Origin of the sequence: Gimesia algae (assembly GCF_007746795.1) — a bacterium.
Classification (GTDB): Bacteria; Planctomycetota; Planctomycetia; order Planctomycetales; family Planctomycetaceae; genus Gimesia; species Gimesia algae.
Genome location: NZ_CP036343.1, coordinates 5,513,472 through 5,628,814 on the forward strand (window position 1 = coordinate 5,513,472; position 115,343 = coordinate 5,628,814).

Below are 115,343 nucleotides of genomic sequence, written 5' to 3' on the forward strand. Positions count from 1 at the left end.
TGCGAAAGCAGTGGCTACTGCCGCTTTCAATGTCCGATGCGGTCGACGTGTTTTATGATCCGAAACAAAAAGAATACGCCGTCTATGGGAAATGCTGGCTGAATGGGCCTGATGGAGGACTGGCCTGGAAACACGCGATGGCCCGTTCCAGCAGCAAGGATTTTCTCTCCTGGTCGGCTCCCGAAATTGTCTGTTCTCCCGATGATCAGGACGCGACCAACACGGAATTTCATAACTCGCCCGTCTTCTTTTACAATGATTGCTACTTCTGCCTGAACCAGATTTTGCGGGCACGTGGCGAAGCAGTCGGTGCGAAAGCAGATCTGATGCATATCGAGCTGATGATCAGCCGCGACGGCATACACTGGGAACGCCCCTGTCGCGATCTCTCATTTATTCCGCAACAGCCCTTTTCCAGTGGCGGCATCTTTACAAACGCGACGCCCGTGTTTCTGCAGGATTCGATTCGCTTCTATTATGGAGGCTACACCAGCGGTGCGATTGGGGGAGGCTCTAAACTGACTGACGCCAGCCAGCAGAGTGGCGTCGGGCTGGCGACATTACCCCTGGATCGATTTGCGGGAATTCGTCCTGTGGAATTGAGTGCCCAGTCGACGTTAAAAAAGCCTCTTAAGAATATCGGTCAGGTCACACTCAAGCCACTGGAGCTGAAAGACATTCGGGAGATCACCGTAAATGCAGACGCGACGAAGGGCAAAATCCAGGTGGAACTGTTGACAGCCGCCGGTTTCCGGGTTCCCGGCTTTACGAAAACAGACGCAAAGCCTTTAACCGGTGATTCCCTGACACATCCGGTCGTTTGGAAAAAGCAGACCTTGAAGGATCTGCCTGCAGGCAAATATATGCTGCGACTGCATCTGGATCACGCCGAGGTGTTTGCAGTGACATTAAAGAATTAAACAGTTACTGTTGTTTTATTTTCCTGTTTCCGAAGTCGATTCGGGTAGACTGTCGATTTCCTGCAGAATGCCTTCCGCATCCGACATCAGTTGCGCATAGCCCTGGATATTCCCATTTCGCTGGGCATCACGTGCCTGTTCCAGTTTGTGCGCATATTGAGTTTCCAGTTTTTTCCGCGGATCACGACGCAACCAACCAAACATAATCAAGCTTTCGAACGAAATAGAAGTAAAGAAAACTGAGCTATTGTCCTTTTTTATAGATGAAACAGCGACTTTGACAACCGCAGTATTTCTCGACTCGTTATTTAATCGTTCAATGTTACTTGATCAAGAGTTGCCATTTCGTGAGAAGGAGTTGGCTTGTTCCCGGATGCCCCAGGCTTTGAGCTTTCTCTGCAATGTTCTGACAGACATACCCAGTGATTTCGCGGAATGAGTACGGTTACCATGATTGTAACTGAGTGTCTGCTGAATCGCTCTGCGTTCCAGTTCTTCCAGTCGGATGCCTTCGGGAATCATAATGCCATCATAGACGGCATCTCCATTCCGCAACATGTCAGGCAAATCGTCCAGCGTCAACAACCCGGATTCTGAGAGGACTATCATACTTTCCAGACAGTTACGTAACTGTCTCACATTTCCCGGCCAGGTATGCTTCACAAGATACTGCTGCAGTTCAGGAGACAATTCCGGTCTCTCTCGATGAACCTGTTTACAGATCTGATTCAAAAAGCTGTCTATCAGCAGCGCAATGTCCTCATTCCGCTCCCGCAGTGGCGGTAGTTTCAGATTGATTACATTCAAACGGTAATACAGGTCTTCTCGAAAACGACCTTCCTCAACCAGTTTCTCAAGATGGTGGCTGGTCGCGGCAACGACTCGCACGTCAACTTCTCGATCCTCATTACTGCCGATCGGCGTGATCGTGTGATTTTCCAGAACCCGCAGCAGTTTGGCCTGCGACTCCAGTTTAAAATCGCCGATCTCATCAATGAACAGTGTGCCATGATGGGCCGCTTCAAAACGTCCTCGGCGGGATTCTGTCGCACCGGTAAACGAACCTTTGGTGTGACCAAACAGTTCGCTCTCCACCAGGTGTTCCGGAACGGCAGCCATATTAACGGTCACAAACTGTTCTGCTGCCCGCGGGCTGTTGCGATGCAGGGCCTCGGCAATCAGTTCTTTCCCTGTGCCTGATTCCCCAGTGATCAACACGGTACTGTCCGTCTGCGCCACACGCCGGGCATCCTCAAATATTTCCTGCATCGCCCTGGACTGCCCCACAATATTTTCAAAACCATATTGGGAAGTCCGCAGACGGGAGGGGTTTGTATGGGGAGCGATATTCCTGACAGATTGCAGGCAGGTAATAACGGAATTGATCAGTTTCTCGGAATTCACTGGCTTCTGAAGATAGTCAGCGGCACCGTGTTTCATCGCTGCGACCGCTGCATCGATATTGTCCGAACTCGACACCACAATACAGGGTGTTTTCGGATTGTGACTTTTCCAGTACTGTAACTGCTGCAGACTATCCTGATCATTTTGATCGAGATCAAGCAAGATCAGATCCACACTCTGTTCAATCTGGCGATTCTCCCGTTGTGCATGACTGACCGTGACAGAATGAAAATTATGCTGGCTTAAAAAATCAGACAGAGCGACCTCGCCTGCTTTTTTATCCTCAATGATCAAGATTGTCTGTTGTTTCAACATGTTCCGCTCCCTGCTGTAAGTTTGAAAACATTGGGTTGTATGTTTTGCAAAGCTTGTGCCATTACGGAAAGCTAATGATTTTAGCACTTTCGACCAATTCACCGCGGTAGTTTTTCGATCAGAGTGACCGCTCATCGATCAGACAACCGGGCAATCTGACGCCTTGCCTGTCGTAGCGTTTCCCAGGCGAACAAAAAACCCGAACTGTATCAGAGGAACCCTGGTTCCCCTGATCAACATGGAATATTTTTCTGTCACCGCAGCAAGATAATTCCAGATCTGTTCCAGGCGGTGACATTACGTCATTCAACACTACCAACACTACTAATTCAGTCGGATATCTACTCAAAAATGCATTGTTGGCATTCCAGTTGCGGAACTTGCCAATGATCTTGCTTTATTCACCTCAACTGAAAGAGAGTAGAACATGAATCAACCAATGAACAAAAAGCCCGTACTATTAATCACAGGGGCCGAAGGACTGATCGGTTCTCGGCTGGTTAATGCGTTTTCAGAAGATTATGAAGTTGTCGCCTTCGATCTGGAACCGCTTCCGGCTGAACAGGATCAGCATCAGGCAGACTGGATTCCCTGTGACCTGACAGATGATGCTCAAGTCGCCCGCGCACTGCTCACTCTCAAGCAAAGACACGGCGATCGCATTGCCAGTGTCATTCACCTGGCAGCCTACTATGATTTTTCTGGTGAACCGAGCCCCCTGTATCAGGACCTGACCGTAGAAGGAACCAGACGATTACTACGCGGACTTCAGGAGTTTAAGGTGGAGCAGTTCGTATTTTCCAGTTCTCTGCTCGTTCAGGCTTCTTCTGAAGATGGTCAGCCAATCCGGGAAACGTCTCCTGTCAATGCAGAATGGGATTATCCAAAGTCCAAACTGGCGGCGGAAGAAGTCATCCGGAAAGAAGCCCGTGACATCCCGGCAGTGATCCTGCGTCTGGCGGGCGTCTATGATGAGGACTGCCACTCGATTCCCATCGCTCAGCAGATTGCCCGTTTATATGAAAAACAACTGGAAAGCTACTTTTTCCCCGGTGATATCACCTGTGGACAGTCATTTCTGCATCTGGATGACCTGGTGGCCTGTTTTCAGACAACAGTTGAACGGAGAATCAATCTGCCTCTGCACAGCCTGTTCATCATCGGCGAAGAAGATCTGATGAGTTACGAAGAACTACAGGATAAGCTGGGGCTGTATCTGCATGGTGATCAGTGGCCCGCCATTCGGATTCCGAAGGTGGCCGCCAAAGCCGGAGCCTGGATCAAAGATCAGATGTCCGACGCAGAAGATGCGCCTTTCATCAAACCCTGGATGATCGATCTGGCAGATCAGAACTATCCGGTCAGCGTGCAACGCGCACGCGAGGTATTGGAATGGGAGCCTCGACATCAGCTCCGCAATACCCTTCCGGAAATGACCGAACGCCTGAAATCTGATCCGGAACGCTGGTATCAAATCAACGGTTTACCTGTTCCTCAAGAACTCGAACAACAGGACTCAACGGGAGTCCGAAAATGAGTCAGGCCACGCTCAAAGGCTACCCGGCGGAACAAGCGGATCTGAACGTCACTGTTTCGCCGTTTCGATATAATCCCTCAGCGTGGTCTCAAAGGCTGCCGATTTGCATTCTGGCGCTCGTCGCATTTGTGCTGGCGACGCACATGGCTTTATTTCAATGGCATCTGATAGAGTCACCCTGGGATCCGGTCTTTGGCGATCAGACGCGTCGCGTGCTGGAATCAGATGTGGCCCTGATGATGCATCGCTGGTTCGGCATTCCCGATGCCGCGCTGGGCGCATTAGCCTATCTGGGTGATGCGATCTTTGGTCTGGCTGGCTCGACCCGTCGCTGGCAGTATCGCCCCTGGCTGGTCATCCTGTTTGGAATCGACGTGATTCCGCTCGGGCTGGTCAGCGTGATACTGGTTATCTGCCAGGGGACCATCGTGGGACAGTGGTGCTTTCTCTGTCTGATGACAGCGTTGATTTCGCTGATTCTGGTGGTGATGGCCTACGACGAAGTTTATGCTTCTGTCAAACTGCTGTATCTGGTCTGGAAACGAACGCATGACAAGCAATTACTCTGGTCGGTTCTGTGGGGACAGCCTTCAGAAATCGCAGACGAAATCGCCAGTGAAATGGTGGGTGCTGCCTCAACGCCTGAGAAAGGAAACATCTAATGTGGTCGCGCGTCGTGGAATTCATGCTGGGATGCTGGCTGGCAATCAGCCCGTTTGTTTTCGGTCATGCTGAGTCACAAAGCATGCTCTGGTTTATGGACTGGCTTTGTGCGCTATTGATCATTTCCTTTGCGCTGCTCTCGTACTGGCAGCCCTTGCGTCACATCCATCTGGCAACCGCGTTCCTGGCGGTGCTGATGATCGGTTATGGCCGATTTGCCCAACCAGCGCAATTAATACCGGCAGAACATGTAATACCAGCTTTGCAGAATCATATTCTGACCGGACTGTTACTGCTGATGTTCGCGCTGGTCCCCAACCATGCCAGTCAACCGCCACAAGGATGGTATCGCGAGTCGCACAACTGAGTTCATTCGATTCGAGGGAAAAGAAGGACTAAACTAAAATGGAATCAGCTATCAGCCCGTTTCTACACCCGGCCCTGGATCGCCTGGGAGTCAGTGATGAAATGCGGCACCTGATGATCACCCCTTATCGCGAGGTCAAATTTGGACTGCCCCTGGTCTGTCATGAAGGAGGCTTGAAACTCTACACCGGTTTTCGCGTGCAGCATAATCACAGTCGCGGTCCTTTTAAGGGGGGACTGCGATTTCACCCGGATGTCGACCTGGCTCACTTTCGAGATCTGGCTTCTGTGATGACCTGGAAGTGTGCGCTGGTTGATATTCCCTTCGGCGGTGCCAAAGGAGGAATCAATTGCAACCCTCATGAGTTGAACAGTTCTGAGTTGGAAGTTCTTACCAAACGGTTTGTGGATCGATTAGATGAAATGCTGGGGCCAGATCGGGATATCCCTGCCCCTGATATGGGAACCAGTCCCCGGGAAATGGCCTGGATCATGGAAGCACATTCTAAGGATCATGGTTACGAGCCAGGAATTGTCACCGGAAAACCAATACAGTTGGGAGGCTCCCCCGGTCGACTGGCAGCAACGGGACGGGGAGTCGCGTTGGTGACATGCTGGGCCTGTGAAAATCTGGGGATCGAAGTGCAGGGCGCACGTATCGCCATTCAGGGTTTTGGCAATGTAGGCAGTCATGCTGCGAATTTTCTACATGACTTCGGTGCAAAAGTGGTCGCCATCAGTAATCGACATAGTGGCTTCTACCAGGGTGACGGCCTGGATATTCCCGGTATCATCAAATCAAGAAATGAATCTGACGACGATCTTACACTACAGCAGATCGACTTCGCTGCCGGAGAAATTTCTAACGAAGAACTCCTCGCTTTGGATGTTGATATTCTGATTCCCGCTGCTGTCGAAGCAACCATCCATCAGAACAATGTCGACCAGCTTCGCGCTCGATTGATAGTAGAAGCAGCCAATCTCCCCGTCACGGCTGAAGCCGACGCCACCCTGCAGGAACGAGGCATTCCTGTCATTCCGGATCTGCTGGCGAATGCGGGAGGAGTGACCGTCTCTTATCTGGAGTGGGTTCAGAATCGACAGCGCTACAGTTGGACAGAAAGCGAAGTGAATAACAAACTGGAATCAACGTTGCACAATGCCTGGAAACAGTTGACTGAATCAGCGAAGTCAACGGGCAGCAGCAGACGGGAAGCGGCCTACACTATCGGGACGCAACGCGTCAAAGAAGCGATTGAACTGCGCGGATTTTGATGACACGGCTCAAACGGACATGGAGTCGCTGCAATATAGCCAGATAGAGTCTCAACGAATCGTGAATCGCTCAGAGTGATAACGAGTAATACAAACCCATTCCCCCAAAGTAAAACAACAGCACCAGGGCTGAATCATATCCCATACCCAGAATCGTGCGATCGCGGCGTTCCAGAATCCCCCAGAGATAAATACTGGTAAGTACGATCCCGAGCGCAGCCAGAAAACTGGCAGAGGGATCCATGGCTTCGATAATAGAACCATCACGATAGGCAATATCCGCCGGCAGGAAGAGTACCACTTCCAGCACATTCGTTCCCAGAATATTTGCAACTGCCATACTGTAAGCACCAAAGCGAATCGCAGACCAGGTCGTACTCACTTCAGGCAGACTCGTCGCTAATGCCACCAGTGTGGCTCCAATCAGGCTCTGTCCCAGACCCGTCTGCTCTGACAGCACTTCTCCGGTTCGAGCCACCAGATAGCCTGAAAACAGAACTCCACAAGCTGCCAGAGAAAACCAGAGAACCAGGGTACCCGTCGATACCGACTGGTATTCTGCCTGATGCGCGTCTTTGAGATCCCGATTGGACTCGGGGGGTTCTTCCAGTTCCCCCGCTGGTTTCCAGCGGGGATCCCCTTCATACCGATGAAACGACCAGAGCCCGAAGCCATAGATCACAACCAGCATCATAGACCACATCCCGACCCCTGCCAGTGTGATTAATTCGCCGGTCATCAGAATCATGATGACCAGGCTTAGCATCAGGATCAGAAAAACTCCCTGCAGCAACAACGCTGCTTTGGGTGAAAAAAAAGTCAACGGTCGGTTTCGCAGACAGACGATATCCATACCGGCGAGCACAGCGATCTGCAAAGCGACTCCCCCCAGCAGGTTGTTGCCAGCCAACTCAGCGGCGCCGGATGCACTGGCGGAAATGGTCGTTGCCAGTTCCGGCAGACTGGTCGCTCCCCCCAGCAGCAGTGCGCCTGCAAACGCTTGACCAATTCCAGTTCGATCGGCAATCAGATCCACGTAAAGACTTAATTTTGACCCCGCGTACCAGACACCCGCCGCAAACAGGGTAAAGAGTACCAGATTCAGCCAGATCGAATTTTGTGAGAGATCAAGTAATGACATGATGTGGACAGCAATCATTTTATAATATGGTGAGAGAACCTCGATTCAGTTTAAATGAGAACAACAGCATACTGCTCTGCTTTATATATATACTTTAGGCGAGAAGCAGCCCGCCTTGAAGTCAGTCAGAATGTCCTGCCTCAGCGTCAAACTGTCATGCTCTGCGTGAGAATATCTATCGCATTTCCGTTCAACATCTCAGATTCCAATTGCCCTTCGAAACATACCCCAACCCAGACCAGAGTCCGTGGGGTGCATAGATCAGGTTCAGAATTGCATAGCACGACACAAACTTTTTTCTCATGCCCTGAATCTCATTGGAATTCCCTCTATTGGAATGCCTTTTGCATTCTTTGATTCATGTACCCGATTTGTAATGGAATTATTTCAAGAAGGAGATGAATCATGCATCAAATAACAACCACAGAGTTACGTGGAAAAATGCAACGAAACGAAAAAGGCATTCTGGTAAATACACTGCCTCAGGAATCTTTTGAGAAGCAACATATTCCTAATTCCATTAATATCCCTCAGGATCAGGATCATTTTGTTTCTCAAGTAGAACAGGCGGCGGGCAGTAAAGATCAGGCTGTCGTAGTTTATTGCGCGAATGAGCACTGCAATTCATCAACACAGGCTGCTCAAAAGTTGGAAGCAGCCGGCTTCACCAACGTCTTTGACTATGAAGGGGGAGCAGAGTCTTGGCGAGAAGCCGGTGAGCAGCTTGTCGCAGGTGCGTAGCTTAAATCGTGCTCTTTCGTCGATTTAGTCGGAGTAAATGACTGGGTTCAACCTGGTTTAATTTGAGTGTTAGAGCTGACCTTAGCAGGAACAACAGGGAACCGTTCCTGCCTGAGGTCAGCCTCTCGCTTGCAGAAAGGTACAACAATAATGGATCAGAATGTTAGTGATTCAGGCGAACGACAGAAATCGATCGAGACCCTGCGTGAGATGATTCGCGATATTCATATCGCAATGCTGACGACTCGATCGGAGGACGGTGGCTTAAGGAGCCGCCCTATGATTACAGCAAAACATGAATTTGAAGGACAGCTCTGGTTTTTTACTCACGCGGACGATCCCAAAGTCGGCGAGATTATAAAACAGAACGCGGTCAACCTGGCTTATGCAGACCCGGAGCGAGATTGCTATATCTCCATTACGGGACAGGCGGAGCTGGTGCGCGATCAACAAAAAATTGAGTTACTCTGGACAGATGAGTTGGAGCAGTGGTTTCCCCAGGGCTTCGCAGATCCGAAGCTGGCATTGATCTGTGTGAATGTCTCGGAAGCCGAGTACTGGGATGCGAACCAAAATCAACTCAGGGGCATCTTACAGGAACTCTTTTTTGAAACGGAGCAGGAAGTCAAACATGATCGACTGAAGTGGAGCGATGCCACATCGTAATGGTCTCGATCCTGCTTCAAGGAAAACTGTAGTCACGCCGTTTTCCTGAATCAAAAGCAAAACCCCACTGGATTTAATTTCTATAAAATCCGGTGGGGTTTTGTGATTATTGATGGTACCCGTTGATCAGGCCCTTTTATGTGTCCTGCTTTCCACAAGTTCTGAATCCTGCTGTTTCTGGCTCTGTTGCGCCACCACAGCCTGTTCATATTCCTGCAGTTGTTGAAACAACTCGTGAACTCGAGGTGCCGACGATGCCTGAGACAAAGTCTCATACAGATCGATCAAGGCCTGTCGAAAACGAATATTCAAATCGGTCAGATCATCGAGTGTCATTTCACGCTTGATCACGATCGAATCAATCTGGCGGCGGACTTCTTCGTCAGGGAAATATTGCAACCAGGTATCCAGCACACCTTCCGCAACACGCTTCTCGTACCCTGAAAGTGCGGCCTGCCAGTGTAACTCATGCTGTCGCAACTGTTGTGATAACCATTCTACTGAATCGGAATCTGCTTCCTGCGAAACACGATCTAAAGCCTGGCGCATCTGCTTATGGAATGATTCCACAAGTTCCAGAATGTCTTGTACTTTATGATATGCCATCGTTATTCCTCCTTTATATATAGAGATACTAACTGTATGAGCAACTTATGTACCGGAACGACAAGAGAAATAACCGCCTGTTCTGATCCAAAACAGTGTCATTTCTGCTGAAAACTGATGGCACAACGCTCGTACTGCGCGCTGACCACTCACCAGGATTGAAATTGCTGGTGTGCACAGGTCCAACGGGAAATCGGCTTTTTGTAGACGCCTTCCCGGGATCAGGGTAAACTGGAAGTATCAGACGTCGTTTCCTTATTGTTACTTAAACATTCCTGCAGGAGTCCTGATGTCGCATTTACCATGGAAGCCGATTCGCCTGCGAAATCTTGAACAGGAGATCGATCAGGCATTTGATCAACTGATTTATGGACAGTGGGGGTTATGCCCCCCCAGCGGAAACTGGCAACCAGAAATTGATATTTTTGAGACACTCGACTTTTATCTGGTGGAAGCCGATGTTCCCGGCGTCGATCCGGACGAAATTCATGTGACGGTGGATCAGCATTCCCTGACCATTTCCGGCTGGAGGCGATCCGGCTGCGTGGAGCATTCTGCCCAGGGAGTCTGCATCGAGCGTCGACAGGGGAGTTTTGTCCGTCACATCCCCCTCGACCAGGCTGTCGACCCTTATCACGTCAAACGGGAGAATCAGGCCGGCATTCTGCGTCTGCAAATCCCCAAACAGAAACACAGACCCCCTGCTTAACTGATGAACTGACTGGTGAGAATTAAATGACCGAACAGACGGAATTCCGTGAACTGACCTCTGATGAAGTAACATTAAAACTGGATCCGAAATCGTTCGGTTTTAAATCGACACAGGAACTGGAGCCACTGACAGAAATTGTCGGACAGCCACGCGTCTTGAGGGCTCTGGAACTGGGAACAGGCATCAGGCATCCTAATTATCACATCTATCTTGCCGGACTCGTAGGCACAGGTCGAAACGAACTCATCACCCACGCCCTCCGCGAACGGATTCTGGATGATTCCATTCCGGATGACTGGATCTATGTGAATAACTTCGAAGAACCCGACTGCCCATTGGCCATCAGTCTGCCCACTGGTCAGGGGATACTGTTCCGCTCAGAAATGGAAGCGTTGATTGAACGACTTCAGGAATCCCTACCGAAAGCGTTCAAGGAAGAAGATTTCAGTAATGAAAAAGAAAAACTGCGGCAGATCTACCGCAAACGCGGGGAGGAGGTATTCGACAAACTTCAGAATCTGGCCAGCCAGCATGAATTGACCGTGCAGCAAATGCCCAATGGCGAGATCCTGTTTATTCCTCTTAAAGATAATCGCCCGATGACCCAAAAGGAAATTGAGCAGCTCACACCGGAAGAAATGCAGGAACTGGAAAGCCACCAGGACGAACTGGTGGGCATGGCGGGACGCGTCCTGCAGGAACAGCGGGAAATTCAGCGTCAACTCTCTGTCGATGTCAGGGAAGTGGCACGCCGTTTCGCGATCCAGATTGTCGACCCGCTGGTCAATGAACTCCAGCAGAAGTTCAAGATCCCCAAGCTCAAAGACTGGCTGGCGCGTTTCAAAACTCATGTAATCAGTCATTTGAATCTCTTCCGTGATCTCGCGGATATGCCTCCTCAGGCCGCAGCGATGCTCACGGGTGAAGGTGGACTGGATCCCGAACAGCGTTTCCTTGACTATCGTGTCAATGTGGTGGTCGATAACAGCCACTTAAAAGAACCCCCCATCATTGTGGAAGATGCGCCCAATTATCGTAATCTGTTTGGGACAATAGAACGCGTTGTCGATCGTGCCGGTCGCGTCATTACCAATTTCACACGGATTAAATCGGGCAGCCTGTTGAAAGCCAACGGGGGATATCTGATTGTCAATCTGATGGATGCTTTGGTGGAACCCTTCGTCTGGAAAGAACTGAAGCGGACTCTCAAAAATCAGTCACTGGAAATTCAGGCCCAGGACCAGTTTTCCATGTTTACCGTATCGGCACTGCAACCAGAGTCGATTCCCCTCAAAGTCCGCCTGGTCGCGTTTGGAGAACCGCTGATCTACCATCTGCTGTATCTGCATGATGAAGATTTTCGTGAAATATTCCGTGTGAAAGCAGACTTCAATGACGAACAGGACCGGGATCAGGAGACCGCACTGATTTATGGACGCCTGGTACGCCAGCTCTCGGAGAAAGAAGGACTGCTCCCCTTCAAGGCCTCCGCGGTAGCAGAACTGATTCGTGTCGGATCGAGGCTGGCCAGTCATCAGAAAAAAGTCACTTCCATCTTCAGTCATGTCGGGGACGTCGCCCGCGAAGCCAGCTTCTGGGCCAGCAAAGACAAGAAGAAAGTGGTGCAGCCGGAATACGTACGTCAGGCCATGCAGGAACGCATTTTTCGGTCTGATATGGTTGCTGAGAAAATACGGGACCTGATCGCAGACGGCACACTGCTGATACAGCTGGAAGGAACCCGGATCAGTCAGATCAACGGTCTGGCAGTGGCTGATCTGGGTGATTATGCATTCGGACGCCCTTCCCGACTCACAGCCAGTGTGGGGGTTGGCGCGGCGGGGATCATCAACATCGAACGCGAAAGCCGCATGAGTGGTAACACCTACGATAAAGCCATGCTGATTCTGGAAGGACTCTTACGCAACTTATACGCCAGCGAACAACCTTTGACACTCACAGCCAGCATCGCCATGGAACAAAGTTATGGCGGCATTGACGGTGACAGCGCGTCTGTCGCAGAACTACTCTGCCTGCTCAGTGCCATTGCCGAAGTGCCGCTGCGACAGGATATCGCTGTCACAGGCTCCATCAATCAATGGGGAGAAGTTCAAGCCATCGGTGGTGTGAATGAAAAAATTGAAGGCTTCTTCGATGTCTGTCATGCCTATGGTTTGACGGGCACACAAGGAGTTTGTATCCCCGCGTCCAATGTACAGAACCTGGTACTGCGTGATGATGTCGTGCAGGCAATCCAACAGGGTCAGTTTCATGTCTGGGCCGTTTCCAATCTCAACCAGGCAATCGAACTGTTTACCGGAATTCCCGCGGGAGACGCTTCTGAGAAAAACAGTTTTCACGGCCTGGTCCTGAATCGACTCACCGAAATCGCACAACTCCTGCTGGAACAGAAAATGACCGATACAGGTCGCCTGCTCTGGATCCCGGGCACTCCCCTCGACCTCCCCTCTGATCCACGGCCCCCCTTGCCAGGACAATAAATTCTGCTGGGTCGATGCCGCTTTCAACCCTTAAGCAGATTTACCTTTTCCGCTGCGCCCATTCCACTTAATCATGCAAGTACTGTTTATTTCCTGAGCAGATCCTCTCGCAAAGTCACGCAGACGCCTGTCACGGTTCTTTTGCATCGTCTCTTGAAACCAGCAGCAGTTAATTCAACGTAAAGCTGTTTTCTAAAGTACCTTACAATGATTCGTATCGCGATCTGCTTCAGGACGCCGGTATCAGTTCAACCAGTAATTCAGCCTGAACCAGAGGCAGAAACATTATTTTAACTTTATTTCCTAATAATCATTAACAATGGCATCCGAATTGCATAAACTATCTCTCATGTCTGTAAATCCTTCCTTCATTATCCTCACAGGACTCCTACCATGCTGCATCCAAAACCTCGAAAACGTGGCTTCACATTGATTGAATTGCTGGTGGTGATCGCCATCATCGCCATTCTGATCGCGCTGTTACTGCCTGCAGTGCAACAGGCGCGCGAAGCAGCCAGACGCTCCACCTGCAAAAACAATATGAAGCAGCTGGGACTGGCCATGCACAACTACAATGAAATCTACACTTCATTGCCAATTGGCACACAGACGGGGTCCTATCCCAACTGGCGTGTCGCTATCCTGCCTTACATTGACCAGGCCAATGTGTATGCTCAATTAACGAGAGCCAATGGCTACTGGGCGCACTCTGGTTTTCCCGGCAATACGGTTCTGTATTCCGTGAGGTTACCCGTTTATAAATGCCCTTCGAATCCAGGCGGAATGACCAATATTACGGACTTCAGTCTGTCAAAGAGCAATTCCGATTCCAGCCTGCAGAGTATGATCATTGACTACGTCGGCATCTCGGGCGCCACTCCCGATCCGGCTGGCCGTACAAATGTCTGTACGGGTGACGTACTGGCCAGCAGTTCCAGCAACTGCAACTCCGGCATGTTGATCCCTTATGTCAGCAGACGTTTTCGTGACTGTACCGACGGAACCTCCAACACGATACTTGTTGCTGAACAGTCCGGTCTGGTGAATGGAGTTCAGAAAAGTGCGAATGCACTGGGTGCCTGGCATGGCTGGGCCAATGCCACTCTGTCAACCTGGAACGCAGGCACCACTTTGCCAATGGCTTCAGGTGGGTACTACTATGCAGCCGGCAGTACAACAGTCCGCTACCCTCCCAACTCGTACTGGAAATCGGGTGCCCCGACTCAGGGTGCCAGTGCCTACTCGGCAAATACCATACTCAATTCGCATCATACTGGAGGAGTCCATGGGGTTCTGACTGACGGATCTGTTCGATTTATTTCCGAGAATGTCGATATGGATACTCTCAGACAACTCTGCGTCCGTGACGACGGAAAAGTGATTGGCGAGTATTAAACCATCGTTCCCGTATTCCCTGACAGATTTTGCCTGTGTGCCCTCTGTCAGGGAAATCATTCACAGTACACTTTATCAAATATTCAGCTCGAAAAATGAAAAATACGATCCCCAAAGCTGCCTGCAGCAACCTCAAATTCACACTGGTCATCAGCGGCTGTGCCCTGCTCTGCGTCCTGGAACTTTCCGGCTGCAGCCGCACGCCCGGTGCGGAAAAACCCCGCGGTGCTGTGACCATCCAGATTACAAATGGAACCGATCCCGTTACGGAAGGTCAGGTCGATCTGGTCAATGAACAAACCGGAGAAGGTGGAGGCGGCACCTTGAACAGCGATGGAACAGCCAGCCTGGAGATGGTCGCACTCGGGACTTATACAGTCACCGTAAATCCCCCCCCACAGGAACCGGTCGTACCAGGGCAGGCTCCCCCTGCAGTTAAAAATTATGAAAACATCCCGACGCAGGTACGTAAAATCAATACCAGCCCTTTGAAGCTGAAAGTCAAATCGGGATCCAATGAGTTCGCCTTTGATCTCAAGCAGACGGACTAATCTGTTCGACCCCTCAATTCGGAGAACGCCTATATCTTTGCCAGACATGAGCCTGATTCCTGAGACTTGATCTATACGAATTGCGCGCCGCTATGTTATGCTGAAGCAAAGCAATATTCACTCGATCTCAAACATGGTTGCTGCACAGATCCAGAGAATCCTGAACGTAATTAAGCTTTCCGTCTTAATTTAAGACCATGCTTAATTATCAGGCAAAGACCTGAGACATCTGCTGTGTTTGTGCGCGGACCTTTCGCTTGCGAATTGAGAAGTAGAGTAATTTCATCATAGATTCAAGTTATCAACGATTACTTGCTTAATACGGCACGCAATCTGCTTAATTTGTATTTCATATATCAGATTTACAGCAATTCCGTCTTAAAAGGCTCGTTGAGGAATCGTCTAGATGAGGTTAGCTCCCTACCAGTACAGTGAAATTTTTGATGAGATGTTTGCCCCCGATGGATCTCCCCGCGCCAGTGGCAAACTGTTTGTAGAACGCCTGCAAACCCTCACAGAAGGTAGCCTGCAGCAACGCCAGAAAGCGGCAGACATATCACTTCAGAACATGGGGATCACTTTTAATGTCTACGGCCATGAAGCGGGTACCGAAAAAGTCTGGCCTTTTGATCTGCTTCCCCGGATTATCGATGCCGATGAATGGAAAACGATTGAAAGCGGTTTGAAGCAGCGAATCCATGCCTTAAATCTGTTTATCGATGATATCTATAACGAATGCAAAATCATCAAGGATGGAGCCGTTCCCGAAGAACTGGTCCAGACCTCTAAGACACTCCGTTCACAATGCAAAGGCTTTCATCCCCCCCAGGGAGTCTGGTGCCACATCACAGGCGTCGACCTGATTCGCGATCAGGATGGACAGATCTATGTTCTCGAAGACAATCTGAGATGCCCCTCTGGCGTTTCCTATGTCCTGGAAAACCGGGAACTGATGAAACGAACTTTTGCTCCGGTCTTCCAGGGGATGTCAGTCGCTCCCATTGAAGACTATAACGAACAGTTACTCAAAACGCTGCTGGACTGTGCGCCGGAAGGTGTGAACGATCCGACCGCGGTCGTGCTCACACCGGGCATCTACAACTCAGCCTATTTTGAACATACCTTTCTCGCCCAGCAGATGGGCGTCGAACTCGTACAGGGTCCCGACCTGGTTGTGGAAAACGGTTACGTTTTCATGAAAACCACCAAGGGACTGCGTCGAGTTGATGTGATCTATCGTCGCATTGACGATGACTTCCTGGATCCTAAAAATTTCCGACCTGATTCCGCATTAGGCGTCGATCACCTCATGGATGTCTGCCGGGCCGGGCGAGTCACACTGGCCAATGCCCCTGGTACCGGAGTGGCAGACGACAAAGCCGTCTATGCTTATGTGCCCGATATCATCAAATACTACCTGGGAGAAGAGGCGATTCTTCCCAACGTGCCGACCTTTCTATGTTCCGATGCCAAACAGCGTGAGCATGTGCTGGCCAATCTTGACAAACTTGTGGTGAAACCAACCAATGAATCCGGGGGTTACGGAATTCTGATGGGGCCGCATTCGTCTCAGGAAGAACGAGACAAAACCGCCGCCGCCATTCGTTCCAATCCGCGCGAGTGGATTGCGCAGCCAATGCTGAAACTGTCGACGGTCCCCACGCTGGTGGGTGATGAACTTCAACCACGGCACGTTGACCTGCGGCCATTTGTCCTCTGTGGTAAAGAAATTTATGTGATGCCGGGCGGATTAACACGTGTTGCCCTGCGGGAAGGATCGATGGTTGTCAATTCGTCACAAGGGGGTGGCAGTAAAGACACCTGGATCCTGCGTAATGGTCACTCTCAGACTGAGATAAACCATGCGGCAACTGCTCTGGAGAAATTTTGATGCTCAGTCGCGTTGCGAGTTCTGTTTACTGGTTAAGTCGTTATGTTGAGCGTGCTGAGAATGTGGCGCGGTTTATTGACGTGAATTATAATCTGACTCTCGGAGAATCCGATACCCTTGGCGACCAGTGGGCGCCCCTGGTTTATACCACCGGCGATCAGATCCCCTATGAGAAACGCTATGGCGCGCCGAACCGGGATCATGTTCTGAAGTTTCTGCTGTTCGATGAAAAAAATTCCAATTCCATTATCTCCTGTGTCTCCTACGCACGGGAGAATGCCAGAACGATTCGCGAAATCATTCCTGCTGTTATGTGGGAACAGCTCAATCAGTTTTATTTTATGGTACGTTCAGCAGCGACGAATCCTGCGACTCTGGATCAGCCTCAGGAATTCTGCGAACGTGTCAGACTGGCCAGTCACATGCTGGTAGGGGCCACAGAAGCAACCATGTCGCGCGGTGAAGCCTGGCATTTTTCACGCGTGGGACGGCTGATTGAACGAGCCGATAAAACATCGCGGATTGTCGATGTTCAATACTATATTTTACTGCCAGACGCCCGGGATGTCGGAAGTGCTCTGGACGTGGTTCGCTGGTCTGCCCTGTTACGGTCAGCCAGCGCTTTGGCCATGTATCGACGGCAATACGGGAAAATCACTCCCAACAGTGTTGCCAACTTTTTAATTCTGGATACCCAGTTCCCCCGGGCCATGCACTTCTGCGTGAGAAAAGCTCAGGAGTCGTTGCGTTGTATCACGGGGAGTCAAACCGGAACCTTTATCAATCTGGCAGAGCAGCGTATGGGCCTGTTGTGCTCCAATATGGATTACACCAGCGTCGAGGATATTATTCAGCAGGGATTGCACCAGTATATTGATGGCTTTCAAAAACAGTTGAACTCTGTCGGCAAAGCGATTCAGGAAGATTTCTTCACATCGCAGCAGAGTCAATCTCAGTCACAGAGCCAGACTGTCAATGAAAACAGCCAGTCTCAAACCAGTTGAGTACTCAGCTTTTATTTTCCTGCGTTTTTTATCCTTCTTCTATGATTGCCTGAACATCATGATCCGTGTCGCATTGAACCATAAGTCGATCTATCACTATGATCGTTACGTCGAGCTGGCTCCCCAACTGGTTCGCCTCCGTCCTGCTCCCCACTGCCGTACCCCCATTCGCAGTTACTCACTGCGAGTTACTCCCGTTCAGCATTTTGTCAACTGGCTGCAGGACCCGCATAGTAACCATCTGGCGCGACTCGTGTTCCCGGAAAAGACCAATATGCTGCAGGTCGAAATTGATCTGGTTGCCGAAATGACCGTGATCAACCCCTTCGACTTCTTCCTGGAACCCGAGGCAAGCGAATACCCGTTTGCATACGATCCCACCCTCAAAAAAGATCTCCTGCCATTTCTGGATACCATAGAACCAGGACCGGAATTCTCTGCTCTGCTGGACTCGATCGACCGTTCTAAAATCAAGACAATTGATTTTCTGGTCGGCATGAACCAACGCCTGCAGAACATGATCCGCTACGTCATCCGTATGGAACATGGCGTACAATCACCTGAAGCAACTCTGAAACTGGGCAGTGGCTCATGCCGAGACAGCGCCTGGCTGCTCGTGCAGGTGTTCCGACATCTGGGACTGGCAGCACGTTTTGTCTCCGGATACCTGATTCAATTGAAACCTGATATTGAATCGCTGGATGGCCCTTCCGGTGCTGCCGAAGATTTTACGGACCTGCATGCCTGGACCGAAGTCTTTCTGCCCGGCGCCGGCTGGATTGGCCTCGATCCGACTTCCGGATTATTTGCGGGTGAAGGACATATTCCTCTGGCGTGTACTCCGGAACCGCTCAACGCAGCACCGATCTCGGGAACTGTTGAAAAATGTGAAGTCACTTTCCATCACGAAATGTCGGTTTCACGCGTGCATGAAGACCCCCGGATCACCAAACCTTATACAGAAGAGGTCTGGAAACGGATTGACAGCATTGGACACCAGGTCGATGAAGCACTCCAAAAAGGAGACGTCCGCTTAACCATGGGGGGCGAACCGACGTTTGTTTCCATTGATGATATGGATGGGGACGAATGGAAAACAGCGGCTGTCGGCCCCACAAAAAGAGGACTCGCTGGAAATTTGATTGAACTGCTGCGGCAGCGTTTTGCCCCTCAAGGCATGATTCATTACGGTCAGGGCAAATGGTATCCCGGGGAATCATTGCCACGCTGGGCATTAACCTGTATGTGGCGAACCGACGGACAGCCGATCTGGAACGACCCCATGCTGCTGGCAGCGCCGGAAGAAAATTACGACCACGATATCGAACACGCGCAGCAGTTTGCGGCAACGCTGGCAAAACGTCTGGGACTCAAGCCTGAATACGTCGCCACCGCTTACGAAGATGCGATGTACTACATGTGGAAGGAACGCCGCCTGGCAGTAAATGCCGATGTGATGAATTCCGATCTGGTCGATGAAGAAGAACGTATTCGACTCGCCCGCGTCTTCGAACGCGGTCTGGGAGCCCCTGTCGGCTGTATGCTCCCCCTGATGCATCAATGGTGGCATGATAAACCCCGCTGGAAAAGTGGTGCCTGGCCCGTACGTTCAGAACAGCTGTTTTTAATTCCCGGCGATTCCCCCATGGGACTGCGTCTGCCTCTGGATTCGCTGCCGGCCGCCAAACCGGGTGAATATACTCCCTCACCGGTCGTCCCCTTCGAAGCCACCACTGATCTCCCCGAATATGATCAACTGCGACAGCAGTCTGCACAGCATCAAACCGCGCAGCATGTCACAGGTAACGTACAGCATCAGGTGCTGCAGCGGGTCGGCGCAGGGGGTGGATTTGATTCCCTTGATCAGGAACAGGAACCCGAAGCGGAAAATACACCCGTTGAACCGGATGTAATTCGCACGGCGATGTGCTTCGAAACGCGTGAAGGTGTCCTGCATATCTTTATGCCGCCTGTGGATCATCTGGAGAGCTACCTGGAACTGCTGGCGGAAATTGAACAGACGGCCGCCGAACTGGAAATCCCCGTCATTGTAGAAGGTTATCTGCCTCCGAATGACTACCGGCTCCAGCATATCAAAGCCACTCCTGATCCAGGTGTGATCGAAGTCAACGTGCATCCTGCCAAAAGCTGGCGGGAACTGGTGGATATCACATCCGGAGTCTATGAGGACGCACGTCAGTCTCGACTCGGCACAGAGCAGTTTGATCTGGATGGTACGCACAACGGAACCGGGGGAGGCAATCACTTTGTGATGGGCTCCTATACGCCGCATGACAGTCCATTTTTACGACGTCCGGATCTCTTAAAAAGCCTGCTCGCTTACTGGCATAACCATCCCTCATTGTCCTACTTCTTCTCAGGCCGCTTCATTGGTCCCACCAGTCAGGCGCCGCGTGTTGATGAGGGCCGCTGCGATGCGGTCTACGAACTTCAGATTGCTTTCGAACAGATTCCGGAAAAAGGTGAATGTCCACCATGGTTGGTCGACCGGGTGTTTCGACACCTGCTGGTTGACCTGACAGGTAATACACACCGGGCAGAATTCTGTATCGATAAGCTCTATTCACCCGATAGTGCTACCGGTCGGCTGGGTCTGGTGGAATTTCGCGGGTTTGAAATGCCGCCGCACTGGCAGATGAGTCTGACGCAACAACTTCTGTTGCGGGCACTGGTCGCCCGCTTCTGGAATGCACCCTATAAAATCGACCTGGTGGATTGGAACACCTCCATTCATGATCGCTGGCTGCTGCCCCATTTTATCCAGCAGGATTTCGAAGATATTATTTCAGAACTGAATGAGGAAGGTTTTGATCTGGACGCCAGCTGGTTCGGGCCACACTACGAATTTCGTTTTCCCCATATTGGAGAAATGCAATACCGGGGGATTCATGTAGAACTGAGAACGGCCATTGAGCCATGGTACGTTCTGGGTGAAGAACCCGCCGGCGGTGCGACCGCCCGTTACGTGGATTCTTCCGTGCAGCGTCTGCAGGTGAAGGCCCAGGGAATGTCCAACGGGCGTCACATTCTGCTGTGCAATGGACGTAAGATTCCCCTCCATGCTACCGGGACGGAAGGCGAATTTGTCGCCGGCGTCAGATACCGGGCCTGGCAGCCACCCAACTGCCTGCATCCGACAATTCCGGTCGATGAGCCTCTGGTTTTCGATCTGGTGGATACCTGGGTAAATCGTTCCATAGGGGGCTGTACGTACCATGTTGGACATCCTGGTGGACTCAATCCGGGAACTTTTCCGGTCAACGGTTACGAAGCAGAAAGCCGCCGCGCGGGTCGATTTTTCAAGATGGGACACACAGGAGGAACCAGTTCCATACCTGAAGATGAAAAAAATGCCATGTTTCCGCTGACACTTGATCTTCGCCGAAACCGAGGCATTGTGTAAGATTACTCCAACCGAGTATTGGGTTTAGAGAGGAACCGGTTCCTGCACTGTTGAAGATTTTTCACTCGCCTGACGACTGCATCCTGTCCGGATGCAGTCACGCCCACAATTGATCCATCGCATCACCTTTAGGAATACTGCAAATCGTGCCCACATCGCCGCTCTCTGTGAACAACATTTTCCAGGGCTATACTCCTCCCGGCGGAGCATACGATGAGTTCCTGCTGGACACAGGAGAACCACGCCTGCATGCGAAAAATTTTCTTGATACCGTTGTAAAAATAGGTCGCGAGGAATTCGAACATCGCTGGCAACAGGCACAACGAACCGTGCAGGCCAATGACTTCGCCTACAGCGGTGTGGTCACACCCAAAGACCAGCCCCGTCCCTGGGAACTGGACGCGATTCCCTTTCTGATTTCATCTGCCGAATGGAAGACGATCTCCACGGCCTTGAGACAACGGGCGCAACTGTTAAATCTCATATTGAAAGACCTGTTTGGAAAACAGACGCTGTTAAAAAATGGGGTACTGCCTGCAGAACTTGTGTATTCTCACCCCGGTTTTCTGCGTGCCTATCATCGGGAACAGCTGCGTAACGACTGTTTTCTGCACTTTTATGCCGCTGATCTGGCGCGCTCTCCTAATGGGGAATGGTGGGTGCTCGCCGACCGGACGGAAGCGGCTTCCGGGATTGGCTTCGCGCTGGAAAACCGGATTCTGACCTCGCGTATGTTTCCTGAACTCTTTCAACAATGTAATGTCGAACGGCTGGCGCCGTTTTTTATTGCTGCACAGGAAACACTCCGCAAGCTGACTCCCCAGAGTCTGGAGAATCCGCGTGTCGTGCTGCTCAGCCATGGTCCGACCAGCCCCAACTATTTTGAAGACGCGTACCTGGCGCGTTACCTGGGTTACACCCTCGTCGAAGGCGGGGATCTTGCCGTCCGAAAAAATCAGGTAATGTTGAAAACACTGGGTGGCCTGATTCCCGTTGATGTCATTTTCCGGCGTCAGAACAGTCGTGATTGTGACCCGCTGGAAATGAAATACTCAAACTCCCGGCTCGGCGTCTCCGGACTCAGCCAGTCGGCCCGCTCCGGCCAGGTTGGTATTGCCAATGCACTGGGCAGTGGTCTGATTGAATCCGTCGCCTTCATGGCGTTCATGCCTCGCCTGAGTAAAGCGCTATTGGGTACAGAATTACTCATGCCCGGCGTCGCTTCCTGGTGGTGTGGTGACCCGGAACAGTTGAGCTACGTCCTGAAGAATCTGGAGAAACTCACCATTTATCCCGCGTTTCGAATCCGCGGGAAAGACAATCCTTCGGTCGAATCTCTCAATCAGATGTCACCGAAGAAGTTGACGGAACTGATCAAGTCTCATCCTTCCGGATTTGCTGCTCAGGAGAAAGTCATCCGTTCCAGTGTTCCCGTCTGGCGGGGACAGATCCAGCCCGCGCACCTGTCGCTGCGTGCGTATGCTGTTTCCAGCGGTGACTCCTATACGGTGATGCAAGGCGCACTGGGGCGCACTTCAACCAGCCTCGATCCTCTGGAAGTCTCCATTCGCAAAGGGGAAGGCAGTAAAGATGTCTGGATTCTCTCAGATGAGCCTGTTGAACATATCACACTGTTGAATGAACAAGGCCGAACGATCTCACTTAAGCGGAGTGGTTCAGAATTACCCAGTCGCGCCGCAGATAATATTTTCTGGCTGGGGAGACAACTGGAACGGGCAGAAGCGCTGGCACGATTATTACGCAGCGCAGTCAATCGACTCAGTGGGGAAACGCGATCTACCAGTGACCTGGAAGTCCCGGTGCTCCTGCGCTGCCTCGCTGATCAGGGACAGATTGAACCGGGCTACGCCATTGATAAAATGCGAAACCAGTTGCCACCCATCGAGCATGTCCTGCCGACCGCAGTCTTCGATAAATCACAGTCCAGTTCACTGCGTTCGATCGTGGATGAACTGTTCCGACTGGGCTCGATTGTACGCGACCGGATTTCACTCGATACCTGGCGCATCATCCGCCGTATTGATAAAGGTTTCCAGCCCCCCGGTTACGGAACAACAAACCTGTCTGACGTGCTGACGATCACCGACGACCTTATTACCGAACTGGCTGCCTTCAGCGGGATCGTCATGGAAAGCATGACACGTACGCAGGCGTTTCGTTTCCTCGAACTGGGACGGCGTGTGGAGCGTTCACTGCAGATTATCAGCCTGGTCAAAAATTCGTTTGTGCCGATGCCTGAAGTCCAGAGCCCGATCTTCGAAACCGTTCTGGAAGTCGCCGACAGCCTGATGACTTACCGCTCCCGTTACCTGTCAAACCTGCAACTGGCGGCGGTACTCGATTTATTACTGACTGACGAATCGAATCCGCGATCACTGGTATTCCAGTTCATGCAACTGGCCAAACATGTGGAACGACTGCCGCGTAATCGTGAGTTACCCGGATACACTTCCGAGCAGAGACTCGTCATGACCCTGCTACATTCCGTGCGCATGCTGGATATTCAGGAAATAGCTGATACACACTGTCTGGGAGACTATGAACCCCTGGAAAAACTGTTTGAAACCTGGGACTATCAACTGCCGAAACTGTCGGAAGCGATTTCACATCGGTACCTTGTACACGCTGTTTCCTCTCATCAACTCTCAGACATCAGCCCGCAATGAAATACAAAATCACTCACACCACGAAGTATGCTTATTCCCAGGCGGTTCCGGTCTGCCACAATCTGGTGCATCTTGCGCCGCGGGCGTTACCCAGTCAGGTGTGCAACGAATTTCAATTGTTAATCCACCCGGAACCCTTCAATATCACGCACCGCAAGGACTATTTTGGAAACGACGTTTCGTATTTCTCGATCGATCAGGCTCACATGGGACTGAGCGTCACTGCAACAAGCGAGGTTTCTGTAATGGACGTTCCGCTGGTCACTGCTGCGGATACCCCACCCTGGGAAATCGTTGCTCAGCAACTCAAAGAGGAGCATACGGCAGGCGTACTCGACGCGTATCAGTTTATCTTCGATTCTCCAGGGGTGAAACTGTTTCCCGAGTTAACAGAATACGCGAAGATTTCCTTTCAGGAAAACCGCCCGATCCTGGAAGCAGTCCTGGAACTGACCGCCCGCATCAATAAAGAATTTAAATACGATCCCCGGGCCACGAATGTGAATACGGAGATCAGTGAAGTGTTTGAGAAACAGCATGGCGTCTGCCAGGACTTCGCGCATTTTCAGATCGGTTGTCTGCGTGCCCTGGGACTGGCAGCCCGCTATGTCAGCGGATATCTGAGAACCAATCCTCCACCCGGCAAACCGCGACTGGTCGGCGCTGATGCTTCCCATGCCTGGCTCTCTGTGTATTGCGGAGAGAAAGCAGGCTGGATTGACGTAGACCCCACGAATAACGTACAGACTTCAGCCGATCATATTACGGTTGCCTGGGGAAGAGACTATTACGATGTCTGTCCGATCCAGGGAACAATTGTCGGGGGAGGTGAACATCGCATGACGGTCTCTGTGGATGTTGCACCGGAAGAGCCTCAACCAGTCCCACCGGATACCAATGGCACTTAACATGAAATTCTCATGCCTTCATGATTTAAGCCCGGCCAAAGTCCCGCTGCTGGAACCAAACTGGTCCGACTCGACTCCCAGCCGCTGCAACATACTCACATAAAGATTGCATAACGGGGAATTCTGCTCACGATTGAACACCAGATGCTGACCATGCCGAAACCCACCTCCCGCCAGCAGGACAGGCAGATTAGTATTATCGTGTGTATTGGCGTCCCCCATATTACTGCCGTACAGAACCATCGTACTGTCCAGCAGCCCCCCCACTTCGCCTTGCACATCAGTCAGTCTCCCCAATAACTGTCGCAGGAGATTCATCTGTCGCCGGTCTGCTTTTTCCAGCTGGGCCAGATGATCGGGACGCATGCCATGATGACTGAGGGAATGATAACCCGTGCTGCTTTTTTCATCATTCTTTAATTGAAAGACAGGGGTCGCGAAGGCATCCACCATTAATGTGACGATCCGTGTTGAATCAGACTGCAGGGCAAGCGCTGCCATCAACAACATCTGCTCGAATTTATCAAACAGTAAGGCCCGATCGACAATATCCTGTGGAAGCTCCTGCTCGATCTTTGGTTTCGGGTTCTGTTCCCATTCGCCCGCCGTTACCAGTCTCTGTTCCAGTTCCCGGATCGAAGTAAAGTATTGATCGAGTCGCCTGCGATCATTCTGCCCCAGTGATTTACTGTAATTCTGGGTCGAATCTCTGACCGCATCGAGAATACTCTCCCGCCGTTTCAGTGCCTGCAGCCTCTGCTTCACTTTGGCATCGCTGCCTTGAATAAACATCTTGCGAAACAGGCGGGCGGGACTGTCTTCTGCAGGCAGCAATACGCCATCCCGGGTCCACGACAGACTCCGGTTCGCTTTGTCGATATTCACTCCCAGGTTCAACGTGGCAAACCGCGTCTGACGTCCGAGGTGTTCCGCCGCATATTGATCAAGTGAGATGCTATTACGAAACCCGCTACTCGTGGGATGTCGGGCGCCGGTCAGGAAACAGTTTTCGGTCGAATGCCCGCCTTCACACGCCGGATGCGACAGACCGCTGAAAACAGTGAAGTCCTTCGCATGCGTTTTCAGTTCATTCAGATAGGGAGACAGCTGATAATCCGTGCCCGACGTCTTCGGAAAGAACGGTCCAGGAAGTACACCCAGATTATTGGAGATCAACAGCATCCGCTGGGGCGTTGCATCGTTCTTTGAGGAAACGGACTTTGTTTGAGCCCCGCATTCCAGTAATGGTAACGCCAGCGTAACCCCTGCACCGCGTAGAAAATGGCGGCGGGTCAATGATGTTGTCGAACAGGTGAATTGATGATTTATCGTCATGGAATTCTCGTGAGTCAGGATATTGGCTTCTTCTAGAGCGCATCACATTTAACCATAGCGTCTCACAATCTATTCTACTCGGTCCAAATGGCCCTGGAGACGCTACAGTAAAACTGGACACAGTCTAATTCAATCAGTCTGCACACTCGCTTGCTGAGGAAGTGAACTCCCCAGAAATATCGGGCTGTGCACAACCGCTTCCAGCAGGTCGCGTGTGCGATAGTCCTGCGGCTGGCATTCGTTCAGAATCGCATCCACCACAGGTCGATCAGAGAACCGGACCGGAGTCCCCGTCGCATAAACGATCAATTGCTGCACCAGATTCCGTGCCAGCTGCCGCGGTTCTGCGACAAGCAGTTGTTTCAGTTCCTGAATATCTTGAAATGACCTCCCGTCAAGCAGCTGACCACGGGAATCGGTCGGACCAGCTACATAATAAGTGTAATCATGTCCGGCGCGATCAATGCCCGTCACTTTTTCGCCTTTTGCCAGACTGCGATAGCGGGTTCGAAACGCTCCCATGATATCAAAAGCTTCCAATGCAAAACCGACCGGGTCAAAACGGGCATGACAGGCGGCGCAAGCTGGATCCTTTGTATGCAGCGCCAGTTGCTGGCGGATCGTTGTAGCACCGCGGATGTCTGGTTCGACAGCAGGTACAGCTGGCGGCGGGGGCGGGGGAGGATCCCCCATAATCCGATCCATTATCCAGGCACCACGAATCACGGGAGAAGTCGAGGTCCCATTCGCGGTCACTTTTAAAATCGCAGCCTGCGTCAGTAATCCGCCATATAAACTTTCGTCAGGAAGAGAAACTTTTCGTATCTGTGAACCACTGACTGGCGGCAAACCGTAATGGCGAGCCAGCCGATCATTCACAAACACAAAGTCGGCATCAACCAGGGCAGTAACTGGGAGATTCTCCTCAAACATGGCTGTTACAAACGCACGCGTTTCCGCCGCCATCGATTCAATCAGATAATCATCAAACCGATATTCCGGATACAGTCGGCTGTCCGGTTCATCGCGGCGAATGTCTTTCAGTGAAAGCCAGTGATCAGTCAGATTGCTCACAAAGTTCTCTGCGGATTCAGAAACCAGTAATCGACGCGTCTGCTGTGTCAGAATCTTCTTATCTAACAGTTGCCCCTGCTCTGCAAGCTGAATTAACTCGGTATCGGGTCGCGTGTTCCCCAGGAAATGCGACAGACGTGAAGCGACAGCATACTGTCGCTGGGAAGAATCAGCCCGCGGTTCCGGTAGAAACAGAAACTGTCCCGAACACAGAAACGCGGTGTAACCGGTAAGTAATGCTTCTGCCAGCGGAGTACCTGACTGGATTTCGTCTGACACCATCTGTTCGTAGATTTTGATTACATCTTCAGGCGTCGGCTCACGCTCTGCCAGCTGAATAAAGCGTCGTAGCAGACGTTTCGCATCCTGCTCCGGTTGTGTTGAAATCAGTTCAACCGGTAACGTGCCTTTCTCTGCAACTCGAATCGGCAACGTTCCAAATAGCCGTTGATGCGAAGAGGGAGGCCATGTTTCAGAATCCAGAGGACCTGTAATTTCCAGCCATTGAAAGGCGACCCCTGGATGACCGCCGTCCGGCATCGGAGGAAAATCATAGTACAACGGCGCATTTGGAGGATTGATGGCGCGAGGAACCGGCAGTCCCAACAGACTGTACTCGAACGTTTCATTCTGTTTGAGACGGATCGTCGTTTCATAGAGATCGGCCTCTGGCTGTATATCAAAGGTATCTCCCGTTGCACGGACATCCCCTGAGACATCTGCACCAGAACGTTTTCGCGCACGAAAATTCATCGCAATCGAATGACTGGCCGGTCTGAGACTGAAATCCCTCAACTGCCTGACTGCGCGGGCAGAAAAGCGAATACGATAAGCCCCGGCTTCCCTGGCTCTGAAGACATCCGGATAACCGTAATACGGCCAGGAAGCAGAACGAAAAATTGCCAGCTCCATCTCGGGATCGTGTTGGTTCTCTTTACGCATCCGGGCCAGATCACCGCCCGACAGCGGAACCATCTGGGAATCCTTCGCATAGAACATCGCTTCGCGGCCACCATATGTCTGAGCGGTCAGAAACATCCGCGTCGCAGGCAGACGATGATGCGCCTGTTGCCGTGGTTCCATTCCTGAGGCGACCGACTGACGCAACGCCTGATCGGCGGCATCCAGATACGCGTCGAGCTGAATCCGGGACATGTCCAGCACTTCTGAGACTTTATTGCAATGGTCCTGCTCTCGATCCTGAGGCAGCAGATCGCGAATATCCAGATGCGGCAGCGACAGCACATCGCGTAGATTCTGTTCATACTCGTCACGCGTCAGTCGACGTAACGGCCCCCGCCCCAGGAGCGCCACCTCAGCGGCATCCGCAGTCTGCAGTGAATGAGACAACGCTTTCAGCAGGATCTCACGATCCGCTTGAGCCAGATCATTCTGATCGGGCGGCATCTCTCCCGCAGCAATCCGGTCGTTTACTTGAATCCAGCGCTGGCGCAGTCGTTGATCATCCAGTTTCCAACTGAGTTGCTGCAGATTCAACCGCCCTTCTGCAAGATCGTCATTATGACAGTCGAAGCAGGTTTTCTGCAGTAACTGTCGGATAGTAGCTTCCGCGTCTGAAACAGACTTTTCTGCAGACTGCGCAGCACCTCCAGATAAAATCGGAAGTAACAGGCACAGAAGCGGTAAATAGACTACGAACTTCCCTTGCCTGCAATCAGGACGATCCTTCGCTGGAATATGACACAATGAAGGTGAGATCGATTTCTCCTCGTGTTGGCTCCTGTTTAGAATGACTCGTAAACCCATCTATCACTTCCCCGACTTTTGAGCGTTTGAGTCCAATTCGAAGTCTAACTTTACATTCTCAGCAGGTTTGACATTGGCCTTCAACTGACTGTTTTCATTATAGATCGCAGGGAGATACTGTTCGGTCTCCATGATATCGTACTTCTGGTATGGTTTTCCTGTCCAGCGGGAAGCATGAATTTCAACACGTTTCTCCCCTACTGGTACAGTGACAACATACTCGCCGTCTTGAATTTTTCCTTGTGCAGAGTGTGTCGTATTATCTGCAGAAATAAAGGTGATCGTCCCCTCGGGAAGTGGTTCTCCATCTAATTTAATGAAACCACTGACTTCCGACTCATGGGAACTGGTTCCCTGAAAACATCCCGGTAGTAACAAAATTATCAAAAATATAAAAAAGACATATCTCATTGTTTGCCCCTGTCACATATACCGTACTTCGCATCCCCCCTGGTTGAAATCACTTTCATTGACAGCGCCAAAATGAATTTTGCTCATACCAATCGGCTTGAAAGAAAGATCAATCAGAGATGCTCCCGAGCTTCCTGCGACACATATCGCAGTGAAACGGTGACATCAGTCGGTTAAAATTCTCCGATCACTTCCTGACCGGCACGGGTCCCCAATGACTGAAAGGTAGCACGATCAATATTTTCAGAGATAAAACGGACTGCACCATCTGCCAGTAAACCATGCACACCACCTACATGATAGCTGCGTGCAAAAGTGCGACTGTTTGCTGTACTGTCAGCGCCACATGGGGCATGGGGGATATCCGAGCAGGCAATTAATACATCGCCGACATTCGGATTGGGTGTTTCCAATGTCGTGAAAAAAGTTCCCATACAGCGCGGGTTCATTAGTCGGCCGCGCACATCGTGCTTGGATTGATCTGCAGACAAAATCAGCTCACTGGCCATGAGTGTCATCGACGCACCATCTGTGATATCGCGGAGCTTAGTGCGTGAACGTGAATAAAACAGACCGTTCAGTGGAGTATAACTTCCAGCAGCCCCAAAATGAGTTGATCCAGCGCAGACCGCATAATTTCCATGAAAACCCTGTGATCCACTACTGGAAGGATTGGTCTGGCCATAAGTAATATTCTTGGGGCCGGCGGGATCACTGGGACACATCATCATGGCAACCACCGAATCTTTTTTACTCCAGTAAATGGCGCCCGTTCGTGCTGGATTTTTCTGCTCTTCCATAAAAACGTTGTACAGAGAACCTTGTTCGATGTACGGCAGAATCATGGGATACCAGCCTGTATTATCTGTCGCAGGACGAGGCGAGCCCGGTAAATCACCATTGGTGGGATTAATCATCCCGAAAGGAAACACTTGAAATGTTTCGTGATAATTATGCATCGCCAGCCCCAGTTGCTTGAGATTGTTTTTGCACTGGCTGCGTCGGGCCGCCTCTCTTGCCTGCTGAACCGCAGGGAGTAACAGGGCTATCAGGATGGCGATAATCGCGATCACCACCAGCAATTCAATGAGCGTAAAACCTCGAGTGCGGCGAAACATGAGCGACTCCTATTTTAAAAAAAGAATTTGAACTCCAGCAGTCCCTACTAAGAACAGAATAAAAAGGATAGGAGCTGCCTGTAGTGAAGTGAATTGATCTATCTGAAATGAAAATAAAATTCAGGTTGCTCAAGTATTAAGAATGAATGTTTTCCGACTCAGAAATACCATGGATAAAGATGCCTTCGACGGCGCGTTCACAGGTCGCCTGCAGATGCCGGGCCATGGCCGCGGCAGCCACATCCTGCTCACGGCGGAGCAAGGCTTCCAGAACCTGCAGGTGTTCTTCCAGAATCTGATCCAGATATAATTCGGAATCTTTCAGCAACACGCGCACCATATGCATCAGGCGATCATAACGGTTCAGTTCCGCCTTCAAACGTTTGATGCCAGCTGCATTCACAATGGCGGTGTGCGTTCTTTTATCAATGTCGGAACAGAGCACTGTCCACTGATCATTGCGCGTGGCCTGCTGCAAGGTCCGTGTCTCTGCTAGTAGTTGTTCGATTTCTTTCAGGTCACTGCACTCACAGGCACAGCGGGCTGACTCGACTTCCAGGATTCGGCGGACATGATACATCTCACGTATTTCCGGTATACCAAACGGAGCGACCACCGCCCCCCGGTTAGGAAACAGTTCTACAACGCCAATCCCGGTCAGCTCAACAATGGCCTCACGAACCGGCGTACTGCTCACGCCATACTGCTTCGCCAGATGCTGTACCTTCAGTCGGGTTCCCGCTGGGTACTTACCCGTAAAGATCGACAGCAGAATCTGGCTGAAAATGTCCAGCCTGAGTGAGCTGACCGGCAAAGGATGGCTCGAGAGAGATGTTGTCACATTCATAGACAGTCTCCTGAATATTTCCGATGTGAGAAACCTGATCAGCAATTCAAATGCGAATCGGACCACAAACTCTCACCAACTAGACATAATGCATTATGCATAATATATAATATCTAAAACTGAGATGTCAATGTTGAAATAGAATTTGAGGGGTTTAATCAGCTGTGCGAGGACCAGTAATCCTCGTTTTCAGGCTTGATTCAGCGGGAAATACCATCCCTGGCGGGCTCAGAAGCAATGATCCCCCAGCGTAGAACCTGATTTTACAAGGAAGAGAGCTTGAGTTCGACCAGGCAAAACGGGGGGAGTCAGTCAGACAAGCTCAGGCAGCTTTGGAACGGGTAGTCTGTACCTGGGTTTTGGCGGGCTGAGCTTCAGCATGCAAAGCCAGTTGAACTGCTTTCTTCTTCATCCGTTTGCGACGGCCAAAGCGATGTGCCAGATCCAGCGACCAGGGAGCGATTCGATTCAGGTAATACAGGACATAGGACACCCAGCCGACCAGACATAATCCCTGATCAGCATAGATGGCTTTAATGGTTCGCTGCGCGACCTGTTGGGGAGTCGTACAAACCCAGCGTGGAGGAATCGGTGTTTTTTTCCCTTCACGACCACAGGGAGCAGACTCGAATAACCGTGTGGTCACGGGGCCAGGGCAGATAGATGAAACGCCTAACCCCTGGCGACTGTATTCTGCCCGCAAGGCTTCGCTGAAGCCCTGCAGGGCAAACTTACTGACCTGATAGGCGCTGAAGCGTGCACCGGCAACCAGACCACAAATACTGGAAACATTCACAATATGTGCTTCCGGGCGATTCAACAACAGCGGTAGAAATTCGCGCGTAATCTGAATGGGTGCGTGTAAATTAATCGCCAGCAACCAGTCCCACTGCTCTGCTGACATCGTATGTGTCGGCCCATAAAAGGCCACGCCTGCGTTATTGACCAGCAGATCGAGTTCTCCCCAGGTATCAATCAGATACTGAACCTCAGCAGAAATCTGTTGGGAATCTGTCAGATCGCAGATGCGGCTGTTGACTTCCACTCCGACCAGAGAAGCCGTTTCCGCTGTATCCTTTAGACCAGCTTCATCAATATCCCAGAGAAAGAGATTAACACCTTCCGCAGCCAGTTGCAGCGCGATTTCACGACCGATTCCCGATGCAGCTCCGGTGACTAAACCCTTTTTACCAAATAAATTCTGCATCTTGTCTCACTCCTCTGACTGGTCTGAAAGCTACCCGCGCTGGGAGTGTATGACATACTGTAAAATGGGTAAAGGCGGTTCCCGTCGATTGCAATAGAAGAAGGGTAAGTCTCATGCTCGCAGGTACATTGATCGATTTTGCTGCAAAAGAACTCTCAGAAAACCCCAGATCAGCTACTCGTTGATTGCCGAATCGTCTTCAATCACTTCGTGCAGTTGTTTGAGCACAAAATGAGGCTCCAGATCCATCTGGCGACAGACATATTCGAGCGATTTACCCTGACAGGACTGGTCAATTCCCAGAGAATCAAGCACGCATTGCACTTCCGGGTATTCGATCACCCACTCAGTCACACTGGATTCCAGTCCCAGATTTGTCATATCGTGCCATCCATTGAAATACAGTTCCGAAAAGTCACATCCGAAATCATAACTGAACCGGATCAAAATCAAACAGGAGCATTGTCAGACCTGCAGTGCATCACGTTTTTCCTGGATCATCTTAATATGATGGGGGATATGATGAGTAATTCGCTCCAGTAAACTGGCAACACTCACTTCGCCATCATGCGAATGCAGGCCCGTTCGCTGGAGCTGTTCTTCGCTGAGAGTTTTCAGAATGCGGGCCATATTCTGACGCACGACTGCAATTAGCTGCAACTCCTCATCCATATCCCGTTGGTCATATGCCAGACGTTTTGCAAACAGATTGTGATCGGCGCCTGGCAGCGGCGGATGATCTTCCGCGATAATCCATTTCATCCGATCAGCATACACTGGTTGAAAATCAGCAATATGACAGACCACCTGTCGCGTGGACCATTTTCCGGGAATCGGGGCCGCGTCCAGATCTGCAGCAGACATGCCTTCAATGGCACAACGCAGCGCTTCCGGTCCCGCCAGGTATTCTTCAATGCGCGTGGAGATTTTCATGCTTGACCCGAGCCAGGAAAAATGAAAGTGAAACTCTGTCTGACATTCTTAAAGTCAGACAGAACTGATGTCTTCATTATCCTGTATCAGCACCGGAACTTCAAGCGGTTACCGATCTCAATGGAGTAGGAACAATAGAAAGTCGCTTACTGCTTTCGAGACGGACGTGGTCCACGTCCGCCGCCCGTCAGTTCCGATTTGCCGATCCCCCCTTTGATCGTCCCGTCAGGATTCTCTTCAGCGGTTTTCCCCAGAACAATATCGAAGTTGGCAGCCAGTTCACCCAGTTTTGAATCCGGCAGTGGTTTGAAATCAACCAGAATCGATTTGCGCTGCTCCGGATTTCTGATCTGCCGATAGACGCCATCTTCTGCGTTGAGTTCATGGCCGTTGATCAACAACTGGGTGGTTAAAATCCGCTGCCCGTTCTTACTGACGGCAACATGGATATGCGGCGTGCGAAATCCACGCCCGGCCCGATAGGGAACCGGCTTGATCGTCCGGAAGAAATACTGCCCTTTGGAGTCGGTCATAAAACGACCATACCCCTGAAAGTTGCCATCGCGGCCCTCTTTGTTTTCGCCACGCGTGTGGAGATAAGAGGCTTTACTGTCCACCTGCCAGATTTCCACGAATGCATTCCGCAGCGGCTGCCCTTTCGCATCCAGAACCTTGCCCCCCAGGTACGTAATTTCACCCACGGCTGGCGTAAGTGAATCATTGATAATCAGCAAATCATTATCGGTATCGAGTGGCATTTTATCCGGGTAAAATGGGCCTTCCGTCATCGCGGGTGTGCGGATCAATTCTTCCGCCATCAACCCCGGAGTCGTCAACGCCGCCACACTGAAGGCAGACCATTTTAAAAAGTTCCGTCGCTTTAAATCCGATAGAGAGCTGCTCATCACATCATTCCTGTCTGCTGCGAGTGAAATAAGTTTACCCATAAACCATCTTACCATTTAACCACGACCTGAGAAGATGGTTTCGCAGAAAACAGTTTATTAAAGCATCATTCGGCAGAATCAAAATGGTGTAGTCATGGCGTCCATGAGGTCAATATCGAAGGTATTGGGAATTGTCACCAGCAGGGTATTGTGGCCATCATCATCGAATTTGATGGAATTTCCCGGCATATCACCGGCATTCTTTTTAATCAACACCACGTTCTTATCCCGAATCAGGAAAAAATGTTCCTTAAGACCGTCTTCGCAGATGGTCACAAACATCAGCACCCCTTTTTTCAGTTTGACAGACTGTACCCGGGAAAAGAGTGTCGTCTTGGCGCGAGGATGTTTCGCCGACTGAAATTCAGCATGATCATTGGTCAGCAGCTCCCTATCCCCAGCTTGATTTCCCTCACTCAAAAAAAACAGTGAAATACAAAACAGAATGATAATGATCGATGATGCGGTCGTGAGTAGATCTTTCACTTGAGCCAACTCCCGCTTTCGGTGCCCGCGAAAGCTCATGCATGAAATTCTATTGTTACTTCTCAGAAAGAGATGACAAATCACTTTCTCTGAACTTATCTGTTAGACAGCTATATGATGTCAGCAGGTGCAGTTTTTGTTCCTCGATTTTTACTTTTTTTAACAATCTGCAGTAAGTCGCTGCACTCGCTTGGATTGGCTTCTGCAGCGTACATTCAGTCCTTCGTCGGTTTGCAATCATTATTGTCCGAAAATTGAAGATTTGACCAAATCGCCGCCCGAAATCTGCCAGACCTACTCAGTACCTCGTGTGAAACTGGTAGAAACCACTAGTGGAGTGTCATTTTTATAATTTGGGTTGATAGATATCACGAGAGTGCGACAACGGAGCCCGTAAACAACACCCCCAGCCCTCAATTTGTAGCTTGATAGAGCACTGGGACGATTCGCAAATTCATTTGAAAATCTCCTGCCCTTCGGATTCCCCGTAAACTACTCTCGCTTCCCGCTCTCTGTTAAGATAAACCGACAAAACCTTGATTAAGGAATTTCGTTTCGAACAGAAACGTGATTCACATACCCCAAAGTTGATCTTCTGATAAGGAACTGCACCTTGAAAACCTACCACCCCTATTCAAGCCTAGCGCTGCTGACCTGCCTTTGCGTCACACTTGGCAGCAGCACTCTGACGTTCGCTGAACCCACAAAAGCACAACAGGCCTCGATCAGCCGGGCCAGCAGAGAAATGGCGGCGGCCGCCAAACGCTTTCTGGCATCCCTTCCCGAGGAACAACGTAAAGCAGCCACCTTCAAACTGGACAGCAAAGAACGTGACAGCTGGTACTTCATTCCCGACTTCGCCATCAAGGAAGATAAACGCACCGGTCTGCCCATGACTAAGATGACACCTCAGCAACAGATTTTCGCAGTCACACTGCCTGCCACCGCGCTCTCCCATCGGGGCTTTTTGGAAATGAACTCCATCCGCGCGCTGGAGCATGTCCTCTTCGAACTGGAAGGCAAAGACTACCGGAACCCCGAACTCTACTACGTCTCGATCTTCGGCAAACCCGATTCCAAAGGGACCTGGGGCTGGCGGTTTGAAGGGCATCACCTGTCTGTGAATGTCACCATTGTCGATGGCAAAAAATTCTCAGTCACTCCTTCCTTCTTCGGCTCCAACCCCGCAACCGTCAAGCAGGGGCCGCTGAAAGGTGTCGAAGTCCTCAAGGAAGAACAGCAACTGGCGTTGAACCTCGTCAAATCGTTCAATCCCGATCAGTTGGCCATCGCCACCATCGACACAGCCGCCGTCGATAAAAAACTGCTGGCAAAAAGTGTGATCAAAGAAGTCCTGACCACCGATGATCCAGTCGTCGACAAAGGTCTGATTCAGCATAAAGGCATTCAGTACGCCGACCTCGACCCCAAACAGCAGAAAATGCTTCTGCGTCTGGTCAACGCCTACCTGGGTCGTTTCCGCCCCGAACTGCTCAAGGGAACCCGCTACCTGGGCAACCTCCGCGATGGCGACCACCTTTACTTCGCCTGGAGTGGCGGCCAGAAGCGGGGTGAATTCCATTACTACCGCATTCAGTCTAAGGTTTTCCTGATTGAATTCGCCAACACCCAGAACGACGCCAATCACGTCCACGCGGTCTTCCGCGAATTCGACGGCGATTTCGGTCGCGACCTGCTCAAAGAGCATTTTAAGCAGCATCAGAAATAATTCTGAAAGCAAGATGACCAGCAACAGGCCCGATGAGCAACCTTCATCGGGCCTGTTTTCTTTTCAGAGGGAAAACCGGCTTCTGCAAATATTTTGTAGACTGGTTCCGCTCCAACAGTTACTTTACAGGGATGGACAATATCTCCCGAGATCCCGGTCAGCTACAGAACTCCAGGGAAAACATCCCTGGAGCGACCGCTGACACTTCAGCCCCCCAACCCCGGCAGTTCGGCCGCTGGATTCGTAACATCATTCTGATCACACTGGGTCTCCTGTTCCTGTTCTACTTTCCGGTGATCAGTGAAACCTATTTTCGTTGCGCGATCTGTGGCATGAACCATACCGAAAAACGGGTTACCGCTTTCGGCTGGCTCATTTCAGCATGGGAGCGACCGAATGAATCCAGTGACTGGTATCAGGCGAATGTAGAACCAGTTCATCAGCATGTCTGGGTCCGTGGTACTTGTGCTGAAGGCAAAAGCGTTTTCGGCCAGACAGTATTAATGCAGCAAGTCTCCTCTCTTGCCTCGGGACCGTTCAGCTGGCTGTATCTGGGTAATTTCAAACTTATAGAATTCTATAAAGAAAGTCCGGACCCGGCTCGAGCCCGTGCTCTACTGCTGAAGCTGGCGTACTTTGAACCTGAAGGCTCCTCTGAAAGGAAAGTACAAGATGAAATCTTTTCACGATTGTGGGAATGGAGAAGCAATGGAATGCAAGCCCCTTGGCCGTTCGATGAGGGGGAGTTCCTGAGCCTAGATCAACCGACCAATCCAGATAATCCTCCATCCACGCCAGATTGAACAGACTTAATTTGTCTGTCAAACAGATCGGCCGAGACATGATATTTTACTGAGAAATTTCCAGAATTTTCATTTCCCAAACGAACCTGTTCAACCTTCTAAAGCTCATCACATTTAACCATAGCGTCTGTCGATCTAGTATACTCGGTTCAAATAGTCTTGGAGACGCTACAGTAAAACTGGACACAGTCTGACCGTCCGCATACACACATCAACCTCAATCCACGGAAATCTAAAGAGCCCCTCCCAAGCCCACTCACAGGAAAACACATGCATCGAATCATTCGCGAATATCAGCCAGCAGACCTCGACGACGTTCTGGCGTCCTGGGAGAGTGCCACCCGTCTGGCCCATCCTTTTCTACAGGAGGACTTCCTGGAACAGGAACGCCATAACATACCCAACCTTTATTTGCCCAATGCAGAAACCTGGGTCATTGAACAGGATCAACAGGTGATCGGCTTTATTGCCCTCCTGGGAAATGAAGTAGGTGCGATTTTTGTGAAACCGGAATTTCATGGCACCGGGGCCGGCAAGGCACTGATGGACAAAGCCCGAGAGCTGCGGGGCGATCTGCAGGTCGAAGTTTTCGAAGCCAATACCATCGGGCGTCAATTTTATGATCGCTATGGTTTTCAGCCACTGTCAGAATCAACGCATGAGCCGACGGGAAACCGATTACTCAGACTTCAATTCAATACGGCTGTGACTTAAGATCAGATTCAACTTACCTTCAACCTGGAAGTGGATTCATGCCTGCTCACGAAAAAATCAACTACGTCGAATTCCCCGCCAGAGATCTGGCCGCAACGAAAGCATTCTTCGAGACCGTCTTCGGCTGGTCGTTCACCGATTACGGTCCGGACTACACCGCCTTCGCAAACGAAGGACTCGACGGCGGCTTCTTCAAGGCAGAACTCTGTTCCACAACAGAGAACGGCGGCGCGTTAATCGTGTTCTTCAGCGAGCAGTTGGAAGAAACACTCTCCAAAATAGAAGCAGCCGGCGGCCAGCTCACCAAACCCATCTTCTCTTTTCCTGGGGGAAGACGCTTTCAGTTCCTGGAACCCTCGGGTAATGAATTTGCGGTCTGGTCCGATCGATAAGCGGCTGTTTCCAGTTACTGCGTGAACTCACTTTCTCATCTCGAATGTGAATTTTTGAGTTCTGGCAGAAACAACTTGAAAATGAACACGCAGACAGTAGGATCAATGCTTCCAGACTGAACGCTTTGAAACTGAAAAGTGCTACCAGCCCAGTTCATCCCCAATTTCTTCATGCAACCAGAAACGACAGAATCATGAACGAAAACGCTCCCGCTTCCGCTCGACTTCTGGCTCTTGACCACTTCGTGGACGATAAATGGTACAAGGTCACTGCAGTGACCGACTCCGATATGATCATCGCCGCCACGAAAACAGGCAAACAGCAGGCCATTCTCTCTGCCCTGGATGCAGGCGAGGATCCAGCCACCGTTCTGAAAAATAATTCCCCCCTCGGTCAGGGCCCCAAGATCTTTGCGTTACGCGATATCGAAGCCCTGGAGTGGTACAGCGATGCCGCCACCCTGAAGGCGCATTACACCGTCAATGGAAAATCCAAAAAGGCAGAAGCCAAACTGAGCAGTATGCCGAACCGGGACGCGATTCGGGACGTGGTCCAGCAGATCATCGGCCCTTGTGAGCAGATGGATGCGCCGGCCAGCATCTGGTACATCGGCATGACACCACTGACCCTCAGCGGAATTTCACTTCTCGTGTTTGGTATTCCCGGATTCACGGGCTTATCCGATCCGGGTCAGGTGGATGTCGACAAAGTCTCGCGTCGTGGCCGCCTGCTGGCACGACTTTACAATATGATTGGACCGGTTGGTCTGCTTGCCATCGGCGGCGCCATCATCAGCGGTCTTTTGATCTGGTGGTACATCAGCTGCAAAACGCCCCCCGTCAGAACCATCGCCCGGCCTGTTCAACAGGGTGCTTAACTCACATCACCCGACAGATTCTATCAGTTGTCAACCTGTTTTGACGCTCTCTGCTCTGTAAAGCCTGAAATGACATCTTAATGACCGAAGAGTTTACCACTCCCGAAATCGTAAAAATGGACTACTATATTATTGGTCCCTGGTTCAAAATCGTTGTGATCACGGAAACCGAACTACTGGCAGCAACCACCAAAGCCACGAAGCACGCTGATATTCTTCAGTTGCTTGCTGATGAAGAAGATCCTGGAGAAACCCTCAGAGTCGAATGGCACTGCCGGTGTTTTTTTGCTTTGAGTATGCGCAACGGTTCCCATGTGACATCGTCACATGCTTGATTTTCTGATTTTTTTGCCAGTTCGCTGGAAATTGTGTTTGGCAAAACGTCTCCTGGCATTATGCTGCGTTCTGGCAGGGCCTTCCTTGGGTTGGTGTGGGCAAAACATTTGACCAAGGAAGGTCCTATGCCATTTATATCATCTTCCCGAGTGAATGCAGCATCATTTTCTCTTTTCAAACGTTCGATGATGCAGGAGAGCAGCCTGCCGCTAGCCGACGTCCTTGACGATCAACGCTGGCAGCAGGTGTTTGACGAACACGAAATCGACTTTGGCAATGACCCCGATGTCATTTACACACCGGCAATCACTCTCTGGGCGTTAATCTCTCAGGTGTTCTTTTCCGGCGAGCAACGCAGCTGTAAGGCAGCCGTCATTCGTGTTGCCAGCTTATGGGCGGCACTGGGGCGACGGGTCTGCAGTACGAATACCGGTGCTTACTGTCGCGCGCGACTCAAACTATCCTTTACCGTCATCCGCGATCTCGTCCAGCAACTTGCCGCGGATGCCGAAGCGGCCTGTGACCAGAACTGTGTCCAGTCTCGAGAGCAGTCAACGGCGCGCCTCAGTCCTTCCAGCGTCGCCGATGTGAAATCACGGAGTACCGGCGGTCGCATTCTGCTCGTTGACGGCTTCACCATCACGGCCGCCGATACCCCTGAGAATCAGCGGGCCTATCCGCAGAACCCGGCTCAGAAACCGGGGCTCGGGTTCCCCGTTCTCCGCTGCGTTTCTCTGATCTCGATGACCACCGGACTGCTGGTCGATCTGGTGAGCGGGCCTTACAGCGGTAAAGGGAGTGGCGAAACGGCCCTGCTTTGGCAAATGCTCGATGCACTCCGGCCGGGTGATATTCTGGTGGCTGACTCGTATTACTGCACGTACTGGCTGGTGAGTGCGTGCCATGCGCGGGGCGTTCAGATCCTGATGAAGAACCATCACCTGCGTGACAATCATCCACAAACCGCACGTCGACTGAACAAGCGAGAGCGCCTGGTGACATGGTTACGTCCCCCCGTCCGTCCTGCCTGGATGACCCGTCAGGAATTCTGGCGACAACCGCTGACACTCACTCTGCGGCTGGTCGATGTGCAGATCAGTCAGCCGGGGTATCGCGCCAAAACATTTACGATTGCCACCACCATCACAGATCGGAAAGCATGCCCGGCGCGCTGGATCGCCGCCGTGTATCAGAGCCGCTGGCTGATCGAACTGGACATTCGCAGTATCAAGTGCTCGCTGGGGATGGATATCCTGCGGGCGAAGTCTCCGGCCATGGTGCTCACCGAACTCTGGTCATGTCTGCTGGCGTACAATCTGATTCGATTGAAGATGCTGCAGAGTAGCCTGGCGACAGGCCGTGATCCCCGTTCACTCTCGTTTACTACCACGCAACAGATGCTGGCTGCGAATTGGTTGCTGGGCGCGGTTACAAAAACGACTGAGGAATTAGCCACACTCGGACAGCAGGTCCCCTGCAGCGAACGTGTAGGGCATCGCATCGGCCGAACAGAACCCAGAGCCAATAAACGCCGAACCAAAGTGCTGGCTTTGCTGAAGCAACCAAGATACCATTACCATCAACAAAGAAAAGCAACTGTATGAACGCAAACTCTTTCACAACAACAGGCAGTGCCATTCCCCTCAGAGTCTTTTCTCCTATGGAGCATCCGCTGAAGCGAGCTCCACTCGCTGATATTCAGGCACTGGAGTGGTACGAAAGTACTTCCAGAAGTAAGTGGCAGGATGGTCCAATGGAACTCAAACTGTATTACTTCGACCAGCAGAAAGAGAAATCAAAACGGTTCAAAGTCAGATTCAGCAGCCCGGAAGTCCGTGATGAAATGATCCTGCATATCCAGCGACTCTTTTTGAAATGGGAGCAGAGAGAGGCCCCCTTTACCTTCTGGCGGTGTGGCGTCCCCCCGCTGCTGTTCGTCTTGCTCACTTTCGTGATTTTCACTTTGCGGGCCATTTTTCACTTTTTCAAGTTTGGAGTGAAGATTGCGGATTTACCCGGCGGCATAGGAGAAAAAACACTGGCAGTCCTGCAGATCGCCTACAGTCGTGACTTTCCCCTCATGATCAGCGCCGTCGTTTTTGCGCTCGGCTGGTGGATCGTTACCTGGTGGCGTCCCCCCGTCAGAACCATTGCCCGACCTGTCCGGGATATCACGTAGGCCACATAATCCTTATATCCCGAGATTCGTTTCCGGATAATTCCTTTTGAAAATTGCCTCTCCCTTAGTAAGATGTGATTTCATAAGCTACTGTTCAGTAGCAAGTACGCGCGACTTGCTGGAAGTCGTCGCGGAATAGGGATCTCTCACAACTCAATCACTTCCCTGAACTCACCAGAGTGAAACGAAAGGCTTTGTCATGAACTGGTATCTGGCTGTCCTCAAAAAGTATGCAGATTTCGAAGGCCGGGCACGAAGAAAAGAATACTGGATGTTTTTCCTGTTCAATATCATCATCTCATTTGTCATCGGGATCCTCGGGGCAATTATAGGTGAAACAGGTGGACTCATTACGGTCTCGCTTTCCGGTTTGTACTCGCTGTTTATTTTCATCCCCAGCATCGCAGTCACAGTTCGTCGCCTGCATGATACCAATCGCACAGGCTGGTGGATCCTGATCGGTCTGATCCCCTTCTTCGGGGCAATCATCCTGTTTATCTTCATGATTCTGGACAGCGATCCCAACGCAAACGCATATGGAGAAAACCCCAAGCTGGCACCAGAACCGCAATAAACGATTACCGGTTTTAAACTGATTGAACCAGAAAGAGCGCGGGGGTAAGCAACCGCTGAATCTCGCGCTCCGCTTTGACAATTCTACACTCGATTTCGCTACTGTGGACTGAAACGGTCTTGATATGAACTGGTATCTGAAAGCACTGAAAAATTTTGCCACGCTCGATGGCCGCGCCCGTCGGCTGGAATACTGGATGTTTACCCTGTTCGACGTGATCTTCACGATCCTGTCTTTTGTTGTCGGTGCTGTCATCGGCAGGTTCCTGAATCTCGCAGATGGCCTGGAAGGTCTGGGGCTCGGCATGGGACTGTGTCTGCTTTACCTGCTGGTGGTGCTCATGCCCAAACTGTCGGTCACCGTCCGCCGCCTCCACGATACCGACCGCAGCGCACTCTGGCTGCTGGTCTTTCTGATCCCCGGCATCGGCCCGCTGGTCATGTTTATCATGATGCTTCTGGAAGGGACCGCCGGCCCCAACCAGTACGGCCCCGACCCGAAAGCAACCGCCGAACCGGCCCTCTGAGACAGACTGTCGTCCCACCCTTTTCCGGCTGGAAAATTCCCTTTCGCGATTCATGAAAAATTTAATGAATCAGGACTGTGCAAACGGTCGAATCAACGGTATATATCCTCCTGCATATTCAACTTTCAACAACATGAGGTGCCATGTGAATTAAACACCGTGTGGACGAGGGGCTCCGACAAGCCACAACCTGCGACCACACTCCTTCCTTTTGTGTATTAGAGATCCCAAATGATACACCCTAAAACTGAGTTGAAATTTATCAGCAACGAAATCGGCTACGGCGTTGTCGCCACCGAATTCATCCCCGCCGGCTCCATCACCTGGGTCCTGGATAAACTGGACCGCGAGTTCAGTTCAATCGAATTTCAGTCGATGGAAGACATTTACCAGAACATTCTGGATACCTACTCCTTTCGCAATAATCAGGGAAACCTGGTGCTCTGCTGGGATAACGGCCGCTACGTCAACCACAGCTTCAATTCCAACTGCCTGACCACAGCCTACGACTTCGAAATCGCTATCCGGGACATTCATCCCGGCGAACAGCTGACCGACGACTACGGCTACCTGAATATCCCCACCCCCTTTCGAGGCATTGACGAAGGAACGCGGCGTAAAATCGTGTATCCCAACGATTTGATCAAATACTACAAAGTCTGGGATAAGAAACTGCTCAAGGTCTTCAACCGCATTCCCCACCTCGACCAGCCACTGCAGGAACTGCTCACCGAAGAGATGTGGAATGAAATCGTAGCCGTCTCCAAAGGGCACCAGGAGATGAAATCGATTTTGAACAACTATTACAACGACGAAAACAGAGTCGATGAGCGGAAACCTAAGAAGGAAAAGAACACCGCCGTTTAGTTTTCCCGTCTCCCGACCAGAGAATGATTGACACGATCCCGCTCATGCCCCAGACTTGAGGCATGAGCGATCTCCCCTTCATCCGCTGTCTGTGCTGTGAATCAACCGTTTTCGATCCCACCCGGGCTGCCTGCCCTGGCTGTGGACGCTGCCCGGTATGTGGCAGCAGGCGTTTCAAGACCGAAGTCAAAACCTGTCCGGACTGCGAATTACCGTACTGCGACTGTTGTGGCCGCTGCCCCCAATGTGCCGGCCTGAGATATTCCGAGATCATCACGCCTTGTGAGTGTGGTCACCCACAGGACGCTGAGAAATTGGCAGATCTGGTGCGTTATGAAGCAGCCGTGGGAGCAATCAGAAGGCCTACCCCCTGGTGGGGCTATTTCCTTGCTGTTTTAGCTCTGGCTCTGGCGGTGCTGCTGCTGATTTACGTCTGGAAAGGATAGTCCTTCAGCGCGGATCGTCCTGCTTCCGCAGCCGTTTTATTCATTTTCATCTTGAACTCTGGTTTTCCTGGCTGCTACGATAATCCTGTTCCTCGCATAAAGCGGGCCATCAAACCAGACAGGCTTCATCTCTGCAGCAGGATTTTTGCGGGTATACTGCCTGTAATGAAGACCTCCAGAATACTCTCTCAATTTCAACATACCAGGGCACATCGCATTTAACTATGGCGTCCCCCAATCTATTATACTCGTCCCCAAAACACCTGGAGACGCAATAGTAAACTTGGACACATGCTAAAAAGGAGTTCTGTGATGACTACTGAGAAACTGAATTTACCGGACAATTACCTGCTCTGGCTGGACAGTCTCGAAGCAGAAGCCTATGCCGAATTCGAAGAACGGGAGTGGGAAATTGCCAGCCGTGAAGAGCTTCAGGAACTGCTTGAGATCGACGACTTTGAGGTCGCGTATATCGATCAGGCAAACCTCTATGTCAAACTGATTCAGGATATCACCGGCGATTCACACACTATGGACGACGAGGGAAATCGGATCCCCTTCTCCCTGATCGGGACCTGGCTGACCATCGGCTACGACAACGAAGATCTGCTGTGTGTCGACCCGGCTGATAATTTTGCCGTCTGGGGCTTCTACCCTAACGAGGGTGGCGACGTCGAAAAACTCGCGAACAACCTGGATGAATTTCTGGAAGGCCTGGAACTGCTGGAGTAATTCATCGAAAGTAGCACGATATGTCACTCGCACATCGAAAACTGTTGAAAGATTTTCTCTCGGCTTTTCTGATTTGTCTGATTTTTTATGTCGGCGTCTATATTGTTCTGTCCTGTCTGGGTGGTTATTACTTTAACCAGTCGGGCAAAGTTCGCTACAGCAGTATCGGACTGGCGTTCTCCGACATTTCCACCTGGAACCCGAAAGACTGCCGGTTTCAGTATCGGTTCAAAAATATCCGTGGAGAATTCGTCAGCCGCGGCAATGAATTGGGTTATCTATTCGCCCCCCTGATCATGCTGGATCGCAGGTTCTTTCATCCCACAGAAGTTCTGATAGAATCGAAAAACCCCGAAGAAACCGACTGGTTCCCACTCTGATCTCATGACTGACGACAACCAGTAAAACCTGTCTTTGTACAAACTCAAATCACCATAATGGAAACAATCAAAGTAAGGAACAACCAGAATGCAAAGCATGGAAGCGTTCCGAAATCGCCAGGTGGAAACATTGCCAGAAGCGTTGAAGCGTCCGGTCATGTTTGGGGGAAATACCCACGGAGCCGTTTTGTGGTTCTACCTGCTTTTGCGGGATCTCTGCTGGATTGACGAGCGCGAGCACGATTGGGAGGTGTTCCTGGAGACCGATTTGCGTGGCAACCGCGGAGTGCTGGGACAATTCGAATATCAGCAGTTTCAAATTCCAGACTACATTGCTGAAGTAGCCTCAGTTTATGCGCAAGTAGGACACAAACTGGGATATTTTCAACCAGAACGAGTTCTGAATCCGGCAGAATGGAAAGATCTGCAATCCCTGCTCTCTGCTGATTTTTTTGAGCGCGACTGGACTCAGACGGAAATATACGATCGCCTGGGTCCCCCTTCCTGTGAGCATTTTAGTAGTGAAACTACGGTCACCTGCTATGCCCCGGAACCAGTTGCAGACTGGATCTTTTTTGATTTTTCGCGACGACTTCCCGACTCCAGCGACTGGTTCGAGACTCCGATTTTGAGGGATATTCGCAGAAAAGAAAACCGATTTGAATTCTTCCCCTTCGCAGACTGGTGTCTTAAACAAACAGAGAAGAGTTGATCCATGCGAAAACGCCTCCGCAAAAAGAAACATCTGGCTGAGTTCATCGAATGGGCTGTTGCCGTCACTGTGAACATGATTCCCGGCGCAGACTTTGACGCGTTTCTGGACGACTGGATCGAACAGGCTATCGAAGGTAATCATTGCTCGTTCGGTGGTTGCAGCATGCCAGAGCAGACCGAGGGGATCATTCAACTGGGAACAGCAGCAAAACAGCCCGAAAAACGTTTAGCACGCATCACTGACTGGCTTGAAGATCGCCCCGAGGTCTTGAATTTTCAGTTCAGCCCCCTCTTTGATGCCTGGAATGGTCCGTTCCTCGATTCTGATGGCCAGGAAAATAATTTTTAGATTCAGGCTTGACTAAAACAGACTGGTCTGTATATTTAAAGCATGAGCAAAACACAACGCCCCTCCAATGCCCGGAAACGCATCGTCGAGACAGCCGAGAAGCTGTTTTATTCAGAAGGCATCCGCGCCGTCGGCATTGATCGTGTGATCGCCGAAGCCGGGGTGGCTAAAATGACCTTATATAACCATTTTAAGTCCAAAGATGATCTGGTGGTCGAAGTCCTCAAATATCGGGAGGAACAGTTCGACCTGTATCTCAGACAACGCATGCTGGAACACCAGTCGCAGGGACTGAATCCTTTAAAAGCGTTTTTTGCTGCTTTAAAGGACTGGTTTGAGTGTGCTGACTACCGGGGCTGTTCGTTCCTCAACGCTCTGGCGGAACTGGCGGACTCCAACCCGACCGCAACAGATTTTTGTTCAGACCATAAACGACGTTTTAAGGAGCAGCTAACCGAAATCATCATCGAAACTGCTGGACCTCAGGCCGCATCCGTTGCTCCGGCAATCAGTGTCCTGGTCGAAGGTGCCATCGTCACCGCCGTCAGTGAAGGCAATGCCACCGCCGCCAGTATCGCCGAGGAAGCAGCTGAGATCCTGATTTCACAAACACAATAAATACATATTTCCCTTTTTTTGCCACATACAATACAGACCTGTCTGTTTATATAATATTTTGTTTCGCGTTTCTGTTTTTCAGTAAAATGTTCACAAGGAGAAGAAAGATGCCACGTTTAACCGCCGTCGATCCCACCACAGTCACAGGTTCCGCCAAAGCATTATTGGACGGAGTCCAGTCCAAACTCGGAATGACTCCCAACCTGATGCGAACCATGGCCCATTCCCCCGCCGTACTGGATGCTTATCTGAAATTCAGTGGTACCCTGACCACAGGAGCGCTTTCGGCTCAGCATCGCGAACAGATCTCGTTGACCGTCGGGGAAGCGAATCATTGTGGGTATTGTGTCTCGGCCCATTCCGCGCTCGGCAAGCGCGCCGGTCTGTCACCGGTTCAAATTCTGGAAAACCGGGCCGGTGTCGACTCTGAACCCGCAACGGCTGCTCTGTTGAGGTTCTCCCGAACTATCGTGGAACAACGGGGACAGATTTCCGACCAGGACCTGCAGGACGTCCGCGACGCCGGGTTCACTGATGAGCAGATCGCCGAGATCGCCGCTAATGTTGCGCTCAACATCTTTACCAATTACTTCAATAACATCGCCCGGACGGAAATCGATTTCCCAACTGTCGAACCTCTGCCCGGGGGTCTTGCAGCAGCGAATTCATAGTAATCTCACACAGGGGCAGTTCCCAGGTCGAACTGCCCCTTTTACATTCTTCCCTTAAGGAACTTTACGATGAGCCTACGAAACCAGATTCGTTTTATCCTGATCCTTACCGTCAGCAGTTTCAGCTTCCTGTTCCATGCGAGAGCGGCGGAACCGGACTCCTATCCGGTCAAATATCAGACCGTTCAAATCGAGGGGCTCGATATTTTCTACCGGGAAGCAGGTCCTGCAGATGCCCCCACACTGCTATTGCTCCATGGATTTCCCACCTCTTCGCATATGTTTCGTAACCTGATTCCTGCATTATCAGACAAATACCATGTGATCGCCCCCGACTACCCGGGCTTCGGTTACAGCAGCGCCCCGTCTGTCGACAAATTTGATTACACCTTCGACAATCTGGCACACATCATGGAAAAGTTCACCCGGCAATTACAATTAAATAAGTATTCTCTGTACCTGATGGATTATGGTGCCCCGATCGGCTTTCGCCTGGCAGTCCAACATCCTGAACGAATCGAAACACTCATCATCCAGAATGGAAACGCCTATGAGGAGGGGCTGGATAATCCTTTCTGGGAACCTGTCAAAGTTTATTGGAAAGAGCGGACTTCCACACACGGAAATCAGCTGCGTTCCCTGCTCACACTCGATGCAACCAAATGGCAGTACACAACGGGTGTGCGCGACGTCAAAGCAATCAGCCCTGATACATGGGGGCACGTGCAACCCCTGCTTGATCGTCCCGGCAATCAGGAAATCCAGCTCGCCCTGTTCTATAGCTATGGCAGCAATCCCCCGCTCTATCCCCAGTGGCAGGAGTACCTGAGAAAGTATCAGCCCCCCACACTGATCGTCTGGGGCAAGAACGACCCGATCTTCCCTGCCGCCGGAGCGTATCCCTACAAACAGGATCTCAACAAGCTCGAGTTCCATCTGCTCGATACAGGACATTTTGCCTTGGAAGAAGAGGGACCGACGATCGCCCGGCTGATGCGGAAGTTCCTCACTCAATATACAAATACTGCTCATTGATTGTTCTGCCAGGCTCCGTTGCTTCAGGCACGCAGCCTGGCTTCATTCTCTTTTTGACCGGAGAGTAATTAGATGCAAGCTTACCCCAGTGATATCGCGTTTACAGAATCCGTGAAAGCGGTTCAGACACAAAAAGGTTCGCGCTCACAATACGCCCGGATGGAACAGGGGGCTGGCTGGCAGACAAAAGTGACAGAAGAACTAAAAGTTTTTCTGTCGGAACTCGACATGTTTTACCTGGGAACTGCCAGTCAGTCCGGGCAGCCTTATATACAATATCGCGGAGGCAGCCCCGGCTTTCTGAAAGTCCTTGATGAAACGACACTGGGTTTTGCTGACTTTGCCGGCAACCAGCAGTTCATCACTCTGGGGAACCTCACTGAAAATCCCCAGGCGTTTCTGTTTCTGATTGATTACGTCCAACGTCGCCGTGTCAAGATCTGGGGGACTGCCCACATAGTCGAAAACGATCCGGAACTGCTCGCTTTACTGCACGACCCGGCGTATCCTGCAAGGCCCGAGCGTGCCATCCTGTTTTCTGTCACCGCCTGGGACATCAACTGTCCCCAGCATATCCATCCCCGTCTGCCACAAGCCGATGTTCGGGTACTTCTCGAGCAGTTGCAGGCAGAAAACCAGCAACTCAAAATAGAACAGGCCAGACTTCACATGAAAATAGAATCTGGCCTGTAAAAAGTAACTCCTGGAATCAGACGAATTCACTCGTATCAGTAGTTGTTGTCTGAAGCATTTCCAGAACCGGTATTGGTGCCCACACCGCTCTGCGGGGTCCCTGTCCGGACGTCATAGCCCTTCAATGCATTGTCGATCGCAGAGTTGTTCGAGAAGGAAGCGGTGTTACCTCCACCAAAGATGTTCACGAAGTAACCAGATTTCGAATTGCTGCTGGCGGTATTGTTACTGATCGTTCCCCCCTGGATCGGGGCAATAAAGTCGAAGCCATAGCCCTGGTTTCCAGAGGCGATATTATTGCTGATCGTACCGCCACTTACGATATCGTCAAAATCAAAGCCGACATCCTGATTTCCGGTCGCCGTGTTACCGGTAATGAATCCACCCGTAATATCTTCAAAGTCAAAGCCGTCGTCAACGTTACCACTGGCCAGGTTATTCGAAATAGTTCCGCCCGAAACAGTATCACCAAATTTGATTCCGTTATCCTGATTGCCAGTGGCAGTGTTTCCACTAAACGTCCCACCGCTGACCTCTCCATAGAAGGCGATCCCGTTCACACCATTTCCGGTCGCGATATTGTTACTGATCGTTCCCCCATCGAAGTCATCAAAATCAAATCCATCATCTCCATTTTCTGTCGCGGTATTATTCGAGAAGGTTCCACCACTGATTTCATCACGGAAATAAAATCCGTCATACCGGTTATTGCTGGCTATGTTACCTGTAATCGTTCCGCCATTGATGTCATCATCAAAGTAGAACCCGACATCATTTCGTTCGGCGATGTTATCTGAGATTGTTCCCCCATTGATATCATCATAGAATGCAAAACCGGCATAGCCATTGTCCAAAGCCTGATTACCGCTGATAGTTCCGCCATTGACGCCGTCAAAATCAAATCCGAATTCTCCGTTATTGCTGGCGATGTTATCTGAAAAAACGCCCCCCGTCATCACATCGTCGAAGTAGAATCCATCGTCTCCGTTATTTTTCGAGGTATTACCCGTGATCGAACCACCGCTCATTTTTGTGATATAGAAACCATCATTTAAGTTGTTCTCAGCAATATTATTACTGATCGTTCCCCCGCTGATTTCGTTTTCAATGTAATAGCCATATCCATTATTTCGAGAGACGTTGCCTGAAATGGTTCCACCGGTAAAGTTCTGCACCTCCAGCCCGTCGTTATAACCTGTTACGCCGTTTCCGGTGAATGTGTTATCTGTGATCGTACCATTGATATCACCATCCAGGTGCACGCCATCTTCATCTGCACCGCTGATTGTATTGCGGTTGATTGTGAAGCCACTCAGATTATTTCCATAGATTCCATTTTCCCCGCCCGTGATATTCATACCCACGATGCTGGAACGATCTGCCATCGTGAAGACATCAATTGAAGTCAGCGAACCATTCACGGTCGGTTGTGCGCCATAGCTGAAGCTGGCGACAGCGCCCGAATTACATCCGACCACATTCACACTATTGCCACCGGCCAGCGCGAGTTGGCCATCATTAAATACAAAACCGGTGCTGGTATTGATCGTTCCTTTGGAACCGTCAAACAGCACGACGCTGTCTGTTCCCGCGGCACTGAAGACGGCTTCCGCATTGGCAGTATCACCATCAATAAAGGTGAGGTCTTTCAGCTCCTGACCTGTCAGCTGTAGCCTGGCGCATTCTTCCGGTCCTCGTGTCTGGTTCAACACGATATCGAGATCACGCACAATCGGATTCACCATCCGCCGCTGGAAGCGACTCAGCTTCTGGCTGTCTCCATTGCCCGGCAGTGGAATTCGCACGGTCAACAGCCCGGTCCCCTGGGAGCCCCGGACTTCGTCGTACTGATACTGTCCGGCCAATACAACACGCGAACCGTTACCCAGCCAGGGCAGATCGAACATCCGGTATTCGACCCGGGCCCGTGGTCCTGTCATCTCTTTGAAACCGGGCGCTGAATTATCGAAGTAATAGCCGCCTACGTAACCTCGCAGTTCCGCATCCAGATTCGATTCAGGAAACGATTTCAGGAGCCGCCCGACTTCAAAATCGGTTCCCCAGTAAGCACGTTCTTCACCGGCCCGCATGACGATATTATTACCACTCAGATAGGCAGTATTCAGCGAGTCCACGCGTTGCTGTTTCAGAGAGGGAACATAGCCGTTCACGCGAAAATCCCACTCGATACTGAGCAGCTCGAAACCAAAGCTGCCCTGGCGAAAGATATTGCTGTACTGACTGCGGCGGACATCGTAGAAGCCATACATCCCGGCGATCCACTGGTCGTTCACCATGCGGCGGTAAGCCAGCCCGAAATTTCCTTCGGCAGAAGAGTCATCAAAGATATTCCCCCGCAGGTCCGCGAAGAACAGGCATTCTTCATCCTGCGCCAGGGGAATAAACAGCAGCCCTTGACCGTTATCATTCACACCGCCTGCCTGCCCGGTGAAATCGAAATAGGCACGGTACAGATAATCCTCTTCCTGAAACCATTCCGGCTGATAATCGGGAACCGGATCCTGGGCGTAAGAAAATGACGAGAACAACGATCCCATTCCTGTCAGCAGTAACAGAATCAGCAAACGTCTCAATGAGCGGGTATGCATTCGACTCTCAATATGAACTTTTCCGAGATCATAAAGTCAGTTTTGTAACGATAATAATGGTGACTCCATCACTTTCTTCGGTTCCAAGGAGGGATTCCATGCGGGTGAAACCTGTATTTCTGTGCCTCAGCTCCCCTGCTGCTCTTGCCACTGACGATCAGGTAAAATATACCGGTAATAAGGACCAGGAAATTCAACAGACAAAATCTTTTCATGTCCCGATCACAACATCAAGAACAATCGAGGCGATCATGACTTTTACTCAATTGTCCCAAACCGAAATTGAAAAAAAGGTGCTGAGCATCGTCTCCGAGCAACTGGGATTTGCTCTGGAGAAACTCTCACTCAACGATCGCTTAATTGAAGATCTGAAGTGTGACAGTCTGGCCATGACCGGACTCCTGATGGAGCTGGAAGACACATTCAGCATCACCATTTCTCATGACACCAGCGATCCTGCGCTGAAAGCAATTTTTACCCGCCAACCGTTCCGTCTCTCTGACCTGGTACAACTGGTCACCATCCAATTGGGAATCAAAGCTCTGCCCCGAGCCGACTGGTTTCGTCAACCGGCCATTGAACCAGGCAGGGGACAGCGAGTCTGCTTCACGCAACTGGACGGCATCTTGAAACAAGCCGCACTGTCGGAGGCCGATCTGTTCGTTCCCCTGGAATCGACTGTCCCCTGCCCCGCCTGGCGCAGGCACATCGATGGCATGCGCTGTATCCGCATCCCTGCTGGCAATGTCATCCTGGGCAGCGATCTCCCTGCAGCAAATCCGGACGAACAGCCCGTCCATCAGGTCGAACTCGATGCCTTCCTGATCGACGCCGAACCGGTCTCGACCACCGCTTACTGTCGCTTTCTGAATTCCGTCGGCAAACTCCCCGACTCCTGTCTGACTGACTGGTTCGTTCTTGATATGGATGACGACCGCGACGTGCATATGCTGATTCAAAACACAGATAACGGCTGGCAGCCCCTGCCTGGTTGTGAAATCTGGCCGATGATCCTGGTTTCGTGGTATGGTGCGAATGCCTACTCACTCTGGGCCAACAATCGGCTCTGGAGCAACTATCGCGACGAAACCGGCGAAGCGGAAGGGAGCTACCTTCCCACTGAAGCCCAATGGGAATATGCGGCCCGCGGCGCGACCCCGCGTGCGTATCCCTGGGGCAACGACGCGCCCACCCCGGAAAAGCTGCGGGCCGGCCTGCATCGCCAGCAAGTCAACTATGAAACCCAGACGCTTCCCCTCTCCCCCGTCAACGAAACACTGGGCATGTCTCCCTTCGGTCTGCATCACATGGCGGGTAATGTCTGGCAATGGTGCCGCGACTGGTACGATGAAGACTTTTACCGGCAACCCGGATCCACGCAACGTAATCCCTGCAATCACTCACTGACGCTCGTGCGCAGTGAACGGGGCGGCAGTTGGGTCGGACCGGACATCCTCTGTCGCAGTTCCTATCGCCGGGGACGTCCCCCCATCGCCCGGGGACGCTGCCTGGGATTCCGCTGTGTCAGCTCGGTACAGGACCTGCCTTGACTCAAATCAGATCGACTCATTGAGCGTCAACCCCTCCTGGGCAGCCCAGCGGTTTAAGATGTCTTTGACAGTTCCACTGGGATCGCAATTATTCTTGCCACTCGCCTGAAAGATGATCTTCTTCTGCGGATGGACTTCGATCGTCAGTTGACGCCGCCTGCGACGCCCTGTTTTCACTTTCATTGACCAGATCGTTGTACTACGGCCGATGCAAGCGCCGATATAATCAGAAACACAATGATTCATCCGCCGACTTTCGTTCTGTAACTGTCGGGGAGTCAGCAGTTCCTCAATGCTCCAGACAGCATCTTCCTGCTCACAATGATAAGCTCTAATACTGCAGCGATCCCAGGGAAAATCCAGGCGGCTCACTCCCGGAGGTGGCATCATCCCCTGCTCAATCAGATCTGACTGCCAGTGAACCATATGCCGCCTGAGTGACATCAACGAACGCCCTTTGAGTGAAAACTGAGGTTGAACCGGAGTTTCTCCGGCACCGGGACCCCAGACTTTCTCCGCCGGTTCATATCGCTGTTGGAAAACAAAATTCACAATTTCCACAGTTTCGTCCACAGAGATCGGCTGATACTTAACCAGGAAGTGAATCACCGAATTCCAGAAAGGGGTATCATATCTCGGTAGAGAAAGCAAAGTTCGGGTGGACAGGATGCGAGCCAGACTGTCATCAGCGCCGAGTGCCCGTACCTGTGACCAGAAAATCGCAGTGTAAGGCCTCAGGTCATCAGGTGCCTGCATAAATTGCGCCGCCATTTTCTTCGACAGGCGTTGGCAGAATATATTCTGATATTTCCGCACACTCTGTCCACGTGCCAGATGCAGGTAGAGGTCCAGTTCCCAGCTTATTTCATGCTCATTCCACCAGACGGTTGTCATAAACTCGGGAACGGAATATTTATCGTATAAATGATGCACCAGCGAGCGGAACTGAACCAGGGAATTTCCCTTGGGAACCACCCAGTCCTCCGGGGAGCGAATCCAGGCAAAACCGCGACGCGCCATCCTGACACAAGCCTGAATAACAGCCCCCGCATTGACAGGATTAAGAAATCCTGCTTGTTGACCGGGTGAGAGCAGCGTCGTCCGCGAACGGATTACATGAATCAGTCGCCAGTATTTTTTCTGATGCGCACGTCGCATTGAGGCATGCTGTGCAATCAGCGCATCCACCCTGCAGGCAGCGTGGTTTTTTCTTTCTTGAGAAGTCATGATATGTATTCTGTTACCAGGAGTATTAAGCAGACTGGCGATGCGCAGGCATCACCCTGAAAGCAGCATCATTTGCGCACGACGCACCAATAATGCCTCACTTCAAATCGAACAGCTTAAACCTTTGTTAAACAGCATGACTTTCACCATTTCGTTACGAATGCCCCACTGTGAAGCGAGCAGAACCAGAAAACCTGATTTGTGTCTGTATTAACACAACAGCAAAACAATACTGCTGGAACAAATCTGTCAACGTTGACACCTCAATGAAACCGAGGTTCGTTCTTTTAGAGGAAATCTTTCGTGCAGCCCCTGGATCAGATCCTGTTGATTCTTGACATTGATGAGACACTGCTTTATGCAGCAGATCGTCCGCTTGCGCGAAAGCCAGACTGTCGAATCGGGCCGTATGCGGTTTATCTGCGGCCATTTCTGACTGATTTTTTGAACCAGGTTTCTCAGCACTTTAGAATTGCAGTCTGGTCTTCTTCCAGTCACGACTATGTTGAGTCAGTTGTAAATACGATTTTTCCGAAATGGGTTATTCCAGAATTCATCTGGAGCCGTGAACGTTGTATCACAAGATTCGATCCCGAGTGGCACGAACAGTACTACATTAAAGATCTGAAGAAAGTCAGGCGACAGGGATATAACCTGGAGCGCGTACTCATTGTGGATGATACACCCCAAAAAGTAGAACGAAACTATGGCAACGCAATTTACGTTACCCCCTGGTTCGGTGACCAGAATGATAATGAGTTGCAGCTGCTGACAAAATATCTGTTACAGCTCCGCGATAAAGCGAATCTCCGCTGCATTGAAAAACGGAACTGGAAGAATCGGGGATACTAAAGTGTCACTGGTGACTGAGGTTTGTCTTCAGTTATCATGAAAACAGCGTTGTCTTAAATTTCTCATGAAGTACAGCAATGACAGATCCGCATTACCCCGAATTGACGGCCACCGATAGTCTGGCCTCGCTCCTGTGTCAGAAACTGGGTGGGACAGACACAAAGCTGCGCGTTGTTCACTACCGGGAAAGCATAGGAAACCCCTCTGTAGCCTCCGATGAGCAGAGCGTTTTGCTCCAATACTCCCATTGGAATGTTACTTTCCAAAATTCAGAACGCTCAATCTATCTGACCTGCGCTGCAGACAAGCGTTTATTTACCTGTCAATGCAGCGAACGGGAAATTCCCCTGGCACGAGTAGAAACATCATGCCTCGAAGCCGTCGCGCACCTGTTTCGTCTCTGGGTACTGGATCGCATTGATCCAGCAGAACTGGCGATTTCACGGGTCGTCGGTTCGGTGCAGGTCTTTCCCTGCATCTCTGCGCACAAAGTTGTCGCCGCGCAATGGGATGCATATCACGACCATCTCGCTGACGGTCATCTGGACCTGTTTGATTTTTATCAGGCCGCTAAAGCGACTCCGGAGTTACGACAGCTCTTTCCCTTTACCAGTATGTGGTATCTCTGCTTCAGCCGCTGCACACATTATCCGTTCACCCGTGATTGTCCTCACGTCAGGCCCAAACAGAACTTCATAAATTATGAAATCATACCAGGATACTACGAAGTTTTTTTGCGGGAACGCTATCTGGGAGAAGGTCCGGCGGAAAGAGCAGCACAGATTGTCGTACAGTATCTGCCGCGCAACTGCGGCCCGGCTCAATTATGCACCGAGACGTTTTTCAATGATCTCAGCGAACCTCACTGAAGCTGCCGTGTCTCCTTTCTCAAACCATTCTGTTCTCTGACCCAGCGGAGGTGTGATATGTACGATTCCGAATTCGACGAACGGCCCTTTTTTTGAAACGATGAGCAAACGCCGCACAGGCTTCCCGTCTGAAACACAGGTCAAACGGGCCGCCCGCATCGTGCATGGCGTTAAGCTGCTCGAAGAAAAACTCGGTCGTAATGATTTATGCCCCTGCGGCTCCGGCAAACGCTTTAAAAAGTGCTGCCTCACGCGGGGCTGCTTTTGACGGCGTGAACCGCAATCACTTTTTTCCGAGAATAAAGACCGTGCATAAGAATGATCCTGCGCCGGCTTTCCGTCACTGAGTTTTCACGTCAGACGTTTTCTGTCAGAATCGACACAGAGAATCTGCGCATGCTGAAACGGCTGAATCTGATACATCCCCTTCACTTTTGTTAAAGAGAGTCCGGACCGATGGGCAGTTCCCATGATCAATTTGTGAAATATCCGCGGACACCTCATCTGTTCGGCTCTACGGGGACGGCGGACGACAAACGGCTCAGCGAACAGGCTTCGCTGCAGTTCATTGCCGATCCGTCTCTCATCGTAGAGGAAAAGATTGACGGCACCAACGTGGGACTCCATTTCTCTCCCACCGGAGAACTCGTTCTGCAATGCCGGGGGCACCTGATAAATGAAGGCATGCACCCGCAGTATGATCTGTTCAAGCAATGGGCCATGGTCAAACGACCGGTCCTGGAACAGATGCTGGAAGACCGGTTCATTCTGTTCGGCGAATGGGTCTATGCCCGGCACTCGATTCACTATCGCAGCCTGCCGCACTATTTCTTTGAATTTGACATTTACGATAAAGTACAACAGGTCTTTCTCAGCCTTGCCTGCCGACTGGAACTGCTCGCAGGGACCGGCATCGAAACGGTGCCCGTGATTCATACCGGCCCGCTGGCACGCAAAGACCTGAAGACGCTGATTGGCCAGTCCACCTTTGACAGCGCCTTTGATAATCCACTGACCAACAACACAGACAACCTGATGGAAGGCGTTTACCTCCGCACCGAAGCGGGCGAAGCCGTCACCGGCAGGTCCAAGTTTGTCCGTCCCGAATTTGTAGAAAAAATCAAACAGAGCAGCCACTGGCAACACCAGGCCATGGTACCCAACCTGCTCTCCAAACAGGCAGATATCTGGTCATGAACTGGCAGACACTGACAACATCGACTCTGGAAGAGATCCTGAACTGGGCCGCCACGCAGCCCTGGTGCCAGGCGATGTCGGACTGCGCGCAGGATGCCCAGTGGCACGCCGAAGGGGATGTCTGGACGCATACCCAACTCGTCTGCCGCCAGTTGCCCCAACTGACTGAGTGGGCTGACTTATCAAACCGGGAACAGTCCATTCTGATCTTCACGGCACTCCTGCACGATGCAGCTAAACCGCTGACCACGCAGCTCGATTCTGAAACCGGCCGCCTGCGTTCGCCCAAACATGCCGTGAAGGGAGAATTCCTGGCACGAAATGTTCTGCGCGGACTGGGCTGCGATCTGGAAACCCGCGAAATCATCTGCCGCCTGGTCCGCTATCATGGCCGTCCCGCCTTTCTGCTGGAAAAACCGAATCCGGAACAGGAAGTGATTTCCCTCTCCTGGCTGGTCAATCATCGCCTGCTCTACCTGTTCACCCTGGCCGACACGCGCGGACGGACGACCGACAGCACGTCGCGTCCCGAAGAACACCTGCGGTTCTGGAAAATGATCGCCGAGGAACAGCACTGCTTCGACCAGCCCTACCCGTTTGCCAACGATCAGGCCCGCTTCCTGTTTTATCACACGCCGGAACCGAACGTGCATTATGTGCCTCATGAAGAGTTCAGTTGCAGGGTCACCATGTTGTCCGGCCTGCCGGGCTCGGGCAAAGATACCTGGCTCGCACGGCACCGCACGGATCTGCCCGTCGTCTCGCTGGATGACGTGCGCGATGACCTGGGAGTTGAGCCAACTGATAACCAGGGAGAAGTGGCGCAACTCGCCCGGGAACGCTGCCGCGAATTGTTGCGTAACAAAGCTGATTTCGCTTTCAACGCCACCAATCTGACCCGACAGCTCCGGCAACGCTGGCTCCGGCTCTTTTCTGACTACGGTGCCCGCATCGAACTGATTTACCTGGAACCGCCGCTGGAAACGATATTGAAACAGAATCACCAGCGTGCCCAGCCGGTCCCGGAACAAGTCATACGCCGCCTGGCAGAAAAAGTCGAACCTCCCACACTGACAGAGGCTCATACAGTAGATTATCCGCAATGACCGATTGAGTTTCCTGATCGCACGGACCTCATGATGCTGAAACAGTACAATTACGTTGGCCCTTCTGAAATTCAGGCACAGTTGAATTCCGTTCCATTCAGTCAACCCGTTGATACAGCTCAGTCCTTACTACAACAGTTGCACCAACTCAATAATGATCTTCATGAGAGTCCATTTTTGACGGTGACGTTCGTTATCGACAAAGAGGGTAATCTGCGAATCTGTGATCGCCATCAGGAACATGTCGCCTGTGCCCGGGGTCGCCCCGTACTCAGTGCAGGAGAAATGACTTTCGCTTATCAGAATGCAGATTACCACCTTGAAAGAATTACGAATCAGTCGACAGGATATTGTCCCGAACCCGATTCCTGGCAGGTCGTCGATTCAGCCTTGAAACAACTCGGAATACAGTACCCGGACTTTTTTGAACCGGCATATGACTTTCGTCGTTGCCCACGTTGTACACAAATCAATCTGATCAAAGATAACTATTATTATTGCGCGGTCTGTGAAACAGATCTGCCAGCGTTCTGGAATTGTGACCAGAAAGGATAGACTCGAGTGTTATTATCCATCACGACGACACACGAACCCGCCAGTGATCTGAGCTACCTGCTCCACAAACACCCGGACCGTTTTCAGAGCTTCAATCTGAGTTTCGGAAACGCTCACGTGTTTTACCCTACGGTTTCTGAGGAACAGTGCACCGCCTGCCTGCTGTTGGATGTGGATCCGGTGGGGATGGTCCGCGGCAAAGGACGTCAGCAGTCGTTCCTGCTCGACCAGTACGTCAATGATCGGCCCTATGTCGCGTCGTCTTTCATGAGTGTCGCTCTTTCCCAAGTCTTGGGATCCGCGCTCAACGGGCGCTGTAAGGATCGTCCTGAACTGGTCAGTACGCCGATTCCGCTCACGGTGCAGATCGCCGTCCTGCCTGTACGAGGCGGGGAAGAATTGATCCGCGAAATCTTTGAACCGCTGGGTTACGAAGTCGCCATCGAGTCTTATCCGCTGGATGAACTGTTCCCGGACTGGGGCGAGAGCCCCTGCTATTCGGTTAGTTTGACGGGGACAAAGACACTTTCAGAATTGCTCAACCATCTGTATGTGTTGATTCCGGTGTTCGATAACCGCAAACACTATTTTGTCGGCGAGAATGAACTGGAGAAGCTACTTGAAAAAGGGGCTGGCTGGCTGGCCGACCATCCATTGAAAGAACAGATCAGCCGCCGTTACCTGAAGTTTAAACCGAGCCTGTACCTCACGGCCCTGGCCCGTCTGGTCGAAGAGACCGAGCCCGAAAATACGGAACCGGATAAAGAGACTGAAGAGACAGCAGAAGACCTGCCCGACAAAACGGTTCCCCTGAATCAACAGCGACTCGGCAGCGTGATGGCCGCTCTGCGGGCCTGCGGTGCGCAAAGCGTGCTCGATCTGGGCTGCGGCGAAGGAAAACTGCTGCGCGAACTGCTGGCCGATCGACAGTTTGAAAAGATTGTCGGTCTGGATGTCTCCGTGCGTTCGCTGGAAATTGCCTCGAAGCGTCTCAAACTGAAACGACTGCCGGAGCGTCAGGCACAACGGATCAAACTGCTCCATGGTTCGCTCACCTACCGCGATCGGCGCCTGGAACGTTTCGATGCCGCGGCCCTGGTCGAAGTCATCGAACACCTCGATCCGCCCCGACTGGCGGCGCTGGAACGGATGTTGTTCGAATTCGCTCGCCCTAAAACTATTGTAATCACCACTCCGAATAAGGAATATAACGTGATGTGGGAAACCCTGCCCGCCGGTCAGGTACGGCATGTAGACCACCGGTTCGAATGGACGCGGTCTGAATTTCAGACGTGGGCCACAGGCATGGCAGATCAATTCGGTTACGCTGTCCGCTTCCTGCCCGTTGGTCCGGAAGACAAAGCAGTAGGTGCACCCACACAAATGGGAGTGTTTGAACGTAATGAGTAATAATAGTAATCCACCATTTGATTCTTCGATTACCTGGGCACGGGTCCGCGCTATTTTTAATAACCCTGATCCACCTGATAAAGTCTGGCAGTCGCAATTCGACGGATTCGATGAAAAACTGGAGCAATTGGCGCAGACTCCCTATGACCAGATCGATTTTGGTGACTTATGGTACTATCACCATGATCTGGCATACGTGAAACTACAGCCGGAACTGTTTGCCTGGTTATTTCCAGTCTGCCTGATGGACTGGGATCAGACTCTACAGAATTCAGAATCCTGTTCGCATGGTGATTCGGAATTTCATTATGGAATTCTGCAAGGGAAGGTATTCGAAACGATGCTGACCAGCAGACAACTTGAAGAGGTAACGCTTTTTTTTCGAGACAGTCTTCTGAATAGAGTCACTTCTGTAACCAGACTGATGGAAATTCGAAATGAACTCCCTTCATTTGGCTGGCTTTATCGTTTTAATTCTCTAGGCGTGATCCTACCGGATATCAGTCCGATCTGGGAAGGACTCTGGTCCCTTAAACATCCCGGTCAGGCGATTGCCGCGATTCAATACTTTTCAGCATTACTCTATTTTGATGACGAAAACCCTTTGTTTAAATCGTGGCATACTTCCAAGCTGAATTTCTGGGAAAACGACTCGTTCATTTTGGGATCCGGATGGACCGATAACAATGCAGATTATCTGACCACTAATCTGACCGTCGAATTTGTCAATGATTTAATTCGGCAAGCGGCTGTTCTGCTAAGCAATACGACTGAGTCACAGATGGCGGAACGTATCATAAATGATTTACCCGGTTGCCAGGCACTGCTCCGAGAGCGAGTGAAAGAATTCCCTGAGTTACTGCGAAACCCTGATTCCAGGGGATGGACCGTCTGAAGCTGTGTCTGGATGTTTCAGAACCATAATAAATATCTATTTTCAAATACAAATTAAAGATCTATCGATTTACCAATGGAAATCTCAATCCCGAAACTCTCACTCGTCGTGCTCGTCGGCCCCAGCGGGGCAGGCAAAAGTACGTTTGCGCGAAAACACTTTCTTCCGACCGAAGTGATCTCTTCCGATTTCTGCCGAGGCATAATCAGCGATGATGAAAACGACCAGAATGTCACAAAACAGGCTTTCGAACTGCTGGGTTACATCGTCTCTCAACGCCTGAAATCCGGGCGGCTGACGGTCGTCGACGCCACCAACGTCCAGCAGGAGGCCCGCGCGCAGTGGGTCGAACTGGCGCGAAAATACCACTTTCTGCCGGTCGCTATCGTGCTTAACCTGTCCGAAAAGATCTGCCATGCGCGGAACCAGGAGCGTCCCGACCGTTTGTTTGGATCACACGTGGTCCGCAATCAGCGATCGCAGTTGAAACGTTCTCTGAAACGAATCCGACGTGAAGGCTACCGTTATGTTTTCGAACTGAACTCAGTCGAACAGATTGAAACGGCTAAACTGGAACGGGTCCCCCTCTGGAATGACCGCCGCGAAGAACAGGGCCCGTTCGACATTATCGGCGATATTCATGGCTGCTGTGACGAACTGGAAGCATTGTTGGCCCAACTCGGTTACGTACGAGAATCAACAGCAGAACCGGCCCCACTCTGGGGCGAAGAACATTATGCGCACGCCGAAGGTCGCAAAGTCGTCTTTCTGGGCGATCTGGTCGACCGGGGACCGCGTTCTCTGGACACAGTCCGCATCGTACGTAACATGGTTCAGCAGGGGACGGCATTCTGCGTTCCCGGAAACCATGACATGAAACTGCTTCGCAAGCTCAAAGGGAAAGATGTCAAACTGACGCACGGTCTCGCAGAAACCGTCGCTGAAATCGACGCGATGCCTGCAGAGACGCGGGAACCGTTCTGCCAGGCGCTGGCCGAGTTTCTCGACAGTCTGATCAGCCATTATGTACTGGATCAGGGAAAGCTCGTTGTCGCGCACGCTGGCATGACAGCTGAACTGCAAGGGCGCGGCTCAGGCAAGGTACGCTCTTTCGCACTCTACGGAGAAACGACAGGCGAAACGGACGAATTCGGCTTTCCAGTACGCTATAACTGGGCCGCCGAATACCGGGGCGATGCGCATGTGGTCTACGGTCATACCCCCATTCCCGATCCGGAATGGCTCAACCGAACTGTCAACATCGACACAGGTTGCGTCTTTGGTGGTCGCCTGACGGCACTCCGCTACCCGGAAAAACAGTTCGTCTCGGAACCTGCCAGAACCGTCTACTGTGAATTTGTAAAACCAATTTACCGGGATACCGAAGCTGCTGCGCAGACAGCTCAGCAGCAACACGATGACCTGCTCGACGTACAGGATGTCACCGGCAAGCGGATCGTTTCCACGCGTCTGCAGACGAACATCACCATTCGTGAGGAGAACGCGACCGCGGCCCTGGAAGTCATGAGCCGATTCGCTGCCAATCCGAAATGGCTGATCTATCTCCCTCCGACGATGTCGCCTTCAGAAACCTCCACAGAACCGGGACTACTGGAACATCCCGCCGAAGCATTTGCTTATTTTCGCAACCAGGGAATCCCCCAGATCATCTGCGAGGAAAAACACATGGGGTCGCGTGCGGTGGTTGTCGTCTGTCGCGATCAGGAAACTGCCCGCCAGCGGTTTGGGGTACAGGAAGCGGAACGTGGTATCGTTTACACACGGACAGGACGGCGTTTCTTCAACCAGCCTGAACTGGAAACCGCATTCCTGGAACGGGTACGTCAGGCTTTGAGTGCCGCTGACTTCTGGAATGAGTTCCAGACGGACTGGGTCTGCTTCGATTGTGAACTGATGCCCTGGTCGGCCAAAGCACAGGCATTACTACAGTCCCAGTATGCGGTCGTCGGTGCAGCGGGGAAAGCGGCCCTCCCCCCGGTCGTCGCTGCGCTGGAACAGACAACAGCACGACTCACCGCTGAAGAAGCATCTCATGCCGAGGAGGTCGTAACCCATTTCCGCAACCGGCGAACCGCGATTGAAGAATTCGTGCACGCCTATCGCCACTACTGCTGGTCTGTGGATACACTGGATGACTTGAAACTGGCTCCGTTTCACCTGTTGGCCACGGAAGGGAGAGTCCACATCGACCAGAATCATCACTGGCACATGCAGACCATCGCACGCATCTGTAAGCAGGATGAGAAACTGCTGCTGGCGACGCCTTCGTTGAAAGTCGATCTGACCGACAATGACAGTGTGCAGGCCGGTATCGACTGGTGGTCCGGGTTGACAAGCACCGGAGGAGAAGGGATGGTGGTCAAACCCCTGGAGTGGATTCAGCGAGGCACACAAGGACTGGTGCAGCCTGCGGTCAAGTGCCGGGGGAAAGAGTATTTGCGGATTATCTATGGACCGGATTACGACGCGGAAGAAAATCTGTCCCGCTTGCGGAATCGTAGTCTGCACCGCAAACGATCTCTGGCGCAACGTGAGTTTGCATTGGGCATCGAAGCGCTGGAACGATTTGTGAACCGGGAACCGCTCAGGCGGGTCCATGAATGTGTGTTTGGAGTTCTGGCGTTGGAAAGTGAGCCGGTCGACCCCCGACTGTAAATCATCGCCCGACAGGGAAACAGAAAGTGAAGCCATGAACAAGCGAGTCCATTATCAGCCGAACCTGATCTATTCTGAAGGCACACAGGTGGTGACGGTCCGGGAGATCATCGGGCCGAACGGTCGCACGCAGCATCCGCGGGGATCCGTGGGTGTGGTGGTGCGTGCGCCGCGTGACCTGGTTCACTCGTATCGTGTTAAATTCCCCGACGGTGTCGAAGTCGCCCTTAAAGCAGACGAACTGACGCTGCTTGCCCAATTCAAAGAAGGCGAGATCGGCAACAGCGACATCAACGCCAGCCGCAGTGACCTGTTCTCGCGCGTGATCTTCAAATGCATCATTGGCTCCCGGGCCTTTGGTCTGGAGGATGAGCAGTCCGATACCGATTATCGCGGCATCTATCTGCCTCCTGCGGATCTGCAGTGGTCTCTGTATGGCGTTCCCGAACAGCTCGACTGCCACGAAACGCAGGAAACCTACTGGGAGTTACAGAAGTTTCTGGTCCTGGCTTTGAAAGCGAACCCGAATGTCCTGGAATGTCTCTATTCTCCCCTGGTCGAACACGTTACGCCACTCGGTCAGGAACTGCTGGACATGCGGGATATTTTTCTGACGCGCATCGTTTATCAGACCTACAATGGTTACGTGATGTCGCAATTCAAAAAAATGCAAACCGACATCAAAAACCAGGGCAAGGTCAAATGGAAACATGTGATGCACCTGATCCGGCTGTTGATCTCGGGAATCACACTCTTGCAGGAAGGCTATGTGGTCGTCGATGTGGGACCACACCGGGAACAGTTGCTGGCAATCAAACGGGGTGAAGTCCCCTGGGAAGAGACCGAGAAATGGCGAAAGAGCCTGCACAAACAATTTGAGCAGGCGCTGGAACAGACCAGACTACCGGCCCGTCCCGATTATGAAACTGCGAATCACTATCTCATCAAAGCGCGCCGACTGGCGACACAGGAAATACTGCCATGAATGGAAAACAAACTGTTACACTCTTTCGACCTGTCGGTCAGCAGGAACTCGATTTGATCCAGGCGTCCGGCTGGAAACAGTTTCCGCCCCGTTTGTACTGGCAACCGATTTTTTATCCTGTGCTCACGGAAGAGTATGCAATTATGATCGCCCGGGACTGGAACACAAAAGATCCGAATTCCGGCTATGTCGGCTATGTCGGCTATGTCCTGCAGTTCGACGTCGAATTTGACTATCTGAACCAATACGAAGTCCAGGAAGCAGGAGGTCGCGATCTGAAAGAATACTGGATTCCGTCTGAGGATCTGCAAGAATTTAATCAACATATCATAGGAACGATTGACGTCATCCATGAATTTCGTCCTGTTCCCTCAGAAGAATCATCATGAACTTCGATCCCCGACTTCAGAAACAGATAGAGGAACATCCTTATCCTCTGCTGTTTGCCACCATCAGTGGGTCGCATCTTTACGGCTTTCCTTCTCCTGATTCCGACTATGATCTGCGCGGCGTGCACCTGCTGCCGCTGGAGACGATCATCGGTCTGAAACCAGGTCAGGAAACGGTCGAGCGTTCACGCGTGGATGAGGGGTTGGAGATTGATCTGGTCACACACGATGTCGGTAAGTTCTTTCAACTCATGCTCAAAAAGAATGGCTACGTGCTGGAACAGTTGCTCTCGCCGCTGGTCTTGCACGCCATACCCGAGTATGAAGAGCTGAAAGCGCTGGCGCCCGGCTGTGTGACGAAGTATCACGCGTATCATTACCTGGGTTTCGCGGCGACGCAGTGGAAGCTGTTCCAGAAGGAAGATCCGCCCCGGGTCAAACCCCTGCTCTACGTGTACCGGGTGCTGCTCACCGGTCTATATCTGATGCGCACCGGTGAAGTGGAACCAAACCTGATCCACTTGAACGAAGAGGCGCAGTTGTCTTATATCCCGGAGATGATCGAACGCAAGCTGGAAGGTTCTGAACGTTCCACACTGGATGCCGCCGACATGGAGTTCCATGGACGCGAATATCAGCGGCTCGTAAGCGAACTGGAACAGGCGCTGGAAACCACCAGTCTGCCTGAACAGCCGAGTTCTGGTGCAGCCTTGAATGATCTGCTGGTCCGAATCCGTCTGACTCATCGGAAAGGAACCTGATAGAAATTATTTTCAGTCAGTAAACAGAACATACTGCGAACGAAATATGAATTTTTCAGACAATTTCTTGTATCGCCGATGTTCTGCTTTATGATTCCCTGATACTCGTTCATCTGATCCGAAAAACAGGACTCTCTGTATGAAATTCAAATCGATTTTAATAGCCGTATTTTCGTTGAGCCTTGCTTGCCCTTTGACGGCTGCAGAACCGGAAAAAGCGACCAAAGAGAAAAAACCGCAGGGATTACAGTTCGATGGTAAAACCAGTTACATCACCTTTCCTCACATCAATTTGGAAGATTACGGTGAATTTACGATCGAAGCCTGGGTCAAAGACTGGTCGGGCCGGATCTGCTGTCAGGGAAAACAGGGAGATCCCGAAAACAGTATCTGGATCTCCATTCGTGCGAAAGGCCATTCCACTGGCTGGGAGAGTGACAACGGGATGAATCATTCTGTTCCCGTCGATCCCAATTCGATTGAAGGTTGGGACCATTTCGCGATGGTCTATTCCGAATTACAACAATCGCTTTACCTCAATGGAAAATTAATCCATCAGACCACGGCCCCCGCCCCTGGTCCTTTTGATGAAAGGCGGCTGTTCTTTCTGGGGGCACAGGAAAAATGGGAAGATACGCAATCCAAACCAGCGGCCCTGTTCGGTAAAGGTATCATGCGGATGTTTCGTATCTCGAAAGTCGCCCGCTATGACAAAGAATTTGAACCTGAGGACAACTTCAAATCCGATGCAGAAACGGTCGTACTCTTCGACTTTGCCAAACCAGATAATGATCTGCTGTACGATGCCTCTCCGAACAAAAATAACGGGATCATCTACGATGTCAAATGGGTTGACCTCAAACAGGACTAGCCCCAGAGCTTTTGTAGTCTTTCAGCGTCACCATTTCCGGGCCACAACAGCCTGACTGTGTATCACGTTCATCCTTCGCGTCCGCTTCGAGAACCACAAAAACTTCCCCCTTTTGCCCCTCCGGGTCGACAGCTCAGACTTTGTCCGGGACTGTGTAGCAGCAGGTGGTTGTTTCTTCCGTAATAGTCTGGAGATTGGCAGCTTTAAACCGCTCAATCGCGGCGTGACCTTCGCCTACCGATTTAAACTGGATCCCGAAGTGAGCCGAGCCCCCTTCCACTTGAACTGCCTCATCCGCTTCACCGAGAGAGATTGAGGGAAGGATCCTGCGGTTCGTATCTGGCGTACCACGGACGTTCCTTACTCGGATTTTTACCCAACAGCACATTGGTAGAATTGTTTTGACTGTTCCAGATTGGCTACGGTCCAGGCAGTATGCACCCGAATTTTCCACGAAAATCGACAGTTGATTTTTGATTCATTTTATTCTCCTTCTCTTCTGAATCTTCAGGCATGCAGATAGTTCTGAATTTTGGTTTTAATTTCATCCCGTACGCGGCGAAATGTTTTCATTTTCTCTTCATCTGATCCCGTTGCATCCGCAGGGTCATCGAAGGGCCAATGCAGTGTCTGGGTAGCGCCTGAAAATACGGGACACGATTCCTTCGCGTTATCACAAACCGTGACCACCAGATCAAACTGCTGATCGGTGAACTGGTCGAGGTGCTTACTTGTGTTCTCGGACAAATCAATGTCCAGTTCACGCATGGCTTCGATCGCCAGTGGATGTACGTAACCGGAGGGATTCGAACCGGCCGATTCCGCCTGCCATTCACCTGCTCCCAGGTTTTCCCAGAGTTCTTCCGCCATCTGCGACCGACAGGAGTTACCCGTACATAATACTAATACACGTTTCATTTCTTAAAGATCCTTTCATAGATTGACTCATTGACTGGCTATCGCAGATTCTAGAGCGCATCACATTTAACCATAGCGTCTCACAATCAATTATACTCGGTCCAAATGGCCCTGGAGACGCTACAGTAAAACTGGACACAGTCTAGAGCAATTTTAGCCAGGCTCAGTTTATAACAACTTTCATAATCAGCACAGAGCTGACACACTTTCCATTGATCAATATCAACTTCAATGGACCGACTGGTGCAGACAGGAAGGACTCCCCCTTCAGGTTTTTCCACTCGGACTGTAAAGACCTGGCCTGTGTTCGCGACGTTATCGTTCAAATGCAGAGTGTCGGGAAACATGCTTCCATAACAGTATTTTTGCTCTTCATTCATATTCATTTCATTCACTCACAGAATTAGTCGTCGCTGATTTTAACGCGGCTGGATCGGAGTCCGTCTGATGTGGAAACCAGTTTTGAGTTCTGACACAGAATTTCACCAGCATCAACATTAAGGGGACTTCGATTAACACTCCCACCACCGTTGCCAGAGCTGCTCCTGACGAGAGTCCATACAACATGGTTGCTGTAGCTATGGCGACTTCAAAGTGATTCGAAGCACCGATCATAGCCGTGGGTGCGGCACTTTCATAAGTCAGCCCCAGCATTTTTGAAAGCAGATATCCCAACGCAAAAATGACGATGGTCTGGATCAACAGCGGGATGGCAATCCAGAGTATTGTCATGGGATTGCTGAGAATGGTCTCCCCTTTGAACGAGAACAGTAGTATCAATGTGACTAACAAAGCGGTAATCGTGACGGGTGTCAGCACATGGAGAAATTTTTCACGAAACCAGGTCTCTCCTTTACTGGCAATCAGCCACTTACGGGAAAAGAATCCTGCCACGAGAGGTAGTGCGACATAGACACCAATGGAAAGCAGTAATGCCTGCCAGGGAACGGGCAGTTTGCCAACGCCGAGCAGATACCCTCCCAGCAGTCCATAGAGCACCAGCATGGTTAATGAGTTGATGGCGACCATGACCAGCGTATGACCATCATTGCCTTTCGCCAGGAACCCCCAGACCAGTACCATCGCGGTACAGGGAGCAATTCCCAGCAGAATACAACCTGCCAGATAACTTCTCCAGAGTGGGACTTCGAGCATCTTGATTCCTTCAACCAGCACGACTTTGCCTGCACCATATTCAGCCCCGACAGCAAGATCTGCTCCAAAGGGCATTTTTACATAGTCCACAGCTTCCGGGCCGATAAACGTCAGAAACAGGGTTCCCAGAAAAAAGCTGGCGATGGCATACATGGTGAATGGTTTGATGCCCCAGTTGATCAACAGGGTCAGTCCGACAGGACGAATTGACTTACCGGCTTTCAGAACTTCAGCAAAATCAATTTTCACCATGATGGGATACATCATGAAAAACAGGCAGACCGCGATTGGTATCGAAATAACAGGCGCATCATTGACATAGATTGCCATACCATCCAGTGTCTGAGCCACGCCCGGAGCGACCTTGCCTAATACAATCCCGGCAATGATACATAGCCCGACCCATAAAGTCAGATAACGTTCAAAGAGACTCATGCTTTTGGTCTCAATTGCCGGGCATTCACTGGCACTACTCATCGTCGTGTTACTCCTTGATCTCGAATTAATTTTCCGTTTCGGAATCGATTCTATTTTCTGTAATCCAGTCCAGTATCCGTGCTTCTATCTGATCTCTCACAAACCGGAATTTCATAAGTTGCTCCAGTTCGTCGCCGGTAAAATCAACCGGGTCTTCTAAATTCCAGGATTCTGACTGGAGTGAAAAAGGCCATACGTGGGGACAGGATTCCTCTGCTTTCTCACACCCAAATATCACCCATTTGGGACTTGTTTTTCCTAGATATTGATTGAGGGATTTCGACTGGTGTCCTGAAATATCGATCCCAGTCTCTTTCATTACCTGAATCGTGAGAGGATGGACCCCCTGGGGATTTAATCCAGCACTATGTGCATCATATTTATTTCCTGCATGTTGCCTCAAAAATGCTTCTGCCATCTGACTGCGAGCAGAATTTCCAGTGCAGAGAAACAAAACCATCGGTTTACCCATCGATGTTCCTTTTAAAATAAAATGTCCAGGAAGACTCCAGTCAGCCGCTTGCATCTACCCTGCCTTACCAGAGAGAGATGCTATAAACAGCATGAACCTTTCCTTCTACCTCATCAGTAATCAGCTTAATATCATGTATTTCCGAGTGAAACGTTTTTCGTAATTCAATCTGATTTTCCGTTTCTGAAAGGATCCGGTATGTGCCCCCAAGCTGATTAAGTAGCCAGTCGCGATACGCTTTCCAGGTCAGATTTGTTTCGATGGTCCATTCTGCTGTTCTGCTCCATTCAGTTTCAGTAACTCCAGGTACTGTCGCGTTTGAATCTGGTGGCATTATTAATTGGTAAGTCTGGTTCAGTGCCTGATTGAAACTGTTTTGATCGTGTTCCGATGTCATCAGAAACAATAACAGACACAAAATCAGGACTGAAATAATCAACAGGCTGAATCGACGCATGGATCAGCGATTCCTTTTCTCATCGGCACACCTGATATATTCCATAATGGCAATTTAGCCATATTTAAATTAAAAAAATTATTTCGCTGACTGTTTACGACCTTCCAGATCGTTGAGGAGCACCGTTTCCATACAGGAGAAGAAACCATCCAGGCAGCCACACGTAACACGGTAGTAGCTGAGGGTCCCCTCTTTGCGAGAACCAACCAGTCCGACTTCCTTGAGAATCGAGAGATGCTTGGAAACCGTGGATTGATCTGCTCCCACTTTCTCCGAGATATCGTTTACGCACATCTCCTGCTTCTGCAGAAGGTCCAGCATCTGCAGTCGACTGGGATGCGCCATCGCTTTCGCAATTTTAGCACGCGCTTCATATTGTTCCCGCGTTTTTTCCTTCATGGCAATATCGCCATATTAGCATTCGCCATTCATCAGAGCAAGTCTGAGTTGTGAAAACCTGGATCTTCACGAACAAAATAATTAACTGGAATGAAGCAAATATTGAGGAAGTCTAGCGCCTTTTTGGGTGTATATTTTTCCAACCTCCAATACAGGACATTTTCATCCAATTTAGAAGCTGTATACTCACTTACTCTCTAGATCGTAATATCCTGTTTACCAAATAAAAGCTGATTTTCAACTTCAATCCACTGAAAGGAAGAAACATGTTACGAATTGTGACTGCGCTTGGCACAATGGTTTTACTTTACACATTCGTGGGAAGTGGCTTTGTGGCAGCTGACCCGCCTGCCAAACAGAGAGAGACAGCTCCCAGTGAAGCCGCTCTCAAACGAACCCGAAAAATGGTTAACATGCTCGATGAAATCTATAAAACGGCCATCGTGTTAATTACCGACAAATATGTGAATGATGACGATGATTTTCCGGCAGGTAGCGCATTCGTAGCGCTCTTCAAATCCATGGATCAAAAAGGTTACCACAAAGTACGTCTGATCGATCTGACCGGCGAACCGTTTGAAGAAGCGAACGTCGCAGAAGATGAATTCGAGAAAGAAGGCGGAAAGCAATTGAAATCTGGTAAAGCCTATGTCGAGAAGATCGTTTACAAAAAAGGCAAACCTTACCTGCGTGCGATGACTCCTGTTCCCGTTGTCATGCAGAAATGTGTCATGTGCCATCCCCATTATGCGGATGTTAAGAAAGGCGTTCCCATCGGCGCCATGACCTACACCGTTCCCATCGATTAGCTCAGTCTTAGATTGTGTATTAAGCCCCCTCATTTTCAAGAGAGCTGACAACTGTGAAAAAACTCTGGTTTGCTTTTACCTGCGTGATGGGTTTTTCGTTTCTGGTTCTCGGCTGGATCGGAACGCGCATCTACCAGGAGATGCCTCCGATTCCTGAACGAGTTGTAACAACCGATGGTCAATCTCTGATCAAGCCCAACGAGGTCTCAGCCGGCCAGAATGTGTGGCAATCTCTGGGGGGTATGGAAGTCGGTTCAGTCTGGGGGCACGGCAGCTATGTTGCTCCCGACTGGACGGCTGACTGGCTGCATCGCGAAGCGGTATTCATTCTCAATGAATGGTCCCAGGCTGACTATGAAAATGAATTCGAGAACCTGTCTGTCGAACAACAGGCCCAGTTGACGGCCCGTTTAACACAATTAATGCGTACAAATACTTTTGATCCCACTAGCGGTACCGTCACAGTTGCTCCCGTACGTGCCCGCGCTTTTGAATCCAATCTCAAGCATTACACAGATGTCTTTTCAGCCGGACAGCCCGATTATGCGATCCCGGCAGGCGCGGTGACTGACCCGGATCGACTGCATAAGCTATCTGCGTTTTTCTTCTGGACCTCCTGGACAGCTGCGACAAATCGCGCGGACGAACAGATCAGTTTTACGAATAACTGGCCTCATGAACCGCTAGTCGGTAATCGGCCCACAGGCGATACCATTGTCTGGACTGGCGTGAGCATCATTATGCTGCTCGCAGGCATTTCCGCACTGGCCTCCTGGTATGCATCGAAGCGGGAGGAAACAGAACCAGAGTTAAACATCCCCGAATCTGATCCACTGGCGCTCTGGGAAGCCACCCCCTCGCAACGGGCGACAATTAAATATTTCTGGATCGTTTCTGCCTTAATTCTCGTGCAGATGCTTCTAGGCGTGATCACAGCCCACTTCGGGGTGGAAGGGGATGGATTTTATGGTTTCCCGCTGTCCGACTGGTTACCCTACAGTGTGACCCGTACCTGGCACATTCAAATTGGTCTGTTCTGGATTGCCACGGCCTGGCTGGCAGCAGGACTGTTTATTGGACCATTGGTGAGTAACCATGAACCAAAGGGGCAGACAGTGGGCATCAATATTCTGTTTGGTGCTTTATTAATTGTCGTATTTGGTTCGTTGGCTGGCGAATGGCTCAGTATCCACAACAAGATGACTGACACGGTTTCATTTTATTTTGGTCATCAGGGTTATGAATATGTCGATCTGGGACGCGTCTGGCAGATCGGGTTAATGATCGGACTCCTGCTCTGGCTGGGGCTTATGATTCGTGCCCTGCTCCCGGCACTCAAGCAGTCCGGTCAACAAAGACATCTCGTCGCGCTGTTAACTGTGGCATCCGGTGCCATTGCGTTGTTCTATGGTGCCGGCCTGACCTGGGGACAGCACTCCCACTTGTCAATGGTTGAATATTGGCGCTGGTGGGTAGTGCATTTATGGGTGGAAGGTTTTTTTGAAGTCTTTGCCACAACCGTCATCGCCTTCACTTTTATGAGACTGAATCTGATTCGTCCTCAGGTCGCCGCGGGTGCAGCACTGTTGTCTGCAACGATTTTCCTGTCTGGCGGGATCATCGGTACCTGCCATCATCTCTATTTTTCCGGAACCCCCACCGTGGCACTGGTCTGGGGATCGGTCTTCAGTGCACTGGAAGTTGTGCCCCTGGTCCTGGTGGGCTTCGATGCGATGGAGGACTTAAGGCGTTCGAGATCGTCACGGTGGGTGCAGAAATATAAATGGCCCATCTACTTTTTTATCGCTGTTGCCTTCTGGAACATGATTGGCGCGGGACTGTTTGGATTTATGATCAATCCCCCCATCGCCTTATATTATATGCAGGGGCTCAACACGACACCGCTGCATGGACACGCCGCACTGTTTGGTGTATACGGTATGCTGGGCATCGGGTTAATGTTGCTCTGTCTGCGAGTACTGATTCCCGGCAAGGAATGGAAAGAAGGTGCACTGCGGTTTTCATTCTGGTCGTTAAATATCGGACTGATGGCGATATGTCTGTTAAGTCTGCTGCCCGTTGGTCTGCTGCAGACCAAAGCTTCAGTGGAACATGGTTACTGGTTCGCCCGCAGCAGTGAATTCATGCAAAGCGATCTGATGCAGGTTCTCCGCTGGATGCGTGTCCCCGGCGATACGATCTTTTTCCTGGGCGCGGTCGCATTGGTCATTTTTATTGCTGGCCTGAAAACAGGTCATTCATTCAGGAGTACAGAATAATGTCGATTCCTCATAGTCAACCTGGAGAACTGGTGAATGTCCAACCTTTGGGTGATGCGTTGACCAGTCAGAAAACATATACCATTTCCAAGACAGACGACCTGGAACTGATCCGCCTGATTCTTCCCGCGGGCAAAATCATCCCTACACACAGAACACCAGGTCAGATCACGGTACAATGTATCGAAGGCCAGGTACTTTTTTCTACCATGGGTCAGGAACTGAATCTGGAAGCAGGTCAGTTGCTGTTTCTGCTTCCAGGAGTACCACACTCCGTACAGGCAGTGACAGACTCCTCACTCTTACTGACGTTGGTCCTGCAGCATAAATAGCAGGCAGAGAGCAGAAAGCTCGCAAAAGTTTCCGGATTAAGAGAGCTGTTTTACCAGAAATTTTTTCAGGATCGGAACATGGCTGTGTTCGACATCCTTGACGGCTGTCAGCAGTGTGAATTTTGATACTTCTATCTTCTTGATGATTCCCTGGATCTCAGTAAGATTTGATTCTAACTCGCTCCTGTACCGACGGGAAAATTCTTGATAGTCACGCGTTTCTGCGTGAAACCATTTCCGCAATTCGGTGGAAGGTGCCAGCTCTTTGGCCCACAGATCAATGTGGGCATCCGCTTTTGCCACGCCGCGCGGCCAGAGTCGATCAGCAAGAATCCGATAGCCATCACTTTCGACTGGTTCTTCATAAATGCGTTTGATCTGAATTTTCGCAGGCATGAACTGGACCACTGTCTCAAAATGCGCTCATTTGTCAGGGACTTCCAGGCGGCAGCAGCCGAAGTCGAGATGCTGTTTCCCGGCTTTGCTGACGGCTGAGACTTCCGGATGCAGATTGTAGACTACGAAGCGGCCTTCCTTGCGTTTGGTCACCAGTTTCGCATGATACAGAATTCCCAGATGATGAGAGACATTGACGACCTCTTCTTCCAGTTGTTCGGCGATATCACTGACAGCCCGCTCACCATCTCGCAGCAGATCAATAATTCGCAGACGAATGGGTTCTCCCAGCGCTTTTAATTTCTCTGCACACAAGTCGGACTGGAGCCGATCTTTAGACATAACTTTACCATCGCCCGCAAAATGAAAGATCTCCCCCGTTCCTTCGACCAGCTGAATTGCCCAGGCAATCCGCATTCGCGGGGAATTCGACTCAGATTATATCAAAAAACTCGCGTCTGGACAGCTCCAGAAAATTGTTCATTTTTTGTTTCATTCACAATTCGCGTATTTTCCCAGTACTGTCCATGTAAATGAGTCACATCAGGATACTCTTCACTCATAATATCATGATTTTCAGGGCTTATTATTTCTAATTCCGATACCATAATACATTAAATTTTCTTCCTGAATAAAACGGACATCAACTGAAATGAACTGGCTCGACTGGTACAACACACTTTCCAAACCCGACTGGACTCCAGAACCGTCAACAATCAGTCTGATCTGGCAGATTTTATATCCGATTATCCTGATCTCATTTGGATACGTATTTATCCAAGTGGGAAAAGGATCTATTCCCAAAGTGAAAGCGATCCCCTTTGTGATCAACTTGATCGCAAATCTGAGTTTTACGCCTCTGTTGTTCGGGCTCAGAAACTTACCACTGGCAACTCTGGATATTCTGATAGTCTGGTTTAGCATTCTCTGGATGGCTTTCTCGATCTGGCGTCATTCCCGTTGGGTGGCATTCGCTCAGGTCCCCTATTTCATCTGGGTTTCGATCGCTACCCTGCTGCAGATCAGTATCACTTATCTGAACTGGAAAGTCTGAGTCTTTGAAGAACCCCGCTAACACCTCAAATAAAATTCGTCTGGGACTCTGCTGCCAGTTTCTGGAGGAGCCGATCAAATTTCGTAATACCACCGTCAAAGCCAGCAGCCAGATGGAACGTACCGCGGCGCTGGAAAAACTGGCGCGGCTCTGCAGGGAAAACGCACTGGCACTTCAGTCCTCGCTCGGATTCTGTGCTTCGCATGGCATCGGCTGCTTTCGCATTAACAGTCAGATTCTGCCTTTAAAAACGCATCCGGAATGCGGTTACGAGATGAGCGACCTGCCTGAAGGAGAAGAAATTGTCGAGCTCTTTCTGGAATGTGGTACGTTTGCCCGCGAACATGACATTCGCACCTGTTTTCATCCGGATCAGTTCGTGGTGCTCAATTCTCCCCGTCCGGATGTAGTCACACGTTCCATTGCGGAACTGGAATATCAGTCTGAAGTAGCAGAATGGGTGAAGGCAGACGTTGTCAACATTCATGGCGGCGGAGGATACGGCGATAAACCAGAGGCGATCAAACGCTTCGCCAAAAATCTGAAGCGTCTGTCCAACCGCGTACGTAGTCGCCTGACGGTCGAGAACGACGACAAGACTTATACCCCCTCTGATCTGCTCCCCTTGTGTCAGGAAACAGGAATCCCCCTGGTTTACGATGCCCATCATCACCGCTGTCTGCCTGATGACCTTTCCATCGAAGCAGCGACCGCAGCGGCGTTGACAACCTGGAACCGCGAGCCCCTGTTTCACATCTCCAGTCCCCGCGAAGGCTGGCAAGGCCCCAAGCCAAATCGGCATCATGATTTCATCGATATCCAGGATTTTCCCCACTGCTGGGAAGAACTTAAACTAACAGTGGAAGTGGAAGCCAAAGCGAAAGAGCAGGCCGTGCTGAAACTGAGAAAAGCACTACGTTGACGAGGAATCTGATTTTTTCCGGTTATAAAAAAGCCCCAGGCTGATCAGAAATATCAGCCACTCGCCGACCGCCAGTGAATAGGTCATCGATGCGATTTCTTCAAATATCACAAAGCCGGTGCTACGGAACAACACCAGACAGCCATGCACAATGATGCACACGATCAGTGAATAACGTGTGACACCAGGCTGCCAGAGCGGCCACAGAAAGATGATTCCCAGCGCCAGTTCCAGTCCGCCGTAAACAACCAGAAATTCAGACTGGCCGGAACCAGATTCAAGTATAAAGCCGACCGAACGTGAGGCCGAAGCGGGATCCACGCTACACCAGAGTGCCAGCAGGAGATAGACCAGACCCACAACTGTCAGAAATATTCGAGTCATCAAGTTCTCCAGAAACACTGTTTATTGGCTTGATCAGCTTATGAGGATACTCAACCAGATGCGAACAGTCCACATCCGCCCGCCTCATGGCGCCGATCGACTATCTGACCAGCATGACGGTCTGCAGCACGAGTGGTTACGTTTCACCGGCTTCATCAGTATCGGCAACACCGCTCAATCTGCTGCTGTGGATTGTCGCAGTCGTCATGATTCCTGGATCTGTCCAGCAAGGCTCTCTTTTAGTGGTCTGAGTTTTATGCTCTGATATAATGGCACCAGACAAAAGATTGATCTGCCATAGCGATTACGTCCCCAGCGATACTTTCTTTATATCAACTACCAATACAGGCCAGCAATGGAAGACAAACTGATCGCCATCTTTCTCGGTTTTTTATTTGGTGGAATGTTTCTCTTTGTAATGTCCAGAGAACTGTATCGAATGCTGAAGACCCAGTATTCCTCTGCTGCAGAAGGAAACCGTCATTTACGCCAGGGAAACCTGGAAGCGGCCGTCTCCTCTTTCAGCAAACTAATTGAAAAGCAACCTGATAACGTCGATGCTTACCTGTACCGTTCGAGTGCCTATATTCAGTTGAATCTTCTCGAGCAGGCACTGGATGACTGCAATACGATTACTGAACTGGCCCCTCAGAATCACTATGCATTCTTAAACCGAGGCGCCATCTATGGGATAATGGATGAAGATGAAAAATGCATTAAGGAAATGACCCGCTGCCTGGAACTCATGCCGGACCAGCAAGACGCTTTGAGGAATCGTGCCTATGCATATTCCAGAACGGGAAAGATTGAAACGGCGCTGACAGATTTCAACAGGCTGATTGAGCTGGCACCTGACAAGTCTTCCTATTACAGCGAACGGGGAAACTGTTTTCTCTCTCTCCAGAAATATTCTGAAGCGATTCAGGACTACACGCAGGCACTCCAATGGATCAAAGACTCCTGGGAACTTTACTCCTGGCGTGGCTATTGTTTTGCCAGAATCGGAAAAGAACAACAGGCAAATGCAGATTATAAACGTGCCCTTGAGCTCAACCCCTTTGATACAGCCATCAAACAAAATCCCGAAGACATCACCAGTTATCAACAGCGGGGAAATCTCTATTACGATGCCGGCCAATATCAAAATGCGTTGAACGACTTTTCAAAGTTTGAAGAAACTTCGGAATTAACAGCCGAGATACTGGTCTGCCGCGGTTACTGCTATCTGAATCTAGGTGAAATATCCCTGGCAAAAGCCGAGTTCCAGAAAGCACACTCTATGAACGCGTATGGAGATGCGATCAAAAAGGATCCCTTGAATTCATCCCATTTTCTGGAGCGGGGCTTCCTGAATTATTATCGCGAAGACTATCAGCAGGCACTTCATGATTTTACCCACGCCTGGAAACTGGGCGAGCAGTCTGAGGAGTTGCTGCCATTTCGGGGGGCAGCTTACATGAAACTGCACGAATACACAAAAGCAAAACAGGATTATGAGACAGCCATTCAGAATCATCCGGATTCGCCACATGCTTATAATGGGTTGGCCTGGCTATTGGCAACCTGCCCCGATGAAACGTTTCGCGATGGCAAGCGTTCATTGAAGCTGGCAAAACGAAATTGCATATTATTGATAACCCCAGAATGGAATGACTTGGGAACGCTGGCTGCAGCTTATGCCGCCACAGGGAATTTTGATGAAGCGGTCCGACTGGCGAAAGAATCTCTGGCACTTGCACCGGAACATGAAAAAGCCGATTGCCAGACCCGGCTGGAACACTACGAACATAGTGAACCATATTGCGATTTTGAAACTTGATTCAACGTCAGCCGGCCCATCGTCTGGTTCCACCAGTTGCGATCACTCTCCAGAAATGCTATGAAGCCCGTTCCCTGATCAAATTCTCTCATATGTATTATTTCAGCAAGGATGCTCATGCGCCATGAGTGCAAACACGTTTTCTCCCGGCCCCACACCCGACACCGTCAAAGCCGCTGATGGTACGATTCACACAATCCCTACCGGCTGGTCTCTATTACCTCCCGGAGACGCCGGTCTGACCCGGCGGGTCAAGGCAGCCGGCGAATACTGGAGTGTACAGGAAAAGAAAGGACGGCGGACCTTTTCCCAGGGTATCTGGGCACCCGGGGAAACGATCGAACAACTACGAAAGACACTGGAGGCGGAACGCGACACCCCTGCGTATGCGAAAAAGCAGGCTGCCGCTGCAGAGCGACGCGAAAAACAGCAGGCCGAATATGTGGAGGACTTCAACGGCTCAGTCCTCAATTTCCTGGCGTTTCACCCGTCTCACGGAGAACTTGCACAACAGCTCGCGCAAGCCATCACTACACACGCAACTCCGGTCGGCAGTGGTACCGTGGCACGTACAAAACGCATCCCCGTAGAACAACGGGCGGAAGCCGCCGTCATCGCCTGGATGCGACATCAGACAACGGCTTATGATTCGATGAAAATCCCGCGTGTCAAAGGCAAACGCCGCGAAGTCAGGCGCATGCTGGCACAACGCTCGAAAGAACTGTTAAACCACTATCGATGCCAGTCCACAGCCCCCGCAAGCTGCCCATTACAACAGGCGCTTTCCGAGAATATCTGAGTTTCGACAAGTGACTCAGCCAATCGTCTTAATCGAGCTTTTCAGTAAGCATTCCTTCTGAGATCCTTTCAGGCGTGGCCCTTTGCAGGGTATCATAGAGATATGGGTCATTTAACTTCATCCTCGATTCGCAGGGAGATTTTTTCATGTACAAGCAACAGCTGATCGATACCGCCAATTCACTGGTAGCCGATGACAAAGGCCTGCTGGCGATGGATGAAAGCACTCCGACCTGTCATAAACGCTTCGAAAAACTGGGGATTCCTCAGACTCAGGAATACCGTTTCGCTTACCGCTCATTAATTGCGACGACGCCCGGTCTCAGTGAATCGATCAGTGGTGCCATTCTCTATGACGAAACCATCCGACAGCAGACTTCAGACGGAACACCTCTTGTGAGTGTGCTGATGAATTGTGGCATCATTCCCGGCATCAAAGTGGACGCGGGTGCAAAGGCCCTGGCGGGTCATCCGGGAGAAAAAGTAACAGAAGGGCTGGACGGTTTGCGGGATCGACTGGCGGAATATGCGCAACTGGGCGCCCGCTTCGCTAAATGGCGGGCCGTGATAACCATCGGCCCAGGACTGCCAACACCAGGCTGTTATGCGGCGAATGCCCATGGGTTGGCCCGTTATGCAGCCCTGTGTCAGGAGGCGGGACTGGTCCCCATCGTAGAACCGGAAGTTCTGATGGATGGAAAACACACTCTGGCGCGCTGTTTTGAAGTCACTGAAGAAGCCTTACAAACCGTCTTCCAGCAGTTGTATCAACAGCGCGTCCTGCTCGAAGGCATGATTCTGAAACCGAACATGATCGTGCCGGGACTGGATTGTCCGAACCAGGAATCCGTCGAAGAGGTGGCAGCTGCCACCATCGAATGTTTTGAGCACACTGTGCCTGCTGCCGTACCAGGAGTGGCGTTCCTGTCAGGTGGCCAGTCCAGCGAACTGGCTTCCGCCCGCCTGAATGCCATGAATGTGAAATATAAATCTCAAGTTCCCTGGGCATTGGCTTTTTCGTTTGCGAGAGCCATTCAACAGCCGGCAATGGAGCTCTGGGCGGGTAAAGCGGAAAACACTGAAGCAGCTCAGAAAGCGCTGTATCATCGTGCCAAATGCAATCGCGAAGCCCGCCGTGGCGAATACGATCCTCAAATCGATGCAGTCGATGCATCCTGACTTCACATCACAGCGAGTTAAACAGTCAATAGGAAGCACTCTCATGAAAACGGGCCATTATCGTCATTATAAAGGTAACGACTACACAGTGATCGGCGTGGCGCGGCACAGTGAAACAGATGAAGAACTGGTCGTGTATCGCCCGGAATATGGTGAGCGGGAGCTCTGGGTGCGTCCAAAAACAATGTTTCTGGAGTCTGTTGATGTGAATGGAGAACTGGTACCTCGCTTTGCCTATCTCCATCCTATAGAAGAGTAAACAACTTTCCACGCAAACGACTTCACTCACCGGCAGCCCAGATTCGTACGTCACCGTCTGGTTCTACCTGTAAATGAATGACATTGGGGTGACAGCAGACAGGGCAGTCTTCAACATATTCCTGCTCAGTGCCAGCGGTTAGATCAACGGGAATCACGATTTCCTCGCCACAAGCGTCACAGATATAACTGGCTTCTTCCTGCATCATTTCCTCCTGAAAATGTATTCTACCATATTCGGGGCGATGTGGGTATAATGACTTTAGTCCTACCTGACTGTCGCTGTCTCCCTATGACTGAAGGCAGCCTGATGATCTGACAGGACTATCATTTCAGGATAATATTTACTTCAAGAAAGTGGAGCATTGCCAGATGGCAAAAAATAAAATACAGAAAAAGAAGGATCGGGAAAAGCGGGTCGCCAAGAAGAAACTGGCCGAGAAAGCTACGCGTGTGGCTCAGGAAAAAACGACTCAGGAATCAAAGAAACCACTTCCTGAACGCGCCAAGCTGATGCGGTCGGCCGTCCCCAAAGCAGAGAACCCTGCCAATGCCAGCAAGAAAAACACCTTTACACAGCGACGTACCGGCGGCTGAGCTTCTCGATCATGACACATCGGTTGAAATGAAGGCGGTAGCGACGATCAACCAGCTACTGCCGTTCATTCTGACGGGAGACCGGACGTGCGAGTAATCCTCCCCAACCTGCTATGGATCGGGAATACCCGTGATGTACATGATGTGAAAAATGTGCTGGATCTGGGTATCGCGGCTATCATCGATCTGGCTCTGGAAGAACCGGCAGTCACGTTGACCAGGGATATCATTTACTGCCGACTACCTTTAATTGACGGGACGGAAAACCAGCCTGTCGTATTAGAAACGGCAGTCAAGACTGTAGCTCGCCTGATCAGGGAAGAGGTTCCGACCCTGGTCGCCTGCAGTGCCGGGATGAGCCGTTCCCCTGCCATTGTAGCCGCCGCTCTGTCACAGGTTCGCGATACTGATTTTGAAACGGAACTCAAGCAGCTGGCAGAAAATCATCCCAGTGATGTCGCACCGGGGCTGTGGAATGATCTGCAGGAATTGCTGCAGGAAAAATAGCAAACGGCCAGACTTTCAAAATCAGGCATTGATCATGGAAGTGGCGTTCCACTTGCCGGAGAGTATCGATTCTTCGATCTCATTTCCGCTAATTGGTTTCGAGTAAAAATATCCCTGACCCAGTCGGCACCCCAATCCCTGCAGGAGTTGCAACTGTTCGATATTTTCGATGCCTTCTCCAATCACTTCCAGTCCCAGTTTTTCAGCCAGGATGATCAGAGCATGAATCAACAGTACTTCGCGGTCTCGATCGGACCGTTTGATAAACTCCCGATCCAGTTTCAACACATCGATGGGAAAGTCACACAGGCAGGATAAGGATGAGTAACCGGTACCGAAGTCATCGACATCCAGTTTGACCCCCAGCTTCTTCAAGTCATTCAAGGTTTCAATGGAAGCCTCGCGGTCATGCATAATAATGCTTTCCGTCACTTCGAGATGCAGACATTTCGCCGGAATCTTATGTTTTGCCAAAGCTTCCGCGACAATGGAAACCAACGTCGGATGCTCCAGCTGTTTTCGCGACACATTCACATGCAGATTCTCTGGTGCCCGCGATCCCAGTGTTTTACGCCAGTCTGCCAGCTGCCGGCAGGCTTCATCCACTACAAAATTGCCGATAGGAATAATCATGTCCATTTCTTCTGCGACAGAAATGAATTCATCGGGGGGAATCATACCGCATTCGGGATGGAACCAGCGGATCAAAGCCTCGACACCTCGTAACTCGCCTGATTCCAGATCAATTATGGGTTGATAAAACAGTTTCAGTTCGTCCCGTGTAATAACATCGCGCAGCTGATTTTCAATATAAAGTCTTTTTTGTGCTTTATCACGCAAGACTCGATCGAAAACAATAGGACGGTCCTGCTTGGCTGCTTTGGCTTCATACATGGCGAGGTCCGCATCGCTCAGCATTTCGCTGGCGGTCTCGGAACGATGTTCGCTGGTCACAATGCCAATGCTGGCGCTGGAATAAATGGTGTATCCGCCGAGGATATAAGGCCGCGCTAAAGTTTCCAGCAGGCGATTCGCTACCAGAATGGCGTCATCCGGAGAGTGTAGATTTTCGAGCAGCACGACAAATTCGTCGCCCCCCAGTCGCGCGGCCTGAATCGTATCGGAGGCCCGAACCGTTTTACGAAGCCGGTCGGCAATCGCCTCCAGCAGTTTATCGCCGACATCGTGTCCCAGACTGTCATTGATGAGTTTGAAGCGATCAAAATCCATAAACAACAACGCAAAATGCTTACCGGATTTACGATCAATGACCTTCTGAATAGACTCCAGAATCGAAACCCGATTAGGGAGTCCCGTCAGTGGATCATGGTGTGCCAGATGCTGCAGTCGCTGCATCAATCGCTTCTGCTCACTGATATCAATCCGCAGTGCCAGATAGCCGTCGATCTTTCCCTGCTCATCAAACATGGGGACGATCGTGGTATTTACCCAGTACAGACGGCCGTTTTTAGCTTTGTTACAGATCTCTCCCCGCCATGTTTTGCCGCGGCGGATAGTGCGATACATTTCGCGAAAAAATTCGTTGGAATGCTGATCGGATCGCAAAATACAATGGTCAGCGCCAATCAGCTCGTCCCGGGTATAACCTGAGATCTGACAAAAGTTATCATTGACGTCGAGGATCTTTCCCTTCGTGTCGTTGATGGCCACAATACCAGCTTCATCAACGGCATCACGGAATGCCTGCAGATAGCTTAATTCTGAATGAACGTCAGTCACTTTTATCGCCCCTGCTTTATTTCCTCAAACTGAATGACACAACCATTCAGATCGTCTCGTCATCGTCGTACTCACTCCTGAGCTGCTTCTTAACTGCTTCGTGAACATGCCACAGGTGAATATTTTTCCATCCTTCGGCATGTTCAAAGTCTAGAACAGAATAAAAACACAATCCGAATATTTACCCTGGAGAAGTGAGATCACCCCGTCGGTCACACGGTTAAACAGGGTCATGCAGGTTATAACGCCCGACAGAGATGATTTTGAGCGGGACAAGATTCGAAAATACAACAGGCCTCGGCAGCATTGAGGGACTGGCAGAATGTCGAGACAGTTCTTTTTCATGTCAGATTGGGAACAGTCCAAAGCCTGCCAGAGTCTCAGCTGAGGTGGTGAAATCAGCCGCGCGCTTCAGTCATAATAAAATAAGCCCGGAAGACTCTATATCGCAGTGTCTTCCGGGCTTATATATGATTCAACAGTGGAACAGCTTTGTATCAGCTGGTCAGCTTACTCACCGTTTCTGCCAATGTTTTTCCGAGGTTCTCAACATTCTGCTGCAGCGAGGCATCTTTCAACTGGCCTTCGTCATCGAACGCCTGGGCCGCATTGGAAATCGTGATCTGGGTTGGTAGAACGGTAACCTGGATATTACTCAGAATCGAGCGAACGTGGACGAGCCCCCGCAGCCCCCCCAGTCCACCCGGTGACGCAGACACCAGCGCAGCGACTTTCCCCTTATAGGCCTGCAGTGGTGTTTCCCCTTCTGCCTTACGTGATACCCAGTCAATCGTATTTTTCAACAGCGGAGTAATCGAACTGTTGTATTCCGGCGAAGCAATCAGCAAACCGTCGTTTTCAAAGAACAACTGTTTGAGTTGTGTTGCCGCTTCAGGAGTCCCTTCTTCCCGTTCCAGATCTTCATTCATCAGGGGAAGGGGGTAATCTTTCAGATCGACGACAGTGACATCGGCACCTGCGGCACGGGCTCCGGCAACGGCGACCTGCAGGACCTGTCTGTTATAAGAATTCCGGCGAGTGCTGCCCGCAAATGCGAGTATTTTCGATTGAGACATGTGAATCGACTCCTTCTGACATTGAGAGATTGATTTAAGGCTGAACGGAGCGGCATGGGTCGCAGTGAGATCTCACGCTGTTCTGGGATCAGGTTGAGACTTTGAAGCCAGTGCGTTGTCCAGACTCATTTTACCCGCCCCATTCGCCATCACAAACAACATGCTTCCCATCAGCGCCAGATTTTTCATAAAGTGAATCATCTGACCCTGCTTTGCCTGTGCGTCTTCAATCGTCCAGAAATCATGGAAATAATAGGTGGCTAATACCAGAAACACGAACAGCAGCCCGGCCCCCAGGCGTGCTTTGAAACCGGCAATCAGCGACAGACTGCCTGCAATCAAAAACACAATTGCTCCTGCCAGCATGATTTTCGGCAAAGGCACACCTTCCGAAGCCATATAGCCAGCGATATTGTCAAAGTTGGGTATCTTATTCCCGACGGCACTCATGAAAAAAATCGTCGCCAGCATGATCCGACCGAGCAGACTCGCCAGGCCTTGAACCGGGTGTTGTGACATCACTTTCTCTCCTTGAATGAAATGGAATTCTGTTTTGTAATCGTGTTCTATTTTTATGCCAGATCAAACAGCATGATCTCGGCGTTCTCGGTCGCGGTCATTACTAATTGTTCCACATCACTGACGGCAGCCCCGTCACTCACATCCAGTGGCAAATCATTGAGACGGACTTGACCTCGCAGAACCTGTAACCAGGCATGACGCCCCGCCGACAGCGGATGGATCACCTGCTGGCCGGTTTCCAGTTTTGACAGATAAATCCGCGCGTCCTGATGAATCTTCAATGCCCCCTGCTCTGCTTCGGGTGAAGCAACCAGCCGCAGTTGATTCTGCTGCTCGCTGTCAGGAAAGCGTTTCTGTTCATAACTGGGCTCAATCCCCTTCCGTTCCGGATATAACCAGATCTGATAAAGGTGTACGGCTTCACTGTCCGACGGATTGAATTCACTGTGAGTGATTCCTGTTCCCGCTGACATTCGCTGGAACTCGCCGGCGTGCAGCACTTCACCGTTACCCATCGAATCTTTATGTTCGAGTGCCCCTTCCAGGACATATGTGACGATTTCCATATCGTTATGGGGGTGCGTACCAAATCCCTGGCCGGGCAGCACGACATCCTCATTCATCACCCGCAGCGCACGAAACCGCATATGCTCCAGATCCTGATAGGTTGAAAAGGAAAACGTATGATGAGTTTTGAGCCAGCCATGATCAGCGTGACCCCGTTCTTTCGACTTCCGAACCTGAATCATTGTGAGACTCCTGAATTTAATAAGGGAAACACCCACTTAGTTTACATGTAAACTATTTAGCTAAAAAAAATCAACCTGCAATTTCAGTGGCGATACCGGACTTTCTGGCTTTGACCAGCAGGCGGCTTAGCTCTTTCAGTTCTGCCTTCGTTAAATGGCCTATTAATCGCTGATGAAGTTCCTTTAGCGGCTCATCGATTTCTTTTAATACATTCTCCGCTTTTTCAGTTAATGCGATATAGACAACACGTCGGTCTGCAGAACAACGTTTCCGGGTGACCAGCCCCAGTTTCTCCAGTCGGTCAATCAGCCCGGTAATTGCGGGAACGACCTGAATCATCCGACTGGCAATCTCCAGGCTGGGCAATGGATGACCTTCTCCACGCAGAATCCGTAAGACATTATATTGTGAACAGGTCAGACCATATTTGCGAAACAACCTGCCGAGACGGTTTTGAAATTGATCGCTGGTACGCAATACATTCAAAACCGCCTCGATCTCAGGGGACTCGAAGGCCTGCTTCTTTTTAAGTTCCTGTTGCAGTTGTTTGTGTGTCATAATTTGTTCCTTACGCCTATAGTTTACATATAAACTATCGTCACGTCAATATAGTTTCTGGAATTTTTTCCACAAATATTTTTGGGCCCTGTTTTACCAGCCCTTTTGCAAGTAATGGACGCTTGAAATCCTCGTTAACAGGAAACGTCGCAATTGAGATTTGGAGTCAGATTCGTCTTGAGAGTCAGCAGAGGGGATTTTAGAATAAAGTATATTCTCATGTCATACTTTTATTCCTATTTGGAGTGACACGCATGATTCCCATTCGCACTCTGAAAAAGACAGGATTCTCGAAACCAATTCGATCTGGTTGTCTGTTACTCGTCTGTGTCGGAGGCTATTTCCTTCTGGCACAAACAGGTATCCTGCCCGACCGGCAGAATTCAGAAACAACTACAACACGAAATACAAAACCATCCCCCCAGTTGAATCAGCAATCGGGTGAATTGCTCTATCGCTTTTCCCCTCTTTCCAGTGATATCGTAAACATGATCGAAATCTGGAAGCAGGACGACAAATACCAATTAGTTCATCGCCTCAAGAATGGCAATCAATACGTTCAGACGGTGATTCCTTCCGCAAACCTGAAACGGTTTACGCCGGTCAAAGCCAGGCGGGGAGAATTTTATCTGCTGACGCATTCAGACTCTACCCTGGAAGCATGGGACAAAGACCGCCGCATTAACAGGTCATTCCGCGTCTTTGGCTGTTAGGCAGTTATCAATTCATGAAACAAGTCGCCCTGTTCTCTGTCGTTCTTCTTTTGCTTCTGCCGGCACGGTCCGCAGAAGCCTGTATGAACTGCGTGAACAGTGTGACTGATATCCATACGCCGTTTCTGAACTCACTGATCGGCGTTTTTTTTGGCTGGTTGCTGATAACGCTGATCTTCAATCGGCCACTCTCTACCGGAACGAAACGGTTTTACTATTTCGGAGTGCCGGTATTCGCCCTCGGCTTTCTGCTGATTATTCCTCTGGGGGTGGGACTGATTGTCCTGTTCAGTTGGATCATCTATCTGCTGTACCGGGTCCTGCCGGTTCTCATCAGAAAAGATGAAACGATTCACAAGAACCTGATTCCGTTCAGCGTGAATGCATTGGCGCTGTCCGTTTCTTTTATCCTGATATTTGTTACAACGACACAAGCCAATTCCACTCCGGGACTGATCAAATCACTGGGACACGTTTCACCCTTCTATCCAGGAACCGTTCACAGTGTGATGTCGCGACTGATTCAGCGTGGCCCCGAAGTCGTCGATCCATTAAGCAAGACGCTCGAACAAACCCTGGATAGAGAATATATCAGTCCGTTCCTGCCCACGCGCATCGCCTACTGTCTTTCAGAGATTGGAAGCCCCCAGGCAGAGGCTGTGTTGAAGCAGGTTGTTGCAGAAGAGATTGATCTCAGCGACAACGAAAACACAAAATGGGAAGCTGCCGTCTGCTGTCTGTACGCCGATTGTACCGGGCCACGTGCCGTACCAGTCCTGCAAGAACTACTGGAGAACTCGGATGAAAAACAGCAGTTCATCCCCTTGTGTGCACTGGTCCGAACGGGTGACTTCAATGCAATCGAAACCGTTTTAGAACACGTCGATGATTTGCAGAAACAGTTACAGCAACCCTTCACCAACCGCGGGTTTGCAGCCATGATCAGACTCACTCTGCAGGCGCTGGCTGAAGGACAAAGTCCTGAAGATCTGAAAGCGAGCCCCATCTATCATCGCATGCTGCTCGGCCTGAGGCCCGATCACCAGACACAGACCGGCATCGTCTGGAATCAACAGTGGGACGCGGAACTCGACATAGCCGCTCTGCAAGACCACTGGTCTCATATTCTCAAACAGAAGTCGATTGTCGAACAACAGGATGCACAGGGGAATCCGGTTTATATCATTGCAGGAGACACCCCACCTGTTGAAGCCAGAAAACCAGTCTTGGAAAATGACTGATTTTTTCTCTTAGACTCTGTCCAGTTTTACTGTAGCGTCTCCAGGGTAATTTTGGACCGAGTATCATAGATTGAGAGACGCTATGGTTCAATGTGACGCGTTCTAGCTGGATTCGATTTTGTCTTCCGTACCTGCCCAGTGGGGATCGTCCAACCCCAGGTTCATTTTGAACTCTTTATAAGCGGCAAAGATCACTGGAACAACAAACAGCGTCAGCAAAGCGACTGTCATACCGCCAATCACAGGCCAGGCCATGGCTTTGGCGACGTCAGATCCTCGTCCGGTTGCATAGATTACCGGCAACAGTGCAATGATCGTTGTGAAGGTTGTCATCAGACAGGGGCGGATGCGTTTCAGCCCTGCTTCCACTACAGCATTGCGAATATCAGAAGTATTTTTCAGTCGGTTGCGTGTGAAGATCTGATCCAGATAGGTCGCCATCACCACGCCATCATCGACGGCGATCCCAAACAAGGCAATGAAACCCACCCAGACAGCAGTATTAATCTGAATGTCATTGACCGCCAGCAGAATCATACCTCCGGCAAAAGCGACCGGGATCCCGGAAAAAACTGCCAGAGCGATCGGAAAATTACGGAACTGCAGGTAGATAATAAACAGGTTTGTCAATATCACCAGCGGCACCACCCACATCAGGCGATTGTTTGCTTCGACCTGATTCTGAAATGAACCCACTGCCTGCAACGCATAACCGGCGGGTAAATCCAAAGAGCCATTTGCCTGTGCAGCGCGCAGACTCTGTTCGACAGCAGCGACCGTTTCCAGCGCGCCCTCCTGTCCCGATGAAGAAAACGAAACGTGCGCTACGAGCCGGGCATCTTCACTGTTGATCACACCCGGACCCCAGGTTGTTTTCATTTCCGCCAGTAAAGAGAGAGGAATAATCTCATCTGAATGCGTGACGACTGGCAGTCTGCTCAATTCGTCGATCTGCTCACGCAGGTTGCGATCATAGCGTACACGAATCGGATAGCGTTCGCGTCCTTCGACAGTACGCGTGACATTCGAACCTCCCAGGGCAGTTTCAATTATTTCGTTGACCATCGCAGTCGACATCCCATACCGGGCTGCGGTTTCGCGACTCACATCAAATTCAACATAAGGTTTTCCCAGCACGATATCCGGGTTCACCGTCGAGCCATTCACCTGGGAAATCTGTTTCAGTTGATCAGCAACGGCAATGGATGCTTTTGCCAGCCCATCCAGACTATCGCCGAAGATGCGAATTGCCATCGGTGCTTTGATGCCGCTCTGCAGCATGATCACCCGCCCTTCGATTGGCTGCAAAGGAGAAGCTGGCGTGACACCCGGTAGTGTCGCGACCGCGTTGATCTGTTCCCAGATATCTTTCGAAGTGATTCCTTCCCGCCACTGCTCCACCGGCTTGAGCATCACATAAGTTTCAATCATCGCAGCCGGAGCCGGGTCGAGTGCCGAATCGATACGGCCAATTTTCCCGAGAACGTTTTCGACTTCGGGAATCTCTTTGATCAGCGCATCCTGGGTCTGCAGTACTTCCATCGCCTGGGTAAAACTGGCAGCAGGATACAGGGTCGGCATGTAAAACCAGCTCCCTTCATCCAGAGCAATCCAGTCATTTGATTCCAGTCCCGGAAACAGATGTTTGGTTTCCACCCAGCCGGGTACTTCGTTGGCATCGACCCCCAGCAAGCGGGCCACACTTTCAAACGGCTTGAGCACCGTGGGCATGCCGATCCAGGCCCCCATCCCCAGTAAAACGACGAGTGTGGGAAACGAGAAGAAAAGCAGTTTATGCCGCATAAAAAAACGAAGCGTTGGTTCGTAGAGAAAATGGATCAGTTTTCCGACCGGATTTTCATCAATCGGCCGCAAGCGTTCGCTTAAGAGCCAGTAGCTGCCAATACCCCCCGCGATGACTGCTCCCAGAATCAATACAGGCAGACTGATCGAAATGAGGCTGACAAGAGTCTCAGCCGCAGACCAGACCAGAAAGCCACAGACCAATGCAAACACGACCGAAATCAGAGACCTTCGACGGTGTGTTCTTTGAGGCGAAGCCAGAAACAGACGGCTCAGCAACGGAACCAGTGTAATCGCGACGATCAGGGCAGCGGTGATCGAGAACGTTTTTGTCCAGGCCAGCGGAGCGAAGAGTTTATAATCCCGCCCTGTGAGCATGAATACCGGAAAAAAACTGACCACCGTTGTCATCACCGCCGTCACCACAGCGGGAGCCACTTCCGCCGCAGCCGTATTAATTACGGTCAATCTCGCTGTTTTTCCTCCCGGTTTCCCCTTTGCTTCCCACTCCGCCAGCTGATCGTAGATCGATTCTGAAACGACGATCCCCATATCTACCATGGTCCCAATGGCTATCGCAATACCGGCCAGTGACATGATATTCGCATCAATGCCGAAGACATTCATAGCGATGAACGCCATCAGAACGGCAATCGGTAAAGTAATCGCAACGACCAGGCTGGCGCGCAGATGCAGCAGAAACAGCAGGATCACAACCGCTGTTATGATGACTTCCTGTGTGAGTGCCGTGGTCAACGTACCGATGGTCTCATTGATCAACCCTGTTCGATCATAGATCAGATCAAATTTGACACCTTTGAGACTGGGCTCGATCTGCGACATTTTCGTTTTGATCCGGTCAATCACCTTGCGGGGATTCTCACCAAACCGCATTACCACCACGCCCCCCACGGCTTCGGCACCGTTCAGATCAATCGCGCCACGCCGGAACTCCGGACCGAGCTGCACGCGTCCCAGATCACGAATGCGAATCGGCACTCCTTCACGAGAGCGCACCACGGTCTGCTCAATATCGTTGACGGCCTGACTGGAATCCTGATCGGCGCCGATGAAGCCACGACCACGGATGATAAATTCCATGCCGCCGGATTCAACGGTTTTAGCGCCGACATCAATATTCGATTTGCGAACCGCGTCAATCACCTGATCAAGGGGAATATCGTGAAAACGAAGTTTATCCGGATCGATTTCAATCTGATACTGTCTGACGTAACCGCCGACACTGGCCACTTCACTCACGCCCGGTACTGCCTGCAGTTCATACTTCACCACAAAATCCTGCAGGCTGCGTAACTCAGCCAGATTCATATCCGGTGGCGGCTGCAACACATAATAGAGCACCTGCCCTAACCCAGTGGCATCCGGTCCTAATGTGGGAACAACTCCTTCTGGCAGTGATGCAGCCGATGTCCCCAGTTGTTCGGCAACGCGCGAACGTGCCCAGTAAAAATCGGTACTGTTTTTGAAAGTGACCTGCACAAAACTGTAACCAAACAGACTTTTCCCTCGGACCGATTCTGCATCAGGTACGGCCAGCATGGAAACGGAAAGCGGGTAGGTGACCTGATCTTCCACATCCTTGGGAGAACGCCCCGGCCAGGCAGTAAAGATGATGACCTGATTCTCGCCGATGTTGGGAATCGCATCGATGGGAACTTCACGAGCACTAAACCACCCGAACCCGATCAACAGCGCCGTTGCGCAAAGCATGATCAGGGGTTCCCGGATACTGAAAGAGATCAAGGCGCGTAACATACTATTCTCCTTTGGGCCTTGATGGGGTTTTGTTTTCCGTGCCGTCAGACTTCTGACCGGTTTTTGTATTAGTGGATGTCCCAGCTGCGAAGGTACTCACCAGTTTCCCGCAATGCAGCATTTTGCTGCCGAAATAGGGATTGAGCAGTTTGTCATCTTTCTGCAGCCAGTCCCCTTCCCCCTGCGAAACCATCGGGCAGAAAAACTGATAATAGGGTTGTTTTGCGCCATCGCCACGCACCTGGGTTGCCAGCTTGATCACCGCATGGCTGATCGGCTTGAATTTTTTACGGGCTTCATCCAGCGAGAGATGATGCAGATGCGCTGCGTACGCTGCCACCTGCTTTAACTCCGACTTGATTGTCTGGTCGAGTTGGGACCCCTGAGCCAGTTCTGACGCCAGTCTGCTCAGTGTTGTCGCTTGATGTTCTGAGATTTTTTGATCTGCTGCAAACTGTTTCTGTATCGCGAAATAAACGAAGTACAGGTTCTCCAGACTCTGCCCCGGCTTGCCAGAGAGCTTTTCAATTCTGATGGAATCAAACTGCAATGGTTCATTACGATATTTTGATTTTTTCTTTTTGTCTCGCGAAAATTTCGTAGGGTCGATCAAACTGGGTTTCCCCGAGAGTTGCATCTGCGAATCGATCAGAAAGTTGCCGGCAGTCGCAACCTGCTCCCCCTGTTTGACTCCATCCAGAATCACGGCACGATTTCTCAACATTGGTCCGAGCGTCACATTCCTGAGCTCGAAACGTCCCGGTTCTGTTTCCACATAAACGACACTGTGATCGCCGGCCAGAAGAACGGCAGATCGTGGTACGGTAAGCGCTGCATTCTGGTCGACAGGCTGTTCTGAATATCCATAACGCGAAGTGGGCACCAGCTTCATACCACAAATCGGACAGTCTCCCGGCTGATCACGGATCACCTGGGGATGCATGGGGCTGATCCATTTTCCCGCCAGTTCGGAATCATACACTTTCCCCTGTGGACCAATGGGAACGGTAATCTGTGCTTTCGCATAATCTCCGGGTCTCAACTGACCATGCTCGTTACTGAACTCAACACGTACGCCGACTGTCCTGCGCGTCTTGTTGACAGTCGGGTCAATGAAAACCACACGTCCTTTGAGAATCTTACCAGGCAGTGACTGCAGCTCCGCTTCGACAACCTGTCCAAAACGGATGTGGGATGCATCTTCCGGGTACAACTCCAGCATCAGCCAGACCGTACTCAGATTCGCAATCCGGTAGATTGGTTCTCCCGCTTTGATATACTTTCCTTCTTCAGCCAGTTTCTGCGTGACGGTTCCGCCAAACGGCGCATAGATAGTGAGCCTCGACTCTGCCTTGCCGCTGGTCAGCAGTTGATTGATCTGCTCGTCCGTCATACCCAGTTCAACCAGCTTCTGGCGTGAATTGGTTACCAGTTTTTCCTGCACTTCACGCACGACAGCCAGAGATCCGGAAGTCATCTTTTTTAAAGCATTGCGGGCCTCGAGTAATTCGATCTGGGCCGAATAAAGCTCCGGACTGTAGACTATCGCCAGATGATCGCCTTTCTCAACTTCGACTCCGGTGTAATCAGCGAACAGTTTTTCAATTCTTCCATCAATGTAAGCAGCGATTGTTGCATGTCGGCTCTCATCGATTTCGATCGAGCCAATCGTTTCAATGATCGAATTCACGGGTTCCGACTTCACTTCCGCAGTCTGAATGTTTGCCAGCCTGCGTTGAGTGGGTTCGATATTAATTGCCAGCTGATCTATATCAGCTCCTGATTTTGCAGCGGGAACCAGTGTCATGCCACAAATGGGGCAGCGTCCTGGTGTGGGCTGTCGAATCTGGGGATGCATGGGGCAGGTATAGACCGTCTGTTTGCCATCTGTGGAGGCAGTGATGCCTGCTGTTGTACCGGCCTGAATCCAGCCCAGGCGCTGCGCCAACCCCGTCAGCACAATCAACAGCAATCCTACCGCGAGGAACAACCCTGCCGGCAGCAGTTTGCGCAGCCACCAGCGGCCCGACCTGGCATCAGGCGGTGGCGGCGGGTTACTGGATTGTGGCTCTGATTCATTAATCGAAGAACTCATCGTTCCACCTCTGATATTTTATAAAAGGAGCAGCTGGCCAGTCACAATTCACCAGCATTGGACCGTGCCGGAAATAAACTGACCAGCCACTCAAGTTTGGTGCAATTTGAGGGCAGTAAATTGCGTTTTAACAAGCATCGACGCAGATAAAGAAAATCGGTTTGAGGCAGAAACCAGACGAAGACAGTCAAACCGGGAAAAGAAACTCAACAGACATTACGTGACTGAGTCCAGTAGACAGCAGGAAACGTAATCCGTTTTAGATCAAAGCAACGCAGAACAGAACTTGTGCGTATTTTTGAGAGTGATGGGACGAGACGGCCACGTCATAGAATTGACATGATGGTTCTGCAGCTTGAGAAAAGTCCACAAAACTGGCCAACTGCAGATTAAGATCCTGCAACAACGTTTCCTGTATGTGCCGCGACTGACCAGGTAAAGCAGGCAGTTCGTTCTGACCGCAGGAACATCCAGCAGTGTGGAATTCGCCAGACACATTCTCAGTCTGCCTGGCTGTCGGATTGCAACAGGCTTTTTGAACCGGTTGAGCAGACCCTGCTTGACAGCAGCCGAGTTCAGTCTGATCTGTCTCTGAATTCGTTCGACAACAGCAGGTAGACAAGCTTGCCGGGCAGACAGTCTGAGCGCACAGCATGAACGCTGTCATCCAAATCATCAAAGTGCGACACTGCCGGAACATGAAAATTTACCTGTAGAATTGATTAGCAGACCTACAGGAAATATATCGCCTGAGAAAGCGGAAGTCCAGACTGATATTCTCCGTTACTCTTGCGGCCGTTCCGGAAGTGCTGGTACAGGCGCGAGTTCGACATCCTGACCCGCCACACGGCTCAGTTGTGCCAGCGAGACAGCCAGTTCCCCGACAGCCGAATGATAACCGAGTTCCAGCGTGAGCAGATTTCGGTAGTCTCGGATCACGCGATCAAATTCAACGGCGCCGCGTGAATACGATTCCTGATCGGCTCGTAATGTCTGCCGCGCCTGTGGCAGGATTGTGTTTTGATACAGCTTCGCCGTTTCATCAGCCCGGCGAGCTTCTGCCAGTAGTTCCGTAATCAACGCATCGTAGCGATCGCGAAGTTCGGATTCATTGTCAGTCGAGGCGAGGTGCTTCCAGGTCGCTTCGTCCTCCAGGGCATCGTATTTATCACGCCAGAGCGGAATGCTGACTTGTGCACCGAGTGACCAGGGATCCTGTCCGACCTGATACAGCGAGGAAGCGGGGCGATTATTATCAGTAAAAAAGTAATTCGCGGAAACAGTCAGTTCCGGACGACGACTTAAGTGCGCCACTTCAATCCCCCAGCGCGATGCCTGCGTCCGCAATTGTGCCGCCTGGATTTCCGGTTGTGATCTCAATGTCGTCTCATAAATCTCCTGGGCTGATAATACCGGAAGCGAGATTTCCAGCTCCACCGGCACCACAATCGGCAGATCCGCATCACGGGCCACCAGTCGATTCACTTCCGCCTGGACAGCGACGCGCAGTTTTCGATAGGTCAGCAATCGTTCTTCCAGTTTGCTGAGCTCCAGCGTTCCCAGCAGAACATCTCCCTGAGTAGCAGTCCCTGTCGTAATCTGAGCATTCGCCACGTCAATCAGTGACTGCAGCAATTGCTGATTCGCCTTCGCAGTTTGAATCTGCTGATCAATCACATACAGCCGATACCAGCCCGTGCGTACCGCAGCGATCACCCGCAGGCGTTCCGCCAGATAATCAGCACGCACCGCAAATGCTTCGAAGCAGGCCCGCTGCTCTTCCGCATCTAATTTCCCCAGCCACGGAATCGCCTGGCTGGCACTCAGGACGGCACGTTGTGAACCGGAGGCAGTCTGAATCGGCGCCCCGAATACATTCGTCCCCACTTTGGGGTCCGGCAGTTTATTCACATAACGACTGCGCGATGAGGCGGCATTGTATTCGCGATAGAGTTTCACCAGTCGCGGATTCTGATCGACGGCCAGCATTTCCAGTTCTCCCAGAGACTGAGACAGGGGAGACTGCTGGATAACCAGTTCCGACCGGACTCCATCCGCAAACTTCTCGTCGACCGTTTCAGCACCAGTCTGCACGATCTGCTCCGGAAATGCATGTTGTTCCTCAACCGGTTCGTCAAACCCAATCGACGTACGCGCAACGGCCTCTGCGTTCGCGGTGGACGACTTTTGAACAGTTGTGGTATGCGAGGCACAGCCTGCAACCAGAATGGTTGAGCAAAGCAGACCGATACCGCAGCTGACAAACAGGGGATGATCCTTCATCCTGAAACCTTACTGAAATCCATAAGATCGAATTCCCGAATTTCGGGAACTGATCGTCAGTGATCTGAAATAAATTGGCACGGTCCAGTGAATTGATCGACCCGATAATCAGTCCGGCTGTGCGCGTATTGCCGAATTCAAGGAACGTATCGGAATATTGACAGCATCAGTACGGGTTGTATGGAACGATGCGGTCAGTCAAAGTGAACTTGAAGAAGCTGATGTTTCCGTCTACAACCATCAAATGCAGAACATGGGGAAAACTGAATTTAAGGAAACTGGATAGAATTTGACGGTTTGACCAGGCACTTTACCACAGAACAGAAAGCGAGTGTGATCAATGGGAATGCTCAAAGAATTCAAAGAGTTCGCGGTGCGGGGCAATGTCGTCGACATGGCCGTGGGAATTATCATTGGGGCGGCGTTCAGTAAAATCGTCTCTTCGCTGGTCAAAGATGTCGTGATGCCCCCTATCGGAATGTTACTGGGCAAAGTCGACTTCTCTCAGCTTTCCATTGTTCTACGTGAGAAAACCGACACCGCCGAAGCCGTTACCATCAACTACGGTCTCTTCATCAATACGGTCATCGATTTCGTGATCGTCGCGTTTGTCATATTTCTGGTGATTCGGCAGATGAACAAAATGAAGCGGCAGGAAGAACCCAAACCGGAGACAACCAAAGCCTGCCCGTTCTGCAAATCGACCATCGATCTCACAGCGACCCGCTGCCCCCAGTGTACTTCAGAACTGGTAGAACAGGTTAAATGACGCCATTCTTCCAGCTTAGTACATCTAAGTGTAACCTCTTGTACACAAAGATTTAATTAGACGGTCTGTCTTGTTATTTTTAGCAGAGTTTACATTGCCATTGCCTGAATTGACCTTTTATAATCATCTCGCGCCTTTTTTTCTAAACTTTAGATAACAATGAGATGAAGATGAAAAGAAAGAGTCAAAAAGACGGATTCACACTAATTGAACTATTGGTTGTGATTGCCATTATTGCCATTTTAATCGCTTTATTACTTCCTGCAGTTCAGCAGGCGCGAGAGGCAGCACGCAGAAGCACCTGTAAGAATAACATGAAACAACTGGGGCTTGCGATGCACAACTACCATGACACACATCGCACCTTCCCAATCGGAGCACAATACCCCTACTATAAAGGTAACTGGCGATTCAGCTTACTTCCTTATATCGATCAGGGGCCCCTTTATGCACAGCTGACTAAAACGCATCCCACTTCAGCGGATGGATTTTCAGGTGGGTGGAGTGTCGGGTATTACGGCACCAATTTTGGCATTCTGGAAGGCTTGACAATTCCCGTTTATAATTGTCCCTCAAGTGCACTTTCCAGCAATAATAATCCTTCTAACTACAACGACCAGTTAGGTCAGACTCACGATTATGTGGGGATCATGGGGTCTTATCCTGGAACCGGGTGTTCTCCTGACATCAGTGGCCGGGGAAGCGCGTGTGAAAATGGGATTCTGTTCTTTAACGGGCACACTCAAATTCGTGATGTTACCGATGGTACGTCAAATACAATTTATATCAGTGAGCAGTCGGGAATGGTGGGTAACCGAGACCTGCGGGCGAACTATCATGGTGGCTGGAGTGGTTTTTACAACACAACGCAACGCCCCTCACAGATCACTTCAAGCTCTCATTTCGGTGCAGCCGTCTCAACAATCCGCTACGCTCTTAACCTGGATACAACGAGTCCTCCCAACGGTTCGGCATCCAGCTGGCATTACAATACGATTCTGAATTCGTTTCATACAGGTGGAATTCATGTTTTACTCGGTGATGGGGCAGTTCGATTCCTCGGCAATAGTATTGACCTGGGAACCCTGCAGAAACTCGGCGCCAGAAACGATGGACTCGTTATTGGCGAGTTTTAAATCGTTTCTGCACTTGATATCCAAAACTACCATCTGAATAACCAGGTTTAAATTCATTATGAAATCCAGCGATCGTAATTTTTTGTTGACTTCCGAACTCAGTTCATATGTGCATCGATACTGCCAGATTAGATACACTCCGTTGAACTGTATTTTACTTATGACCGTATTAAGCGCGATTACAACGACCGGTTGTGGCTCCGGGGTCAGTGAAACTCCCCGTGGCGACATTTCGGGAAAGGTCACGTTTCAAGAAACACCAGTCACGGATGGTACCGTCAATTTCTTCTCTGGCAAAACAGGGATTGCTGCGGGAGCCAAACTTGATAGTGAAGGCACATTTTCGATCCCAGACGGAATCGAAATTGGTACTTATACCATTACGATAACGCCTCCTTATGTAGAGGAGCCCCCAGGTTTGTCGCCAGCAGAATCTAAACCAAAAGAGTTTAAAGAGATTCCAGAGAAATATCGCTCTGGTGAAACAAGCAGTCTGACAGCAGAAGTGAAAAGCGGAGCAAATCACTTTGAGTTCGACATGGTGAAATGAGTTGCCTGATGATTCTCCCCCCTTGTTTGAAGCCAAGGGGGGATTTTTATTTCAGAATCGTCCAGGCAAAATAAAATAGACGCCTGTGACCATACTCAATTATGGAAACGGTTCCACGTAATAAAAAAAACGCCATAAGCCACTTTAATTAAGTAACTTATGGCGTTTTTTAATTCCAAAACAAGTGGACGATACTGGATTCGAACCGGTGACCTCCACGATGTCAACGTGGCGCTCTAACCAACTGAGCTAATCGTCCTGAGGTTAAGCAGGGTAAGCATCCATGAAGATATCGTCAAGTTCCAGAACACTTTCTGTAAAAAAAACTGCTGAAAGGCACAGTCTTTTGACCTGTGTGGCCGATCATACCAATTTCAATGGTTTCGCCGCATTTTATTGCGAGAGAGCGAACATTGACGGCGGCCTCTGCTGTCGAATATAAAGACCGTACCTCCTTCGAACTGCCTGAGCAGTGAGCCCTTTGTAACGGCGACTGTGGTGGTTCCGACTTTAGACGAAGTTCAGAAAATCGAATGATTCAAATCAAATTACCTGATGGAACCGTAAAAGAGTATGCCGATGACAGTTCTGCTTTAGATGTCGCCCAGTCCATCGGCGAACGACTGGCCAATGCCGTCGTCGCTGCTGAAGTGGATGGAACCGTTTGTGATGCGTTCCGCCCGTTAAAAGACATCTCTGATTCCGACGAAATCTCGCTCCGCCTGCTGACCGAACGCGATGCCGAAGCGCTCGGCGTGATGCGGCACTCCTGTGCTCATATTATGGCGCGGGCTGTCATGCGTCTCTGGCCGGGCATCCAACTCGCTTTCGGTCCGACTCTGCCTCATGGTTTCTACTATGATTTTGGTCTGGAACATACCATCAGCGAAGATGACTTCCCCAAAATCGAAGAAGAGATGAAGAAGATCATCAAAGAGGAAGAGCCTTTTGAACGGTTCTCACTCGACCGGGATGAAGCCGTCTCATTCGTCAATGAAATGGATCAGCATTCCAAAGCCGAACACATTCAGACCGGCCTTGCCGATCACGGACAACTCAGCTTCTATCGCCAGGGAGAATTTGTCGATCTCTGTCGCGGCCCTCATATTCCCAACGCCGGTAAAGTCAAAGCCTTCAAGCTGCTTTCTATTGCCGGTTCATACTGGAAAGGGGATGCCGGTAATAAACCGCTGCAGCGTCTGTATGGTACTGCCTGGTTCAGTAAGAAGGATATGAAACAGTATCTGGAACAAGTCGAAGAAGCCAAACGCCGCGACCATCGTGTGCTGGGCAAAAAGCTGGGGCTGTTTGCGATCAATCCCGAAGTCGGGCAGGGGCTCTGTCTCTGGCTGCCAAAAGGGGCCACCATCCGTGCGGTACTGGAAGACTTCATTAAAGTTGAACTGACCCGCCTGGGTTACCAGCCCGTCTATTCGCCCCATATCGGACGGGTCGAACTCTACGAAACCAGCGGTCACTTCCCCTACTACCGGGATTCCCAGTTCGCACCCCTGTTCGGCCATGATGCCGGCCAGCTCGTCGATTTCTGGGTCCGGAAGCTGGAAGAAGACAGCCTGTCTGCAGACGACGAAGAACTCTTCTTCAAATCCTCCCGGGTCATGAACTGTGACTTTGAATTTCCTCCCGGTGCAAGTCGTGAAGAGAAGCTCAAGATCCTCAAAGCCTGGGAACACAAGCACGAACGCTATCTGCTCAAGCCGATGAACTGTCCGCACCATGCGGAGATGTATAAATCGATGCCTCGCAGTTATCGGGATCTGCCCGTGCGTCTGGCTGAGTTCGGCACCGTGTATCGTCACGAACAGACCGGCGAATTGAACGGCATGTTACGTGTACGGGGACTGACGCAGGACGACGCGCACATTTTCTGTACTCCCGAGCAGGTTGAAGAAGAATTCCGTGCGACACTGGAACTGGTCAAGTACGTGCTGGCATCGGTGGGTCTCGATAATTTCCGAGTACAGCTATCACTGCGCGAGCCCGGCAGTGATAAGTATGTCGGCAGTGAAGAGAACTGGCAGCATGCAGAAGACAGTCTGCGAAAAGTACTCGAAGCTTCGGGCATGTCCTACAGCGAATGCGAAGGCGAAGCCGCGTTTTACGGCCCGAAAGCCGACTTTATGGTCTCCGACTGTATCGGCCGCGAATGGCAGCTGGGAACCGTGCAGCTGGATTACAATCTGCCGGAACGCTTCAAGCTGGAATATACAGGCTCCGACAACCAGCCGCATCGCCCCGTGATGATCCACCGTGCTCCCTTCGGTTCGATGGAACGCTTCACCGGCATGTTGATCGAACACTTCGCGGGTGCCTTCCCATTGTGGCTCGCGCCGGAACAGATTAGGGTACTGCCCGTCAGTGATAAAACGCTGGACTACGCGAACGAAGTGGTGGCGCAACTCCGCAAGAACGGATTCCGGGTGTCCATTGATACCCGCAGTTCCAAGGTCAATGCCAAGATTCGTGATGCTCAGCTGGAACTGATTCCGTACATGTTCATCGTCGGCCCCAAAGAAGCCGAACAGACTGCGGTCGCCGTGCGTGACCGCATTGACGGTGATCTGGGACCAATGCCACTGGCTGATGCGATTGCCAAACTCAAGCAGGAAGCCGACGAACGGCTCGTGCGACAGGTGGTCGAAAGCAGCTTTGCCGGCGTTGAAGGACAGACGGAAAAAGCGAACGAGTACTAAAACAGACTCTTTACACAAACTACCGGGTGGCCTCGGATGTATTCCGGGGTCACCGGTGAGTTTCGTGTTGTCCAGGGAAAGTTGTCTTACTTACTCCGCATTCCATCTCTGATTACTTTGATCTTTGACACTGATTCCGATATAAATTAATCTCTCGGGACTGGTTCCTGCCTGCAGGTTCATTGTTCCGCGTGCACTCCGATTTCTGAATTGAATCAGAATCATTTCTTACTTTTACAGTGAGTTCAATGCCATGAGCCAGGCCGTAGGACAGCAGATTGAAGCCGACTTTTTTGCGAAATTCCCTACATCGGCAAAGATGTATCAGCAGGCGTGCACCCTGTTCCCCAGTGGTGTGACGCACGATGGTCGCTATATGAAGCCGTTTCCGATTTATGTCGACCACGCTCTGGGAGCGCATAAATACGATGTGGACGGAAATGACATCATTGACTACTGGAGCGGTCACGGCTCATTGATTCTGGGACACAGCCATCCTGCGATGGTCAAAGCAGTTCAGGAACAGGTAGCGAAAGGCACCCACTTCGGTGCCTGTCACGAACTCGAACTGGAATGGGGCGAACTGGTTCGTCAACTGGTCCCTTCCTGTGAAATGCTGCGGTTCACCAGTAGCGGCACTGAAGCGACGATGATGGCGCTCCGTGTGGCGCGGATTGCAACCGGGAAAACCAAAGTCATCAAGTTCGCCGGTCATTTTCACGGCTGGCATGATATGTTGACCCAGGCATCAGAACCTCCTCACGATGATAAAACCTACGCGATGCCCGGCGTGACCAATGGCGTCTCTGAGGAACTGATCATCCTGCGTCCTAACGACCTGGAGCTGGTGGAACGCGCGATTGCCGAACATGACCCGGCCTGTTTGATTATCGAAGCCACCGGCAGCCGCTGGGGTGTGGTTCCACTCGCAGATGGTTTTCTGCAGGGACTCAGAAAGTTGACGGCTGACAAAGGCGTGCTGATGATCATGGACGAAGTCATCAGCGGATTTCGTGTCGCTCCTGGCGGCATGCAGGAAGTGCGGGGCATCGTTCCCGATCTGACCTCACTGGCAAAAATTGTAGCCGGCGGTCTGCCCGGTGGCTGCCTGGCGGGTCGTGCCGATCTGATGCAGGCGATTGCCTTTGATAATCCGTTCGGACAGAAGATGAAACACCCGGGAACATATAACGCCAATCCTCTTTCCGCGGCCGCCGGTATCGCCGTCTTAAAACAGATCACCGACGGGGAACCCTGTCGCCTGGCAAATGAAAGTGCCGCAAAACTGCGAAAGGGTATGAATGAAGTCCTGACCCGCAAAAATGTGAACTGGGTAGTCTACGGCCAGTTCTCGATCATCAAAGTCTTCCCCGGTTACGACGGACCGCGGCCCACCGATGATTCCTTCGTGCCTTACGAAAACGACTTTGATCGACTGGATCGCAAACACGATGCACAACTGGGGCACGCTTTCCGCTGTGCGCTGCTGCTCAACGGCGTCGACTGGTTTGGCTGGGGCGCCATGACAACTGCGTCTCACTCGGATGAAGAAATCAAATTTACCGTTAACGCCTTCGAACGTGCCATTGATGCTTTGCGCAATGACGGTTATATCGAGTAGAGATCAAGTCAGGGAGTTTTGAACGCGTGGAAGAAATCTGGAAACCAACGCCAGAGCAGTTGGAACAGGCGATTCATAAACAACTTCCCGACCTCATCGAACCGGGCTTGAAAGCGTTGTTCGTTGGCACGAATCCGGGGCTGTACTCTGCTGCCGTGGGTCATCACTTTGCCCGCCCCGGCAATCGCTTCTGGCCGGCCATGCATCGCGGTAAGATTACCGAACGACTCTACTCCCCGTTCGAAGATTATAAACTGCTCGCGCGGGGAGGCGGGTTGACGAACATCGTCAGCCGTGCCTCCAAACGGGCAGATGAACTTTCGAAAAAAGAGCTCGACGCAGGGGCTGAGATTCTGACCGAAAAAGTGCTCAAGTTTCGTCCGCAGAAAGTCGTGTTCCTGGGAATCACATCCTACCGTAAAGCCTTTAGCAGAAATAAAGCTCAACTGGGACTACAGGATGAGACCATCGGTGATGTGGATATCTGGGTACTCCCCAATCCCAGTGGACTGAATGCTCACTACCAGATCCCGGAACTCGGGAAAATCTTCGCCAGGATGTGGCAGTAATAGTCACCCTGTTCTACCTATATTACGCGACAGGTATTTTTTCCCCGCGGAAGCTTTCTTTCGCTAGGAATTGATTGAATCCCGCGGAATTGTCTCGACGATGAATCTTTCAGGCATAGAGAGATGCTGCGCAAAAATCGTCCGCATTTTTTTGAGGTCTTTCGTACGACATCACTTTCGTTCAGGTTGGTTCATGTTTCGTCCTATCCGATTTCGCTGGTCTCAAATCCTGCTGCTACTGCTTTCAGTAGCGCTGCTGAGTCAGCAGGGGTGCGTGCATCGGAAGAAGTACAGCCTGTCGAGTATGTGGATGGATTACAATACGCTCAGAGCCCCCGCCATCTTCTTTGAGAAACGGGAACATTTACCATACAAAGCAAATCAGGTGGCGTTATTTCACTGGCAGTACGGCGTGACGCCTGGTCGTAATGTGAAATACGTCCGCCCCGATCTGGTAGGCGGTGACATGATTGCCGCTTCTCCCTACGATACCGTGATGAATGTGAATGCGGAAGGGGAGCCTTATCCAGCGAATATTCAACCCATCCCGGTTGGTGCCGCCAACAGCAGTATGAGCATCGATACGCCGCAGGGAACCATGTTGCCTCAGAAACCGCAGCCAACGAAAGCCCCGATCAAAAAGAACGCCCGTTTCACGATCGAGACCATTCCGCCTCCCCCTGCTCCTCCGGTTCCATAATCCACAAACCAGTTAGCGAGTGACAGGCGAGACGCGTGGCTTATAGACGGTAATCCAGATGAAGGGTTGCCCGCGTTCATCGATCACCAGTTTACGGGTGAGTCCATCACGGCCGATGGCGTTGCGGATCAGAATCCCCCAGGTGGTCCTTTTTTTGGAGACGGTGACTTTGATCTGATCCAGGTCGACATCCTTCTTTGCGATAGCATATTCATCGGCGATCATGGGGATGCCTGATGCTTTGGATGCCGCCATTAACACATCCCGCAACGGTACGCTATTGAGTTCGACCGGAATCAGTTCGAAATACCGGGGCGCTGTTTTCTGACGTGAGAGTTTCAGATCCCAGCCAATCGGCCAGGGTGAGTCCGTCGCTTCCCAGGGAGTCACCCGCAGTTCCAGCGAACCGGTGGGCATTCGCAGTGGATAGAACGCAAGGCCATACTGTTTGAGGGCTATGGCCAGTGCCGTCCCTTTGGCCAGATTCTCCAGATCGGCTTTGATGGTGAGGTCAGGAGAGGCTTCTGCCAGTCGTTTCTGTGCATCAATGTCAAAGCGTATCGGAAGTGAGTCGGGAAAATCCAGTTTGTCGATGGCCGCTTTTAATGTGAGTCCCTGCACGCTGGCAGGCGATTCCTGCAAGAGGACATCAAAGACGGTTTTGAATTGTGCATTCGATAAGCCCCAGAGTGGTTTGCTATCAGGCGAACCTTGTGCCCCAAATGTTTTGAGTTCGCCCAACCATTCTTTGAGTCGCCCCAGATCACTGCGGGCAAAGCGATGGCCGGGGAACTGGATCTCTCCGTTCCGATTGAGCGTGCCAGTCAGCCGAACTTCACGTAAGGTCCCCCGCAGATCCTGTTCGATGGCTGGTTTGTCATCAAGGACAGATCGACGCGTACGAATCGAGATTCCCAGGTCACGAAATGTCTGTCCCCACTGCTGGGCAAACAGAGCCGCGCTGTTATCTTCCATCAACAGGGTGACGGTCACCGTCGTTTTAATCGGTGCGCCCTCGAACTTCTCCTGCTTCGGAATCGTCAGTTGTGCCGACAGGTCGGAATTCCCTGACAACAGAAATGTGAGCAATATAAGCAGACTGAATGGGGGGGTTGTTTGTGTCATATTTTTGCGCTGGCTGATGAGTGGAATATTGTCTGAAGAATTGAGGATCGAGCCTCAGTAAGTGAGTATAACAGACAGAATTAACTCTGATGAGACCAATCTGGGAGATTCACCGAGTTCAAACCTTCCCTGATCAATCTGATTTCGATGGATGCTTACTGCCGACAACATTCACATAATGAGGCGTAGACCAGGCAAGATGGCCATGGGCGACCATCAGATTCCCGGGGAGCGCGGGAGCATCTTTATCCTGAACGATCCGCCAGTAGAACCAGTGACGGCCAGGGGGAAGATTTTCAATCTGATGCGTGGTCTTGAAATCTTTTGTGTCTTTGCCCTCGAATGTTTTTATTGCTCTACCATTATGAATGAGAACGGCTCTGACAATCGGACGTGTGCCTGTCGCCTGCAGCGTCAGTTCCACGTCGCCTGTTTCTGTCGTGCTCGCTTCCCCCATGAGTGTACCATTGGCCCGGGAATCGACGAAAAAGCGGGAACCATTCGTGGCGAAACAGCGGCGTTTTCTCAATGCTGCGAAGATGGATTCCGCAGTCAGTTCTTCCGCATAGATTCCCGTCAATGCACCACTCAGTCCCGGTGCGCGACGATGCGAATCACCACAGGCGACAAATGCCAGTTGTCCGCCTTGATTGAGGACCCCATGAAACAGCTGGGGAACCTGTTGCATATAGTTTCCCCAGCCGGAAGTCAGTTCCATCCCGACTTCCACCGGATGCCCCGAGGGTTTGAAAGCCGGATGTTGTGTCAGTGTGATCCCCCCCGCTTTTTCGACTTCGTAATTCAGGCGGTTAATATCGTTTTCCACTTCCATGAAACGAATGACCGGTCCGCCGGCAGGAGGATAGATCACACTCCGGTGATTAGGGTAAGATCGATTTTTGTAAGGATGTGTCCAGTTGCCGGGGTCGGATAATTGCGCAGTCTTGACCCCGGGAATGCGGGACGTCCACTCATAACCGGGGAGTGAGAGAAACTGTTTGGGCCTGGTAAATGCATTCGCGAAAAAGTTACCCAGTTCGTATTCGTACTGGGTTAACGGGACGATGTAAAAATCGTTGTTCGTGAAGACAACCACGTCCAGGGCACCCCGGTCGCGGGCATAATAGTTCAATTCATCGGGTTCGCCTTCCGCATCGGACGAGAGATTATTATGACAATGCATGTCCGCCCAATACAGCTGATATGTCTTTTCGCCCACCTGGATCTGCTGGCGTTCGGTGAGTTCTTGCTGAAGAGGAAGTTCGGTCGGTCGCCAACCCTGCCATTCCGCCTGCTGAAAAGGCGTATGTTGATTCACATCACAGAGCAGACGATGATACAGGCGTCGTCCTCCCGGATAGACGTTGGAAGCCAGCGCGATGAATTTGCCACCTGAGACCTGGGCAGGATGAGCTAGATGATAGTCAACCTTTCCCTGGGCGAGCACAACGGCTGGCTGGAGTTGATCCTGCAGGATTTGACAGCCGACCAGATCTCCGCGCGGTTGGGCTGTTGAACCACGATGGTCCGATTTCCGTTCCCAGAGCAGCCAGATTCCTTTCTCATCGGCCAGCAGCATTGACGTCGTGCGTCGCCCCAGGTAACCACTGGTGGCGACCGGCTGCGGTTCGATTTGAGCTACCAGGCCTTGTGTCAACTCAGCGGCAACCGGGTTCCCTGCTGCGTCAGTGATCTGTCGCCAGCCGTCATCAGTCCGTTTTGCAACATGCAGTGTATGCCACTGACTGACGACTCCCGGCCCGCCAACCACGTCCTGCTTCTGTAACCAGGCCGCGTAGAGCCCCTGATCGGTGTATAACAGTGTGGGTTGCAGGCAATGCATGTCAGTCGGCGAGATCGCTTCAATGAGGCTTTGTCCGGCACTCAAATTGCGGCCGACCACACGATAATGGTTCTGATCGTATTGATCCCAGACCAGCCAGAAATTCCCATCCGGTTTGAACGCAAGTGCGGGCCGAAACGCGTTCCCCTCTGTTTCCGATTCGGTCCGGGGCGGCAGCCAGCGAATTCCCTGCAGCGAGCGGGTCTGAATCCGAAACCGGGACTGCTGCAGGCCGCTCCAGGCGACCGTCATGACATGCTCGGAAACACGTATCGCTGTAGGATGAATTGCCTGGTACTGCTTACCGGAAATGGGAACGGTTTTCTGCCAGACCCCGGAGCGACAGAGACGCCCCAGAATTCTCCAGCCTTCGGGCCGTTTGGCGGACCAGATCACCCACAGATCTTTTTCATTCAAAGAGACCACAGTCGGATGCCCGTGCACACTGCCTTCCTGACTGACCGTCTGCAGTGGTCCGGGAGTGCCATTGGCGGCGATGAAACGCAGCAGAATCTGATCGCGACTCTCTTTGAAAGCCGTCCAGGCAACGCACGTCGTTCCATCGGACAAAGTGATCGCAGAAGGATGTGAATCGTAGGTGCTGCTGCCCGTATTGACAACGGCATCGGCAGACAGTTTAGAGAGATCAACAGACGACGGTTCTACCGCAGACAATTCCCGTGCAGTGCTTATCAAGCTTAAAAATACAACCATCGATAATACAGATTGAGTGTTCACAATGTGGGCTCTCTGTTGGTAACAGGTAGTTTGATATTCTGTTATTCAGGCATTAAACGCGTGGATCATGCGTTCGATGTTGCCTTTCCATTCGGGATACTCTGTGCTGTTTTCTGACCAGAGTTCATTCAATTCCGAATTCTTCGAAAGTACTCGATTCAATCCCAGCACACAGACTGGCTTTAAGTCGGTCACATCCAGACCGCGATGGTTCTGAACCCATTCCTGGAACTCGACAGGCGGGCTGTCTCTGACTTCAAATAAAAGTGAATACACGGTTTCCGCGGCTCCCAGGATCGAACAGCAGTCGTCGTATTCCAGGTAGTCATCGGAATCTTCAGGCGTTAAGGATTCGCGTAGAAACTGAACCGTGTTTTTGGCAGTGTACAGGTCATATGCCCAGTCGCAGGTGCTGTCATCTTCAAAGGTATTATATCCCCAGGCGCCCATTAAATTCTCCACTCCTGTTGTTTATTTTGATTTAACCATCGATGATCGTACCGTCCGCATGAACCGTACGGCTGTGCAACAAGGCTCCTTTTTCATCATACTCGTTATGGAATTCCTGATCCTGCTTTCCCTTCCAATCAAAGATCACTCCTGTCACAAAGCCAATCTTCTGTTGAACGCGATAAGCATCCTCATCGATAAGCGGATGCGAGTTGCTGTAGTATTCGTCCACAGGGAGCGATAATTTGAAGAGTGACCTGTGTGAAATGTCAAATGCTTCCAGTTGCACTGAAGCCGCAGGCCCAGACTGAGGCTCTGCAGATTCTTTTTGCGGATCTGATTTTTTCATTACGAAATGTGCCCGTCGCATCTTACTGAAAACGTGATATGATCATTCTCAGGAAATCATAACATGAACAATGAACCGTTACAGAAAAAAAAGACTGCATTTTCTACTTCGAAATGGTTTTTCCATAGCTGTTGTACGCTGGCGTTACTGATTTTTCTGGGGTTCATGATCTGGCCTGTTTATGTCTATCCGCCCTCACATCGGGAAGACACGCGTACTTTAAAAACAATCTATGCCATGACTCCCCAGTTTCTGGAAGAACAGAATCGTGATCTGGCGGAAATGAATGGGCCTGTGCAGTTTGAGGACTCTCCTGAATGGTCTGAGACTTCAAACAGCCCTTTCATCTGGTTCACTCAACCGGCGTCCGGTGATCTGATGCAGGTTCTGCATCCCCGATTAATCAAACCGGAAGCGCGAACGGCAGATTTTGTCGAACGCTTTTATGTCGCAGCCCGCGAGCCAGATGGGTACCATAGTCGCTGGGTCCTGATGAATACAGGTCAGCCACGCTATGTAAAAGATGCCTGGATCCATTGGGATTCTCAGACAATAGTAGAACAGTGACATCAAACATCTTGCTTCAAACAGAGATAAAAAAACAACCCGGACCTTGCGATCCGGGTTGTTAAATCGTGAATGCGGACTGATCCGTTTATTTCGTGGTTTATTTGTTGATCAGCGTTTTCACTTTATCAAGTTCCTGCTTTGCTTTCTGCAGGTTCTGTTCTGATTCAGCGATATCTTTTTTCTCAGCAGCCAGTGATTCTTCTGCGTCTTTCACTGCTTCCTGAGCATCTTCTTTGTCGGCTTCACTGGTTTCACTCAGCTTCTTTTTCGCAGCAGCGAGAGTCGCTTCCGCTTCGGTGACTTCAGCCTGTTCTTCTTTCAAAGCTTTTTCGGCTTCCATCACGTTTTCCTGAGCGTTCTTCAGAGCTTCCACTTTCGTTTCGGCTAATCGGTTTCGCGCTTCCGTCACACGTTCTTCAGCCTCTTTTTTTGCTTCCGCAACATCTTCTGCATTGGCTTTTTTGGCCTGAGCAAGTGACTCGTTCAGCTCACGCTGTGCTTCATTCACATCGCGCATTTCTTCACTGACTTCAGCCGATGATTCACGTTCCTGACGGGCTTCCTGAACGTCTTGCATTTCTTCTCGAATGTTTTCGGTGCCGACACGCCTGGTTTCGTGCATCTCAGCAGTTGCTTCCTGTTCGGCCTGAGCGATCTGCTCCTGACCTTCCATCCTGGCTTCGTCCACATTCTTGCGGGCCTGCTCAATGGACTCCGAATTGGTCTCACAACCGACGAGAACCAGAGCAGCCAGTGCCGATGCAGAACTTAGTTTCAAAAATGACATGTTTTTCTCCTGTAAATTGTTCAATTGTATTTGGCTGGGGTTTATTTGGCTGAGGCTTCCCCTCGTGAGCCTTGTTTGTATCTGGTGATATCTCCTATGACTCACTTTGTTGTGAATACTGTTATGCAGATTCTATGCCAGTATTCAGCAACACCTCAGAAACAGGGACTAAATACATTTCAGTACGTCAAAAGGGCATTTCTGACGAACGATCAGCGTTCAGTCAGGTCGTTCAGCATACACAGAAAACGTGGTTTACCCGTCTGCAGAGGAGGTGAGCTCCTGTCTAATATGAATTCCCGAAGCGCTTTCTTGATTCGTAATTTGACATGTAATACCATTTCAAAACCTGAACCGTCTCAGATCCGCCAGCGACCGAAACAGATATGCTTTGAAAATGGACTGAACCACATGCGTCGAACCCAATTCGCCAGTCTTCTCATCCTGCTTGTTTTAATACTGTTCGCATCCCGGGTCGGGGCACAAACAACCCTGATTCCATTTGGTAAGGAAAGCACATGGCGATACCAGGATGACGGCCAGCCGTTGCTCCCTCATTGGATTGAACCGAAATTCGACGATTCGAAATGGAAATCTGGCACTGCACCACTGGGATATGGAGAATCGGATATCAGTACCACATTAAATTTTGGCAGTGATCCACAGAAGAAAACGATCACAGCCTGTTTTCGGCACTCGTTTGATATCACAGACGCCAGCCAACTCAAACAGCTGGTATTCATGATTCGCAGCGACGATGGCTGTGTTGTCTATCTGAACGGGAAAGAGGTCATCCGGCACAATCTTCCCCAGGGTCAGATCACAGCAGACACGCGTGCCTTGAAGCGATCCGACGGCCTGGAAGAACGGCTCTACCAGTATTTTAAAATCGATGCGGCTCATCTGGTATCCGGCGCGAATGTGATCGCGATTGAAGTTCATCAGGTGGATTCCCGCAGCAGCGACCTCTTTCTGGATCTGGCTTTGCGTGGCTACCCTGATGATGATTCCTTACGTCCCAAAATGCGGGAACAGGCGCGCCAGGCGACCGTGGATTATCATTCCACACATTTCGTCGGGCCGAAAATCAAAATCCGGGACGGATATGTAGACGGCGGTCGGGGAATGAAGCTGGATGAAAAGGGACAGGCATTTTCCCGGCGCGAGCTGATTATCGTCGACCGCCAGCGTGACGCCGCCCTCAAACAACATCTGGATTTCGCTCATTCCGAGGAATTAAAAGCATTAGTGCCACTCAAACGGGCGACTCGGCTGGCCAAATATGTGGACCAGAATATGTCGCTCGACAAAAACAACCGCTGGAGCACGCCCGCAGTCGTACTCCTGACCAGAGAATATGCGAATGAGGGGGTCATGCTGGGCGATGTGACTCGGCTGTGTGGCGCGGGTGTCTGTCGCCATCGGGCCCTGCTGTTCAAACTGCTGGCCGACGAGGCGGAACTCGACGTGGCGCTGGTCCGCGGCAATTATGGTGATGCCAGCCGTGTGGGCGGACATGCCTGGAACGAATTGTACCTGCCCGATGGCAGACGTTTCATCATTGATACCATGCAGCGACGGATCGTAAACCTGGGATCGGATGGCGGCCAGACCAGCAGCCGCTACCTGACGGTCAAAAATAAACCCTGGTATCCAAAATCAAAACCCGCTGAAGCAGAACAGCCCCAGAACTCTGCGAATTAAGCTCCCACGCTTCAATACAGGTTCTTCTTCAGCACATCCAGGGGATAGATGGTATCCCTCCAGCGGACGCCGCCGTTTTTGAGCGTGATATAAGCCGAGCGCCAGATGGCAAAGGCGAGTGCCAGCGACGAGAAGAACAGCAGCGGCGTCACGCGGAGCCCTGAAGCGAATAGAACGGCAATCGTGGCATAACAGAGATGCAGCAGGCCGACAGTGATCAGAAAGCCGATCGTCTGTGATAGCGGGTACAGAAACGGGACGATAAAGGGTGCAATAAAAAACAGCAGAAATGCCAACGTTGCCAGGGAGACTAACGACAGGGAATAGTGAAATGAGGCGAACGAGTTTTTTTCAACGCCGGTAATCACACCCCACGCAGAAGGCTGCCAGCGGACCTTGAGCTGTTCGATGCCCAGATAAAAGTCCTGTTTATAATAATAGTTTTTAATCAGTTTGCCGAGTTTAATGTCATCCAGTACATCCAGTTTAATCGCGGCGTGCCCGCCGATCTGCTGATAGACTTCGGTACGGACCAGATTGAAGGCGCCGATGCCGATATAAGCGAAATGCCAACGAGTCGGTACCAGCCAGAGAAACATGCCGCCAGTGAGCAGGAAGCCGAAGAATGTAATGAATGCCATTTCGATCAGCCCGCCCCGCGCCAACTGAGGCAGCAGGCAGAGGTGATCCAGTTTCTGATGCAGGAAGACCCGCGTCGCTTCTGAAATCGCGTTTGGATCGAAGATGATATCGCCGTCCGTAAACAACAGCAGTTCGCCGGTTGCCTGCTTGGCGGCCTGATGCATGGCGTGTGATTTTCCCAGCCAGTCCGCAGGCAGTTCTGTGATGTGGACGATCTGCATGCTGGCGCGATCCTGGTTTGCGGCCTCTTTCGCCACACGTTCCATGATCGCACCGGTTTCATCAGCGGAACGATCATTGACGGCAATGATTTCCAGATGCGGATAGTCGGAAGCCAGTAGTGAGTTGAGGGTGACTTCGATGGTTTCGGCTTCGTCTTTGGCGGGAACAATCACGGAGATCTTAGGCCAGACCTTAGGAATATCCGTCTCGGGTAGACAGCGGGTAATGCGCTTGCGAATCATCATGATAAGCGAAGGAACCAGCAGGATCGTCCAGAAGACAATGGTGGCGTAGCCCCAGTAAGTGATGATCGATGCCTGCATGGAGTGGTGTTCTTTCCGTTATTGAATGCGGGTTGCAAGCAGATCCGTGATCATCGAGCCGATCCGCAAAGAGGATGTCGCAGCCGGCGATGGTGCATTCAAAACGTTAATCATGCGGTCGGATTCATCAATCAGAAAGTCATCCACGAGAGTTCCATCGGGGGCGAGCGCCTGGGCACGCACTCCCGCGGGAGCCGCTTTCAGATCGTCCGCTTTGATTTCGGGAATCAGTCGCTGCAGTTCATGTACGAATGCCGGTTTGCTGAAGGACCGCCACATTTCTTTCAGGCCGGTCTTCCAGTATTTGAATGCCATCTTGCGAAACCCGGGATAGGTGGCCGCTTCGAACAGATCCCCTATGTTAACATTTGTCTTCTTATATCCTTCCCGCGCAAAAGCCCAGACGGCATTCGGACCGCATTCGACACCGCCGTGAATCATTTTGGTAAAATGCACGCCGAGAAACGGGAACTCGGGATTGGGGACCGGATAAATCAGCGCTTTGCAAAGATGTTCCGCCTCCGGTTTGAGCACATAGTATTCGCCACGAAAGGGGACGATTTTGGATTCCGGTTTCGAACCGCCCATGCGCGCCACGCGATCGCTGAACAGTCCGCCACAGTTGATGACCTGCTTTGCAGAAAAGTCACCCTGTTTTGTATTGATGGTGATTGAGTCGGCGTGATGCTGAATGCCTGTGACTTCCGCACCGGTCAGAATCTGATTCTCTTTCTCCTGAATGCGTTCGGCGAGCCGTGCGGAAACCTGTTTGTAATCGACAATGCCGGTCTCCGGAACATGGATGCCTCGAATGCCGGCAACGTGCGGTTCCAGTTCTTTGACGCGTTCTTCCCCAATCAATTCACAGGTAACGCCATTTAGTTGTCCCCGTTCAAATATGCGATCGAGGGCGGAAAACTCCCGCTTGTCGACAGCCACGATGACTTTTCCGCATTGATCTCGGGGAATTTCTTCCGCATCGCAGAATTCTTCCATCGCACGTTTGCCTTCACGACAGTTGATGGCTCTGAGTGACCCCGGTTTGTAGTAGATGCCGGAATGCAGCACGCCCGAATTATGCCCCGTCTGGTGTTGGGCGACCTGACTTTCTTTCTCGAGGATCAGAATCGATTTGTCCGGGAACCGCTGACTGATCTGCCAGCCGGTAGCCAGCCCAATGATTCCCCCTCCAATTATTGCGACATCTACTGTTTTCATGGACGACTTCTATACTCAAATGATCCAAGGGGAATTATACTCAAAGTTCACGACGTCATTCGCAGAGTCTCTCTCACCTTCAATGATATCATAACTTAGCAGGATCAAGGTTACAGGAAAACAA

General features: G+C 51.0%; 114 protein-coding genes and 1 tRNA gene (2 of these 115 cut by a window edge). 73 read left to right on the forward strand and 42 right to left on the reverse strand.

The window, feature by feature from the left end; genetic code table 11:
* Positions 1 to 920: the 3' portion of a hypothetical protein gene (locus Pan161_RS20470; protein WP_145230341.1), read on the forward strand. The gene continues 739 nt to the left of window position 1, outside the view; 920 of the gene's 1,659 nt are visible here — the last part of the coding sequence; its start codon lies off the left edge, out of view; its stop codon occupies positions 918 to 920.
* 15 nt (positions 921 to 935) lie between these two features.
* On the opposite strand, the gene Pan161_RS20475 is transcribed toward Pan161_RS20470, so the two are convergent.
* A complete protein-coding gene (locus Pan161_RS20475; protein ID WP_145230343.1) occupies positions 936 to 1,124 on the reverse strand; it encodes a DUF6435 family protein in 189 nt (62 codons plus the stop codon).
* 126 nt (positions 1,125 to 1,250) lie between these two features.
* Entirely contained in the window at positions 1,251 to 2,639 is a 1,389-nt protein-coding gene (locus Pan161_RS20480; RefSeq protein ID WP_197995437.1) for a sigma-54-dependent transcriptional regulator, read from the reverse strand.
* Between the two features lie 427 nt (positions 2,640 to 3,066).
* On the opposite strand from Pan161_RS20480, the gene Pan161_RS20485 reads away from it, so the two are divergent.
* The 4 genes from Pan161_RS20485 to Pan161_RS20500 are packed head-to-tail and all read left to right on the forward strand — an operon-like array spanning position 3,067 to position 6,480.
* The gene (locus Pan161_RS20485; protein WP_145230347.1) at positions 3,067 to 4,176 is read left to right on the forward strand and encodes an NAD-dependent epimerase/dehydratase family protein; all 1,110 of its coding nucleotides are present in this window, start codon (positions 3,067 to 3,069) and stop codon (positions 4,174 to 4,176) included.
* Positions 4,173 to 4,838, forward strand: coding sequence for a vitamin K epoxide reductase family protein (locus Pan161_RS20490; RefSeq protein ID WP_145230349.1), 666 nt, complete (start codon positions 4,173 to 4,175; stop codon positions 4,836 to 4,838). The genes Pan161_RS20485 and Pan161_RS20490 overlap by 4 nt, the downstream gene beginning before the upstream one ends.
* Complete coding sequence (locus Pan161_RS20495; RefSeq protein WP_145230351.1) at positions 4,838 to 5,206, forward strand: SPW repeat domain-containing protein; 369 nt, start codon at positions 4,838 to 4,840, stop codon at positions 5,204 to 5,206. The genes Pan161_RS20490 and Pan161_RS20495 overlap by 1 nt, the downstream gene beginning before the upstream one ends.
* A 38-nt stretch (positions 5,207 to 5,244) precedes the next feature.
* A complete protein-coding gene (locus Pan161_RS20500) occupies positions 5,245 to 6,480 on the forward strand; it encodes a Glu/Leu/Phe/Val family dehydrogenase (RefSeq protein ID WP_145230353.1) in 1,236 nt (411 codons plus the stop codon).
* Positions 6,481 to 6,550: 70 nt separating this feature from the next.
* On the opposite strand, the gene Pan161_RS20505 is transcribed toward Pan161_RS20500, so the two are convergent.
* Positions 6,551 to 7,621 (reverse strand): sodium:calcium antiporter, encoded by a 1,071-nt coding sequence (locus Pan161_RS20505; RefSeq protein ID WP_232103354.1) that lies wholly within the window; start codon positions 7,619 to 7,621, stop codon positions 6,551 to 6,553.
* A gap of 405 nt (positions 7,622 to 8,026) precedes the next feature.
* Here Pan161_RS20505 and Pan161_RS20510 point away from each other — a divergent pair, with 405 nt between their 5' ends.
* Together Pan161_RS20510 and Pan161_RS20515 are read left to right on the forward strand one after the other, a co-directional pair.
* On the forward strand, positions 8,027 to 8,362 hold the full coding sequence (locus tag Pan161_RS20510) for a rhodanese-like domain-containing protein (RefSeq protein WP_145230357.1): 336 nt from the start codon (positions 8,027 to 8,029) through the stop codon (positions 8,360 to 8,362).
* Positions 8,363 to 8,512: 150 nt separating this feature from the next.
* On the forward strand, positions 8,513 to 9,028 hold the full coding sequence (locus Pan161_RS20515; protein ID WP_145230359.1) for a pyridoxamine 5'-phosphate oxidase family protein: 516 nt from the start codon (positions 8,513 to 8,515) through the stop codon (positions 9,026 to 9,028).
* A gap of 126 nt (positions 9,029 to 9,154) precedes the next feature.
* Here Pan161_RS20515 and Pan161_RS20520 read toward each other — a convergent pair whose 3' ends face one another.
* Positions 9,155 to 9,634: a hypothetical protein gene (locus Pan161_RS20520; RefSeq protein ID WP_145230361.1), complete on the reverse strand. Its 480-nt coding sequence runs from the start codon at positions 9,632 to 9,634 to the stop codon at positions 9,155 to 9,157.
* Positions 9,635 to 9,923: 289 nt separating this feature from the next.
* On the opposite strand from Pan161_RS20520, the gene Pan161_RS20525 reads away from it, so the two are divergent.
* The 9 genes from Pan161_RS20525 to Pan161_RS20565 all read left to right on the forward strand — a co-directional run bounded on the left by Pan161_RS20525 (position 9,924) and on the right by Pan161_RS20565 (position 24,707).
* On the forward strand, positions 9,924 to 10,343 hold the full coding sequence (locus Pan161_RS20525; RefSeq protein WP_145230363.1) for an Hsp20/alpha crystallin family protein: 420 nt from the start codon (positions 9,924 to 9,926) through the stop codon (positions 10,341 to 10,343).
* A gap of 26 nt (positions 10,344 to 10,369) precedes the next feature.
* A complete protein-coding gene (locus Pan161_RS20530; RefSeq protein ID WP_145230365.1) occupies positions 10,370 to 12,847 on the forward strand; it encodes a Lon protease family protein in 2,478 nt (825 codons plus the stop codon).
* Positions 12,848 to 13,240: 393 nt separating this feature from the next.
* The gene (locus Pan161_RS20535; RefSeq protein WP_145230367.1) at positions 13,241 to 14,242 is read left to right on the forward strand and encodes a DUF1559 domain-containing protein; all 1,002 of its coding nucleotides are present in this window, start codon (positions 13,241 to 13,243) and stop codon (positions 14,240 to 14,242) included.
* A 95-nt stretch (positions 14,243 to 14,337) separates the two neighbouring features.
* Positions 14,338 to 14,793, forward strand: coding sequence for a hypothetical protein (locus Pan161_RS20540; protein WP_145230369.1), 456 nt, complete (start codon positions 14,338 to 14,340; stop codon positions 14,791 to 14,793).
* Positions 14,794 to 15,199: 406 nt separating this feature from the next.
* Entirely contained in the window at positions 15,200 to 16,684 is a 1,485-nt protein-coding gene (locus Pan161_RS20545; protein ID WP_145230371.1) for a circularly permuted type 2 ATP-grasp protein, read from the forward strand.
* Positions 16,684 to 17,688, forward strand: a complete 1,005-nt coding sequence (locus Pan161_RS20550) for an alpha-E domain-containing protein (protein ID WP_145230373.1) — start codon at positions 16,684 to 16,686, stop codon at positions 17,686 to 17,688. The genes Pan161_RS20545 and Pan161_RS20550 overlap by 1 nt, the downstream gene beginning before the upstream one ends.
* Before the next feature lie 58 nt (positions 17,689 to 17,746).
* On the forward strand, positions 17,747 to 21,112 hold the full coding sequence (locus tag Pan161_RS20555; RefSeq protein ID WP_197995916.1) for a transglutaminase family protein: 3,366 nt from the start codon (positions 17,747 to 17,749) through the stop codon (positions 21,110 to 21,112).
* A 146-nt stretch (positions 21,113 to 21,258) separates the two neighbouring features.
* Positions 21,259 to 23,799, forward strand: coding sequence for a circularly permuted type 2 ATP-grasp protein (locus Pan161_RS20560; RefSeq protein ID WP_197995438.1), 2,541 nt, complete (start codon positions 21,259 to 21,261; stop codon positions 23,797 to 23,799).
* Positions 23,796 to 24,707, forward strand: coding sequence for a transglutaminase family protein (locus Pan161_RS20565; protein WP_145230377.1), 912 nt, complete (start codon positions 23,796 to 23,798; stop codon positions 24,705 to 24,707). The genes Pan161_RS20560 and Pan161_RS20565 overlap by 4 nt, the downstream gene beginning before the upstream one ends.
* Positions 24,708 to 24,725: 18 nt before the next feature.
* Here the strand turns inward: Pan161_RS20565 and Pan161_RS20570 are convergent, their stop codons facing one another.
* The 10 genes from Pan161_RS20570 to Pan161_RS20615 form a co-directional block, all read right to left on the reverse strand.
* Positions 24,726 to 26,042 carry a DUF1552 domain-containing protein gene (locus tag Pan161_RS20570; protein ID WP_145230379.1) on the reverse strand — a complete coding sequence of 439 codons (1,317 nt, stop codon included), beginning with the start codon at positions 26,040 to 26,042 and terminating at the stop codon, positions 24,726 to 24,728.
* A gap of 129 nt (positions 26,043 to 26,171) precedes the next feature.
* Complete coding sequence (locus tag Pan161_RS20575) at positions 26,172 to 28,883, reverse strand: DUF1592 domain-containing protein (RefSeq protein WP_145230381.1); 2,712 nt, start codon at positions 28,881 to 28,883, stop codon at positions 26,172 to 26,174.
* Positions 28,884 to 28,886: 3 nt separating this feature from the next.
* A complete protein-coding gene (locus Pan161_RS20580) occupies positions 28,887 to 29,294 on the reverse strand; it encodes a hypothetical protein (protein WP_145230383.1) in 408 nt (135 codons plus the stop codon).
* 173 nt (positions 29,295 to 29,467) lie between these two features.
* Positions 29,468 to 30,412 (reverse strand): DUF1559 domain-containing protein, encoded by a 945-nt coding sequence (locus tag Pan161_RS20585; RefSeq protein ID WP_145230385.1) that lies wholly within the window; start codon positions 30,410 to 30,412, stop codon positions 29,468 to 29,470.
* A 136-nt stretch (positions 30,413 to 30,548) separates the two neighbouring features.
* Positions 30,549 to 31,259 (reverse strand): GntR family transcriptional regulator, encoded by a 711-nt coding sequence (locus Pan161_RS20590; protein WP_145230387.1) that lies wholly within the window; start codon positions 31,257 to 31,259, stop codon positions 30,549 to 30,551.
* Between the two features lie 322 nt (positions 31,260 to 31,581).
* The gene (locus Pan161_RS20595; protein WP_232103357.1) at positions 31,582 to 32,466 is read right to left on the reverse strand and encodes an SDR family NAD(P)-dependent oxidoreductase; all 885 of its coding nucleotides are present in this window, start codon (positions 32,464 to 32,466) and stop codon (positions 31,582 to 31,584) included.
* Between the two features lie 174 nt (positions 32,467 to 32,640).
* Complete coding sequence (locus Pan161_RS20600; protein ID WP_145230389.1) at positions 32,641 to 32,847, reverse strand: hypothetical protein; 207 nt, start codon at positions 32,845 to 32,847, stop codon at positions 32,641 to 32,643.
* A gap of 84 nt (positions 32,848 to 32,931) precedes the next feature.
* Positions 32,932 to 33,399 (reverse strand): DinB family protein, encoded by a 468-nt coding sequence (locus tag Pan161_RS20605; RefSeq protein WP_145230391.1) that lies wholly within the window; start codon positions 33,397 to 33,399, stop codon positions 32,932 to 32,934.
* 146 nt (positions 33,400 to 33,545) lie between these two features.
* Positions 33,546 to 34,304: a dioxygenase family protein gene (locus Pan161_RS20610; protein WP_145230393.1), complete on the reverse strand. Its 759-nt coding sequence runs from the start codon at positions 34,302 to 34,304 to the stop codon at positions 33,546 to 33,548.
* 120 nt (positions 34,305 to 34,424) lie between these two features.
* Positions 34,425 to 34,832, reverse strand: coding sequence for a hypothetical protein (locus Pan161_RS20615; protein WP_145230395.1), 408 nt, complete (start codon positions 34,830 to 34,832; stop codon positions 34,425 to 34,427).
* 613 nt (positions 34,833 to 35,445) lie between these two features.
* Between Pan161_RS20615 and Pan161_RS20620 the strand changes: the two genes are divergently transcribed.
* The 20 genes from Pan161_RS20620 to Pan161_RS20715 all read left to right on the forward strand — a co-directional run bounded on the left by Pan161_RS20620 (position 35,446) and on the right by Pan161_RS20715 (position 49,468).
* Positions 35,446 to 36,561 carry a DUF3500 domain-containing protein gene (locus tag Pan161_RS20620; RefSeq protein ID WP_145230397.1) on the forward strand — a complete coding sequence of 372 codons (1,116 nt, stop codon included), beginning with the start codon at positions 35,446 to 35,448 and terminating at the stop codon, positions 36,559 to 36,561.
* Positions 36,562 to 36,593: 32 nt separating this feature from the next.
* Positions 36,594 to 37,364: a hypothetical protein gene (locus Pan161_RS20625; protein ID WP_145230399.1), complete on the forward strand. Its 771-nt coding sequence runs from the start codon at positions 36,594 to 36,596 to the stop codon at positions 37,362 to 37,364.
* Positions 37,365 to 37,634: 270 nt separating this feature from the next.
* Entirely contained in the window at positions 37,635 to 38,078 is a 444-nt protein-coding gene (locus Pan161_RS20630) for a GNAT family N-acetyltransferase (protein ID WP_145230401.1), read from the forward strand.
* Positions 38,079 to 38,116: 38 nt separating this feature from the next.
* Positions 38,117 to 38,470: a VOC family protein gene (locus Pan161_RS20635; protein ID WP_145230403.1), complete on the forward strand. Its 354-nt coding sequence runs from the start codon at positions 38,117 to 38,119 to the stop codon at positions 38,468 to 38,470.
* A gap of 194 nt (positions 38,471 to 38,664) precedes the next feature.
* The gene (locus Pan161_RS20640; RefSeq protein WP_145230405.1) at positions 38,665 to 39,348 is read left to right on the forward strand and encodes a hypothetical protein; all 684 of its coding nucleotides are present in this window, start codon (positions 38,665 to 38,667) and stop codon (positions 39,346 to 39,348) included.
* 80 nt (positions 39,349 to 39,428) lie between these two features.
* Entirely contained in the window at positions 39,429 to 39,683 is a 255-nt protein-coding gene (locus Pan161_RS20645; RefSeq protein WP_145230407.1) for a hypothetical protein, read from the forward strand.
* A 126-nt stretch (positions 39,684 to 39,809) separates the two neighbouring features.
* On the forward strand, positions 39,810 to 41,288 hold the full coding sequence (locus Pan161_RS20650) for an IS4 family transposase (protein WP_232103358.1): 1,479 nt from the start codon (positions 39,810 to 39,812) through the stop codon (positions 41,286 to 41,288).
* A complete protein-coding gene (locus Pan161_RS20655; protein WP_145230409.1) occupies positions 41,285 to 41,863 on the forward strand; it encodes a hypothetical protein in 579 nt (192 codons plus the stop codon). Before Pan161_RS20650 ends, Pan161_RS20655 begins: the two co-directional genes overlap by 4 nt.
* Positions 41,864 to 42,062: 199 nt before the next feature.
* Entirely contained in the window at positions 42,063 to 42,437 is a 375-nt protein-coding gene (locus Pan161_RS20660) for a DUF805 domain-containing protein (protein ID WP_145230411.1), read from the forward strand.
* Positions 42,438 to 42,561: 124 nt separating this feature from the next.
* Positions 42,562 to 42,963 carry a DUF805 domain-containing protein gene (locus Pan161_RS20665; RefSeq protein WP_145230413.1) on the forward strand — a complete coding sequence of 134 codons (402 nt, stop codon included), beginning with the start codon at positions 42,562 to 42,564 and terminating at the stop codon, positions 42,961 to 42,963.
* A 231-nt stretch (positions 42,964 to 43,194) separates the two neighbouring features.
* On the forward strand, positions 43,195 to 43,830 hold the full coding sequence (locus Pan161_RS20670; protein ID WP_145230415.1) for an SET domain-containing protein: 636 nt from the start codon (positions 43,195 to 43,197) through the stop codon (positions 43,828 to 43,830).
* Positions 43,831 to 43,892: 62 nt separating this feature from the next.
* On the forward strand, positions 43,893 to 44,276 hold the full coding sequence (locus Pan161_RS20675; RefSeq protein ID WP_145230417.1) for a hypothetical protein: 384 nt from the start codon (positions 43,893 to 43,895) through the stop codon (positions 44,274 to 44,276).
* A gap of 312 nt (positions 44,277 to 44,588) precedes the next feature.
* Entirely contained in the window at positions 44,589 to 45,008 is a 420-nt protein-coding gene (locus tag Pan161_RS20680; protein ID WP_145230419.1) for an SMI1/KNR4 family protein, read from the forward strand.
* A 20-nt stretch (positions 45,009 to 45,028) separates the two neighbouring features.
* A complete protein-coding gene (locus Pan161_RS20685) occupies positions 45,029 to 45,388 on the forward strand; it encodes a hypothetical protein (RefSeq protein WP_145230421.1) in 360 nt (119 codons plus the stop codon).
* Positions 45,389 to 45,476: 88 nt separating this feature from the next.
* The gene (locus tag Pan161_RS20690; RefSeq protein WP_145230423.1) at positions 45,477 to 46,100 is read left to right on the forward strand and encodes a hypothetical protein; all 624 of its coding nucleotides are present in this window, start codon (positions 45,477 to 45,479) and stop codon (positions 46,098 to 46,100) included.
* 3 nt (positions 46,101 to 46,103) lie between these two features.
* Positions 46,104 to 46,451 (forward strand): 50S ribosome-binding protein YggL, encoded by a 348-nt coding sequence (locus Pan161_RS20695; protein ID WP_145230425.1) that lies wholly within the window; start codon positions 46,104 to 46,106, stop codon positions 46,449 to 46,451.
* 42 nt (positions 46,452 to 46,493) lie between these two features.
* Complete coding sequence (locus Pan161_RS20700; RefSeq protein WP_145230427.1) at positions 46,494 to 47,069, forward strand: TetR/AcrR family transcriptional regulator; 576 nt, start codon at positions 46,494 to 46,496, stop codon at positions 47,067 to 47,069.
* 107 nt (positions 47,070 to 47,176) lie between these two features.
* Positions 47,177 to 47,740, forward strand: a complete 564-nt coding sequence (locus Pan161_RS20705) for a carboxymuconolactone decarboxylase family protein (RefSeq protein ID WP_145230429.1) — start codon at positions 47,177 to 47,179, stop codon at positions 47,738 to 47,740.
* A gap of 69 nt (positions 47,741 to 47,809) precedes the next feature.
* Complete coding sequence (locus tag Pan161_RS20710) at positions 47,810 to 48,775, forward strand: alpha/beta fold hydrolase (protein WP_145230431.1); 966 nt, start codon at positions 47,810 to 47,812, stop codon at positions 48,773 to 48,775.
* Between the two features lie 72 nt (positions 48,776 to 48,847).
* Positions 48,848 to 49,468 (forward strand): pyridoxamine 5'-phosphate oxidase family protein, encoded by a 621-nt coding sequence (locus Pan161_RS20715; RefSeq protein ID WP_145230433.1) that lies wholly within the window; start codon positions 48,848 to 48,850, stop codon positions 49,466 to 49,468.
* 35 nt (positions 49,469 to 49,503) lie between these two features.
* Here Pan161_RS20715 and Pan161_RS20720 read toward each other — a convergent pair whose 3' ends face one another.
* A complete protein-coding gene (locus tag Pan161_RS20720; RefSeq protein ID WP_145230435.1) occupies positions 49,504 to 52,077 on the reverse strand; it encodes a right-handed parallel beta-helix repeat-containing protein in 2,574 nt (857 codons plus the stop codon).
* A 98-nt stretch (positions 52,078 to 52,175) separates the two neighbouring features.
* Here Pan161_RS20720 and Pan161_RS20725 point away from each other — a divergent pair, with 98 nt between their 5' ends.
* Positions 52,176 to 53,627: an SUMF1/EgtB/PvdO family nonheme iron enzyme gene (locus Pan161_RS20725; RefSeq protein ID WP_197995439.1), complete on the forward strand. Its 1,452-nt coding sequence runs from the start codon at positions 52,176 to 52,178 to the stop codon at positions 53,625 to 53,627.
* 6 nt (positions 53,628 to 53,633) lie between these two features.
* Here the strand turns inward: Pan161_RS20725 and Pan161_RS20730 are convergent, their stop codons facing one another.
* Positions 53,634 to 54,854, reverse strand: coding sequence for a PcfJ domain-containing protein (locus tag Pan161_RS20730; protein WP_145230439.1), 1,221 nt, complete (start codon positions 54,852 to 54,854; stop codon positions 53,634 to 53,636).
* 303 nt (positions 54,855 to 55,157) lie between these two features.
* Here Pan161_RS20730 and Pan161_RS20735 point away from each other — a divergent pair, with 303 nt between their 5' ends.
* The 13 genes from Pan161_RS20735 (at position 55,158) to Pan161_RS20795 (ending at position 67,420) form a co-directional block, all read left to right on the forward strand.
* A complete protein-coding gene (locus tag Pan161_RS20735) occupies positions 55,158 to 55,706 on the forward strand; it encodes an HAD family hydrolase (RefSeq protein WP_197995440.1) in 549 nt (182 codons plus the stop codon).
* 77 nt (positions 55,707 to 55,783) lie between these two features.
* On the forward strand, positions 55,784 to 56,575 hold the full coding sequence (locus tag Pan161_RS20740; protein WP_145230441.1) for a DUF6193 family natural product biosynthesis protein: 792 nt from the start codon (positions 55,784 to 55,786) through the stop codon (positions 56,573 to 56,575).
* A 100-nt stretch (positions 56,576 to 56,675) separates the two neighbouring features.
* A complete protein-coding gene (locus Pan161_RS20745; protein WP_145230443.1) occupies positions 56,676 to 56,843 on the forward strand; it encodes an SEC-C metal-binding domain-containing protein in 168 nt (55 codons plus the stop codon).
* 188 nt (positions 56,844 to 57,031) lie between these two features.
* Positions 57,032 to 57,772 (forward strand): RNA ligase family protein, encoded by a 741-nt coding sequence (locus Pan161_RS20750; protein ID WP_145230445.1) that lies wholly within the window; start codon positions 57,032 to 57,034, stop codon positions 57,770 to 57,772.
* A complete protein-coding gene (locus Pan161_RS20755; RefSeq protein ID WP_145230447.1) occupies positions 57,769 to 58,878 on the forward strand; it encodes an AAA family ATPase in 1,110 nt (369 codons plus the stop codon). The genes Pan161_RS20750 and Pan161_RS20755 overlap by 4 nt, the downstream gene beginning before the upstream one ends.
* 30 nt (positions 58,879 to 58,908) lie before the next feature.
* Positions 58,909 to 59,433, forward strand: a complete 525-nt coding sequence (locus Pan161_RS20760; protein ID WP_145230449.1) for a hypothetical protein — start codon at positions 58,909 to 58,911, stop codon at positions 59,431 to 59,433.
* Positions 59,434 to 59,439: 6 nt separating this feature from the next.
* Positions 59,440 to 60,843: a 3' terminal RNA ribose 2'-O-methyltransferase Hen1 gene (locus Pan161_RS20765; protein ID WP_145230451.1), complete on the forward strand. Its 1,404-nt coding sequence runs from the start codon at positions 59,440 to 59,442 to the stop codon at positions 60,841 to 60,843.
* The gene (locus tag Pan161_RS20770; protein WP_145230453.1) at positions 60,836 to 61,738 is read left to right on the forward strand and encodes a hypothetical protein; all 903 of its coding nucleotides are present in this window, start codon (positions 60,836 to 60,838) and stop codon (positions 61,736 to 61,738) included. The genes Pan161_RS20765 and Pan161_RS20770 overlap by 8 nt, the downstream gene beginning before the upstream one ends.
* 75 nt (positions 61,739 to 61,813) lie before the next feature.
* Positions 61,814 to 64,414 carry a polynucleotide kinase-phosphatase gene (locus Pan161_RS20775; protein WP_145230455.1) on the forward strand — a complete coding sequence of 867 codons (2,601 nt, stop codon included), beginning with the start codon at positions 61,814 to 61,816 and terminating at the stop codon, positions 64,412 to 64,414.
* Positions 64,415 to 64,448: 34 nt separating this feature from the next.
* Complete coding sequence (locus Pan161_RS20780; protein WP_145230457.1) at positions 64,449 to 65,399, forward strand: nucleotidyltransferase domain-containing protein; 951 nt, start codon at positions 64,449 to 64,451, stop codon at positions 65,397 to 65,399.
* Positions 65,396 to 65,788 (forward strand): hypothetical protein, encoded by a 393-nt coding sequence (locus Pan161_RS20785; RefSeq protein ID WP_145230459.1) that lies wholly within the window; start codon positions 65,396 to 65,398, stop codon positions 65,786 to 65,788. The genes Pan161_RS20780 and Pan161_RS20785 overlap by 4 nt, the downstream gene beginning before the upstream one ends.
* Positions 65,785 to 66,549 (forward strand): nucleotidyltransferase domain-containing protein, encoded by a 765-nt coding sequence (locus Pan161_RS20790; RefSeq protein WP_145230461.1) that lies wholly within the window; start codon positions 65,785 to 65,787, stop codon positions 66,547 to 66,549. Before Pan161_RS20785 ends, Pan161_RS20790 begins: the two co-directional genes overlap by 4 nt.
* A 139-nt stretch (positions 66,550 to 66,688) precedes the next feature.
* Positions 66,689 to 67,420 (forward strand): LamG domain-containing protein, encoded by a 732-nt coding sequence (locus Pan161_RS20795; protein WP_145230463.1) that lies wholly within the window; start codon positions 66,689 to 66,691, stop codon positions 67,418 to 67,420.
* A gap of 133 nt (positions 67,421 to 67,553) precedes the next feature.
* Here the strand turns inward: Pan161_RS20795 and Pan161_RS31040 are convergent, their stop codons facing one another.
* From Pan161_RS31040 to Pan161_RS20825, 6 genes are all read right to left on the reverse strand, one after another.
* Positions 67,554 to 67,808 (reverse strand): hypothetical protein, encoded by a 255-nt coding sequence (locus Pan161_RS31040; protein WP_145230465.1) that lies wholly within the window; start codon positions 67,806 to 67,808, stop codon positions 67,554 to 67,556.
* A gap of 119 nt (positions 67,809 to 67,927) precedes the next feature.
* Positions 67,928 to 68,338 carry an arsenate reductase ArsC gene (locus Pan161_RS20805; RefSeq protein WP_145230467.1) on the reverse strand — a complete coding sequence of 137 codons (411 nt, stop codon included), beginning with the start codon at positions 68,336 to 68,338 and terminating at the stop codon, positions 67,928 to 67,930.
* A 387-nt stretch (positions 68,339 to 68,725) separates the two neighbouring features.
* Positions 68,726 to 69,970, reverse strand: a complete 1,245-nt coding sequence (gene arsB / locus Pan161_RS20810) for an ACR3 family arsenite efflux transporter (protein ID WP_197995441.1) — start codon at positions 69,968 to 69,970, stop codon at positions 68,726 to 68,728.
* 25 nt (positions 69,971 to 69,995) lie between these two features.
* Positions 69,996 to 70,442, reverse strand: a complete 447-nt coding sequence (locus Pan161_RS20815) for an arsenate reductase ArsC (RefSeq protein ID WP_145230469.1) — start codon at positions 70,440 to 70,442, stop codon at positions 69,996 to 69,998.
* A gap of 64 nt (positions 70,443 to 70,506) precedes the next feature.
* The gene (locus Pan161_RS20820) at positions 70,507 to 70,899 is read right to left on the reverse strand and encodes a hypothetical protein (RefSeq protein WP_145230471.1); all 393 of its coding nucleotides are present in this window, start codon (positions 70,897 to 70,899) and stop codon (positions 70,507 to 70,509) included.
* A 78-nt stretch (positions 70,900 to 70,977) separates the two neighbouring features.
* Positions 70,978 to 71,298, reverse strand: coding sequence for an ArsR/SmtB family transcription factor (locus Pan161_RS20825; RefSeq protein WP_145230473.1), 321 nt, complete (start codon positions 71,296 to 71,298; stop codon positions 70,978 to 70,980).
* A 266-nt stretch (positions 71,299 to 71,564) separates the two neighbouring features.
* On the opposite strand from Pan161_RS20825, the gene Pan161_RS20830 reads away from it, so the two are divergent.
* From Pan161_RS20830 to Pan161_RS20840, 3 genes are read left to right on the forward strand one after another with little or no spacing between them, the layout of a single operon-like run.
* Complete coding sequence (locus tag Pan161_RS20830; protein ID WP_145230475.1) at positions 71,565 to 72,107, forward strand: c-type heme family protein; 543 nt, start codon at positions 71,565 to 71,567, stop codon at positions 72,105 to 72,107.
* Between the two features lie 53 nt (positions 72,108 to 72,160).
* On the forward strand, positions 72,161 to 74,386 hold the full coding sequence (locus tag Pan161_RS20835) for a nitric-oxide reductase large subunit (RefSeq protein WP_145230477.1): 2,226 nt from the start codon (positions 72,161 to 72,163) through the stop codon (positions 74,384 to 74,386).
* Entirely contained in the window at positions 74,386 to 74,718 is a 333-nt protein-coding gene (locus tag Pan161_RS20840; protein WP_145230479.1) for a cupin domain-containing protein, read from the forward strand. The genes Pan161_RS20835 and Pan161_RS20840 overlap by 1 nt, the downstream gene beginning before the upstream one ends.
* A 36-nt stretch (positions 74,719 to 74,754) precedes the next feature.
* On the opposite strand, the gene Pan161_RS20845 is transcribed toward Pan161_RS20840, so the two are convergent.
* A complete protein-coding gene (locus tag Pan161_RS20845) occupies positions 74,755 to 75,114 on the reverse strand; it encodes a DUF488 domain-containing protein (RefSeq protein WP_145230481.1) in 360 nt (119 codons plus the stop codon).
* A 27-nt stretch (positions 75,115 to 75,141) separates the two neighbouring features.
* Complete coding sequence (locus Pan161_RS20850) at positions 75,142 to 75,531, reverse strand: ArsR/SmtB family transcription factor (RefSeq protein WP_232103359.1); 390 nt, start codon at positions 75,529 to 75,531, stop codon at positions 75,142 to 75,144.
* Positions 75,532 to 75,766: 235 nt separating this feature from the next.
* Here Pan161_RS20850 and Pan161_RS20855 point away from each other — a divergent pair, with 235 nt between their 5' ends.
* Entirely contained in the window at positions 75,767 to 76,168 is a 402-nt protein-coding gene (locus Pan161_RS20855; protein ID WP_145230483.1) for a TspO/MBR family protein, read from the forward strand.
* Positions 76,169 to 76,172: 4 nt separating this feature from the next.
* Positions 76,173 to 77,090, forward strand: a complete 918-nt coding sequence (uvsE, locus tag Pan161_RS20860; RefSeq protein WP_145230485.1) for a UV DNA damage repair endonuclease UvsE — start codon at positions 76,173 to 76,175, stop codon at positions 77,088 to 77,090.
* Here uvsE and Pan161_RS20865 read toward each other — a convergent pair.
* A complete protein-coding gene (locus Pan161_RS20865) occupies positions 77,082 to 77,474 on the reverse strand; it encodes a DUF4345 family protein (RefSeq protein WP_145230487.1) in 393 nt (130 codons plus the stop codon). The two genes, uvsE and Pan161_RS20865, sit on opposite strands and share 9 nt — an antisense overlap.
* A gap of 439 nt (positions 77,475 to 77,913) precedes the next feature.
* On the opposite strand from Pan161_RS20865, the gene Pan161_RS20870 reads away from it, so the two are divergent.
* The 4 genes from Pan161_RS20870 to Pan161_RS20885 all read left to right on the forward strand — a co-directional run bounded on the left by Pan161_RS20870 (position 77,914) and on the right by Pan161_RS20885 (position 81,529).
* The gene (locus Pan161_RS20870; protein ID WP_232103360.1) at positions 77,914 to 79,293 is read left to right on the forward strand and encodes a tetratricopeptide repeat protein; all 1,380 of its coding nucleotides are present in this window, start codon (positions 77,914 to 77,916) and stop codon (positions 79,291 to 79,293) included.
* 124 nt (positions 79,294 to 79,417) lie between these two features.
* Positions 79,418 to 80,092, forward strand: a complete 675-nt coding sequence (locus Pan161_RS20875; RefSeq protein ID WP_145230491.1) for a DUF2293 domain-containing protein — start codon at positions 79,418 to 79,420, stop codon at positions 80,090 to 80,092.
* A gap of 146 nt (positions 80,093 to 80,238) precedes the next feature.
* Complete coding sequence (locus tag Pan161_RS20880; protein WP_145230493.1) at positions 80,239 to 81,270, forward strand: class I fructose-bisphosphate aldolase; 1,032 nt, start codon at positions 80,239 to 80,241, stop codon at positions 81,268 to 81,270.
* 43 nt (positions 81,271 to 81,313) lie between these two features.
* Positions 81,314 to 81,529, forward strand: a complete 216-nt coding sequence (locus tag Pan161_RS20885) for a DUF1653 domain-containing protein (protein WP_145230495.1) — start codon at positions 81,314 to 81,316, stop codon at positions 81,527 to 81,529.
* Positions 81,530 to 81,551: 22 nt separating this feature from the next.
* On the opposite strand, the gene Pan161_RS20890 is transcribed toward Pan161_RS20885, so the two are convergent.
* On the reverse strand, positions 81,552 to 81,737 hold the full coding sequence (locus Pan161_RS20890; protein ID WP_232103361.1) for a CPXCG motif-containing cysteine-rich protein: 186 nt from the start codon (positions 81,735 to 81,737) through the stop codon (positions 81,552 to 81,554).
* A gap of 163 nt (positions 81,738 to 81,900) precedes the next feature.
* Between Pan161_RS20890 and Pan161_RS20895 the strand changes: the two genes are divergently transcribed.
* Together Pan161_RS20895 and Pan161_RS20900 are read left to right on the forward strand one after the other, a co-directional pair.
* Complete coding sequence (locus tag Pan161_RS20895; protein WP_145230497.1) at positions 81,901 to 82,125, forward strand: hypothetical protein; 225 nt, start codon at positions 81,901 to 81,903, stop codon at positions 82,123 to 82,125.
* A gap of 87 nt (positions 82,126 to 82,212) precedes the next feature.
* The gene (locus Pan161_RS20900; RefSeq protein WP_145230499.1) at positions 82,213 to 82,632 is read left to right on the forward strand and encodes a dual specificity protein phosphatase family protein; all 420 of its coding nucleotides are present in this window, start codon (positions 82,213 to 82,215) and stop codon (positions 82,630 to 82,632) included.
* A 21-nt stretch (positions 82,633 to 82,653) separates the two neighbouring features.
* On the opposite strand, the gene Pan161_RS20905 is transcribed toward Pan161_RS20900, so the two are convergent.
* The 5 genes from Pan161_RS20905 to Pan161_RS20925 all read right to left on the reverse strand — a co-directional run bounded on the left by Pan161_RS20905 (position 82,654) and on the right by Pan161_RS20925 (position 87,278).
* The gene (locus Pan161_RS20905; protein WP_145230501.1) at positions 82,654 to 84,372 is read right to left on the reverse strand and encodes a putative bifunctional diguanylate cyclase/phosphodiesterase; all 1,719 of its coding nucleotides are present in this window, start codon (positions 84,370 to 84,372) and stop codon (positions 82,654 to 82,656) included.
* 497 nt (positions 84,373 to 84,869) lie between these two features.
* The gene (locus Pan161_RS20910) at positions 84,870 to 85,448 is read right to left on the reverse strand and encodes an NADPH-dependent FMN reductase (protein ID WP_145230503.1); all 579 of its coding nucleotides are present in this window, start codon (positions 85,446 to 85,448) and stop codon (positions 84,870 to 84,872) included.
* Between the two features lie 72 nt (positions 85,449 to 85,520).
* Positions 85,521 to 85,967: a DoxX family protein gene (locus Pan161_RS20915; protein WP_145230505.1), complete on the reverse strand. Its 447-nt coding sequence runs from the start codon at positions 85,965 to 85,967 to the stop codon at positions 85,521 to 85,523.
* A gap of 53 nt (positions 85,968 to 86,020) precedes the next feature.
* Complete coding sequence (locus Pan161_RS20920) at positions 86,021 to 86,719, reverse strand: pirin family protein (protein WP_145230507.1); 699 nt, start codon at positions 86,717 to 86,719, stop codon at positions 86,021 to 86,023.
* 70 nt (positions 86,720 to 86,789) lie between these two features.
* Entirely contained in the window at positions 86,790 to 87,278 is a 489-nt protein-coding gene (locus Pan161_RS20925; RefSeq protein ID WP_145230509.1) for a MarR family winged helix-turn-helix transcriptional regulator, read from the reverse strand.
* 254 nt (positions 87,279 to 87,532) lie between these two features.
* On the opposite strand from Pan161_RS20925, the gene Pan161_RS20930 reads away from it, so the two are divergent.
* Positions 87,533 to 87,991: a hypothetical protein gene (locus tag Pan161_RS20930; protein ID WP_145230511.1), complete on the forward strand. Its 459-nt coding sequence runs from the start codon at positions 87,533 to 87,535 to the stop codon at positions 87,989 to 87,991.
* Positions 87,992 to 88,074: 83 nt separating this feature from the next.
* Positions 88,075 to 89,232 (forward strand): HEAT repeat domain-containing protein, encoded by a 1,158-nt coding sequence (locus Pan161_RS20935; protein WP_145230513.1) that lies wholly within the window; start codon positions 88,075 to 88,077, stop codon positions 89,230 to 89,232.
* A 102-nt stretch (positions 89,233 to 89,334) separates the two neighbouring features.
* On the opposite strand, the gene Pan161_RS20940 is transcribed toward Pan161_RS20935, so the two are convergent.
* From Pan161_RS20940 to Pan161_RS20950, 3 genes are all read right to left on the reverse strand, one after another.
* Positions 89,335 to 92,811 carry an efflux RND transporter permease subunit gene (locus Pan161_RS20940; protein WP_145230515.1) on the reverse strand — a complete coding sequence of 1,159 codons (3,477 nt, stop codon included), beginning with the start codon at positions 92,809 to 92,811 and terminating at the stop codon, positions 89,335 to 89,337.
* A 1-nt stretch (position 92,812) separates the two neighbouring features.
* Complete coding sequence (locus tag Pan161_RS20945; RefSeq protein WP_145230517.1) at positions 92,813 to 94,906, reverse strand: efflux RND transporter periplasmic adaptor subunit; 2,094 nt, start codon at positions 94,904 to 94,906, stop codon at positions 92,813 to 92,815.
* Between the two features lie 783 nt (positions 94,907 to 95,689).
* Positions 95,690 to 97,189, reverse strand: coding sequence for a TolC family protein (locus tag Pan161_RS20950; protein WP_145230519.1), 1,500 nt, complete (start codon positions 97,187 to 97,189; stop codon positions 95,690 to 95,692).
* 346 nt (positions 97,190 to 97,535) lie between these two features.
* Between Pan161_RS20950 and mscL the strand changes: the two genes are divergently transcribed.
* From mscL to Pan161_RS20965, 3 genes are all read left to right on the forward strand, one after another.
* On the forward strand, positions 97,536 to 97,958 hold the full coding sequence (gene mscL / locus Pan161_RS20955; protein WP_390620754.1) for a large-conductance mechanosensitive channel protein MscL: 423 nt from the start codon (positions 97,536 to 97,538) through the stop codon (positions 97,956 to 97,958).
* 170 nt (positions 97,959 to 98,128) lie between these two features.
* Positions 98,129 to 99,094, forward strand: a complete 966-nt coding sequence (locus Pan161_RS20960; RefSeq protein WP_044236154.1) for a DUF1559 domain-containing protein — start codon at positions 98,129 to 98,131, stop codon at positions 99,092 to 99,094.
* Positions 99,095 to 99,254: 160 nt separating this feature from the next.
* Positions 99,255 to 99,644 (forward strand): carboxypeptidase regulatory-like domain-containing protein, encoded by a 390-nt coding sequence (locus tag Pan161_RS20965; RefSeq protein WP_145230523.1) that lies wholly within the window; start codon positions 99,255 to 99,257, stop codon positions 99,642 to 99,644.
* A 185-nt stretch (positions 99,645 to 99,829) separates the two neighbouring features.
* Here the strand turns inward: Pan161_RS20965 and Pan161_RS20970 are convergent.
* A tRNA-Val gene (locus Pan161_RS20970) sits at positions 99,830 to 99,903 on the reverse strand.
* Between the two features lie 274 nt (positions 99,904 to 100,177).
* Here Pan161_RS20970 and thrS point away from each other — a divergent pair.
* From thrS to Pan161_RS20990, 4 genes are all read left to right on the forward strand, one after another.
* On the forward strand, positions 100,178 to 102,358 hold the full coding sequence (gene thrS, locus Pan161_RS20975) for a threonine--tRNA ligase (protein ID WP_145230525.1): 2,181 nt from the start codon (positions 100,178 to 100,180) through the stop codon (positions 102,356 to 102,358).
* Between the two features lie 253 nt (positions 102,359 to 102,611).
* The gene (locus tag Pan161_RS20980; RefSeq protein WP_145230528.1) at positions 102,612 to 103,979 is read left to right on the forward strand and encodes an aspartate aminotransferase family protein; all 1,368 of its coding nucleotides are present in this window, start codon (positions 102,612 to 102,614) and stop codon (positions 103,977 to 103,979) included.
* Between the two features lie 26 nt (positions 103,980 to 104,005).
* Positions 104,006 to 104,548, forward strand: a complete 543-nt coding sequence (mug, locus tag Pan161_RS20985) for a G/U mismatch-specific DNA glycosylase (RefSeq protein WP_145230530.1) — start codon at positions 104,006 to 104,008, stop codon at positions 104,546 to 104,548.
* 193 nt (positions 104,549 to 104,741) lie between these two features.
* Complete coding sequence (locus Pan161_RS20990) at positions 104,742 to 105,248, forward strand: hypothetical protein (protein ID WP_145230532.1); 507 nt, start codon at positions 104,742 to 104,744, stop codon at positions 105,246 to 105,248.
* A 12-nt stretch (positions 105,249 to 105,260) separates the two neighbouring features.
* Here the strand turns inward: Pan161_RS20990 and Pan161_RS20995 are convergent, their stop codons facing one another.
* The 4 genes from Pan161_RS20995 to Pan161_RS21010 all read right to left on the reverse strand — a co-directional run bounded on the left by Pan161_RS20995 (position 105,261) and on the right by Pan161_RS21010 (position 109,753).
* The gene (locus tag Pan161_RS20995; protein ID WP_145230534.1) at positions 105,261 to 106,373 is read right to left on the reverse strand and encodes a hypothetical protein; all 1,113 of its coding nucleotides are present in this window, start codon (positions 106,371 to 106,373) and stop codon (positions 105,261 to 105,263) included.
* Positions 106,374 to 106,506: 133 nt separating this feature from the next.
* Positions 106,507 to 108,954, reverse strand: coding sequence for a DUF3604 domain-containing protein (locus tag Pan161_RS21000; protein WP_145230536.1), 2,448 nt, complete (start codon positions 108,952 to 108,954; stop codon positions 106,507 to 106,509).
* Between the two features lie 45 nt (positions 108,955 to 108,999).
* Entirely contained in the window at positions 109,000 to 109,404 is a 405-nt protein-coding gene (locus tag Pan161_RS21005; protein ID WP_145230538.1) for a DUF4259 domain-containing protein, read from the reverse strand.
* Between the two features lie 31 nt (positions 109,405 to 109,435).
* On the reverse strand, positions 109,436 to 109,753 hold the full coding sequence (locus tag Pan161_RS21010; protein WP_145230540.1) for a hypothetical protein: 318 nt from the start codon (positions 109,751 to 109,753) through the stop codon (positions 109,436 to 109,438).
* A 63-nt stretch (positions 109,754 to 109,816) separates the two neighbouring features.
* On the opposite strand from Pan161_RS21010, the gene Pan161_RS21015 reads away from it, so the two are divergent.
* Positions 109,817 to 110,320: a hypothetical protein gene (locus Pan161_RS21015; RefSeq protein ID WP_145230542.1), complete on the forward strand. Its 504-nt coding sequence runs from the start codon at positions 109,817 to 109,819 to the stop codon at positions 110,318 to 110,320.
* Positions 110,321 to 110,420: 100 nt separating this feature from the next.
* Here the strand turns inward: Pan161_RS21015 and Pan161_RS21020 are convergent, their stop codons facing one another.
* Complete coding sequence (locus tag Pan161_RS21020; RefSeq protein ID WP_145230544.1) at positions 110,421 to 111,110, reverse strand: coiled-coil domain-containing protein; 690 nt, start codon at positions 111,108 to 111,110, stop codon at positions 110,421 to 110,423.
* Positions 111,111 to 111,521: 411 nt separating this feature from the next.
* Between Pan161_RS21020 and Pan161_RS21025 the strand changes: the two genes are divergently transcribed.
* Positions 111,522 to 112,814: an EDR1-related protein gene (locus Pan161_RS21025; RefSeq protein ID WP_197995442.1), complete on the forward strand. Its 1,293-nt coding sequence runs from the start codon at positions 111,522 to 111,524 to the stop codon at positions 112,812 to 112,814.
* An 11-nt stretch (positions 112,815 to 112,825) separates the two neighbouring features.
* Here the strand turns inward: Pan161_RS21025 and Pan161_RS21030 are convergent, their stop codons facing one another.
* Positions 112,826 to 114,001 (reverse strand): glycosyltransferase, encoded by a 1,176-nt coding sequence (locus Pan161_RS21030; RefSeq protein WP_145230548.1) that lies wholly within the window; start codon positions 113,999 to 114,001, stop codon positions 112,826 to 112,828.
* A gap of 18 nt (positions 114,002 to 114,019) precedes the next feature.
* Entirely contained in the window at positions 114,020 to 115,219 is a 1,200-nt protein-coding gene (gene lhgO / locus Pan161_RS21035; RefSeq protein WP_145230550.1) for an L-2-hydroxyglutarate oxidase, read from the reverse strand.
* A 123-nt stretch (positions 115,220 to 115,342) separates the two neighbouring features.
* Here lhgO and Pan161_RS21040 point away from each other — a divergent pair, with 123 nt between their 5' ends.
* Position 115,343 carries a 1-nt sliver of a dipeptidase gene (locus Pan161_RS21040; RefSeq protein WP_145230552.1) on the forward strand. It continues 1,373 nt past the right edge of the window, so just 1 of its 1,374 coding nucleotides falls inside the window; only part of the start codon is in view: it crosses the right edge, with 1 base visible at position 115,343; the stop codon falls past the right edge of the window.

Excerpts from the sequence above, each read along its gene's own strand:
- Pan161_RS20485 (WP_145230347.1), top strand. The coding sequence starts at position 3,067 with ATGAATCAACCAATGAACAAAAAGCCCGTACTATTAATCACAGGGGCC.
- Pan161_RS31040 (WP_145230465.1), bottom strand. The coding sequence starts at position 67,808 with ATGTGCTGTTGGGTAAAAATCCGAGTAAGGAACGTCCGTGGTACGCCA.
- Pan161_RS20725 (WP_197995439.1), top strand. The coding sequence starts at position 52,176 with ATGCGGGTGAAACCTGTATTTCTGTGCCTCAGCTCCCCTGCTGCTCTT.
- Pan161_RS20875 (WP_145230491.1), top strand. The coding sequence starts at position 79,418 with ATGAGTGCAAACACGTTTTCTCCCGGCCCCACACCCGACACCGTCAAA.
- Pan161_RS20675 (WP_145230417.1), top strand. The coding sequence starts at position 43,893 with ATGAGCGATCTCCCCTTCATCCGCTGTCTGTGCTGTGAATCAACCGTT.
- Pan161_RS21005 (WP_145230538.1), bottom strand. The coding sequence starts at position 109,404 with ATGGGCGCCTGGGGATATAATACCTTTGAAGATGACAGCACCTGCGAC.
- Pan161_RS20480 (WP_197995437.1), bottom strand. The coding sequence starts at position 2,639 with ATGTTGAAACAACAGACAATCTTGATCATTGAGGATAAAAAAGCAGGC.
- Pan161_RS20505 (WP_232103354.1), bottom strand. The coding sequence starts at position 7,621 with ATGTCATTACTTGATCTCTCACAAAATTCGATCTGGCTGAATCTGGTA.
- Pan161_RS20535 (WP_145230367.1), top strand. The coding sequence starts at position 13,241 with ATGCTGCATCCAAAACCTCGAAAACGTGGCTTCACATTGATTGAATTG.
- Pan161_RS20770 (WP_145230453.1), top strand. The coding sequence starts at position 60,836 with ATGAGTAATAATAGTAATCCACCATTTGATTCTTCGATTACCTGGGCA.
- Pan161_RS20910 (WP_145230503.1), bottom strand. The coding sequence starts at position 85,448 with ATGTCTCAATCGAAAATACTCGCATTTGCGGGCAGCACTCGCCGGAAT.
- Pan161_RS20825 (WP_145230473.1), bottom strand. The coding sequence starts at position 71,298 with ATGAAGGAAAAAACGCGGGAACAATATGAAGCGCGTGCTAAAATTGCG.
- Pan161_RS20710 (WP_145230431.1), top strand. The coding sequence starts at position 47,810 with ATGAGCCTACGAAACCAGATTCGTTTTATCCTGATCCTTACCGTCAGC.
- Pan161_RS20690 (WP_145230423.1), top strand. The coding sequence starts at position 45,477 with ATGCAAAGCATGGAAGCGTTCCGAAATCGCCAGGTGGAAACATTGCCA.
- Pan161_RS20605 (WP_145230391.1), bottom strand. The coding sequence starts at position 33,399 with ATGAAAATCTCCACGCGCATTGAAGAATACCTGGCGGGACCGGAAGCG.
- Pan161_RS20670 (WP_145230415.1), top strand. The coding sequence starts at position 43,195 with ATGATACACCCTAAAACTGAGTTGAAATTTATCAGCAACGAAATCGGC.
- Pan161_RS20995 (WP_145230534.1), bottom strand. The coding sequence starts at position 106,373 with ATGACACAAACAACCCCCCCATTCAGTCTGCTTATATTGCTCACATTT.
- Pan161_RS20895 (WP_145230497.1), top strand. The coding sequence starts at position 81,901 with ATGGCAAAAAATAAAATACAGAAAAAGAAGGATCGGGAAAAGCGGGTC.
- Pan161_RS20530 (WP_145230365.1), top strand. The coding sequence starts at position 10,370 with ATGACCGAACAGACGGAATTCCGTGAACTGACCTCTGATGAAGTAACA.
- Pan161_RS20680 (WP_145230419.1), top strand. The coding sequence starts at position 44,589 with ATGACTACTGAGAAACTGAATTTACCGGACAATTACCTGCTCTGGCTG.
- Pan161_RS20545 (WP_145230371.1), top strand. The coding sequence starts at position 15,200 with ATGAGGTTAGCTCCCTACCAGTACAGTGAAATTTTTGATGAGATGTTT.
- Pan161_RS20845 (WP_145230481.1), bottom strand. The coding sequence starts at position 75,114 with ATGCCTGCGAAAATTCAGATCAAACGCATTTATGAAGAACCAGTCGAA.
- Pan161_RS20775 (WP_145230455.1), top strand. The coding sequence starts at position 61,814 with ATGGAAATCTCAATCCCGAAACTCTCACTCGTCGTGCTCGTCGGCCCC.
- Pan161_RS20990 (WP_145230532.1), top strand. The coding sequence starts at position 104,742 with ATGTTTCGTCCTATCCGATTTCGCTGGTCTCAAATCCTGCTGCTACTG.
- Pan161_RS20555 (WP_197995916.1), top strand. The coding sequence starts at position 17,747 with ATGATCCGTGTCGCATTGAACCATAAGTCGATCTATCACTATGATCGT.
- Pan161_RS20795 (WP_145230463.1), top strand. The coding sequence starts at position 66,689 with ATGAAATTCAAATCGATTTTAATAGCCGTATTTTCGTTGAGCCTTGCT.
- Pan161_RS21030 (WP_145230548.1), bottom strand. The coding sequence starts at position 114,001 with ATGCAGGCATCGATCATCACTTACTGGGGCTACGCCACCATTGTCTTC.
- Pan161_RS20830 (WP_145230475.1), top strand. The coding sequence starts at position 71,565 with ATGTTACGAATTGTGACTGCGCTTGGCACAATGGTTTTACTTTACACA.
- Pan161_RS20785 (WP_145230459.1), top strand. The coding sequence starts at position 65,396 with ATGAATGGAAAACAAACTGTTACACTCTTTCGACCTGTCGGTCAGCAG.
- Pan161_RS20815 (WP_145230469.1), bottom strand. The coding sequence starts at position 70,442 with ATGGGTAAACCGATGGTTTTGTTTCTCTGCACTGGAAATTCTGCTCGC.
- Pan161_RS20495 (WP_145230351.1), top strand. The coding sequence starts at position 4,838 with ATGTGGTCGCGCGTCGTGGAATTCATGCTGGGATGCTGGCTGGCAATC.
- Pan161_RS20685 (WP_145230421.1), top strand. The coding sequence starts at position 45,029 with ATGTCACTCGCACATCGAAAACTGTTGAAAGATTTTCTCTCGGCTTTT.
- Pan161_RS20595 (WP_232103357.1), bottom strand. The coding sequence starts at position 32,466 with ATGCAGAATTTATTTGGTAAAAAGGGTTTAGTCACCGGAGCTGCATCG.
- Pan161_RS20840 (WP_145230479.1), top strand. The coding sequence starts at position 74,386 with ATGTCGATTCCTCATAGTCAACCTGGAGAACTGGTGAATGTCCAACCT.
- Pan161_RS20490 (WP_145230349.1), top strand. The coding sequence starts at position 4,173 with ATGAGTCAGGCCACGCTCAAAGGCTACCCGGCGGAACAAGCGGATCTG.
- Pan161_RS21025 (WP_197995442.1), top strand. The coding sequence starts at position 111,522 with ATGCGTCGAACCCAATTCGCCAGTCTTCTCATCCTGCTTGTTTTAATA.
- Pan161_RS20700 (WP_145230427.1), top strand. The coding sequence starts at position 46,494 with ATGAGCAAAACACAACGCCCCTCCAATGCCCGGAAACGCATCGTCGAG.
- Pan161_RS20705 (WP_145230429.1), top strand. The coding sequence starts at position 47,177 with ATGCCACGTTTAACCGCCGTCGATCCCACCACAGTCACAGGTTCCGCC.
- Pan161_RS20790 (WP_145230461.1), top strand. The coding sequence starts at position 65,785 with ATGAACTTCGATCCCCGACTTCAGAAACAGATAGAGGAACATCCTTAT.
- Pan161_RS20525 (WP_145230363.1), top strand. The coding sequence starts at position 9,924 with ATGTCGCATTTACCATGGAAGCCGATTCGCCTGCGAAATCTTGAACAG.
- Pan161_RS20475 (WP_145230343.1), bottom strand. The coding sequence starts at position 1,124 with ATGTTTGGTTGGTTGCGTCGTGATCCGCGGAAAAAACTGGAAACTCAA.
- Pan161_RS20820 (WP_145230471.1), bottom strand. The coding sequence starts at position 70,899 with ATGCGTCGATTCAGCCTGTTGATTATTTCAGTCCTGATTTTGTGTCTG.
- lhgO (WP_145230550.1), bottom strand. The coding sequence starts at position 115,219 with ATGAAAACAGTAGATGTCGCAATAATTGGAGGGGGAATCATTGGGCTG.
- Pan161_RS20635 (WP_145230403.1), top strand. The coding sequence starts at position 38,117 with ATGCCTGCTCACGAAAAAATCAACTACGTCGAATTCCCCGCCAGAGAT.
- Pan161_RS20645 (WP_145230407.1), top strand. The coding sequence starts at position 39,429 with ATGACCGAAGAGTTTACCACTCCCGAAATCGTAAAAATGGACTACTAT.
- Pan161_RS20565 (WP_145230377.1), top strand. The coding sequence starts at position 23,796 with ATGAAATACAAAATCACTCACACCACGAAGTATGCTTATTCCCAGGCG.
- Pan161_RS20650 (WP_232103358.1), top strand. The coding sequence starts at position 39,810 with ATGCCATTTATATCATCTTCCCGAGTGAATGCAGCATCATTTTCTCTT.
- Pan161_RS20570 (WP_145230379.1), bottom strand. The coding sequence starts at position 26,042 with ATGACGATAAATCATCAATTCACCTGTTCGACAACATCATTGACCCGC.
- Pan161_RS20515 (WP_145230359.1), top strand. The coding sequence starts at position 8,513 with ATGGATCAGAATGTTAGTGATTCAGGCGAACGACAGAAATCGATCGAG.
- Pan161_RS20630 (WP_145230401.1), top strand. The coding sequence starts at position 37,635 with ATGCATCGAATCATTCGCGAATATCAGCCAGCAGACCTCGACGACGTT.
- Pan161_RS20925 (WP_145230509.1), bottom strand. The coding sequence starts at position 87,278 with ATGACACACAAACAACTGCAACAGGAACTTAAAAAGAAGCAGGCCTTC.
- Pan161_RS20855 (WP_145230483.1), top strand. The coding sequence starts at position 75,767 with ATGAACTGGCTCGACTGGTACAACACACTTTCCAAACCCGACTGGACT.
- Pan161_RS20980 (WP_145230528.1), top strand. The coding sequence starts at position 102,612 with ATGAGCCAGGCCGTAGGACAGCAGATTGAAGCCGACTTTTTTGCGAAA.
- thrS (WP_145230525.1), top strand. The coding sequence starts at position 100,178 with ATGATTCAAATCAAATTACCTGATGGAACCGTAAAAGAGTATGCCGAT.
- Pan161_RS20590 (WP_145230387.1), bottom strand. The coding sequence starts at position 31,259 with ATGAATGTGACAACATCTCTCTCGAGCCATCCTTTGCCGGTCAGCTCA.
- Pan161_RS20865 (WP_145230487.1), bottom strand. The coding sequence starts at position 77,474 with ATGACTCGAATATTTCTGACAGTTGTGGGTCTGGTCTATCTCCTGCTG.
- Pan161_RS20945 (WP_145230517.1), bottom strand. The coding sequence starts at position 94,906 with ATGAGTTCTTCGATTAATGAATCAGAGCCACAATCCAGTAACCCGCCG.
- Pan161_RS20850 (WP_232103359.1), bottom strand. The coding sequence starts at position 75,531 with ATGCGGATTGCCTGGGCAATTCAGCTGGTCGAAGGAACGGGGGAGATC.
- Pan161_RS20520 (WP_145230361.1), bottom strand. The coding sequence starts at position 9,634 with ATGGCATATCATAAAGTACAAGACATTCTGGAACTTGTGGAATCATTC.
- Pan161_RS20625 (WP_145230399.1), top strand. The coding sequence starts at position 36,594 with ATGAGCAACCTTCATCGGGCCTGTTTTCTTTTCAGAGGGAAAACCGGC.
- Pan161_RS20930 (WP_145230511.1), top strand. The coding sequence starts at position 87,533 with ATGATTCCCATTCGCACTCTGAAAAAGACAGGATTCTCGAAACCAATT.
- Pan161_RS20655 (WP_145230409.1), top strand. The coding sequence starts at position 41,285 with ATGAACGCAAACTCTTTCACAACAACAGGCAGTGCCATTCCCCTCAGA.
- Pan161_RS21015 (WP_145230542.1), top strand. The coding sequence starts at position 109,817 with ATGAACAATGAACCGTTACAGAAAAAAAAGACTGCATTTTCTACTTCG.
- Pan161_RS20750 (WP_145230445.1), top strand. The coding sequence starts at position 57,032 with ATGGGCAGTTCCCATGATCAATTTGTGAAATATCCGCGGACACCTCAT.
- Pan161_RS20640 (WP_145230405.1), top strand. The coding sequence starts at position 38,665 with ATGAACGAAAACGCTCCCGCTTCCGCTCGACTTCTGGCTCTTGACCAC.
- Pan161_RS20920 (WP_145230507.1), bottom strand. The coding sequence starts at position 86,719 with ATGATTCAGGTTCGGAAGTCGAAAGAACGGGGTCACGCTGATCATGGC.
- Pan161_RS20880 (WP_145230493.1), top strand. The coding sequence starts at position 80,239 with ATGTACAAGCAACAGCTGATCGATACCGCCAATTCACTGGTAGCCGAT.
- Pan161_RS20805 (WP_145230467.1), bottom strand. The coding sequence starts at position 68,338 with ATGAAACGTGTATTAGTATTATGTACGGGTAACTCCTGTCGGTCGCAG.
- Pan161_RS20870 (WP_232103360.1), top strand. The coding sequence starts at position 77,914 with ATGCTGAAGACCCAGTATTCCTCTGCTGCAGAAGGAAACCGTCATTTA.
- Pan161_RS20915 (WP_145230505.1), bottom strand. The coding sequence starts at position 85,967 with ATGTCACAACACCCGGTTCAAGGCCTGGCGAGTCTGCTCGGTCGGATC.
- Pan161_RS20540 (WP_145230369.1), top strand. The coding sequence starts at position 14,338 with ATGAAAAATACGATCCCCAAAGCTGCCTGCAGCAACCTCAAATTCACA.
- Pan161_RS20950 (WP_145230519.1), bottom strand. The coding sequence starts at position 97,189 with ATGAAGGATCATCCCCTGTTTGTCAGCTGCGGTATCGGTCTGCTTTGC.
- Pan161_RS20720 (WP_145230435.1), bottom strand. The coding sequence starts at position 52,077 with ATGCATACCCGCTCATTGAGACGTTTGCTGATTCTGTTACTGCTGACA.
- Pan161_RS20575 (WP_145230381.1), bottom strand. The coding sequence starts at position 28,883 with ATGGGTTTACGAGTCATTCTAAACAGGAGCCAACACGAGGAGAAATCG.
- Pan161_RS20500 (WP_145230353.1), top strand. The coding sequence starts at position 5,245 with ATGGAATCAGCTATCAGCCCGTTTCTACACCCGGCCCTGGATCGCCTG.
- Pan161_RS20755 (WP_145230447.1), top strand. The coding sequence starts at position 57,769 with ATGAACTGGCAGACACTGACAACATCGACTCTGGAAGAGATCCTGAAC.
- mscL (WP_390620754.1), top strand. The coding sequence starts at position 97,536 with ATGCTCAAAGAATTCAAAGAGTTCGCGGTGCGGGGCAATGTCGTCGAC.
- Pan161_RS20935 (WP_145230513.1), top strand. The coding sequence starts at position 88,075 with ATGAACTGCGTGAACAGTGTGACTGATATCCATACGCCGTTTCTGAAC.
- Pan161_RS20510 (WP_145230357.1), top strand. The coding sequence starts at position 8,027 with ATGCATCAAATAACAACCACAGAGTTACGTGGAAAAATGCAACGAAAC.
- arsB (WP_197995441.1), bottom strand. The coding sequence starts at position 69,970 with ATGAGTAGTGCCAGTGAATGCCCGGCAATTGAGACCAAAAGCATGAGT.
- Pan161_RS20760 (WP_145230449.1), top strand. The coding sequence starts at position 58,909 with ATGATGCTGAAACAGTACAATTACGTTGGCCCTTCTGAAATTCAGGCA.
- Pan161_RS20730 (WP_145230439.1), bottom strand. The coding sequence starts at position 54,854 with ATGACTTCTCAAGAAAGAAAAAACCACGCTGCCTGCAGGGTGGATGCG.
- Pan161_RS20780 (WP_145230457.1), top strand. The coding sequence starts at position 64,449 with ATGAACAAGCGAGTCCATTATCAGCCGAACCTGATCTATTCTGAAGGC.
- Pan161_RS20550 (WP_145230373.1), top strand. The coding sequence starts at position 16,684 with ATGCTCAGTCGCGTTGCGAGTTCTGTTTACTGGTTAAGTCGTTATGTT.
- Pan161_RS20665 (WP_145230413.1), top strand. The coding sequence starts at position 42,562 with ATGAACTGGTATCTGAAAGCACTGAAAAATTTTGCCACGCTCGATGGC.
- Pan161_RS20660 (WP_145230411.1), top strand. The coding sequence starts at position 42,063 with ATGAACTGGTATCTGGCTGTCCTCAAAAAGTATGCAGATTTCGAAGGC.
- Pan161_RS20745 (WP_145230443.1), top strand. The coding sequence starts at position 56,676 with ATGAGCAAACGCCGCACAGGCTTCCCGTCTGAAACACAGGTCAAACGG.
- Pan161_RS20965 (WP_145230523.1), top strand. The coding sequence starts at position 99,255 with ATGACCGTATTAAGCGCGATTACAACGACCGGTTGTGGCTCCGGGGTC.
- Pan161_RS20600 (WP_145230389.1), bottom strand. The coding sequence starts at position 32,847 with ATGACAAATCTGGGACTGGAATCCAGTGTGACTGAGTGGGTGATCGAA.
- Pan161_RS20580 (WP_145230383.1), bottom strand. The coding sequence starts at position 29,294 with ATGAGATATGTCTTTTTTATATTTTTGATAATTTTGTTACTACCGGGA.
- Pan161_RS20960 (WP_044236154.1), top strand. The coding sequence starts at position 98,129 with ATGAAAAGAAAGAGTCAAAAAGACGGATTCACACTAATTGAACTATTG.
- Pan161_RS20715 (WP_145230433.1), top strand. The coding sequence starts at position 48,848 with ATGCAAGCTTACCCCAGTGATATCGCGTTTACAGAATCCGTGAAAGCG.
- Pan161_RS20610 (WP_145230393.1), bottom strand. The coding sequence starts at position 34,304 with ATGAGCAGCTCTCTATCGGATTTAAAGCGACGGAACTTTTTAAAATGG.
- Pan161_RS20885 (WP_145230495.1), top strand. The coding sequence starts at position 81,314 with ATGAAAACGGGCCATTATCGTCATTATAAAGGTAACGACTACACAGTG.
- Pan161_RS21020 (WP_145230544.1), bottom strand. The coding sequence starts at position 111,110 with ATGTCATTTTTGAAACTAAGTTCTGCATCGGCACTGGCTGCTCTGGTT.
- Pan161_RS20695 (WP_145230425.1), top strand. The coding sequence starts at position 46,104 with ATGCGAAAACGCCTCCGCAAAAAGAAACATCTGGCTGAGTTCATCGAA.
- Pan161_RS20940 (WP_145230515.1), bottom strand. The coding sequence starts at position 92,811 with ATGTTACGCGCCTTGATCTCTTTCAGTATCCGGGAACCCCTGATCATG.
- Pan161_RS21010 (WP_145230540.1), bottom strand. The coding sequence starts at position 109,753 with ATGAAAAAATCAGATCCGCAAAAAGAATCTGCAGAGCCTCAGTCTGGG.
- Pan161_RS20585 (WP_145230385.1), bottom strand. The coding sequence starts at position 30,412 with ATGTTTCGCCGCACTCGAGGTTTTACGCTCATTGAATTGCTGGTGGTG.
- Pan161_RS20740 (WP_145230441.1), top strand. The coding sequence starts at position 55,784 with ATGACAGATCCGCATTACCCCGAATTGACGGCCACCGATAGTCTGGCC.
- Pan161_RS20890 (WP_232103361.1), bottom strand. The coding sequence starts at position 81,737 with ATGATGCAGGAAGAAGCCAGTTATATCTGTGACGCTTGTGGCGAGGAA.